The organism is Streptomyces sp. TN58 (assembly GCF_001941845.1).
Classification (GTDB): Bacteria; Actinomycetota; Actinomycetes; order Streptomycetales; family Streptomycetaceae; genus Streptomyces.
The window spans coordinates 3250154-3362136 of the sequence record NZ_CP018870.1; the positions used below are offsets into that span (position 1 = coordinate 3250154).

Genomic DNA, 111983 nt, shown 5'->3' on the forward strand with positions numbered 1-111983 from the left:
TCGGCATGATCGAGGAGATCGAGCGCACCGGCGACGCCGTCGCGTACGTGAAGAAGGCCCTCGACAAGGGCGAGCGCCTGATGGGCTTCGGGCACCGCGTCTACCGCGCCGAGGACCCCCGCGCCCGCGTGCTGCGGCGCACCGCCAAGGAACTGGACGCCCCGCGCTACGAGGTGGCCGCCGCGCTGGAGAAGGCCGCCCTGGAGGAGCTGCACGCGCGCCGCCCCGACCGGGTGCTCGCCACCAACGTGGAGTTCTGGGCCGCGATCATGCTGGACTTCGCGGAGGTCCCGGCGCACATGTTCACATCGATGTTCAGCTGCGCCCGTACCGCGGGCTGGTCGGCGCACATCCTGGAGCAGAAGCGCACGGGCCGCCTGGTGCGCCCGTCCGCCCGCTACACCGGGCCGGGCCGACGCAACCCGCAGGAGATCGAGGGCTACGCCGACATCGCCGACACCGCCTGATCCCCGTAGGACGCGCAGGGCGCCGTACCCCCTCCCGGGGTGCGGCGCCCGCCGCGTTTCAGGTCAGCGTCGCGTCGAGGATCCGGGACCACTGGGCCACGACACGGGCCCGGCGGGCGGCGTCGTCGGTCAGGACGTTCGCCAGACCGAGACCGCGAGCCATGTCCAGGAGGCCCTGCACGGTCTCCCGTACGCCCGGTACGGACTCGTCGGCGCCCAGCAGTTCGACGGCGATGCGGTGGGTCTCGCGGCCGACCCGGGCCTCCAGCTCGGTGACCCGCGGACGCAGCTGCTCCTCGTTGGAAGCGGCGACCCACAGCTGGAGCGCGGCCCGGAACAGGGTACCGGTGTACAGGTCGACCAGCGCCTCCACCACGGCCGGGCGGGCGGCCGGACCCGCGTGGAAGAGGTCGCGCAGGGCGGTGGAGCGTTCCTCGGCGACGTACTCGACGGCGGCGGTGAACAGGTCCTCGCGGGTCGGGAAGTGGTGCTGGGCCGCCCCGCGGGAGACGCCGGCGCGCTCGGCGACGGCGGAGACGGTGGAGCCGGCCCAGCCGTGCTCGGCGAGGCAGGACACGGCCGCCTCCAGCAGGTGGCGGCGCGTGACACGGCTGCGCGCCTGCTTTGGGCCGGTGCCGACCGCGGCGGCGGGCGTGGAGCTGTCGGTCACAGGGCCCATGACGGGTCCCGGCGCTCGAAGCGGGCGGTGATGCCCTCGCGGGCCTCGGCGGAGGCGAAGTGGTGCGCCGACAGTTCGGTGAGGACGACGCCGTCGCGGGCGAGGGCCGCGCGCACGGGGGCGCTGACCAGCCGCTTGGTCGCGGCGAGCGCCTGGGGGCCGGCCTTGCGCAGGCCCGCGAGGACGGGCGCCAGGATCTCGTCGACGTCGTCCCCGTGGAGGGTGAGCAGGCCGATCCGCGCGGCCTCTGCGGCGTCGAACGCCTCGGCGGTCAGGAGGTACCGGGCCGCGGCGCGCGGGTCCAGGCGGGGCAGGAGCGGTGCGGAGATGACGGCGGGGACCACGCCCAGGTGGGTCTCCGTGAAGGCGTACGACGACTTCGGCCCCGCGGCGGCGATGTCGCAGACGCCGAGCAGGCCGAGGCCGCCGGCCCGGACATGGCCGGTGACGCGGGCGACGACGGGCTTGGGCAGCTCGGCGACCTCCCGCAGCAGGGCGACGAAGTCGGCCGGGTCGAAGGGGGACTTGAGGTCGGCCCCGGAGCAGAACGTGCCGCCGGTGTGGGTGAGGACGACGGCACGCACGTCCGGGTCGTCCCCGGCCGCGGCGAGCGCGGCGCGCAGCTCGGCGACGAGCGCCGCGGAGAGGGCGTTGCGGTTGGCCGGGGAGTCGAGGGTGACGGTGGTGACTCCGGCCGCCGTTGTGGCGTGGACGGGTGTGGCCATGGCTCCTCCGGAGCGGTGGGCGGTGGTGGGGGGCCTCGGGTTGGAGCGTATGTCCTCCCGGGGGTGGCGGATCCGACGGCCCGGGGCCCCCGCCGTTGCCGGGCTCTGCCCGGCATACGGCGGCGAGCCGAGCAGCCCGCAGGGGGTCAGTAGGACTTGGGGAGGCCCAGTGTCTGGTGGGAGACGAAGTTCAGGATCATCTCGCGGCTGACCGGCGCGATCCGGGCCACGCGGGACGCGGTGATGAGGGAGCCGAGCCCGTACTCGCGGGTGAGGCCGTTCCCGCCGAGGGTGTGGACGGCCTGGTCCACGGCCCGCACGCACGCCTCCCCCGCCGCGTACTTCGCCATGTTCGCGGCCTCGCCCGCGCCCATGTCGTCTCCCTCGTCGTAGAGGTGGGCCGCCTTGGACATCATCAGGCGGGCCAGTTCCAGTTCGATGTGGGCCTGGGCCAGCGGATGGGCGACGGCCTGGTGCGCGCCGATCGGTTCCTTCCAGACCTGGCGGGTCTTCGCGTACTCGACGGCCCGTGCCAGGGCGTAGCGGCCCATGCCGATGGCGAAGGCGGCGGTCATGATGCGTTCGGGGTTGAGGCCGGCGAAGAGCTGGAGGAGGCCGGCGTCCTCGTCGCCGACCAGTGCGGAGGAGGGTAGGCGGACCGCGTCCAGGGTCAGTTCGAACTGCTTCTCCGCGGCCTGGAGTTCCATGTCGATGACACTGCGGCCGAAGCCGGGGGTGTCGCGCGGCACGATGAACAGGCACGGCTTGAGGCGGCCGGTCCGGGCGTCTTCGGTGCGGCCGACGATGAGGGTGGCGTCGGCGATGTCGACGCCGGAGATGAAGACCTTGCGGCCGGTGAGGATCCAGTCGTCGCCGTCGCGGCGGGCGGTGGTGGTGATGCGGTGGGAGTTGGAGCCCGCGTCGGGTTCGGTGATGCCGAAGGCCATGCGGCGGCTGCCGTCGGCGAGGCCGGGGAGCCAGGTCCGCTTCTGCTCGTCGGTGCCGAAGCGGGCGATGACGGTGCCGCAGATGGCGGGCGAGACGACGAGCATGAGCAGGGGGCAGCCGGCGGCGGCCAGCTCTTCGAGGACGATGGAGAGTTCGGTGATGCCGCCGCCTCCGCCGCCGTGCTCTTCGGGGAGGTTGACGCCCAGGTAGCCGAGCTTCGCGGCGTCGGCCCACAGTTCGTCGGGGTGGCCGCCCTCGCGGGCGAGGCGGGTGACGTACTCGCGGCCGTAGCGCTGTCCGAGGGCGGCGACGGCGGTGCGCAGGGCTGTGTGTTCGGCGGTTTCGATGGTGGAGCTCATGGCTGCGGTTCCTCCTGGACTACGGCGAGCAGGGCGCCGAATTCGACCTGTTGGCCGGTGACGGCGTGGAGCGCGGTGAGCGTGCCGGAGGCCGGGGCGAGGATGCGGTGCTCCATCTTCATGGCTTCCAGCCAGAGCAGTGGCTGCCCGGCGATGACGGGGCTGCCGGGGGCGAGGCCGTCGGCGACGCGGACGACGGTGCCGGGCATGGGGGCGAGCAGGGAGCCCGGTTCGGTGCGGTCCTGCGGGTCGGGGAACCGGGGGACGGGGGTGAGGGTGTGGGCTCCGAGCGGGGAGTCGACGTAGACCTCGGTGTTGTTCGAATTTCGTTTCACGTGGAACATCCGGCGGATGCCGTCGACTTCGAGGGTGACGAGGTGCCGTTCGGCGGACAGGAGTCGAACGCCCGGGTGGTCGAGGGGGTGGTACTGGACCTCGTACTCGGTGCCGGCGGAGGTGTAGCGGCGGGTCTGCGGCTGGGAGCGGAGGTTGCGCCAGCCGCCGAGGCGGGCGGCGAGGGGTGCTTCCGGGGCGGGGGCGGCCTCCGCGAGGGCGGCGGCGAGGGCGGCTGTACCTGCGTCGGGGGTGACCTCGGTGAGGGCGGCGAGGTGGCGGTCGTAGAAGCCGGTGTCGAGTTGCGCGGCGGTGAAGTCGGGGTGGCGCAGGGAGCTTACGAGGAGGTCGCGGTTGGTGGTGAGGCCGTGGATACGGGCCCCGGCGAGGGCGTGGGCGAGGGCGCGCAGGGCCTCGGCGCGGGTGGGGGCGTGGGCGACGACCTTGGCGAGCATGGGGTCGTAGTGGATGCCGACGGTGTCGCCGTCGGTGAAGCCGGTGTCGACGCGGACCCGGCCCGGGATGTCGAGGGTGTGCAGGACGCCGGTCTGGGGGCGCCAGTCCTGGGCGGGGTCTTCGGCGTAGAGGCGGGCCTCGACGGCGTGGCCGGTGGGCTGCGGGGGTGACAGGGGCAGGGCGGCGCCCTCGGCGACGCGGAGTTGCAGGGCGACGAGGTCGAGGCCGAACACGGCTTCGGTGACGGGGTGTTCGACCTGGAGGCGGGTGTTCATCTCCAGGAAGTACGGGCGTCCGTCGGCGGTGACGAGGAACTCGACGGTGCCCGCACCCCGGTAGGAGACGGCTCGGGCGGCGGCGACGGCCGCGGTGTGGAGGCTTTCGCGCAGGGTTTCGGGCAGGCCGGGTGCCGGGGCCTCCTCGATGACCTTCTGGTGGCGGCGCTGGAGGGAGCAGTCACGGGTGCCGAGGGCCCAGACGGTGCCGTGGGCGTCGGCGAGGATCTGCACCTCGACGTGGCGGCCGCGTTCGACGTAGGGCTCGGCGAACACCTCGCCGTCGCCGAAGGCTGAGGCGGCCTCGGCGGACGCGGTGTGGAGGGCTTCCCTGAGGGCGTCCAGGTCGCGGACCACGCGCATGCCGCGGCCGCCTCCGCCGGCCGCCGCCTTCAGCAGGAGGGGCAGGTCGGCGGGGGTGGCGGTGGCCGGGTCGACGGGGTCGAGGAGCGGAACGCCGGCGGCGCGCATCAGTTCCTTGGCCCGGGTCTTGGAGGCCATGGCGTCGATGGCCTCGGGAGGCGGGCCGATCCAGGTCAGGCCGGAGTCCTGGACCTGGCGGGCGAAGTCGGCGTTCTCGGAGAGGAAGCCGTAGCCGGGGTGGACGGCGTCGGCTCCGGCGGCGAGGGCGGCCTTGATGACCAGGTCGCCGCGCAGGTAGGTGTCGGCGGGGGCCGCGCCCGGCAGGCGGACGGCCGCGTCGGCGACTCGGACGTGCAGGGCGTCGGCGTCGGGGTCGGAGTGGACGGCGACGGTGGCCAGGCCCAGGTCGCGGGCGGTACGGAAGATCCGTACGGCGATCTCGCCCCGGTTGGCGACGAGCAGGGAGCTGATCGGAGAGGTCTGAGGGGTCATGTGCGGGCTCACATCCGGAAGACGCCGAAGCCGCCGCGGGCGCCCTCGACGGGGGCGTTGTGGACGGCCGACAGGCACAGGCCGAGGACGGTACGGGTGTCGCGCGGGTCGATGACCCCGTCGTCGTACAGCCGCCCGGACAGGAACATGGGAAGGGACTCGGACTCGATCTGCGCCTCGACGAAGGCCCGCATCCCGGCGTCCTGTTCCTCGTCGTACGGGAGTCCCCTGGCGGCGGCGGACTGCCGGGACACGATGGAGAGGACCCCGGCGAGCTGTTGGGGGCCCATGACGGCGGACTTGGCGCTGGGCCAGGCGAAGAGGAAGCGGGGCTCGTAGGCGCGGCCGCACATGCCGTAGTGGCCGGCGCCGTAGCTGGCGCCGACGAGCACGGACAGGTGCGGGACCTTGGAGTTGGAGACGGCGTTGATCATCATCGAGCCGTGTTTGACGATGCCGCCCTGCTCGTATTCCTTGCCGACCATGTAGCCGGTGGTGTTGTGGAGGAAGAGGAGCGGGATGTCGCGCTGGTTGGCGAGCTGGATGAACTGCGCCGCCTTCTGGGACTCGGCGCTGAACAGCACGCCCTGGGCGTTGGCGAGGATGCCGACCGGGTAGCCGTGGAGGGTGGCCCAGCCGGTGACGAGGCTGGTGCCGTAGAGCGGCTTGAACTCGTCGAAGTCGGAGGCGTCGACGATGCGGGCGATGACCTCGCGCGGGTCGAAGGGGGTCTTCAGGTCGGGCGGGACGATCCCGAGGAGTTCTTCCGGGTCGTAGAGGGGCTCCTCGGCCTTCGGCGGGTCCTGGTACGGCTTGCGGTGGTTCAGGCGGGCCACGATGCGGCGGGCCTGGCGGATGGCGTCGTACTCGTCGAGGGCGTAGTGGTCGGCGAGTCCGGACGTGCGGGCGTGCATGTCGGCCCCGCCCAGGGACTCGTCGTCGCTCTCCTCGCCGGTGGCCATCTTGACGAGGGGCGGACCGCCGAGGAACACCTTGGACCTGTCTTTGATCATGACGGTGTGGTCGGACATGCCGGGGATGTACGCGCCGCCGGCGGTGGAGTTGCCGAAGACGACGGCGACGGTCGGGATGCCCTCGGCGGACAGGCGCGTGAGGTCGCGGAAGATCGCGCCGCCCGGGATGAAGATCTCCTTCTGGGAGGGCAGGTCTGCGCCGCCGGACTCCACGAGGCTGATGACGGGGAGGCGGTTCTGCCGGGCGATCTCGTTGGCCCGCAGCGCCTTCTTCAGCGTCCAGGGGTTGCTGGCGCCGCCCCGGACGGTGGGGTCGTTGGCGGTGACCAGGCATTCGACGCCTTCGACCGTTCCGATGCCGGTGACCATGGACGCGCCGACGGGGTAGTCGCTGCCCCAGGCGGCGAGCGGGGACAGCTCCAGGAACGGCGTGTCTGGGTCGAGAAGCAGCTCGACGCGTTCGCGCGCCAGGAGCTTGCCGCGCTTCTTGTGGCGGGCCGTGTACTTGTCCCCGCCGCCCTGCAGGGCCTTGGCGTGCTCGGCGTCGAGGGCGTCGAGGCGTTCCAGTGCGGCCGTACGGGCGCTGGCGTGCTCCGGGGTATGGGGGTCGACGGTGGTGCGCAGTCGGGTCATGGGCCGGTCCCCTCCGGGGCGTGTGCGGGGCCCTGGGCGGGCGGCGTGGTGGATACGGGGCCCTGGGCGGGCGGCGTGGTGGCGGGTCGGGCGGGGGCCCGGGCGGGCCTGGTGTGGGGCGGGGGTGGCAGGAGGTCGGCCGGGATGTCGAGGTGGCGGGCGCGCAGCCATTCGCCGAGGGCCTTCGCCTGGGGGTCGAAGCGGTGGCCGGAGGCGACGCCGTCGCCGAGGATGCCGGTGACGGTGAAGTTCAGGGCGCGGAGGTTGGGAAGTTCGTGCCGTTGCACGGCGAGGCCGCGGGTCTCGGGGAGCAGGGCTCGGAACCGGTCGACGGTGAGGGTGTCGCGTAGCCAGTACCAGGCGGGGGCGGACTCGGCCCACACGCCGACGTTGGCGTCGCCGCCCTTGTCGCCGCTGCGGGCCCCGACCAGCGCCCCCAGGGGGGCGCGGACGGTCTCCCGGGGCTCCGCCCCGGACCCGGCGGGGGCTGCGCCCCCGACCCCTTCGGGGGCTCCGCCCCCGGACCCCCGCGCCTCAAACGCCGGCGAGGCTGAAAGAGCGGCGGGCTCCGCACGGATGGGCGGGGGCGGGGCAACCGACGCCGGAGCGGCTGAAACAGCGACCGGCTCCGCACCGACGGGCGGGGGCGGGGCAACCGACGCCGGAGAGGCTGAAACAGCGACCGGCTCCGCACCGACGGGCGGGGGCGGGGCAACCGACGCCGGAGAGGCTGAAACAGCGACCGGCTCCGCACCGACGGGCGGGGGCGGGGCAACCGACGCCGGAGAGGCTGAAACAGCTGGCGGGATAGGGATGTGGGTGCCGTTCGGAAGGACCGCGGTGTGGGGGATCTCGGTCGCCGGGGCGAAGGTGGAGGCGAAGACGCCGTAGGGCTGGGCCGGGCCCGGCGGGGTGGTGACGTGGAAGCCCGGGTAGCTGCCCAGGGCCAGTTCGACGGCCGCCGAGGTCAGGGCACGGCCGACCCGGTCGGGGGACGTGTCGCGGACCACCAGGCGCAGCAGGGCGCTCGCCGTCTCCTCCGTGTCGGCGTCCTCGTGGTCGGTACGGGCCAGGGTCCAGGCGGCGTCGGCGACACCCTCCAGGGTCTCGGCGAGCTGGGCGCGGACGAGGTCCGCCTTCGCCTCGACGTCCAGGCCGGTCAGGACGAAGACCACCTCGTTGCGCCAGCCGCCGATCCGGGTCACGCCCACCTTGAGGGTGGACGGCGGCTGCTCACCGCGTACTCCCGAGATCCGTACGCGGTCGGGGCCGTCGTCGGTGAGCCGGACCGTGTCCAGGCGGGCGGTCACGTCCGGGCCCGGATAGCGCACGCCCTGGGTCTCGTAGAGGAGTTGGGCGGTGACCGTGCCGGCCGAGACCACCCCTCCCGTCCCCGGGTGCTTGGTGATGACCGCCGAGCCGTCCTCGGAGATCTCCGCGAGCGGGAAGCCCGGCCGACGGACGTCGTGGGCGGTGAAGAAGGAGTAGTTGCCGCCGGTGGCCTGGGTGCCGCATTCCAGGACATGGCCCGCGACCACCGCTCCCGCCAGCCGGTCGTGGTCGTCCGGCGACCAGTCGAACCACCAGGCCGCCGGGCCGCTGACGAGCGCGGCGTCCGTGACGCGGCCGGTGACGACCACGTCCGCGCCGGCCCGCAGGCAGGCCGTGATCCCGGCGCCGCCGAGGTAGGCGTTGGCCGTCAGGGCGCCGTCCTCGCGGGCGGTGACGTCGTCGCCCTCGACGTGGGCCACCGAGACGGGTACGCCCACCTTGGCGGCCAGTGCCCGTACCGCGTCGGCGAGTCCGGCGGGGTTGAGGCCGCCCGCGTTGGTGACGATGCGTACGCCCCGCTCGTGCGCGAGCCCGAGCCCTTCCTCCAGCTGGCGCAGGAAGGTCTTGGCGTAGCCGAGGTCCGGGTCCTTCAGGCGGTCCCGGCCCAGGATCAGCATGGTCAGCTCGGCGAGGTAGTCCCCGGTCAGCACGTCCAGCGGGCCGCCGGTGAGCATGTCGCGCAGGGCGCTGAAGCGGTCGCCGTAGAAGCCGGACGCGTTGCCGATGCGCAGCGGCCGGCGGCTCATCGTCCGGCCCCCGCTTCCCGCCCGGCGTCCACTTCCCGCCCGGCCTCCGGCTCGCGTACCGCCTCCGCCTGCCGCCCGGCGCCCGGCTCGCGCCCCGCGCCCGTCGGGCCGGCGAAGGCCTGGGCGATGTCCAGCCAGCGGTCGGTGTCGGGGCCGGTCGCGGTCAGGGCGAGGTCGGCCCGGTGCGCCCGCTGAGTCACCAGCAGGCAGAAGTCGAGGGCCGGGCCGGTGATCCGCTGCGCGGCCTCCGGCGGCCCGTACACCCACACCTCCGCACCGTCGGGCGCGGTCAGCTCGACCCGGAACTCCCCATCGGGCGCGGGCAGTCCGCGTACGGCGTAGGCGTAGTCGCGGGCGCGTACGCCGATCCGGGCCACATGCCGCAGCCTCGCGGTCGGGGTGCGGCGCACGCCGAGCGCGTCGGCGACGTCCTGGCCGTGCGCCCAGGTCTCCATCAGGCGGGCACTGGCCATCGACGCGGCCTTCATCGGCGGCCCGTACCAGGGGAAACGGATGTCCGGCGGGGCCTCGGCAAGCGCCTGCGCGAGTGCGCCGCGCGTCTCGCGCCAGCGGGTGAGCAGTTCGGCGGGCGGCTGCGCCGCCCCCTCCCGCGCGCCGTCGTCGACGAAGGAGTCGGGGGCTTTCAGCGCCTCCTGGACCATGTGGCCGAAGCCGGCGGTGTCGGTGAGGGACAGCAGCGACGCGCGGTCGGTCCAGTGCAGATGGGCGATCTGGTGGGCGATGGTCCAGCCGGGTGCGGGCGTGGGCCGGGCCCAGTCCGGGCCGGGCAACCGCTCGACGAGGGCGTCGAGTTCCCGCCCCTCCTCGCGCAGATCTGTGAAGACGGCGACGGCGTCGTCGACGGCGGACGGATCGGGCACGGTGCGCTCCCCTTCTCGGCGTGAGGGGAAGACTGGCAGCACCCATGAAAACAATCAAGCACGCTTGCATGATTTTCTCGAACGGATGACACCTTCCCGCCACCCCCGCCAAACCCACCCGATCCACGGCCAGTTGATCCACATCCGCGCCGACCGCAGGTCTCGCCGCGCGAAGACACCGAGGACCACAGCGGGCGATTCCGGCCGTAAGCCCGAAACCCGCGATACGTCACCGGATGTCCCGTCGATACTGAACGCTCCGCTCCGGGCCCGGGCGGGCGCCCACGTTCGTGTCACTCGACCAAGAGGATGAACTGACGTGACTCCAGCCGCCCAACCCCCCTTCTCCCTCTATCCCGAACTCGACGCGACCGCCCTCGGCGCCTTCGTCTCCGCACTGGAGAGCGGCGACGTCACCGGCCTGCCGCCCGCCCGCGCCGCCGAGGTCGCCGAGGCGCGCGCCCTCACCGTCTTCACCCGCGCCAAGGTCACCGGCGCCGACGGCGACCTCCTCGACGCGGCGCTCTGGCGGCACACCGGGGCCCAGCCTCGCCCGGTGATCGTCATGCCGTCGCCGTGGACCAGCCTGGGCTGGCTCGCGTACGCCGTCCAGGCCACCCTCTTCGCCGCCCGCGGCTACAACGTCCTCGCCTACTCCGCGCGCGGCTTCGCCGGGTCCGAAGGGCAGGTCGAGGTGGCCGGCCCGCTCGACATCGCCGACGGCAGCCGCGCCCTGGACCACGTGATCGAGCGCTCCACCGGGCCCGTGACGAGGGTCGGCTTCCTCGGGGACTCGTACGGCTCCGGCATCAGCCAGCTCGTCGCCGCGCACGACACCCGCGTCGACGCCGTCGTCGCGCTCAGCACGTGGGGCGACCTCGGGGAGGCCTTCCACGAGAACTCCACCCGCCACGTCGCGGCCGTGCAGGCGCTGCTCAAGGCGGCCGCGAAGGCCCGGCTGAGCCCGCAGACGCAGAGCGTCTTCGACAACGTGCTCACCGGCAGGGACATCCGGGGCGTCCTGCGCTGGGCCGAGGTCCGCTCGCCGTTCTCCCACGTCAAGGAGCTCAACCGCCGCCAGGTGCCCGTCTTCTTCTCGCACGCCTGGCACGAGACGCTCTTCCCGGCGAACCAGACACTGCGGATGTTCAACGAACTGACCGGGCCGAAGCGCCTGGCCCTCTCCATAGGCGACCACTCTGGCCCCGAGATGTCAGGTGTCCTCGGCCTGCCCAACCGGATCTGGACGGACGCCCACCGCTGGTTCGACCACCACCTCAAGGGCGTCGACAACGGCATCGACGGCGAGGGCCAGTTCGTCGGCGAGGTCATGTGGAGCAGAACCCTCGAATCCCGCCCCACCTGGCCGTCCGCCACCGAACACCTACAGCGATTCCACCTCGCCGACGGCGGCGAACTCGGCCCGGACGCGGAGGCCGGCTGGACGGCGACCGTGCTGTGCGGGATGGACACCCCGGCGACCGTCGCCGACAAGGTCGTGCAGTCCGGGTACGCGGAGATGGCCGGCCGCCCGAAGGCCTACCTGACGGAGGACATCGACCGCACCGTCGCCGCCGTCTGGACCGCCGACCCGGCCGCGGAGACCGTCCGGCTGCGCGGCACGCCCAGGCTCCGCGTGACCTACCGGGCGGCCAACCCCGGTTCCACCTTCGTCGCGTACCTCTTCGACACGGCCCCTGACGGCACGGCCCACCTGATCACCCACGCGCCGTTCAGCGACCTGGAGTCCCCGCCCGACAGCCTGATCAGCGCGGACATCGATCTTCAGGCCACGGCGTACGACGTGCAGCGCGGCCACCGCCTGATGCTGGTGATCGACGCCCGCGACCCCTTCTACGCCGATGCCAACCTGCCCCGCGCGACGCTGGCGTTCACCTCCCCGGAGGCGACGCCGTCGTACCTGGAACTCCCCCTCGGCTGATGCCGTACGCCCGCCCAGCCGGTCCCCCGCGGCCGTCCGGGCGGGCGCACGCTCCCCAGATGACGCACGCCGAACCCCTCCGGTTGCGGGTTGCGGGTACGGGTTCGGGGTGGGGTGGGGGTGGAGAGGTGCGGGGCGGGGCGGGGGGCGCGGCTTCGGGGGCGGGGTCCCGCAGGGGCGGGGTCAGGAGGCGCGGCGGTGGCTTCGGGGGGCGGGGTCCACTCGGGCGGGGTCGGTGAGGTTCTGGGGGTTTCCCGTCAGTCCCATCGTCTCTCCGCGTCGGGCCGGCCCGTCAAGGGCGCTCCCGTTGGTCGCGTCACTTCGTGAGGGCCTTCGGCCCCCCTTGACCGACCGTCCCGCCACGGAAATCCGAAAGACTGCCGGGAAGCCCCCAGAGGAACGGGCCGGCCATCAAGACATCCCTCGGGGAGGTCGGCGCCGCGCACCCGGATCCAGGAGCGCGTCAAATCGCTACGCGCTCCTGCCCGACGGCGTCAGCGAGCCCCACGGGCTGGACATAGGCCCGCCATCGATCGCTACGCGCTTCTGCCTGACGGCGTCTGCCAGCCCCTGTGGCTGGGCATAGGCCGCCCCAGATCGCTACGCGCTTCTCCATCACGCGTCCGCGAGCCTCTTGGGCTAGGCATAGGCCGCCATCGATCGCTACGCGCTTCTCCATCACGCGTCCGCGAGCCTCTTGGGCTAGGCATAGGCCGCCCCAGATCGCTACGCGCTTCTCCATCACGCGTCCGCGAGTCTCTGTGGTCGGGCATAGGCCGCGGAAGACCTGCTGCGCTTCTCGACGGCGGCGTCTGCGACCGGTGGTTCTAGGCTCGGCGCCATGAAGATCAATGTGCGACCGGCTGTCGGATCGGACCTCTCATCCCTGCTGGAGCTCTACGGCGAGCTGAATCCCGACGATGCGCCGCTACCTCAAGAGAGGGCCGACGCCATATGGGCGGCCATCTCCAACCAGCAGGGACGAACCGTGCTCGTGGCCGATACCGACGGCGCCGTGGCCGGCACCGCAGACTGCCTGGTCCTTCCGAACCTCACCCGTGGCGGTCGTGCCGTCCTCTTCGTGGAGAACGTCGTTGTCGCCGAGGCCTTCCAGCGGCGGGGCGTCGGTCGCCACCTGATGGATGCTGTCGTACAGGTCGGCGAGGCGGCAGGCTGCTACAAGGTGCAGTTGCTGGCAGCCGATGACGAATACGTCCACCGCTTCTACGAGTCGTGCGGCTTCCTGGCGCGTGCGGAAGGGTTCCGTCGCTACATCGAGCGACCTGACTCGACGGCCTGACCCCATCCGGGAGAGCAGAAGCTTCAGATGACCGCTGGAGCGATGCCAATCCATGTCTGGGCGGGCGGACGCCCCGAGGACTCTGCAACTTGCCCTGTTTGCACCACTATAGGCATGCAGGTGAGATCGCAGACAGGCCCAGACAGGGGTTGAGTTCGGCTGAGCCGAGTGATCAGCCTCCCGCCCCTTCAATGCGCCCCTCTGTCGTCAGGCACGAGGGCCGGCCGCCGTCAACGAGGAGCACAGAAGCCTTTCTGCGGCCCATGACCCCGGACGGATCGCAGACGCGTGATCGAGGAACGCGTAACGAACGATGGCGGCCTATGTTCAGCCCACGGGGCTCGCGGACGCGTGATGGAGAAGCGCGTAGCGATCTGGGGCGGCCTATGCCCAGCCACAGGGGCTGGCAGACGCCGTCAGGCAGAAGCGCGTAGCGATCGATGGCGGGCCTATGTCCAGCCCAAGAGACGGGGGGACGCCGTCGGGCAGGAGCGCGTAGCGATCTGGGGCGCTCCTGGATCCGGGCGCGCGGCGCCGACCTCCCCGAGGGATGTCTCGATGGCCGGCCCGTTCCTCTGGGGGCTTCCCGGCAGTCTTTCGGATTTCCGTGGCGGGACGGTCGGTCAAGGGGGGCCGAAGGCCCTCACGAAGTGACGCGACCAACGGGAGCGCCCTTGACGGGCCGGCCCGACGCGGAGAGACGATGGGACTGACGGGAAACCCCCAGAACCTCACCGACACCACCCGGGGTGGCTCCCGCTCCCCGAAGCCACCCCCACCCCACCCCGAACCCGTACCGGCAGATCCGCCCCCCGAAGCCACCCCCGCGCCTCCTGACCCCGCCCCTGCGGGACCCCGCCCCCGAAGCCGCCTCCGCGCCTCTCGAAGCCCCGCCCCGCCCCCGGCAGGGCCCCCTCCCCGGAGGGGGGGTCCTGCCCCGGAGCTCCCGTCAGCAGACCCGGCCCGGGCCCGCCTGGGCCGTCGCGCGTAGGAGGTCGCGCAGGAGGTCGAAGTCGACCTTGGCGGGGTTGCGGAAGCGGAGGCAGGACTTGCCCATGTCGTGGCCTGCCAGGCGGTCCGCCAAGGCGTCCCGGATGTCCGTGCGCATCAGGTAGAAGGAGATGTACTGCTTCTGGTTCGCCCAGGCGATCTCCGCCTCCGTCCCGCCGGGACGGACGTAGACCGGCATCCCGTAGGCGATGCCCTCCTCGAAGCCGGGCAGTTCCGCCACGCACAGTTCGCGCAGGCGGGCGAGGGCGGGGCGCCGGTCCTCGGGGGCGGCTTCCAGATAGGCGGTGACGTCCATCAGGCGGGCTGCTTTCCGATCTGGGAGCGGACCGCGCCCATGCTGGCCGCGATCACGAGGGCGATGGCCACGGCGTCCAGCGCCGACAGGGCCTGACTCAGGACGAGGAAGCCGGCGGTGGCGGCGATGGCCGGCTCCAGGCTCATCAGGATGGCGAAGGTCGGGGCGGGCATCCGCCGCAGTGCGAGCAGTTCGAGGGTGTAGGGCAGTACGGAGGACAGTACGGCCACGCCGACGCCCAGCGCGATGGTGCTGGGGACGAGCAGGTCCGAGCCGGCTTCGAGGACGCCCAGCGGCAGCGAGAGGACTGCGGCGGCCGCCATCGCCAGGGCCAGGCCGTCGGCCTGCGGGAAGCGGCGGCCGGTGCGCGCGCTGAAGACGATGTACGCCGCCCACATCGCGCCCGCGCCGAGGGCGTAGGCGGCGCCCAGCGGGTCGAGGGAGCCGAAGCCGAGGCCGCCCCCGCCGTGCCCGGACAGCAGGGCCACGCCGGCGAGGGCGAGGCCGGCCCAGAGGAAGTTCACCAGCCGCCGTGAGACGACGACGGAGAGGGCGAGCGGCCCGAGGACCTCCAGGGTGACCGCCGGGCCGAGCGGAATCCGGTCGATGGCCTGGTAGAAGAGGCCGTTCATGCCGGCCATCGCCACGCCGAACGCGACGACCGTGCCCCAGTCGGAGCGCGTGTACCCGCGCACCTTCGGCCTGCACAGGAGCAGCAGCACGATCGCGGCCGCCGCGAGGCGCAGGGTGACCACGCCCGCCGCGCCCGCCCTGGGCATGATCATGACCGCGAGGGCGGCTCCGAACTGGACCGAGACGCCTGCCGAGATCACCAGTGCGACCGGTCCGAAGCGGGACCGGGCCCCCTCGGTGGAGGGGGTGGTGGAGGGTGCGGCGGCGGGGCTGGTCGTCGGGGACGCGGTAGGTGCGGGCATGCGTCCACCCTAAGCCCCGGTAAGGAGTGTTGCTGCTTCTGTTGCCTTACATCTTCGCTACGGCTGTGTGTCCGTTGCGCCCTCGCCGGCCGGGGCCGTCAGTCCGTCCGCGAGGAGTTCCACCAGGTGACGGGCCCGGACGCCGGCCAGCTGGGCGATCTGGGTCCGGCAGGAGAACCCGTCGGCCTGGACCAGCGCGCCGGGCGGGGCCGCGCGCAGGGACGGCAGAAGCTGTTCCTCGGCGCAGGCGACCGACACCTCGTGGTGGCCGGGCTCGAAGCCGAAGTTCCCGGCGAGGCCGCAGCAGCCTCCGGCCGGCTCCCCGACGAGTCCGGCGCGTTCACGCAGCCGGCGGTCCGCCGCGTCACCGAGGACGGCGTGCTGGTGGCAGTGGGTCTGGCCGACGAGCGCGCGGTCGAGGCGGGGCGGCCGCCAGTCCGGGGCGTACTCCTCCAGGGTCTCGGCGACGGTGCGTACGGCGGCGGCCAGGCGGGCCGCGCGCGGGTCGTCGGGGAGCAGGGCGGGCAGGTCGGCGCGCAGGGCCGCTGCGCAGCTCGGTTCGAGGACGGTGACGGGACCGGGGACCTCGCCGGGGGCGCCCAAGGCACCCGTGGTGTCCAGAGTGTCCAGGGTCCGGCGCAGGACCTTGCGGGCGCGGTCGAGGCGGCCGGTGGAGAGGTAGGTGAGGCCGCAGCAGAGCCGGCCGCGGGTGCGGGGGACGTACACGGCCAGGCCGGCCGCCCGGAGCACGCGGAGCGCGGCGTGGCCGACCTCGGGGCTGAGGTGTTCCGTGAACGTGTCGGGCCACAGGGTCACGGCGACCGCACCCACCGGGCCGCCCCCCGGCCCCTGCACCGCCGCCGCGTCCCTCGTGAACGGGCGCTTCGCCAGCGCCGGCAGGGGGCGTTCCCGGGCCAGGCCCGGCATCGGGAAGGGCAGGAGGCGGGCGGCGGTGTTGACGGCGCCCGCCGCCCGCAGGCGGGCGATCAGGCGCAGCCATCCCGGCAGGCCGCCCAGCGTGTAGTGGGCGAGGGGCCGGATCCGCCCGGCCCAGTGGTGGTGCAGGAACTCCGACTTGTACGAGGCCATGTCCACGCCGACCGGGCAGTCGCTGAGGCAGCCCTTGCACCCCAGGCACAGGTCCAGCGCCTCGGCGACCTCCGGGGAGCGCCAGCCGTCGGTGACGACGTCCCCGGCGAGCATCTCGTGCAGGAGGCGGGCCCGGCCGCGCGTGGAGTGCTGTTCCTCGCCGGTGACCCGGTAGGACGGGCACATCACGCCCGCGCCGGTGGAGCCGCCCGCGCCGCCCGGCCCGCCCGTACGGCACTTCGCGACGCCGACGCACCGTGCGACCTCGCCCGCGAAGGGGGTGGCCGGGAGGACCGCGAAGCGCAGGTTCTCGTCCAGCCGGGCCGGCCTGACCAGCATCCCGGGGTTCATGCCGCCCGCCGGGTCCCACGTGTCCTTGTACGCCCCGAAGAGCCGGAGCACGTCCTCGCCGTACATCTTGGGCAGGAGTTCTGCGCGCGCCTGCCCGTCGCCGTGTTCGCCCGAGAGGGATCCGCCGTGGGCGACGACCAGCTCGGCCAGTTCCTCCGAGAAGGTGCGGTAGCGGGCCACTCCGGCGGCCGAGGCCAGGTCGAAGTCGATGCGTACGTGTACGCAGCCCTCGCCGAAGTGCCCGTACGGGGTGCCGCGCAGGCCGTGGGCGGCCAGCAGGGCCCGGAAGTCCCGCAGGTACGCGCCCAGCCGGGCCGGCGGGACCGCGCAGTCCTCCCAGCCGGGCCAGGCCATCCGCCCGTCGGGCGTCCTGGTCGCGGTGCCCGCGGCGTCCTCGCGGATCCGCCACAGCGCCCGCTGCCGTGCCGGGTCCGTGACGACCAGCGCGTCCAGCGCGTCCGCGCCGCGTACGACGGCCCGCGCGCCGCCCTCGTCGGGCATCTCGACGAACAGCCAGGCCCGCCCGTCCGGCAGCCCGACGGCCCCGCCGCCGGTGCTCCTGCCCCTGCCCGCCCCCGCGCCGCCGGTGCCCGCCGGGCCGCCGAGCAGGTCCTCGGCCATGCCCTCGACGGTCAGCGGCCCGTACGCGAGGAGCCCCGCGGCCGCGTCCGCCGCCGCGCTCTCGTCGGCGTACCCGAGGACGGCCAGGGCGGGCGCGGGCGGCAGTTCCACGAGGCGCACCACGGCCTCGGTCACCACCCCGAGGGTGCCTTCGCTGCCGCAGAAGGCGTGCGCGAGCCGCACCCCGCGTTCGGGCAGGAGCGCGTCGAGTCCGCCGTAGCCGGAGATCCGGCGGGAGAAGCCGGGCGGCATGCCGGTGCGCAGCAGCCCGAGGTGCCCGGTGACCAGTTCCCGCAGGCCGTCGGGGGCGCCCGCCCAGCCGGTGCCGATGCGGTGGGAGCCGCCCCCGTACGCCGTCACGGCGAGCTCGGTGACGTTGTCGGCGGTGGTCCCCCAGGCCACGGAGTGGGCGCCGCAGGCGTTGTTGCCGATCATGCCGCCGAGGGTGCAGCGGGAGTGGGTGGAGGGGTCGGGTCCGAAGGTGAGCCCGTGGGGGCGTACGGCGTCCCGGAGGCGGTCGAGGACCAGGCCGGGCTGGACGACGGCGGTGCGGGCGGCCGGGTCGACGGACAGCAGGGCGTTCATGTGCCGGGTGAGGTCGAGGACGACGCCCGTGCCGGTGGCCTGCCCGGCGATGGAGGTGCCACCGCCCCGGGGGACGACGGGGACGCCCGCGTCGGCGCACACGCGCAGGGCGGCCTCGACGTCGTCGGCGTCGCGCGGGGCGACGACGCCGAGGGGGACGCGGCGGTAGTTGGAGGCGTCCATCGTCACGAGGGCGCGTGCCGCGGCGCCGAAATCCACCTCCCCGCGCAGCTGCGCCCGCAATGTCCGCTCGACTTCACCGGGTGTCGTCACGCCGCCCAGCCTGCCACCGCCGCGCCGCGTCTCATCGGGTGGACGCGCGTCCGGAGCGCGGACCGGGACCCGATACGCTCCGCTCGTGGCTGAGATCCAGATTCCCGCTGACATCAAGCCCGCCGACGGACGCTTCGGCGCGGGCCCCTCCAAGGTGCGGACCGAGGCGCTGGACGCCCTCGCCGCCACCGGTACCTCCCTGCTCGGAACCTCACACCGCCAGGCCCCGGTCAAGAACCTGGTCGGCTCGGTGCGCCAGGGCCTCCGGGACCTCTTCTCGCTCCCCGAGGGCTACGAGGTGATCCTGGGCAACGGCGGCTCCACCGCCTTCTGGGACATCGCGACCGCCGGTCTGATCGAGCGGAAGTCCCAGCACCTGACCTTCGGCGAGTTCTCCTCGAAGTTCGCCAAGGCCGCGAAGCTCGCGCCCTGGCTGGACGAGCCGTCCGTGATCTCCTCCGAGCCGGGCACGCACCCGGAGCCGGTGGCCGAGGCGGGCGTGGACGTGTACGCGTACACGCACAACGAGACCTCGACGGGTGTCGCGGCTCCGGTCAGGCGCGTCGCGGGCGCGGACGCCGGGTCCCTCGTTCTGGTGGACGCGACCTCGGGCGCCGGCGGCCTGCCGGTGGACATCACCGAGACGGACGTCTACTACTTCGCGCCGCAGAAGTCCTTCGCCTCCGACGGCGGCCTGTGGCTGGCGGCGTTCTCCCCGGCGGCCCTGGAGCGCGCGGCCCGCGTGCACGCGTCGGGCCGGCACATCCCGGAGTTCTTCTCACTGCCGACGGCGATCGACAACTCGCTGAAGAACCAGACCTACAACACCCCGGCGCTGGCCACCCTCTTCCTGCTGGACCAGCAGCTGGAGTGGATGAACAGCCAGGGCGGCCTGGAGTTCACCACGGGCCGTACGGCGGCCAGCGCGCGCAACCTGTACGGCTGGGCGGAGGCCTCCAAGTACGCGACGCCGTTCGTCGCGGACGCCGACAAGCGCTCCGCCGTGATCGGCACGATCGACTTCTCGGACGACATCGACGCGGCGGCCGTGGCGAAGGTGCTGCGGGCCAACGGGATCGTGGACACGGAGCCGTACCGCAAGCTGGGCCGCAACCAGCTGCGCGTCGCGATGTTCCCGTCGATCGACCCGGCGGACGTACAGGCGCTGACGGCCTGCATCGACCACGTGATCGAGAAGCTGTAGCCGTCCTCCGCCCGACCTCTGCCGAGCCGCTTGCAGAACCTCCTGCGGAGCTTTTGTGCAGAGCGCCTGTGCAGAGCGCCTGTGCAGAGTCCCTTTCCGAAGCCCCCGGCGACTCGTCGTCACCGGGGGCTTCGGCCTTCGCGCGTACGGATTCCGCTCCGCGGGCCGTTGCGCGGGAGCCGCCGGCGGCACACCGGGATCGGTGCCGTCGTGTTCGCACACCTCACGGGTGGGGCCCGGCCCGGCACGCGATACCTTCAGGAGTTGCGTTGGGCGATTCTTGGAGGCAGCGGCGTGAGCGTGCGAGTGACGGCGGCCCAGAGCGGCGTGGACCCCTTCGGCACGGCCCGGCTGCGGCGCGGCGTGCTCGATGCCTGGGGTGCCGGACCGGCCCGGTTCCGCGAGGACGCCAACGCCGAGGAGGACCTTGCCCTCGGCGGCTACCGGGACCGGCTCGTCGTCGAGCTGGCCCAGAACGCCGCCGACGCCGCGGCCCGCGCCAAGGTGCCCGGCCGGCTGCGGCTCACCCTCCACGAGGGCGAAGACGGCCCCGCACTGCTGGCCGTCGCCAACACCGGCGCCCCGCTGGACGCGACGGGCGTGGAGTCCCTGAGCACCCTGCGGGCCTCAGCCAAGCGGGAGCCCGCCGCGGAGAGCGTCGGCCGGTTCGGCGTCGGCTTCGCCGCCGTCCTCGCCGTCTGCGACGAACCCGCGGTGCTCGGCCGCCACGGCGGCGTCCGCTGGTCCCTCGCCGAGGCCCGCGAGCTGGCCCGCGAGGCCGCCGTGGGCAGCCCCGGCCTCGGCGACGAACTGCGCCGCCGCGACGGGCACGTGCCGCTGCTCCGGCTGCCCCTGCCCGCCGAGGGCACCGCGCCCGAGGGCTACGACACCGTCGTGGTCCTCCCACTGCGTGACGCCGCCGCCGAGGACCTCGTGGAGCGGCTGCTCGCCGGCATCGACGACGCCCTCCTGCTGACCCTGCCCGGGCTGTGCGAGGTCGTCGTGGAGACCCCCGCCGGCTCGCGCACGCTGGCCCGCCGCGACGAGGGCGCGTACACCGTCGTCGAGGACACCGCCGGCTCCGCCACGCACGCCACCCGCTGGCGCACCGTCCGCCACGGCGGTGCCATCGAGCGGGCGCTGCTCGCCGACCGGCCCGTGGAGGAACGGCTGCGGCCCTCCTGGACGGTGTCGTGGGCGGTGCCCGTCGACGCCGACGGCGCCCCGCTGCGCCCGACGACCGCGCCCGTGGTGCACGCGCCGACGCCGACCGACGAGCCGCTGGGCATCCCGGCGCTGCTCATCGCGACGCTGCCGCTGGACACCAGCCGCCGCCATCCCGCGCCGGGGCCGCTGACCGACTTCCTGGTGGAGCGCGCGGCCGACGCGTACGCCGAACTCCTCGGCTCCTGGGACCCGGTGAGCACCGGGCTGGTGGACCTGGTCCCCGGCCCGCTCGGCAAGGGCGAGCTGGACGGGGCGCTGCGCGCCGCCGTGCTGCGGCGGCTGCCGCGTACGGCGTTCCTCGCGCCGGCCGCGCCGCCCGAGCACGCGGAGGAGCGCAGCGCCCTGCGCCCCTTCGAGGCGGAGGTGGTGGAGGGCGCGGGCGCCGACACCGTACGGGTCCTGGCGGAGGTCCTGCCGACGCTGCTGCCGGCGGGCCTGGAGCGGCGCGCCGAGCTGCGCACCCTGGGTGTGGGCCGGCTGCCGCTGGGCGACGCCATCGAGCGGATCGCGGGCATCGAGCGGACGCCCGAGTGGTGGTACCGGCTCTACGACAGCCTCGCCGGGGTGGACCCGGACCGGCTGTCGGGGCTGCCCGTGCCGCTGGCCGACGGTCGTACGACCATCGGGCCGCGCCATGTCCTGCTGCCGTACGCGGACACGCCCGCGGACCTGGCCCGGCTGGGGCTGAAGGTCGCCCACCCGGAGGCGGCGCACCCGCTGCTGGAGAAGCTCGGCTCGCTCCCGGCGACGGCGCGCGCGGTTCTGACGACCCCGCAGGTGCGGGCGGCGGTGGCGGCGTCGCTGGACGCCGGGGAGATCTGGGACGAGGACGCCGACACCTTGGACGCGGACGAGCTGGCCGAGGTGGTCCTCGGGCTGGTCCGTGACGCGGAGCTGGCGCCCGGGGACGAGCCGTGGCTGGGGGCGCTGGCACTGCCCGACGAGGACGGAGAGCTGACCCCTGCGGGCGAACTGCTGCTGCCGGGCTCGCCGTTGGCGTCCGTGATCCGCGAGGACGAGGTCCCGTACGTGGATGCCGAGCTGGCGGAGCGGTGGGGCGAGGGGCCGCTGACGGCGTGCGGGGTGCTGGCGTCCTTCCAGCTGGTGCGCGCGACCGACGTGGTCCTGGATCCGGACGAACTGGAGCCTCGGGAGGGCGACTTCGCGGAGCCGGACGACGCGGGGCTGCTGGACGCGGTGGACGTGTGGTGCGAGGACGTACTGGACCAGCTGCCGGACCTGCCCGTTCCGCCGGTGGCGACGGAGCTGGTCGCCGTACGCGACCTGGACCTCGTCGACGACGACTGCTGGCCGCAGGCCCTGGCCATGCTGGCGCAGCCGCCGCTGCGGGACGCGCTGACCCAGCCGGTGCGGATCCTGCTGCCGGACGGCACGACGCAGTCGGTGCGTCCGTACACGGCGTGGTGGCTGCGCGACCACCCGGTGCTGGACGGCCGCCGGCCTGCGGGGCTGCGGGCGGCGGGCGGCGACCCGCTGCTGGAGGGCCTGTACACCTCGGCGGACGCGACCGGTTTCGAGGACGAGCAGGTGCTGCGGGCGCTGGGGGTACGGACGTCCGTGGCGGCCCTGCTGGACGAGCCGGGGGGCGCGGCGGAGCTGCTGGGCCGGCTCGCGGACCCGGACCGTGAGGTGACGGACCGGCAGCTGCACGGCCTGTACGGGGCGCTGGCCGATCTGGATCCGGAGCAGGTGACGCTGCCGGACGAGCTGCGGGCGGTGGTGGACGGCGAGGTGCGGGTGGTGGACGCGGCGGACGCGGTGATCGCGGACGCCCCGGACCTGTTGCCGCTGGCGGCGGGCCTGCCGCTGCTGCCGGTGTCCCCGTCGCGGGCGGCCGACCTGGCGGAGCTGCTGCAGGTGCGCCGGCTGTCGGACGAGGTCCCGGCGGAGGTGACCACGCCGGGCGAGGAGCACGAGGTCCCGGAGTCGGTGCGGATCCTGCTGGGTCCGGCGACGCCGGCGACGTACGTGGAGCACGAGGAGCTGGTGGCGGGCGGCACCGAGCTGGACTGGCGGCGCACGCCCGACGGCACCCTCCACGCGTCCACCCTGGAGGGTGTGGCGGCGGGCCTGGCCTGGTCGGCGGGCCAGTGGCCGCGCCGCTTCGAGGTGGCTGCCCTGCTGGAGGACCCGTCGCGCACGGCGGAACTGGCCCGGGACCGCTGGTTCGACTAGGGCGTGTTGCGAAAGTCTCGTCTGGCTCGCGGCGCCTGGCACGGCACCTCGCCGCGTTGTCGGGATCGCCCGCGTACGACCGGTACGCGGGCGACCCTCCGCCTTGCGAGGCACCGCACCAGACACCGCGAGCACCGCCCTGCGGGCGGACGACGCCACTTTCGCAACCCGCCCCAGGGGTGTCCGTTTACGGGGTGGCCGCGAACGGCAGCAGGTCGGGGCGTTTGGCGGTGCGGCCGTCGCCGGAGGAGCGGCCGCGCAGGCGGCGGCCGAGCCAGGGGCCGAGGAACGCGGCGGCCCAGCGCAGTTCGGCCGCGACGGCCGCCCCCCGGGTGGGGGCGGTCCGCGGCGGCAGCGGGTGCGTCCAGGTGTCGTCGCTGCCGGGGAGGCCGACGGCGTGGGCGAGGGCGGCGGCGATGCGTTCGTGGCCGACGGAGCTGGCGTGCAGCCGGTCCGTGGTCCACATCCGCGGGTCCGCGACGGCCTGCGGCAGTGCGGTCTCGGCGACGTACACCCCGTGCCGGGCGGCCGCGGCGCGGACGAGGGCGTTGAGTTCGAGCAGGCGGGGGGCGAGGGGCCGGGCCACGGGCGCGATCCGGCCGATGTCGGGGAAGGTCACGGTCGCCACGTGCGTCCCGGCGGCCGTGAGCGCGGCGAACATCTCCTCCAGGTGCCCGGCGACCTCCGCCGCGTCGAACCGGGGCCGCAGTACGTCGTTGACGCCGGCGACGACGGTGGCGATGTCGGGGCGCAGGGCCAGTGCGGGTGCGAGCTGTTCGGCGCGGACCTGGCCGGCGAGGCGTCCCCGGACGGCGAGGTTGGCGTAGAGCAGGCCGGGGCGGGCGGCTTCCAGGTGTCCGGCGAAGCGGTCGGCGAAGCCGCGCAGGCCGGTGGTGTCGTCGCCGTCGCCGAGGCCTTCGGTCTGGCTGTCGCCGAGGGCGACGTAGCGCCGGTAGTCACTGCTCGGCACGGTGGGTCCGCCTTTCTCGCAGGACGGCCGCGCTACGGCGGCACCAGTCGCGGTGGCCCTCCTCGAAGGCGATGCCGCGCAGGCAGGTGAGATATCCGCCGATCGCGTCGCCGCGGAGCAGGAACTCCTTTTCGTCGAGGTCGCCGCGCATCTTGCGCAGCACCCGGCCGAGGAGGTCGATCTTGGCGTCCGCGGCGGCCGCGCGCTCTTCGAGCTGTGCGATCACGGGCGCGGTGCCGATCCGGTCGGCGGTCTGGACCTTGACGAGCAGGTCGTCGCGGATGACGGAGGGCTTGACGGCCGCCGCCGCGAACGCCTCCAGTTCGGCGCGGCCGGCGGCGGTGACCTGGAAGAGGCGTTTGTTGGGGCGGGCCTCCTGGACCACCTGTCGGCCCTCGACGAGGCCTTCCCTCTCCAGCCTGGCGAGCTCGGTGTAGAGCTGCTGGGGGGAGGCGTGCCAGAAGTTCGCGACGCCGATGTCGAACGACTTCGCCAGTTCGTAGCCGCTGAACTCGCCGTCCAGCAGCGCCGCCAGTACGGCATGTCGCAAGGCCATCGCGGCTGCCCCTTCCCTTTTCCTCGTACTCCCCCGCATGATACTCAAGAAAGCGACTAGTCAATTCCTTGAGTATCAGGAGGGGCCGTGGAGTCCGTGACGGAGACCGCCGAACGCTTCCGTGCCGCCGTGGAGAAGCGTGACCTGGCGGCGCTGGAGGACCTGTTCACCGAGGACATCAGGCTGTACAGCCCGGTGAAGTTCCGCCCCTTCGAGGGCAGGCCGATGGTGCTGGGCCTCTTCGGGGTCCTGCTGCGCGTCTTCGAGGACCTGCGCTACGTCGGCGGTTTCGACGGCGCGGCCGAGACCGGCGCGGACGGCACCGAGGCCCCCGCGTCGGTCCTGCCCTTCCGGGCCACGGTGGACGGCAAGGAGATCCACGGCATCGACATGCTGCACTTCGACGACGCCGGCCGGATCAAGGAGTTCACCGTGATGGTCCGCCCCCAGTCCGCGGTCCACACCCTGGGCCAGGCCGTACTGACCGGCCTCCAGTCGGACGGCCTGGCCTGAGCGCACCCCCACGAGGACCCGGCCGGTCAGGCCGGGAACTTGCGGTCCACCCAGCGGAAGGTGAACTCGATGAGGGTCGCGGCGGCCGCCGCGACCGCCACCGCGGTCCACGGCATCGTGGCTCCGACCAGCTTGAGCTGGAAGAAGTCCTGGAGCCACGGCACGATCAGGACGATCAGGAAGGCGCCGCCCATCGTGCCCACCAGGGCCACGCGCCACCACGTGTACGGGCGGGCGATGATCACCAGGACCCACATCGAGGTCAGGAACAGCGTCAGCGTCGCCGCGCTGGTCTCCGCCGGCAGGGCCTCCGCGCCCGTGTAGTGGTGGCGGGCGATCAGGTAGGTGGCGAAGGTGGCCGTCGCCGCGATCACGCCGCCGGGGATCGCGTACCGCATCACCCGCCTGACGAAGTGCGGCCTCGCGCGCTCCTTGTTCGGGGCCAGCGCCAGGAAGAACGCCGGGATGCCGATGGTGAGGGTGGACAGCAGCGTCAGGTGGCGCGGCAGGAACGGGTACTCGACCTGCGAGCACACCACCAGGATGGCCAGCAGCACCGAGTAGACCGTCTTCGTGAGGAAGAGGGTCGCCACGCGGGTGATGTTGCCGATGACCCGGCGGCCCTCGGCGACCACCGACGGCAGGGTGGAGAAGCTGTTGTTGAGCAGGACGATCTGCGCGACGGCGCGGGTGGCCTCCGAGCCCGAGCCCATCGAGACGCCGATGTCGGCGTCCTTGAGGGCGAGCACGTCGTTGACGCCGTCGCCGGTCATGGCGACGGTGTGGCCCCGGGACTGCAGGGCGCCGACCATGTCCCGCTTCTGCTGCGGGGTCACGCGCCCGAAGACGGAGTTGCCGTCCAGGACCTCGCCCATCTCGTTCCGCTCGGCGGGCAGCTTGCGGGCGTCCACGGTGTTCTGCGCGCCGGGCAGGCCCAGCTTGCCGGCGACGGCGCTGACCGAGACCGCGTTGTCGCCGGAGATGACCTTCGCCTTGACGTCCTGGTCCTCGAAGTAGCGCAGCGTGTCGGCGGCGTCGGGGCGCAACCGCTGCTCCAGGACGACCAGGGCGGTCGGACTGACGCCGATGGCGACGGCCTCGTCGTCGAGTTCGCGGGCGGAGCGGGCGAGGAGCAGGACGCGCAGGCCCTGTTCGTTGAGGTCGTTGATCTCGTCGAGGGCGGGGTCCCCGGCGGGCAGAAGTACGTCCGGGGCGCCGAGCAGCCAGGTGTTGTTCTCGCCGTCGCCCTCGCTGAAGCTGGCGCCGCTGTACTTGCGGGCGGAGGAGAAGGGCAGGGACTCGGTGCACCGCCACTCGGCGCTGTCGGGGTAGGCGTCGATGATCGCCTGGAGGCTGGCGTTGGGACGCGGGTCGGACTCGCCGAGCGCGCCCAGAACCTTCTCGACGTACGCCGGTTCCGCGCCGCCGAGCGGGCGGAGCTCGGTGACGTCCATACCGCCCTCGGTGAGCGTGCCAGTCTTGTCGAGGCAGACCACGTCGACGCGGGCGAGGCCCTCGATGGCGGGCAGCTCCTGTACGAGGCACTGCTTGCGGCCCAGGCGGATGACACCGATCGCGAAGGCCACGGAGGTGAGGAGGACGAGGCCCTCGGGGATCATCGGCACGATCCCGCCGACGGTGCGGGCGATGGCGTCGTCGAGGTTGTTCTCCTTGACGACGAGCTGGCTGACGATCAGGCCGAGGGAGGTCGGGATCATCATCCACGTGACGTACTTGAGGATGGTGGAGATTCCGGAGCGCAGCTCGGAGTGGACGAGGGTGAAGCGGGAGGCCTCTTCTGCCAGCTGGGCGGCGTAGGCCTCGCGGCCGACCTTGGTGGCGGTGAAGGCGCCGCCGCCGGCGCACACGAAGGAGCCGGACATGACCTGGTCGCCGGGCTTCTTCAGGACGGGGTCGGCCTCGCCGGTGAGCAGGGACTCGTCGATCTCCAGGCCGTCGGCCTCGCCGACGCAGCCGTCGACGACGACCTTGTCGCCGGGGCCGAGTTCGATGACGTCGCCGAGGACGATCTCGGAGGTGGAGATCTCGGCGGTGCGGCCGTCGCGGCGCACGCTGGGTTTGGCCTCGCCGATGACGGCGAGGCCGTCGAGGGTCTTCTTGGCGCGCAGTTCCTGGATGATGCCGATGCCGGTGTTCGCGATGATCACGAAGCCGAAGAGGCTGTCCTGGATCGGCGCGACGCAGAGCATGACCACCCACAGGACGCCGATGATCGCGTTGAAGCGGGTGAAGACGTTGCCGCGGATGATGTCGGTGGTGGAGCGTGAGGAGCGTACGGGTACGTCGTTGACGTCTCCGCGGGCCACCCGTTCGGCGACTTCGGCGGTGGTCAGCCCGCCGGGCTTGAACCGGGGCGCCGGCGGCCGCACGGGGTGCACGGGGTCGAGTTCCGCCCCGGCGTCGATGGCCGTGCCGGGCCCGCCGCCCGGCTCCCGCCCGTCATGGTGGTCGATCCTCGCCCGCTCCGTCATGGTTTCGACGGTAAGCGGGGTTCGAACGCTTCACCCGCCGAAAAGACCGAAGATACGACCTGGGGATGACCCGAATCGTCCGCTGGTCTCGGCCCGATAGGAGCGGCCCTGACCCGCCGGACAGCCAGACGAGACTTTCGCAACCCGCCCTAGCGGGCGCCCGGCTCCTGCCCGGCCTGGGCAGCGGCAGCCGCCGCGTGGCGTTGCAGTGCCGCCTCTCGGCCGCGGACGTACCAGATGCCGATCAGTCCGAGGAAGCCGCCGGCCGCGCAGGTCCACACCCACCACAGCTGGCCCCGGTCGGCGAACCAGCCGTAGAACGGCAGCTGGACCACGAAGAGGGCGAACCACAGGATCGTGCCGCCCGTGACCGTGGCGACGACGGGGCCCTCAAGGGGCTCGGGCGCCTCGTGCTTCGCAATCCATTTCGCCATGTCGCAAGTTTAAGCGGGAGCCTGCGACGCCCCGCGCACGCACGGTCTACGCGCGGAGATGGACGGCCCTTCCCTGGTGTGTTCATACTGAAACGGTTTGGGCGCGGCCCATTTTCTTCGTATGAACCACCAATGAGGACCGTATGAGCACCCCGGCCCCCGCCCCCGCCCCCGCCACTCCGGAGCCCTCCCCCCGGGTCCCCTCCGGCGGGATGGACCGCTTCTTCAGGATCTCCGAGCGCGGCTCGACCGTGGCCCGCGAGGTCCGCGGCGGTTTCGCGACCTTCTTCGCCATGGCGTACATCATCGTGCTGAACCCGATCATCCTGGGCAGCGCGAAGGACATGTACGGCCACCAGCTCGACAGCGGTCAGCTCGTGACGGCCACCGTCCTGACGGCCGCCTTCACCACGCTCCTCATGGGCGTCATCGGCAACGTCCCCATCGCGCTCGCCGCCGGCCTCGGCGTGAACACCGTCGTGGCCCTCCAGCTCGCCCCGCGCATGAGCTGGCCCGACGCGATGGGCATGGTGGTCCTGGCCGGCTTCGTCGTCATGCTGCTGGTCGCGACCGGACTGCGCGAGCGCGTCATGAACGCCGTCCCGCTGGGCCTGCGCAAGGGCATCGCCATCGGCATCGGCCTGTTCATCATGCTGATCGGCCTCGTCGACTCCGGCTTCGTCTCCCGCATCCCGGACGCCGCGCACACCACGGTCCCGCTCCAGCTCGGCGGCGACGGCCACCTCGACGGCTGGCCCGTCCTGATCTTCGTGATCGGCACGCTGCTCACCCTCGCCCTGCTGATCCGCAAGGTCCCCGGCGCGATCCTGATCTCCATCGTCGCCATGACCCTCGTCGCGGTCGTCGTCCAGCTCGTCGCCGACCTGCCCGGCTCCAGCTGGGGCCTGACCGTCCCGGCCTGGCCCGGCAACCCGGTGGCGGCTCCCGACTTCGGGCTCGTCGGCGAGGTCAGCCTCTTCGGCGGCTTCGCCAAGGTCGGGGTGCTCACCGGCATCCTCTTCGTCTTCACCGTGCTGCTGTCCTGCTTCTTCGACGCCATGGGCACGATCCTGGGCGTCGGCGACGAGGCCAAGCTGATCGACAAGACCTCCGGCGAGTTCCCCGGCATCAACCGGGTCCTGTTCGTCGACGGCCTCGCCGTCGCCTCCGGCGGTGCCACCTCCTCCTCGGCCACCACCTGCTTCGTGGAGTCCACGGCCGGTGTCGGCGAGGGTGCCCGTACGGGCCTGGCGAACGTCGTGACCGGCGCGCTCTTCGCCGTGGCGCTGTTCCTCACCCCGCTGGCCACCATGGTCCCCTCGCAGGCCGCCACGCCCGCGCTGGTCGCGGTGGGCTTCCTGATCCTGGCGGGGTCGGTCAAGGACATCGACTGGAGCGACTTCACCATCGCCGTCCCGGCCTTCCTGGCCATGGTGATGATGCCCTTCACCTACTCGATCACCAACGGCATCGGCATCGGCTTCATCGCCTTCAGCGTGCTGCGCCTGGCGACCGGCAGGGGCCGCGAGGTCCCCGCCGCCATGTACGTCGTGTCGGCGGTGTTCGTCTTCTACTACGCGATGCCCGCGCTCGGCCTCGGCTAGCCGGACACCCCCTGGGGCCGGCCTCCCGGGCGACCTCAGGTCAGCCCGTAGAACTTCTCCGTCTCGTCGACGGCCGCCTTGAAGCGCTCGTCGAAGTCATCGCGAATGAGCGTCCGGACCACATAGTCCTGGACGCTCATTCCGCGTTTGGCCGCATGGATCCGGAGCCTGTCGAGGAGCTCCCCGTCTATGCGCACGCTCAGCACATGTGTCCCCATGGCGAAAGAGTCGGTGCAGAGGACGCGTACGCGTGTCACTTTCGGCCGCCGACTCACCCGTACGAGTGACGGGGCACATACCGGGTGCATGACCAGGAAAACCCGGTGTTCCTTAGCGAGAGTAATGAGTTATTCTAAGTACATGCATGACCTCTCCCATGGCGACGACGCTGCCGCCGTGAACGATCTCCGCTCCGCCGTCATGCGGCTGGGACGGCGTCTGAAGCACCAGCGCGTCGACGAGTCGCTGAGCCCGACCGAGATGTCGGTCCTCGGCACCCTCGCCCGCTGCGGCCAGGCCACACCCGGCGAACTCGCACGGCGGGAGCACGTCCAGCCGCCGTCGATGACGCGCATCGTCGCGTTGCTGGAAGCCAAGGGACTGGTCACGCTGGAACCGCACCCCGACGACCGCCGCCAGAAGGTGGTCCGCCAGACGGAGGAGGCCGAAGCGATGCTCGAAGAGAGCCGCCGCAAGCGCAACGCCTTCCTGGCCGGGCTCGCGGCAGAGCTGACCGAGGACGAATGGGCCAAGCTGCGCGCGGCCGCACCCGTCCTGGAGAAGCTCGCACACCTGTAGGAACGACGCCAGGAGGCGAACGCTTTTGAGTACGGGAAACGGAGCAGACTCCGCACCCGGCCACATATCCACCCCGACTACCGCCGCGACCCCCGCAGCACCCGCGGCAAGCACGGCCCCCGCGGCCCCCGCGGCCCCCGCACCGCCCGCGAGCGGGAACTCGATGTTCAGCTCGCTGAGGATCCGGAACTACCGGCTCTTCGCCACCGGCCAGGTCGTCTCCAACACGGGCACCTGGATGCAGCGCATCGCCCAGGACTGGCTGGTCCTCTCACTGACCGGCTCCGCCTCCGCCGTCGGCATCACCATCGCCCTGCAGTTCCTGCCGATGCTGGTGTTCGGCCTCTACGGAGGCGTACTCGCCGACCGGCTGCCCAAGCGGCCCCTCCTCCTCGCCACCCAGAGCGCGATGGGCCTGACCGGTGTCGCGCTGGCCGTGCTCACCCTCGCCGGCCACGTCGAGGTCTGGCACGTCTACCTCGCGGCACTCGTCCTCGGCCTGATCACCGTCGTCGACAACCCGGCCCGCCAGACGTTCGTCCCCGAAATGGTCGGCAAGGACCAGGTCGCCAACGCCGTCAGCCTCAACTCGGCCAACTTCCAGTCCGCCCGGCTGGTCGGCCCGGCGATCGCCGGCGTGCTGATCACCGCCGTCGGCTCCGGCTGGGCCTTCCTGCTCAACGGCCTCTCCTTCGCCGCGCCGATCGCCGGACTGCTGATGATGCGGACGAAGGACCTGCACCCGGTCGAGCCCCGGCCCCGCGCCAAGGGCCAGCTGCGCGAAGGACTGCGCTACGTCGCCGGCCGGCCCGAGCTGGTCTGGCCGATCGTGCTCGTCGGCTTCATCGGCACCTTCGGATTCAACTTCCCCATCTGGCTGTCGGCGTTCGTGAGCGACGTCTTCCACGGCGACGCGGGCACCTACGGGCTCTTCAACACCCTGATCGCGGCCGGCTCCCTCGCGGGCGCCCTGCTCGCCGCCCGGCGCGGGCACTCCCGCCTGCGGCTGCTGGTCGCCGCGGCCGCGCTGTTCTCCGTGCTGCTGCTCGTGACGGCCTTCGCCCCCGGCTTCTGGCTGTTCGCCGCGCTGCTCGTGCCCATCGGCGTCTTCGGCCTGACGGTCAACGTGACCGCCAACTCCAGCGTGCAGATGGCCACCGACCCCGAGATGCGGGGCCGGGTCATGGCCCTCTTCATGATGGTCTTCACCGGCGGCACCCCGCTGGGCGCCCCGCTGCTGGGCTGGATCACGGACACCTACGGGGCACGCGTCGGCATGGCCTCCGGCGCCCTGATCTCCCTGGCCGCGTCCCTGGCGGTCGCGGCGGTCCTGGCCCGCGTCGGCAACCTCCGGCTGCGGGTCGACCGGCACGGGGTGGCCTTCGTCCCGGCCGCCGTTCCGCGCCGCCGCGAACTGGTGACGGTCGCGTAGCGGCCGTCACCACCCAGGCGGGAGCCGCGCACTGCCCTCCGGGCAGGCCGGCCCCGCCCCCGCGGCCGGCGCGCACGGCATACGCTCACCGCATGAGACTGTTCGCGGCCGTTCTGCCGCCCGAGGAGGCCGTCGCCGAGCTGCGGGAAGCCGTACGGCCGCTCCGCGACGACCGGCTGACCTGGACCGTGCAGGCCGGCTGGCACTTCACGCTCGCCTTCATGGGCGAGGTGGCCGACGACACGCTCCCCGAGCTGCACTCCCGCCTGGAGCGGGCGGCCCACCATACGGCGCCCTTCGCTCTGCGCCTGCACGGCTGCGGCCACTTCGGCGACCGCGCCCTGTGGGCGGGCGCCGCCGGGGAGCTCGACGCCATGCGCCTGCTAGCCGACCGGGCCGACGCCGCCGCGCGGCGGGCCGGAGTCCCGATGGAGCGGCACCGCCGGTACACCCCGCACCTCACCCTGGCCCGCAGCCACCGTGCCACCACCCCGCTGCGTCCGTACCTGGACGCCCTCGCGGACTTCGAGGGCACGCCGTGGCAGGTCGACACCCTCAGCCTGGTCCGCAGCCACCTGCCCGCGAGCGGGGTGCCGCGCGAGCAGCCCCGCTACGAGACGGTGCGCGCCTGGCCGCTGCGAACGCCGTGAGGCGGCCCGTCCCGCAGGGACGGACCGCCTCACGTGTTCAGGGTGGTCACCAGCCGCCGGTGCCGATCTCCTTGCGGGCGCCGAGGCCGCCGGAGCCGGTGCCCGGGTAGAGGAACAGCTTGCCGGTGGAGTTCTGGACGGCGATCAGGTCGTCGGAGAGCTGCGAGTTCAGCAGGTCGCCGCCGATCAGGTCGGACATGCCGTTCCAGCCGCCGGAGCCGATCATGACGCGCGGGCTCAGGTAGCCCTTGTCGCCGGGGTACAGGAACAGCTTGCCCGTGGACTTCTCGACCGCGACCAGGTCCTGGCGGCCGCTGTTGTTGAGGTCCATGCCGGTGAGGTTGGACATCCCGTTCCAGCCGCCCGAGCCGATCTCCTTGCGGGAGGCGAGCTGGCCGGTGGAGGTGCCGGGGTAGAGGTACAGCTTGCCGGTGGCCTTGTCGACGGCCGCCAGGTCGGCGATCTTGTCGCCGTTGAGGTTGAGGGCCGTCAGGCTGGACATGCTGTTCCAGCCGCCCGTACCGATCAGGACGCGGCTGCCGCCCGAGGCGATCGTGGAGTTGTCGGCGCCCTTGTAGAGCCACAGCTTGCCGGTGGACTCCTCGACCGCGGCGATGTCGTCCTTGCCGTCGCCGTTGAAGTCGCCGCCCGTGAGGTTGGACATGCCGTTCCAGCCGCCCGAGCCGAGCAGGACGCGGTTGCCGCCGGAGGCGATGGTGCCGGTGGAGGCGCCCTTGTAGAGCCACAGCTTGCCGGTGGACGCCTCCACCGCGGCGACGTCGACGACGTTGTCGCCGTTGAGGTCGGCCGAGGCCAGGTCGACCATGCCGGTGGAGCCGGTACCGCCGTCGCCCGGTCCCTCGGGCTTCGGCTCGGGGGCCTTGGTGGCGCAGTTCTTGCTGGTCAGCGACTTCGACCAGCTTCCGGAGCCGCTGAAGACGCTGCCGTTGAAGACCGTGCGGCGGTCGACGAGGTCGTGGCGCTGCTCGTAGTGGAGGTGGGCGCCGGAGGAGTTGCCGGTGCTGCCGACGATGCCGATCTGCTGTCCGGCCTTGACGGTCGCGCCGCTGGAGACGTTGAAGCCGTTGAGGTGGGCGTAGACGGTGGACCAGCCGCTGCCGTGGTTGATGACCACGTACTTGCCGTAGCTGGAGCCGCCGAGGTCCTTCACCTTGGACACGACACCGTCGGCGCTCGCCACGACGGGCGAGTTGACCGTCGAGCCGCCCTGGGTCCAGTCGATCGCGTTGGCGGTGGGGCTGTGGTGGGCGCGGGAGGCGCCCTGCCAGGTCTCGCCGCACTTGAACGGCATCTGGAAGTCGGGGCGGTCGTCGCCGGAGGTGGCCGCCATCGCCGTCATCATCTGCGGGCCCTCGGGCAGGCCGAGGTCGGCCGCCGTCAGCTCGGTCATGTCGCCGTGCGGGTCCTCCGGACCGCCGTCGGCGTTCGCACCGCCGGCCGAGAGGGCCACGGCGGCGACGGTGGCGCAGACGAGGCCGGTGGCGATGCGGACCCGGCGGGACATGAGGCGGGAGAAGGCGCCGGTGGAGGTGGTGGTGGTGTCAGCGGTGGTGGTGGTCTCGACAGACATGGGGGTGCTTCCAAACCGGCACAGAGGTGCCAAAGAGGGTGTCAGGGAGGGGAGTTGCGAAGGAGAGCGGGGAGATGCGTCGGGCGTCGGGCCGGCTACCAGCCGCCGGAGCCGATCTCCTTGCGCGCCCCCAGACCCGTGCCGGTGCCCGGGTAGAGGTAGAGCTTTCCGGTGGCCGTCTCGACGCCGACGAGGTCGTCGTTCGCGTTCGAGGTGAAGTCGCCGCCGATGAGGTCGCTCATGCTGTTCCAGCCGCCGGAGCCGATCTCCGTACGGGCGTTCAGGCCGGTGCCGTTGCTCTTGTAGAGGAAGAGCTTGCCGGTGGACCTCTCGGCCCCGACGACGTCGGTTCTGCCGTCGTTGTCGACGTCCATGCCGACCAGGTCGTGCAGGCTGTTCCAGCCGCCGGAACCGATCATGACGCGGCTGCTGCCACCGCCGATCGATCCGGTGCCGTTGCCCTTGTAGAGCCACAGCTTGCCCGTCGACTCCTCGACGGCGGCGACGTCGGCCTTGCCGTCGCCGTTGAAGTCGCCGCCCATCAGCTCGGACATGCCGTTCCAGCCGCCGGAGCCGATCTCCTTGCGGGAGGAGAGGCCGCTGCCGGTGCCCGGGTAGAGGTACAGCTTTCCGCTGGCCTCCTCGACCGCGACGATGTCGTCCTTGCGGTCGCCGTCGAAGTCGCCGGAGGCCAGGTTGGCCATGCCGTTCCAGCCGCCGCTGCCTATCTCCACGCGGTTGCCGCCGGAGGCGATGGTGCCGTTGGAGGCGCCCTTGTAGAGCCACAGCTTGCCGGTCGAGGCCTCGACGCCGACCACGTCGTCCACGGCGTCGCCGTTGACGTTGGCCGCGACGAGGTCGGTCATGCCGGGCTTGGGCGCCGGCGGGGCGGTCACGTCGTCGGCGACGTTCTTGTAGCGGACGGGCGCATAGGGGCCGTAGCCCGGGTAGTACGGGTAGTCGTAGACGCGGTGGTGGACCCCGCTGGGCGTGAAGTCGAAGCCCCAGTACTTCGTACGCTCGGAGTTGGCCCACTTCTCGAAGAGGACGATGTGGCCGGAGGAGCCCGGGTCGTCGTCCAGGAGGGCGTCGCCCGCCCTGAGTTCGGACTTGGTGATCGGCTCGGTCACCCCGCGGGCGGCGAAGGTGTTGGTGACCGGCTGGAAGTCCAGGTCCCAGGCCATCGAGACATAGCCCGAGCAGTCCGTGCGGTATCCGCCGTGGCGGCCGCCCCCGGCGTACTTCAGGCCGATGCCGACCCAGCTCTTGGCCCGGGCGATGACCGAGCTGCGGGTGATCCGCGGTGCGGCGGCGGTCGCGGCGAAGGTCGACGCCCGGAACTCCCCGTCGGCCGTTTCCTCCTCGCCCTGGCCGGGGCTGCCGAAGTCGGGGTTCGCGGGAAGTTCGGCGGTGACGGCCGCCGGGGCGGCGACCGCCGCGGAGTCGACGGCGACCACGGTGCCGGCGGCGACGGCGCCGGCGATCAGGGCGGCGACGGCCGCATGGCGGGTTCTGGGCAGGTGTCGGGACATGGCTGTGCTCCGGTTCTGGCGGGTCAGGAGGTCTGGAGGGCCGGGAGCGAGGGCTCGACCGGCGGTGACGCGAGGGGCGACGTGCGCGGTGTGGCGGGCGGACAGCTGTCCTGCAGGTACAGCGGTCCTGGGGATCGTGCGGATGGTGCGGATGGTGCGGATGGTGCGGTCGTACGGGGAGTGCGGGCTCGGCGCGGCGCCCCTAGCGGGAGCCGGTCACCGCGCTGATCGGGGCGAGCGGGGTGCCCGCCGGGCCGGCCGTTCCGTTGGCCGGGACCGGATGGGCCGGGGCGTGGGCGGAGGCCATCGGTGCGACGGAGGTGATGCCGAGGGTGAGGGCGACGACCGCGGTGGCCCTGACGATTCCGGTACGCATGGGGGTGGTTCGTCCTTCCGAAACGACATGATCTGGTGGCTTGAACCCATCGCCCCAGGACGTCCCGCGGTGGCGTCCGTTGCTGGGCTTTCAGGGCCTTCGGTGCTCGTCCCCGGGGGGCTGCCCCCGGTGACAGGCAATAGATTCGCCGCTGCCCGGGCCGGACGGAAGAGAGATCCACTGGCCCGAACGGGCCATGGCCGGACCTGTCCACGGTGGCCTGATCCGACCCCTCAGTCCGCCCTCCCGCTCTGGCCCCGCACACACGAAAGCCGCCCGGCGGGAACACTCTCGTGCTCCCACCGGGCGGCTTCGGTAACCCCTTGAGGCGTTGCACCCCCCTAGGACCTGTATCGAGTTGCCCCGCGGCGTCGCGACGCCCGGCACGCACCCTCGGCGCAGAACACCGCTCCTTGCTCCACGGGGAAACTCGGTACAGACCCTAGGCGCGCGCGGGCAGCCAGCCCTCCTGGACGGCGCGGACGCCGGCCTCGAAGCGGCTGCGCGCCCCGAGGCGTTCCATCAGCTCGTTGGCGATGCGCCGCGCCGTGCGCGAGGAGACCCCCAGCCGCTTGGCTATCGCGTCGTCCGTATGCCCCTCCGCCAACAGTCTTACCGCGGCTGCCTGTTGCACGGTCAGACCGTCCGGTCCGAGGACCGCCACCTCCGCCAGCGGCTGCGCCGCCGCCCACGTCGACTCGAAGAGCGCGCACAGGGCGACCAGCATGCCGTGACCGGTCAGCACGACCGCGCCGGCCGCCGAGTCGTCACTCACCGGGATCAGCGCCGTCCTGCGGTCCACGATGAGCATCCGCGTCGGCAGCGACGCCACCGTGCGGACCTGGCCGCCCAGTTCCGCCAGCCAGTTGGCGTGCTCCACGGAAGGCCGGCTGTTGCGCACGCTGTCCAGGTAGAGCGTCCGCATACGGACACCGCGTTCGAGCAGCGCCCTGTTCAGCGGGCGGGATGCGGCGAGCGCCGACTCGCTCAGCGTCGCGTCCGGCGAGAAGGCCAGCAACTCCTCCCTGGTCTCCCGGGTCAGCGCGACCAGCCGGTCGCGGACCGCGTCGAGGCCGATGAGCTGCTCCACCCCCGGATGCCTGGCGGCCGGCCGCAGCTGCGAGTACTCCGAGATCAGCCTGGCCGCGGCGGCCCGGGACGCCTCCAGCCGCTGCTGCTGCGCGGCCAGTTCCGCCTGCCCCCGGGCCATCAGGATCTCCATCCCGATGTCCGGTGAGACGGCGCGCAGCCGTCCGCTGTCGTCGGCCGACGGCTGGACCAGGGCCAGCTCGCTCAGCAGGTCCAGCGCATCCCGTACGTCGCCTTCGCCGATCCCCACGGCGTCGGCGAGCGCGGTCACGCCCGATCCCGGTTCCATCAGCATGGCCCGGTAGACGGCCTCGGCTCTCGCGTCGAGGCCCAGTTCGGTCAACACGTGTATCCCCCCACCCCGTTGGTACTTCGATCGAGATGATCATCTCAAAGAAGTGCCGCCGGGCCAGATGTGTCCACGGCCACAACCGGCCACCCGGAAGGGGTGTCCGGCACGGGTCCCCCCGGGCGACGGTGGAGACATGTACCTCGTCCATGCCCGTCTTCGGACGATCCCTCCGGCGCACGTGCCCGACGACCTGCGTGAGACGGCCCGGGCCGGGCTGCGCCCACGGGACCGGGTGGAGCACCTGGCCGTGCACCCGCAGTCCGCGGAGCACTTCACGCTCGGCTTCTTCCTCCTCTCCGACTCCCTGGAGGAGGCGGAGCGGCAAGCCGAGTCGGTCTGCCGCCGCCTGCTCGGCGCGCGGGCGCTGCCCCCCGCGCGCCTGCTGGACGTCGGCGTCCCGCTGATGCCGATGGCGGTGCGGGAGCTCCGGAGCGGCTGACCGCCGTGCAGCGGCTCCCCGCGTACGGCCGGAAGGGGCCTTCGGCCCGGCTCCTGTCCTCATCCGTCCACGGACGGTTTGGGCCAGCCGCTACCCCTTCTCCCGCTGCTGAGCTGCGGCTTAGCTATGTCTCACCGGAGAGGGACAGCGCCACCGCGGGGTGCGGGACCGACCGGGAAGCCATCGTCGCCACGCCTCACGGCACCCCGAAGGGACACCGGACACCATGAACACCACCACCATCGCCAAGGCCGCCGCGGTCGTCGCCCTCGCCCTCGTCCTCGGTACGCCGGCCGTCGCCTCCGCCGCCCCGCTCACCGCCGCCAAGCCCCCGGTCGCCGCGCAGAACGGCGACATGAGCTGGCAGTGACCGACCGGCCACGGCCCGCAGCGCACCCAGCACGGCACAGCCCCTGCGTCCATGACGCGGGGGCTGCCGCGTTACGCTCGACGGGTGGATCCCAAGACCAGAAACCGTGTGATGGCCGGTGTGCTCGTGCTGATGTTCCTCGTCGTCGCCGTGGCGGCCGCCGTCGGCCAGTAGGCCCCGCCCGCGGCGGCCGCCGGACGGCGCCTACCAGGCGAAGGCCTCCGGCGAGGGCCCCGGACCGGGGAAGATCTCCTCCAGTCCGGCCAGCACCTCCTCGCTCAGCTCCAGCTCCACGGCGCGCAGCGCCGAGGCGAGCTGCTCCTGCGTACGCGGCCCCACGATCGGCCCGGTCACCCCGGGACGTGTCAGCAGCCAGGCCAGTCCGACCTCGCCCGGCTCCAGGCCGTGCTTGTCGAGCAGGTCCTCGTACGCCTGCACCTGCGCCCGTACGGCGCTGTTGGCCAGTGCCTCCGCGGACCGTCCGGAGGCCCGTCGGCCGCCCTCGGCCTCCTTCCGGATCACCCCGCCCAGCAGCCCGCCGTGCAGCGGGGACCACGGGATGACGCCGAGCCCGTACTCCTCGGCCGCCGGGATGACCTCCATCTCGGCGCGCCGCTCCGCGAGGTTGTAGAGGCACTGCTCGCTGACCAGCCCGAGCCGTCCGGTGCGTGTCGCGACCTCGTTGGCCTGGGCGATCTTGTAGCCGGGGAAGTTCGAGGAGCCGGCGTAGAGGATCTTGCCCTGCTGGATCAGGACCTCGACGGCCTGCCAGATCTCCTCGAAGGGGGTCCGGCGGTCCACGTGGTGGAACTGGTAGAGGTCGATGTGGTCGGTCTGGAGCCGCTTGAGGCTGGCGTCGACGGCCCGGCGGATGTTGAGCGCCGACAGCCGGTCCTCGTTGGGCCAGGGTTCGCCCTCGCGGGACATCGAGCCGTAGACCTTGGTGGCGAGGACGGTCTTCTCGCGGCGCCCGCCGCCCTGGGCGAACCAGGTCCCGATGATCTCCTCGGTGCGGCCCTTGTTCGCGCCCCACCCGTACACATTGGCGGTGTCGACGAAATTGATCCCCGCGTCGAGGGCGGAGTCCATGATCGAGTGGCTTTCGGGCTCCGTGGTCTGGGGTCCGAAGTTCATGGTGCCGAGTACGAGTCGGCTGACCTTGAGGCCGGTGCGTCCGAGCTGTGTGTACTTCATGGGCACCAGCCAACTGCTTCGAGCGCACTCGAAGCAAGACCCCTGGGTGAAGGGCGTGTTACGGGAGCCGGGGCACGCGGTAGGGGCCGCCGAGGCCCCAGGCCTGGTGGAGGACCGCGGCGAACTCGCCTGCCAGGCGGTGCTCGCCGGAGGCGTTCGGGTGGGTGCCGTCGTAGGTGTCCCGGTGGATGTCGTACGAGGCCGGGCGCGCGGCCAGCAGGATCGGCGAGGCGTCCGTGGTGAGGTCGGCCACCGCCTTCGCGAGGAGGTCGTTGAAGCGGTCCACCTCGGCGGCGAAGGGGGCGTCCTCCTCGGCGCGGCTGTTGGGGATGACGGGCAGCAGGACCATGCGGATGCCGGGGTGGGCCGCGCGGGCGCCCGCTGTGAAGCGGCGGACGTTGGCGGCGGTCTGCTCGGCGTCGGTGTAGAAGCCGAGGTCGATCAGGCCGAGGGAGACCAGGAGTACGTCCGGGCGGTGCGCGGCCACGGTCTCGCCCATGACGGGGGCCATGTGCTGCCAGCCCTCGCCCCAGCCGGCCAGGTGGCGGCGGGCGTGCTCGGGGAAGCCCGGGTCGGCGTACGCGTGGCTGACGGGAGCGTCGGCGGTGGTGTCGTAGACCTCGCAGCGCGGGCCGACGATCCGGTAGGGGCCGGCGAAGGTCGAGTCGAGGTGCTGCCACATCCGGTAGCGCCAGGTGTAGTCGCCGGCGCGTCCGATGGTCATGGAGTCGCCGACGAACATGAAACGCATCCGGTCATCATCGCGGATCACGCGACAGAAGCATCTGTGACGCCGGACACGCGGCACGTACTGGCAGGCTGGGAGGATGCCTCCGTCCCTGCCGTCCGCCACCGCCCGCGCGTCCGCCGCCGCGACCGCCCTCGCCGCCGCCACCGCCCTCGCCGTGCTGCCCGGCACGGCGTACGCGTCACAGTCCCCCGAGACGTCCTCGTTCACCATCTCCGATCCGCGGATCAAGGAGTCGAGCGGGCTGGCGGCCAGCCGGGTCCATCCGGGCGTCTACTGGACGCACAACGACAGCGACGACGGCCCGTACGTCTACGCGGTGGACTCGGCCACCGGCAGCACCGTCGCCCGGGTGACGCTGACGGGCATCGGCAAGCCGCGGGACGTCGAGGCGATCTCGCTTGGCCCGGACGGACAGCTCTACGTCGGCGACATCGGCGACAACCGGGGCGGCACCTGGGACCACGTGTGGGTCTACCGCTTCCCGGAGCCGCGGCAGCTGGGTGATGTCACCGTCAAGGCGGCTCAGTTCACGGTGCGGTACGAGGACGGGCCGCGCAACGCCGAGTCCCTGATGGTGCATCCGGTGACGGGCCGGGTCTACATCGGGAGCAAGGACGAGAGCAGGGGCGGCCTGTACGAGGGCCCCGCGCAGCTGTCGGCGGGCGCCGACAACGTCTTCCGGCGGGTCGCGGACGTGCCGTGGGTGACGGACGGGGCGTTCTCCCCGGACGGGAACCGGCTGACCCTGCGCGGCTACTTCACCGCCCGGACGTACCCGTGGAAGGACGGTCGGCCGGTGGGCGAGGGCGAGCGGGTGGACGCGCCGTGGCAGGGGCAGGCGGAGTCGGTGACGTACACCGCGGACGGCTCCGCGCTGATGTTCGGCTCGGAGGGTGCGAGCAGCCGGGTGGTGGCGGTCCCGGCGGCGGCGGCCCCCTCGTCCGGCGGTTCGGCCTCGCCGCAGCCGGGGTCGCCGTCGGACGCGGTGAGCTCGCCGGAGCCGACGGGCAGCTTCGGCAAGGGCGCGCTGGTCCTGGCGGCGGGCCTGGTCATCGTCTTCGGTGCGAAGCGGCTCTTCCGCCGCCGCGCGCGGGACTGACGGCCCGGACCGGCGGGCGCGGCCGGGGCCGTACGGGTTACGAGTGGCCGAGGTCCAGGTCCGCGGCCTGGGCGTCGGGGGCCGGTGCGGGGGCGGTGTCCGCGGCCGTCGGCCGCAGGACGAACTCGTCCGAGGCCATCGAGTCGAGGACCGGCGGCGCCGGCCGCAGCGGCGCCGGCATGACCGCGGCCTCGGAGTGGCCGCCGCAGCCGTAGGACAGCGACACCAGGCGGCCGTCGGCCGGGCTGAACTCGTTCGCGCAGACACCGAAGGCCTGCCCCAGCGAGCCGCCGATGGCGACGAGGAAGCCGCAGGAGACGCAGGACGCGGGGGCGGCCTGCGCCATCGGGGTCTTCGCGCCGAAGGACTCGTCCCAGCGGTCGGCTGCGCTGTGCAGCCCGTACCGGGAGAGCACGCGCGCCCGGCGCATGCCCAGTTCCTCGGCGACGGCCGTGATGGAGCCGCGGGCGGGGACCGTCAGACGGTCGGTGACGTCGGCGTCCTCGGCCTCGACCAGTTCGGCCATCTCGGTGGAGACGACGGAGTTCGGCGGCGGGGCGTCCTCGCCCGACCAGCCCGGCTCCAGCCGCAGGTCGTCGGCCTCGGTGGGCAGCAGGTCGCCCGGTCCCATGTCGCCGGGGCGCAGCCGCTCGCTCCAGGGCACCCACTCGGGGGCCAGCAGGGCGTCGTCGCCGGGGAGCAGCACCGTTTCGTCGAGGGTGACGTTCTTGGCGCGGGAGGCGCGGGCGACGGTGACGGCCCAGCGCCAGCCGCGGTATCCCGGTTCCTTGGACTCGAAGAAGTGGGTGACGACGCGGTCGCCCTCCGCCACGGCGGAGACGTGTGCGCCCACCACGCCGGGGAAGGCTGCCTCCTCGGCGGCCGCGCGGGCGAGTTCCACCGCCTCGACACACAGGCGGTCGGGGGTACGCGGGGTACGGCTTCGCGTCGTCGCAGCACTCACTGGTCTCGTTCTCTCCTACGCCGTCTCACGTGTGCGCCGTCCGTACTGTCGTCCACAACGACCCGGCGGTGCTGTCCGTACGAGGCGCGGGCGGAGCGGACCAGAGGGCCGCGTCGACGTCCGCACCCGATCGGACTCCGGGCGCACCTCGCTGCGATCCATTCTGCGGGATCACGAAGAGGCGCGCGGCCAGGAGCAACCGCCGGTGGCGCGCTACGCACGCTACCTCCTCTCAAGCCCTGGGCACACATGCAAGGTCCGATTCGCGGACAAGCCGCCGGTTCCGCGACGCGCCGGGGGGCGCCCCGCGGGGGCCGGGTGGGGCACTATGTCGAGTGTGGCACCCGTACGGTCGTCCGACGACGGCTCGGGACCGGCCAGGCGGGCCGGCCGGGCTGTCGGGCGTGCCCTGCACCTTCCGATCACCGGTCCGGCCAAGGGGATCCGGCGGGCCACACATGCCCACGGGGCCGGCGAATCAGGTCTGGGCAGGCTGATCGAGCTGCACGCGATCAACGGCGCCGGCGACATGATGATCACGGTGGCGCTGGCGTCGACGGTGTTCTTCTCGGTGCCCACGGACGAGGCGCGGGGCCGGGTGGCCCTGTACCTGGCGATCACGATGGCGCCGTTCACGGTGCTGGCCCCGGTGATCGGTCCGCTGCTGGACCGGCTGCCGCACGGGCGGCGGGCGTCGATGGCGGCGGCGATGCTGGCGAGGGCGGTCCTCGCGCTGCTGATGTCGGCCGTGGTGGCCACGGGGGGTCTTCAGCTGTATCCGGAGGCGCTGGGTGTGCTGGTGGCGTCCAAGTCGTACGGGGTGGTGCGCAGCGCGGTGGTGCCGCGGCTGCTTCCGCCGACGTTCTCACTCGTCAAGGCGAACTCGCGGGTGACGCTGGCCGGTCTGCTGGCCACGGGCGCGGCGGCGCCGGTGGCCGCCGGGCTGAACTCGATCGGGCCGCAGTGGCCGCTGTACGGGGCGTGCGTCATCTTCATGGGCGGCGCCTTCGCGGCGTTCACGCTGCCGCACAAGGTGGACGAGGCCAGGGGTGAGCGCCGGGCCCGGCTGTCGACGCACGAGGCGCACTCGAAGCGGCCGGGGCTGCGGACGGTGACCCGCAGCGTGCTGTGCGGGCTGCTGGCGAACGCGGCGATGCGCGGGCTGTCCGGGTTCCTGATCTTCTTCCTGGCGTTCCTGCTGCGGGAGCATCCCCTGGCGGGGCAGAGCGCGGCGGTGTCGCTGGGGATCGTGGGCGTGTCGGCGGGCGTGGGCAACGCCTGCGGTACGGCGGTGGGCGCGTGGCTGCGGGCGCGCGCGCCGGAGGTGATCGTCGCGTCGGTGCTGTGCGTGACGTTGGGCATGGCGGTGCTGGCGGCCGTCTTCTACAGCGGGGTGTTCATGGCCGTGCTGGCGGCTACGGCGGGCTTCTGCCAGGCGCTGGCGAAGCTGTCGCTGGACGCGATGATCCAGCGGGACGTGCCGGAGGCGGTACGGACGTCCGCGTTCGCCCGTTCGGAGACGCTGCTGCAGGTGGCGTGGGTACTGGGCGGGGCGATCGGCATCGTGCTGCCGCTGAACGGCGTACTGGGCATGTCGGTGGCGGCGGTGATCGTCGCGCTGGGCGCGACGATGGCCGTCCGCGGCGCCCTGTCGGCCCCGCGCCACCACCCCCACCAGCACCCGTCCCGCCCCAGGGTTGCCTGACCACCCCCACTCCCGCCGCCCTGTCCAGCCCCGCTCTTTCAGCCCCGCCGCCCTGTCCAGCCCCGCCGGCGTTTGAGGCGCGGGGGCCCGGGGCGGAGCCCCGCTCATCCAGCCCCGCCGGCGTTTGAGGCGCGGGGGCCCGGGGGCAGCGCCCCCGCAACGGCGCCGCGCCCGCCCGCGAACGGTCACCCCCGCCCCCCGGGGCAAGCCACGCCACGCCATGAACGGCCACCCCCGGCGGGAGCCAAACGGTGCCCGCCGCAAGCCACGCCGCAGGTCGCCGGTACCCCATGCAGCGGCGCGGCCCAGGGGCCCGATAGCCTTCGGCTCATGACCGCACCGCTTTTCTCGGGTAGGGCCCGCCGCAGCGTCGCGGCCCTCGGAGCCGTGTCCGCCGGCCTCCTCCTCCTCTCCGCCTGCGACAAGCCGACCCCGCTCGCGACCGTGACGGTCGGCAGCTCGTCGGTGTCCGCCGAGGCCTCTTGCCACAACGACGGCAAGGAGCTCTCCATGGACGAGGTCCAGGAGTGCCTCACCAACCTCAAGAACCCCAAGACCATCGAGTACGGCCGGGGTGAAACGCTGCGCCTCGGCGTCGAGCCGGAGGTCGTCGAGGACGGCAAGCGCTGGTCGGCGGTTCTCGACGGCCAGCCGATCACCGAGCCCTCGTCGAGCACGTACCGCAGCTTCCCGAACGCCGACGTCTTCGCGACGGGCGGCCAGGGCGAGGCGCCGACCTCGAAGAAGCTGGCCTTCCTGCAGATCGGCGAGGACGGCAAGCCGCTCGCCGTCTGGTCCTTCAACCTCAAGCTCAAGTAACCGGGACCACCGCGGTGCGCGCGCTCGTCGTGACGGCGGTGGGGGCGGAGTCGGACTCCGTCCTCGCCGGTCTGACCCCTCATCCGGACAGTCCCGGGCCTGAGCCGCGCACGCTCCCCGGCGGGTACCTCATGACCCGCCGGGACCTTCCGGGCATCGCCTTCGACGTCCTCGTCGGCGGTGTCGGTCCGGCGGCGGCAGCCGCCGGCACCGCCACGGCCCTGGCCCTGGCCCTCGGCGGGGCCGAGTACGGGCTGGTCGTCAGCGCCGGCATCGGCGGCGGGTTCGCGCCCGCCGCCCCGGTCGGCTCCCTCGTGGTCGCGGACGCGATCGTCGCCGCCGACCTGGGGGCGCAGACCCCCGACGGGTTCGTCGACGTGTCGGCGCTGGGCTTCGGGCACAGCGTGCACCTGCCGCCCGCCGAGCTGGCGGCCCGGGCCGCCGAGGCGACCGGGGCGCTGCTCGCGCCCGTACTGACCGTCTCCACCGTGACCGGGACCGCCGACGGGGCGGCCGCTCTGGCGGCCCGGCATCCGATGGCCGGGGCCGAGGCCATGGAGGGCTTCGGGGTCGCGGAGGCCGCCGCCGCGCACGGGCTGCCCGTACTGGAGATCCGCGCCGTGTCCAACGCCGTGGGGCCGCGCGACCGCGCCGCCTGGCGGATCGGGGACGCGCTGGCGGCGCTCGCCGAGGGCTTCCGCGTGCTGGGGCCCGTACTCGCGAACTGGGGAGAACGCCATGAGCAACACCGTGGTCGACGGTGAACCGCTGAAGATCGCCTATTCGCCGTGCCCGAACGACACGTTCGTGTTCGACGCGTGGGCGCACGGACGGGTGCCCGGCGCGCCGGCCCTGGACGTCACCTTCGCCGACATCGACGTCACCAACGGCATGGCCGAGCGCGGCGAGCTGGACGTGCTGAAGGTGTCCTACGCGGTGCTGCCGTGGGTGCTGGAGGACTACGCGCTGCTGCCGTGCGGCGGGGCCCTCGGGCGTGGCTGCGGACCGCTGGTGCTGACGGCGGAGCCGGACCTGGACCTGGCGGGGAAGACGGTCGCCGTGCCGAGCGAACGCTCCACCGCCTACCTGCTGTTCCGGCTGTGGGCGGCCGACGTGCTGCCGGAGGGCGTCGGCAAGGTGGTCGTCCTGCCGTTCCACGAGATCATGCCGGCGGTCCGGGACGGCCGGGTGGACGCCGGGCTGGTCATCCACGAGGCCCGGTTCACCTACCAGGACTACGGCCTGCACTGCCTCGCCGACATGGGCGAGCACTGGGAGTCCACGACCGGTCTGCCGATCCCGCTCGGCGCGATCGTCGCCAAACGGTCGCTGGGCGCGGAGCGGCTGCGTGAGCTGGCCGAGTCGGCGCGCACCTCGGTCCGGATGGCCTGGGACGACCCGCAGGCCTCCCGCCCGTACGTCCGCGCGCACGCGCAGGAGCTGGACCCGGCCGTCGCCGACCAGCACATCGGCCTGTACGTCAACGAGTTCACGGCGGACCTGGGCGAGTCCGGTTACGCGGCGGTGCGCGGGCTGCTGACGCGGGCGGCGGCCGAGGGGCTGGTACCGGCCATCGCGCCGGGCGCGCTCACCTTCCCGTAGTACCCGTGGGGGTCCGCGCGCCGCACACGACCGCGCCCCGCCTCTCGTACGAGGGACGGGGCGCGGGGGTGCGTAGGCGGGTCAGACGTCGAGCTGGTCGGCCACCGCGCGCAGCAGGCCGGCGATCTTCGTGCCGTGCACCTTGTCGGGGTAGCGGCCGCGCTCAAGCATCGGGGTGATGTTCTCCAGCAGGGTGGTGAGGTCCTGCACGATCGAGGCGAGCTCGTCGGGCTTGCGGCGCTGGGCGGCCGCGACGGACGGCGCCGGATCCAGGACGGTCACCGAAAGTGCCTGGTCACCGCGCTGCCCGGCGACGACGCCGAACTCGACTCGCTGACCGGGCTTGAGGGCGTCGACCCCGGCAGGGAGCACCGACGAGTGGACGAAGACGTCTCCGCCGTCGTCGCGGGAGAGAAAGCCGAAGCCCTTCTCACTGTTGAACCACTTGACCTTGCCGGTAGGCACGTCCGTCCTCTGTCCTTGTGCTCGTCGGGGGTCCGAAGGGCCGCGAACGGCTCCGGACAACAGCGCAGCGGGCCATGTGTGACCCGCCACCTCAAGGCTAATGGTCGGGGGCCGGGTGACAAGACGTTCCCCGGTCCTTCGCGGTCGGCTGCTTCGGCCAGGGAACTACCCTGGTGAGGTGACTGTTACTCCTCATTCGGACGAAGCGCGGCCCGGCGACGGACTGGTCAGGGCCGGCGGCATCGTGTTCATCGCCGGGGCCGTGGCCACCCTCGCCACGATGGCGCCGCTGTTCCTCGACATCGACCCGTTCCCGCCGTACGCGTGGGCCGTGTGCATGCTGATGGGCGTCGGCTTCGCGATCTCCGCCGCGGGCGTGCTGCGCTCGGCGGCGGCGCAGCGCAAGGCGGCGCGGGCCTCGCAGGCCTGAGCCGGGGTTCCGGACAGCCGTCTCGGCTCAGACGGGCTGTGCGGCGACGTACCGTGCGAGCCATTCGGGCAGCGCGGTGAGGTCGGGCAGCACCACGTCCGCGCCCGCGGCGCGCAGTTCCGGCTCGGCGCAGGGGCCGGTCGGCACGGCCACGGACAGCGCGCCGGCGGTGCGGGCGCCGCGTACGTCGCCGATGTGGTCGCCGACGTACACCTGCGCGCCGTGCTCGCGCAGCGCGCCCGCCTTGGCCTCCGCCCACAGCCATCCGATGACCGCGTCCGGTTCTATGCCGAGGTGTGCCAGGTGCAGGCGGGCGTTGGGCTCGTGCTTGGCGGTGACGACGATCGCGCGGCCGCCCAGCGCCTGGACGGCCGCCACGGCCTCGCGGGCGCCGGGCAGCGCGGACGTCGGCTCGATGGCGTGGTCGGGGTAGATCTCCCGGTAGCGGTCCGTCATCGCCGGGATGTCGGCCTCCGGGAACCAGCGGCCGATCTCCTCCTCCAACGGGGGCCCCAGGCGCGTGACCGCGGCGTCGGCGTCGATGTACGTCCCCGTCTCGGCGGACAGCGCCCGGTAGACGGCCCGGATGCCCGGGCGGGAGTCGATCAGGGTCATGTCGAGGTCGAAGCCGACGGTGAGGTTCATGGGGCCCATTGTGCCGAGCGGCCTGCGGACCTCCGCGGGCGGTGTGGCGGGCCTCCCCGAAACTCGTGTTCAACCTTTTCGCGGCGGGGGCGCTCAGGACAGGGGTGACGGACACGATGTGAGAGGGAGGGCGGATGCCACCAGGCGCCGGACACCACGCAGCGCGGGACTTCGGGCCCGAGTACGGGCATGCGTACGGGCCCGAGTACGGGCAGGGACACGGCCCCGGGCCGACGGCGGTGACCGCGGCGGCGGTGACAGCGGTGCCGGCGACGGCGGCTGTCGAGCGGGACGCGGCGACCGGCGGCCTCGACTTCGAGACCTTCGCCCGGGCCTCCCAGCGGAGCCTGTACCGGACGGCGTACCTGCTGTGCGGGAACGCCGACGGCGCGCGCGACCTGACCCAGACGACGCTCGCCAAGCTGTTCCAGCACTGGCGGCGCGTGGCCGCCGCCGACAACCCGCAGGCGTACGCCCGCACCGTGCTGACCCGCACCTTCCTCGCCGAAAGGCGCCGGCGCCTGCGCGACCTGCTCGCCCACCGGCGGATCGATCCGCCGGCGGCCCCGCACCACGCCGACCTGCGGGTCACCCTGCTCGCCGCGCTGGCCGAGCTGCCGCCGCGGGCCCGCGCCATGGTCGTCCTGCGTTACTGGGAGGACCTGAGCGTCGAGACGGTCGCGGAACTGCTGCGCTGCAGCGAGGGAACGGTCAAGAGCCAGTGCTCGCGCGCGCTGGCGAAGCTGCGCGTCCGGCTGGGCGACGCCCACGTCTACGCCACCGAGAGCTGAGGAGACGTCATGGGTACCAACGAGGACACTGCCGACGCCCGTACCGCTCTGCTGGTCCGGGACGCGATGGACCGGGCGACCGCGGAACTGCCCGCGCTGATGGACCTGGCGGGTCCGGCCCGCGCCCAGGGCCGCCGCCGCAAGGCGCGCGTCCGGGTCGCGGTCGGCGCCGGGGTGCTGGCCGTCGCGACGCTCGGCGCCGTCACCGCGTCGATGCTGCCGGGCAGCGGCCGCCAGGCGCCGGTGGAGGTCGTCGTGGCCGCGCCGCCGTCGTCGTCGGCTCCGCCGCAGCCGCTGCACATCGAACCGACACCGGGCGAATCGTCGATGGCCGACCTGCCGGCCGCCGAGCGGGCCCGGCAGGAGAACTTCCAGGACCAGGCCGTCGGCGTGCTCCAGAGCCTGCTGCCGCCGGCCGTCGGCACCGTGCAGCGCACCGACCTGAGGGTGAACTTCTACCGGGCCACCAAGGACGGCACGGCGTTCCCGCTGATCTTCTCCGTGCGGCCGTCGGGCGAGAAGCCGCAACCCTGCCAGGAGATCCGCGGACGCGTCTGCGCGAAGGCCACGCTGCCCGGCGGCATCGAAGCCCACGCCTCGACGATCCCGACCGGCACGGTCACCGAGACGGAGGTCTCCTTCCGCTACGGGACGTGCAACGTCAGGCTGTCGGTCTTCCCCGACGAGGCGGCGAACGCGTCCGCTCCCGTCACCCCCGCCCAACTGCTGGACGTGGTCAAGGCACCCGCCTTCCTGGACCTGGTCAAGGCCGCGGAGGCGCAGCCGATGGAGCAGGAGCAGCGGAGCATCCCCGGCGGCTGAAGCCACGGCGGAGGCAGCCACGGCCGCGGCGGGCGCCCTCAGCGGCGGCGCGCCCGCCACACCAGGTACAGCACGGACGCCAGCGCGGCGCCCCGCAGCAGCCACGGCCACATGCCCTGGACCGCGCCGCCGACCTGGTCGTCGGCCAGGGCCTCGCCCCACTTGCCGTTGGCGCGGCCCCACAGCCACACCGCGGCTCCGGCGAGGACCACGCCCGGCGGGCCGAAAACGGCCCACTTGCGTTCGGCGGGCCGCAGCACCCGCGAGGCGTACGGCAGGAGCCAGCCGATGACCAGGAGCAGCCAGTGCCCGCTGACGACGCCGACGAGGAGGACCGCGGCGGCCAGCAGCAGGAAGGCGTTCGGTCGCGGGCGGACCGGCGCGGCGGCCGCCGCCTCCGGCTGCGCCCCGGCCGTCTCGGCGGCCTTCACCTTCGCGCGCCGCCGCTCGCGCAGGAAGCCCACGAGGGTCGGCGCGCGCGGATCCGGCGGCCCGGGCGGGGCCTCGGCCTCCTCCTCACCGTCGTCCTGCGGCCGCTCCTTGAACAGGTCCGGGATCTCGATGCCGCCCGCGAAGCCGTCGACCTGCGGGCCGTCCCCGTACGCGCCGGGCGTCGTCCGCCACCAGTCGGGCTCGGCACCGCCGGACGGGCCGAGCTCGTCCAGCCCGGCCAGGTGCGGCGGCACGTTCTCCGGCTCCGGCTCCGGCTTCCGCTCGGGCGCCGGCCGCGGCGTGGGCACCCCCGGCAGGCGCAGGCGGCCCGGAGCCCGCTGGGCGGGCACCGGCGGGACCGGGTCGGCGGGGGCGGCGGCGGCCGCGCCCTGCCGGCTGCCGAGGGTGTCCAGGACCTCCTCCGGCGTGCCGATGCGCTCCAGGATGCGGCGTACGGCCGCCGGGGTGTCCGGGTCGTACTTGGCGCGCCGACGGTCGATCTCGTCCCTCAGGCCCGCCACCAGGCGCATCCGGTCACCGGAGGAGAGGTGCCGGCGCTGCGCCAAGTCCCCGACGGCGCTCAGATATTCGTAGACCAGGTGGTCGCTTTCGATCCCCACGCCCAGGCTCCTCCCGTACCGCCTCTCCCGAAGGTAGCGCGTGCACCCGTGGAGCCGCCCCGGGCGCAGCGGATACCGTTGGCCGGATGGGGACCGGCCGACACGACCGGCCGACGCGACCGGGAGGCGACTGTGCCCGAGCCAAGCACTGCTGCGGGAGCTCCGGAGAGCGGCACCGGGGCCGCCTCCCCGCGTTCCCTCGCCGAGGCGCTGCGCGCCCGCGACGACGCCGCGCTGTCCGCCCTCCTGCACTCCCGCCCGGACCTGCTGAACCCGGTGCCCGGTGACATCACGCAGCTCGCGACGCGCGCCGGGACCCGCGCCTCGGTGGTGCGGGCGCTGGAGCACCTGGACCGCTTCACGCTGCAGACGGCCGAGGCCCTGGCCGTGGCCCCGGACCCGTGCCCGTACCCGGTGCTGGAGGGGCTGCTGACGGGCGGCGAGGACGAGCGGGCCCGCGCCGCGCTCCCCCGGGCCCTGGCCACCCTGCGCGACCAGGCCCTGGTGTGGGGCGACGAAGACCGGCTGCGGCTGGTGCGCACCGCCCGCGAGTTGCTGGCCCCGTCCGCGCAGCGGCCTTCGCCGACGGGGCTGGGGCCGACCGTCGCCGAGGCCACGGCAGGGATGTCGCCGACCCGGGTGCAGGAGATCGTGGCGGCGGCGGGGCTGCCCGCCACACACGATCCGGTGTCCGCGGTCACGGCGCTGACGGCGCTGTTCACCGACCCGGAGCGGATGTCGGCGCTCCTGGACGAGGCCCCGGCCGAGGCGCACCAGGTGCTGGGGCGGCTGGTGTGGGGCCCGCCGTACGGGGAGGTGACGCCGAATCCGGCGCCGCCGGTGCGCTGGCTGCGCGACCGGGGGCTGCTGCTGCCGGCGACGGCCCGGACCGTGGTCCTGCCGAGGGAGGTGGCGCTGCACCTGCGCGGAGGGCTCGCACACCGGGACACCTCGCCGGTGGCTCCGCCGGTGCCGGCGCACCGCGAGCACCGTCCACAGCTTGTGGACGCGAACGCCGCCGGACAGGCGCTGGCCGCGCTGGCGACCGTCGAGGAGCTGGTGAAGTCCTGGGAGCACACCGGCCCGCCGGTGCTGCGGGCGGGCGGGCTGTCCGTACGGGACCTCAAGCGGACGGCGGCCGCCCTGGACACCTCGGAGGCGTCGGCGGCGTTCTGGGTCGAACTCGCCTACGCGGCCGGGCTGCTGGCCGGCGACGGGGAGGCGGACGAGCGGTACGCGCCCACGCCCGCCTTCGACGACTGGCGCGAACTGCCGCCCGCCGAGCGGTGGTCGGCGCTGGCGGCCGCCTGGCTGCCGGCGACCCGTACGGCCGGGCTGGTCGGTGAGCAGGACGCGAAGGGGCGCACGCTGTCGGCGCTCGGCCCCGAACTGGACCGTTCCGCGGCGCCCGAGGTGCGCCGGCGCGTCCTGGAACTCCTGGCGGACCTGCCGGAGGGCGGCTCGCCCGACACGGAGGCGGTGCTGGCACGGCTCGCGTGGGAGCGGCCCGTACGCACGGCGAGCGACCTGCGGGCGCGGCTCGCGGGCTGGGCGCTGACCGAGGCGGAGGTCCTCGGTGTGACCGGCCGGGGCGCGCTGTCCGGTCCGGGCCGGGCCCTGCTGGAGGGCCGGGACCCGGCGCCGCTGCTGGCGCCGCTGCTGCCGGAGCCGGTGGACCACGTGCTGCTGCAGGCCGACCTGACGGCGGTGGCGCCGGGACCGCTGCGCCGCCCGCTGGCGGACACCCTGGCGGTGCTCGCGGACGTGGAGTCCAAGGGCGGGGCGACGGTGTACCGGTTCACGCCGGGCTCGGTGCGGCGGGCGCTGGACGCCGGCCACGCCGCCGCCGATCTGCACGCCTTCCTCAAGGAGCACAGCCGTACGCCGGTTCCGCAGCCGCTGGCGTACCTGATCGACGACGTGGCGCGGCGGCACGGGCACCTGCGGGTCGGCGCGGCGTCCGCGTACGTGCGCTGCGACGACGACGCGATGCTGGGCGAGATCCTGGCGGACAAGCGGTCGGCGGGGCTGGGCCTGCGCCGGCTGGCGCCGACGGTGCTGGCCGCGCGGGCCGAACCGACCGCGCTGCTGGAGGGGTTGCGGGCGATGGGATACGCGCCGGCCGCGGAGTCGGGTACCGGCGACGTGCTGGTGACGCGGGCCGACGCCCACCGCACGCCGGCCCGCTCGGCGCCCGTTCCGGTGCCGGACGGCCCGCCGGTGCCGGACGCGACGCTGCTGGGGGCGGCCGTACGGGCGATCCGCGCGGGCGACCTGGCGGCGACGGCGGTCCGCAAGGAGCCCGGGGCTGGGCCGTCGGCGGGCGTGCCGGGCGAACTGCCGCGCACGAGCGCGGCGGAGACCCTGGCGACGGTGCAGGCGGCGGCCCTGACCGGATCGGCGGTGTGGATCGGCTACGTGAACGCGGACGGCGCGGCGAGCCAGCGGGTCATCGCCCCGGTACGGGTCGAGGGCGGCTTCGTCACGGGCTACGACCACACGGCGGACGAGGTCCGCACGTACGCCCTGCACCGCGTCACAGGAGTAGCGGAACTGGCGGACGACCACCTCTGACCCCTTCCAGCCCCGCCGCCCCCTCCAGCCCCGCCGGCGTTTGAGGCGCGGGGGCCGGGGGCGGAGCCCCCGCAGCGGCGCGGCACCCGCAGGGAAAACGGCTGGCGGCGCGCCCCCGCCGCCGGACACCCTGAGCCCATGCAAGACGTTCCGCACCGCCAGATCCGCGCCGCCCACACCGACACCACGATCACCGTCTACCAGGCCTACGGCCCCCACCTCGGCCTCCCCGCGGCCCGCGACAACCGCTTCCCGCCCGCCTGGAAGCGGGAGCGGATGACATGGATCAAGCCGTCGTTCCTGTGGATGATGTACCGCTGCGGCTGGGGCACCAAGGACGGCCAGGAGACGGTGCTGGCGGTCGAGATCACCCGCGACGGCTTCGACCGGGCGCTGCGCGAGGCCTGCCTGTCGCACTACAAGCCGGGCGTGCACGCGGACCGGGCGGCCTGGAAGGAAGCCCTGCGCGGGGCGCCCACCCGGGTGCAGTGGGACCCCGAACGCGACCTGCACCTGAACCCGCTGCCGCACCGCTCGCTCCAGGTGGGCCTGTCGGGTCCGGCCTCACGGGCGTACGCCGACGAGTGGACGCTCTCCATCCGCGATGTGACCCCGCTGGTCCGGGAGGTCCACGGCCTGGTCCGGGCGGGCGAGGAGGACGCGGCGCGCGCCCTGCTGCCGGTGGAGGCGCCCTACCCGTCGGGCCCGCTGGCCCACCTGGGGGCGTGACCGCCGCCCGTGGCGGGCGGCCAGGCGCGGGCCGTCAGTCCTTCAGGAGCAGGACGAGGAAGCCGACGATCGCGCCCGCCAGCAGTGCGAGCACGGCGTAGCGGGGCCTTGATGCGCGCAGCACCGGCAGGTGGTGGTCGACGGCGTAGCGGCCGGGCCCGGTGAGCGTGAGGGCGATGATCGCGGCGAACAGCACGACTTCGAGTTCGATGCCCTTGGGCGGGAAGTAGGCGTCGAAGCCCCGGACGGCGAGGATGTTGACGAAGACGCCCGTCAGGGCGGCGCCGGCGAGCGGGGTGAGCAGGCCGAGGGCGAGTCCGAGGCCGCCGAGGGTTTCGGAGAGGCCCGCGATGACGGCCATGGCGTCCCCGGCGGGGTAGCCGGCCATGGTGAAGCCCTTGCCGGTCGCGGTGAGGCCCGGGCCGCCGAACCAGCCGAAGAGCTTCATCGTGCCGTGGCCGGCCATGGACAGGCCGACGACCAGCCGCAGGACGAGCAGTCCGATGTCGTGGACGGCCGGGTAGGCGGGGGCGGGGGAGTCGGAGAGGAGCGAGCGTTCGTAGCGTGCTTGCGTCATGAGGTTCCCGTTCGTCAGGAGCGTCCGGTCCTACGTCGCCTGGAAGCGACGGCCACCCTATGACGCCCCTCGGCGATCATCCGGCCGCAACGTCGCCGCCTCCCGACCTCGACCCGTTCGGCCCCGACCCGTACCCGACCCGTACCCGACCCGTACCCGACCTACCCGCCGCGCCCCGGCCTGGCGCGTGCCGCCCCGGCGGTGGTCACCGGTCACGCCCGGACCCGGCGGGCCTCCTCCGCGAGGGTCAGCAGCTTCTCCACCGGCCACTGGTCGTCGACGTGCTCCCCGTAGGAGCGGGCGAGGACCGTCCCATCGGGAGCGATGAGGAAGTCGGCGGGGAGCCCGAGGCGCCCGTTGTGCTGGTTGCGCGCGGGCGCCTTCTGCCGCCCGCGCAGCATCTCGACCGTGCCGAGGGCCACCGCGCGCAGTACGGGCCACCAGGCCCGCGGGTCCAGCAGGGAGCGGGGGGACGACTCGACTCCGAACTCCGCGTACAGCCGCTTGTCGGGGTCGGCGACGACCGCGAAGGGCAGGTCGGCGGCGTGCTCGCGCAGTTCGTCGGCGCCCGAGTGGAACACCACGACCTCCCGGACGCCGACGGCCTCGATCTCGGCGTGCCGTCGCACGACCGAGCGCAGGTGCAGGTGGCAGACGGGGCAGCCGGCGAACCGGCGGAACTGCAGGTGGACCAGCCGTTCGGAGTCAGGGAGGGCGACGGGCGCGCCATCGCGGACGGCGGTGAGGGTTCGGGGTGGGACGGTGGAGCCGGTGTCGAGCCGCACTGGGGCCTCCTCGATAGGCGTATGCCGTACACCTACCAGCGTAGGCGTATGCCGTACGCTGTCAACACCATGCCGCGCCCCCGTTCGCTCACCCAGGACCAACTCGCCGCCGCGGCCCTCGCCGTGATCGACCGTGAGGGACTGCCCGGGCTGTCGATGCGCGCCGTCGCCGTCGAACTCGGCATCAGCACCATGGCGCTGTACCGGTACGTCCAGGACCGCGGGGAGCTCGAAGCCCTCGTCGTCGAACTGGTCCTCAGCGCCGTCGACAGCACCCCGCCACCGCCGGACGCCGGCACCTGGCAGGCGCGGATCACCGTCCTCGTCGACCGGCTGCGCGCGACCGTCGGCGCGCACCCCGACGTACTGCCGCTCACCTTCACCCACCGCCACCGCTCCCCGAGCGTGCTGCGCTGGGGCGAGACCGCCCTGGGTGTGCTGGGCGAAGCCGGCCTCGGCCCCGAGGAGCGGATCGTCGCCCTGCGCGCCCTGCTCGCCTACGTGATCGGCGCGATCCAGCAGGAACACCTCGGCGCCCTCTCCGGCGCGGGCACCACGGCGATCGCCGCGCTCCCGGCGGACCGGTACCCGTACCTGACCGAGGCCGCCCGCGGCGCGCGCTCCCTCACCCCCGACCGGGAGTTCCAGGGCGGCCTCGCCCTGCTGCTGGCAGGTCTGGGCCGCTGAGCGTGCGGCGGGCCCGCCGCGGCGCCGTGTTCCCACCCTCCGCCCCGTACGGCACACTGGAGGTTTGACCTGAGTGAAACGGGGCGCCGCGCGTGAATGGTCCACTTATCGTCCAGAGCGACAAAACCCTCCTGCTTGAGGTCGACCACGAGCTGGCCGGAGCGGCGCGCCGCGCCATCGCTCCGTTCGCCGAGCTGGAGCGGGCGCCCGAGCACATCCACACCTACCGGATCACCCCGCTCGGGCTGTGGAACGCCCGGGCCGCCGGGCACGACGCCGAGCAGGTCGTCGACGCGCTCGTGGAGTACTCCCGCTACCCGGTGCCGCACGCGCTGCTCGTCGACGTCGCCGAGACCATGGCCCGCTACGGCCGCCTCACCCTCTCCAAGCACCCCGTGCACGGCCTGGTGCTGACCAGCACCGACCGGCCGGTGCTGGAGGAGATCCTGCGGTCGAAGAAGATCACCCCGCTGGTCGGGGCGCGCCTCGACCCCGACACCGTGGCCGTGCACCCCTCCGAGCGCGGGCAGATCAAGCAGACGCTGCTGAAGCTGGGCTGGCCGGCCGAGGACCTCGCCGGGTACGTCGACGGCGAGGCGCACCCGATCGACCTGGCCGAGGACGGCTGGGCGCTGCGCCCCTACCAGCAGCAGGCCGTCGAGGGTTTCTGGCACGGCGGCTCCGGCGTGGTCGTGCTGCCCTGCGGTGCCGGGAAGACGCTGGTCGGCGCGGGCGCGATGGCGAAGGCCAGGGCGACGACGCTGATCCTGGTGACGAACACCGTGTCGGCCCGGCAGTGGAAGCACGAGCTGGTCAGGCGGACCTCGCTGACGGAGGACGAGATCGGCGAGTACTCCGGCACCCGCAAGGAGATCCGACCGGTCACGATCGCCACCTATCAGGTGCTGACGACGAAGCGGAAGGGCGTCTACCCGCACCTGGAGCTGTTCGACTCCCGGGACTGGGGCCTGATCGTCTACGACGAGGTGCACCTGCTGCCCGCGCCGGTCTTCAAGTTCACCGCGGACCTGCAGGCGCGGCGCCGGCTCGGCCTGACGGCGACGCTGGTGCGCGAGGACGGCCGGGAGTCGGACGTCTTCTCGCTGATCGGGCCGAAGCGGTTCGACGCCCCGTGGAAGGAGATCGAAGCGCAGGGCTACATCGCGCCCGCCGACTGCGTGGAAGTCCGCGTCAACCTGACCGAGTCGGAGCGGCTGGCGTACGCGACCGCCGAGACGGAGGAGAAGTACCGCTTCTGCGCGACGACGGCGACGAAGCGGAAGGTCACCGAGGCGCTGGTGCGCAAGCACAAGGGCGAGCAGACCCTCGTCATCGGCCAGTACATCGACCAGCTCGACGAGCTCGGCGAGCACCTGGACGCGCCCGTCATCAAGGGCGAGACCTCCAACGCGCAGCGCGAGAAGCTCTTCGACGCCTTCCGCGAGGGCGAGATCAGCGTGCTGGTCGTCTCGAAGGTGGCGAACTTCTCCATCGACCTGCCGGAGGCCACCGTCGCCATCCAGGTGTCGGGCACCTTCGGTTCGCGCCAGGAGGAGGCGCAGCGCCTCGGCCGGGTCCTGCGCCCGAAGGCGGACGGCCACGAGGCGCGCTTCTACTCCGTCGTCGCCCGGGACACGATCGACCAGGACTTCGCGGCGCACCGCCAGCGGTTCCTCGCCGAGCAGGGCTACGCCTACCGGATCATGGACGCCGACGAGCTGCTGGCCGGCGACTGACCGGCCGCGGCGGCAACCCCGGCGAGAGTCCGAAGCCGCGGATGGACCACCCGGCAGGGCGGGTGGGGCTTCGCAGCGGCGAGCCGCCGTCAGCGGCGTATGACGCCCGCGTCCTCGGCGTACTCGCCCAGCACGACGACGCTCACGGCGGCCGCCGCGAACACCTTCGCGGCGCGCAGCATGCTGCCGAGACGGTGACGGGGAGTGGAGTCGGAAAGGGCGGTGGCGCCGCTCGGGCGGCCGCCCTGGATCGGGGTGAAGGTTGCGGTGCTCATGAATCCATGGTGCGCCGCCGCCTCCCGATGCACATCGCTCTGCGGGGCTAATCCCAGGGCTTCCCGCCTCCTCCTCCCGTCGCATGCCGACCCTGGGTACCCCTACCGAAGGTCTGACACTCCCGGGTACGACACCCGTACGGGGGTCCCGCACGGGGCGGATCCACGGCCGGGTAATCCGTTCGCGCGGACGCGCCCGGCTGGCTACAATCTCCGCTCTTGCCGCCTCCCACCGCCTCATCGGGGAGAGCCGCCCGCCGGACGGAAACCGGGGGCATCTGTTCCGTACCAGCAGCTGGAGGCAGACCCGTGCCCGCGCACGCCCCCGACACCGCCCCCGACGCCGCGGCCCCGGCCGCCGCCGACCCGCTCGGCCGCGAACGGGCCCACCTCGCCGCCTCGCGTTCCGCCCTGCGCTCCATGCGCGAGGACGTCGAAGCCCTCGACATCCGCGACGTCACCGCGAACTGGGTCAACGCGATCGTCCTCCAGGCCCAGATCGACGACCGCATCAAGGCCCTCGCCGACCTCGCCCACACGCCCCTCTTCTTCGGACGCCTCGACTACCTCCATGCCCCCGGCGCCGACCTGGCCGAGGGCGCGGAGGGCGAGCAGTTCTACATCGGCCGCCGCCACGTCCACGACGCCGACGGCGACCCGATGGTCATCGACTGGCGCGCGCCCGTCTCCCAGCCGTTCTACCGGGCCTCCAAGAAGGACCCGCAGGACATCTCCCTGCGCCGCCGCTTCGGCTACACCGGCGGCGAACTCACCGCGTACGAGGACGAGCACCTCTCCGACCCCGCCGAGGCGGCCGCGGTCAGCAAGCTGCTCCAGCAGGAGATCGAGCGCCCGCGCGTCGGCCCCATGCGCGACATCGTCGCGACGATCCAGCCCGAGCAGGACGAGATCGTCCGCTCCGGCCTGTCCGGCTCCGTCTGCGTACAGGGAGGCCCCGGCACCGGCAAGACGGCCGTCGGCCTGCACCGGGTGGCGTACCTGCTGTACGCGCACCGCGAGCGCCTCGCCCGCACCGGCACCCTCGTCATCGGCCCGAACCGCTCCTTCCTCCACTACATCGAGCAGGTCCTGCCGGCCCTGGGCGAGCTGGAGGTCAAGCAGGCCACCGTCGACGACCTGGTCGCCCGCGAGGGCCTGGAGGTGCGCGGCACCGACCCGGCGGAGACCGCCGTCGTCAAGGGCGACGCCCGCATGGCGGAGGTCCTGCGCCGCGCGGTCCGCTCGCACGTCACCCGCCCCACCGAGCCGCTGATGGTGGTCCGCGGCTCGCGCCGCTGGCGCGTGCCGGCGTACGAGCTGGAGGAGATGGTCGAGGAGCTGCAGAACCGCGACATCCGCTACGGCGCCGCCCGCGACGCCCTCCCCCAGCGCATCGCGCACGCCGTCCTGGTCCGGATGGAACAGGCCGGCGAGGCCCCGGACGACCGCGTTCAGGACGCGGTCGCGCGCAACGCGGCCGTGAAGGCGGCCGTCAAGGAGATCTGGCCGCCCGTCGAACCGGCGAAGCTGGTCCTGCGCCTGCTCTCCGACCCGGACTTCCTCGCCGTCCACGCGCAGGACGTCCTGACGGCCGACGAACAGAAGCTCCTGTTGTGGCCCAAGCCGTTCCGGAGCGTGAAGTCGGCGAAGTGGTCGGCGGCGGACCTGGTCCTCATCGACGAGGCCGCCGACCTGGTGGAACGCACCCACTCGCTCGGCCACGTCGTGCTCGACGAGGCGCAGGACCTCTCCCCCATGCAGTACCGGGCGGTGGGCCGGCGCTGCACGACCGGCTCGGCGACGGTCCTGGGTGACCTCGCGCAGGGCACCACACCGTGGGCGACGCGCAGCTGGGACGAGGCGCTGGCGCACCTGGGCAAGCCGCAGGCGGTGCTGGAGGAGCTGACGGCGGGCTTCCGCGTACCGCGCGAGGTGATCGCCTACGCCTCCCGCCTGCTGCCGGCGATCTCCCCCGGCCTGGCCCCGGTCTCCTCGGTCCGAGAAACCCCGGGCTCGCTCCGGGTGACCGAGACGGACGACCTGACGGCGGCGGTGATCCGGTCCTGCCGCGAGTCCCTGGCCCAGGAGGGCTCGATCGGCCTGATCGCCGCGGACGCCCGCATCCCCGCCCTGGCCGAAGCCCTGCTGGCGGCGGGCCTGCCGTACCTGTCCCCCGGCGAGGAGACGACCGCGGAGTCCCGTCTGACGCTGGTCCCGGCGTCGCTGGCGAAGGGCCTGGAGTACGACTACGTGGTCCTGGACGAGCCGGCGGCGATCGTCGACGGCGAGCCGGACGAGCGGACCGGGCTGCGCCGCCTGTACGTCTGCCTCACCCGAGCCGTCTCAGGCCTGACGGCCCTCCACTCCGCCCCCCTCCCCCATGCCCTGACCTGACCCCTGCCGCGGCCCCGGCCCCGCGCCGCCGCGCAAGCGACCCCGGCCTCCGGCCGGGCCCCGGGGCTCCGCCCCGCACCCCGCGCCTCAAACGCCGGCGAGGCTGGAAGTGGCCCCGGCCCCCGCCGACCGGATGCCGCCCCGCCCGCGAGCGACCCCGCACCCCGCGCCTCAAACGCCGGCGAGGCTGGAAGTGGCCCCGTCGGGGCCGGGGAGCCCGTTCCGTGGACGCCGTGAGGCGGGGACGTGGCCCGGTCGGGGCAGTGGTCAGTCCAGTGCGGAGCGCCATTGCGCGACGGCCGTCGGCGAGACCGGGCCCTGCCAGCCGTCGGGACGCGCCGCGCCGCCGATGTGGAAGGCGTCCACACCGCCCGCGCGCAGCACCGGCACGTGGGCGAGCGTCAGGCCGCCGCCCACCAGGATTCGCGGCCCGTACCCCGGCTCGCCGCCCCGGCCCGCCTCCGCCAGCAGCACCGCCATCCCGTCGTCGACCCCGGCCGCCGACCCCGCCGTCAGGTAGGTGTCCAGGCCGGGCACGTCTGCCAGCGCCTTGCGCAGCTGGTCGCGGTCCGCCGCGCGGTCGATGGCCCGGTGGAAGGTCCACGGGCAGCCGTCCAGCTCCGCGACGACCGCCTCGACGGCGGCCAGGTCCGGGCTGCCGTCGGCGTTCAGGAAGCCCAGGACGAACTCCCGCGCCCCCTCCGCCCGCAGCTGCCGCGCCGTCGCCGCCAGGACGGACACGTCGCCCGCGGCGAAGCCTTCCGCCTTGCGGATCATCACGCGCAGCGGGATGTCGACCGCCGCCCGGATCGCCGCGAACGTCTCGCGCGCCGGGGTGAGCCCGTCGGCTGCCATGTCGGTGACCAGCTCCAGTCGGTCGGCCCCACCGGCCTGGGCCGCGACCGCGTCCTCCACGTCGAGGGCGATCACCTCCAGGAGCGCACGGTTGCTCATTCGATCCCATCCTTCGAGAAGCCACACAAATAGGTCTAGTCCAATATCCAGGGTACGTGTCTCCGGCCGCGCTCCACCAGCACAATCACGCCACCCCCACAATGTGCGCATGGACATAGGCACCCCGCACACCGACACGACGGACCTCCGCGCCCGCTGGCGGGCCACCGTCGCCGAGGCCGGCGCCCCCGCCGACCGCGATCCCGAGCCCTACGCCGACCGCCTCCTCGCCGCCTGGGCGGAGCCGCAGCGCCGCTACCACACCACCGCGCACCTGGCCGACGTACTCGCCCGGATCGACGTACTGGCCCCGTACGCCGCCGACGCCGCCGCCGTCCGGCTCGCCGCCTGGTTCCACGACGCCGTCTACCGTCCCGACCGCTCCGAGAACGAGGAGCGCAGCGCCGCCCTCGCCGAGCGCGCCCTCCCCGAGCTGGGCGTCGACGCCGCGCGCACCGCCGAGGTGGCCCGCCTGGTCCGGCTCACCGTCACCCACGACCCCGCCCCCGGCGACACCGACGGCGAAGTGCTCTGCGACGCGGACCTGGCGGTACTGGCCGGCTCCGCGCAGGCGTACGCCGTATACGCCGCCGCCGTCCGCGACGAGTACGGCTTCGTACCCGACGACGCCTTCCGCGCCGGGCGCGCCGCCGTACTGCGCCAGCTCCTCGACCTGCCGCGGCTCTTCCGCACGCCCTACGGCACCGCGCACTGGGAGGCCCCGGCCCGCGCCAACCTCGCCGCCGAGCTGGCCTCCCTGCCGACCTCGACCCCGCCGTCACACGAATGACACGTACGGCGGAATTCGATCGCGTCCGCACGGGTTGATGACAGTCATGCCCGCAGCCACCGCACGCCCCCGCATGCCCGTCGCCGTCTACGTCCTCGGCCTGTCCGTCTTCGCACTCGGCACCAGCGAGTTCATGCTCTCCGGACTGCTGCCGCCGATCGCCGACGACATGGGCGTCAGCATCCCGCAGGCGGGCCTGCTCATCTCCGCGTTCGCGATCGGCATGGTCATCGGCGCGCCCCTGCTGGCCGTGGCCACCCTGCGCCTCCCCCGCCGCACCACCCTCATCGCCCTCATCAGCCTCTTCGGCCTCGGGCAGGTCGCGGGCGCGCTGGCCCCCTCCTACGAGCTCCTCTTCGCCTCCCGCGTCGTCGCGGCCTTCGCCTGCGCCGGCTTCTGGGCCGTCGGCGCGGCCGTCGCCATCGCCATGGTCGACAAGGACCAGCGCGCCCGCGCCATGGCCGTGATGATCGGCGGCCTGTCCATCGCCAACGTCCTCGGCGTCCCGGCCGGCGCGTTCCTCGGCGAGCACCTGGGCTGGCGCTCCGCGTTCTGGTCGGTCGCCGCGGCCTCTGCCGTCGCCCTCGTCGGCATCCTCGTCCTGATCCCCCGGATCCCGCTGCCCGCCGAGAGGCCGACGCTCCGCCGCGAGCTGCGCATCTACGGCGACCGCCAGGTGTGGCTCGCGATCGGCGTCACCGCACTGGGCGCGGGCGGCGTCTTCTGCGCCTTCAGCTACCTGTCTCCGCTGCTCACGGACGTGGCCGGGCTGGACTCCCGCTGGGTCCCGTGGGTCCTGGGCCTGTTCGGGATCGGTGCGCTCGTCGGCACGACGATCGGCGGGCGCGTCGCCGACGCGCACCTGTTCGGCGTGATGATCTGGGGCATCACCGCCTCCACCGCCTTCCTGACGCTGCTCGCGCTGCTGGCGCCGGTCGCCGTCGCCGCGGTCGCGCTGTCCTTCCTGCTGGGCGTCTCGGCGTTCTTCACCGCCCCGGCGCTCAACGCCCGCATGTTCAACGTGGCCGGGGCCGCCCCGACCCTGGCCGGGGCGACCACCACGGCCGCCTTCAACCTCGGCAACACCGGCGGCCCCTGGCTCGGCGGTACCGTCATCGACGCGGGCCTGGGCTTCTCCGCGACCGCCTGGGCGGGCGCCGCCATGACGGTGACCGCGATCGCCCTCGCCGTGACCGCCCTGCGCCTGGACCGCCGTACGCCGCCGCGCGCGACCCGCGTTGTCGCCGGGAGCGGCACCCCCGCCCCCGCCGAGGCCCCCGCCCGCGCCTGACGGCGCCCGCTAGTCGCCCCCGAAGATCGCCTCGGCGGAGGGCGCGGTCACGGCCCGCCGGAGCCAGCGGCCCAGGATCTCGGCATCCCCGCAGCCGGTGATCCGCTCCCGGACCGCATCGGGAACGTCGACGCCCCGTTCCGCGAGCACGGCCAGCACGTCCTGGGCAGCCCGCCGCGCCTCACCCTCGGCCCGGCCTTCGTCGCGGAGTTCTTCGGAGAGGGGCGACTTGTAGAAAGAAAGGTCCACGGCCGGGCGGGCCGGGGTCGGCCATACCGCCCCCAGGGCTACTCGCCCCCGAAGATCGCCTCGGCGGAGGGCGCGGTCACGGCCCGCCGAAGCCAGCGGCCCAGGATCTCGGCATCCCCGCAGCCGGTGATCCGCTCCCGGACCGCATCGGGAACGTCGACGCCCCGTTCCGCGAGCACGGCCAGCACGTCCTCGGCAGCCCGCCGCGCCTCACCCTCAGCCCGAAGTTCTTCGGAGAGGGGCGACTTGTAGAAAGAAAGGTCCACGGCCACCAGCTTCCTCCAGAGTGTTGCGGCCGGGTGCTTACCCATGCCTTGTGCGATGAATTCGATGACCGGGTTCGCGAGCGCCGCGGGTGTGTCCCGCAGCACGTGGGTCATGGCTTTGAGTATGGCCCCGACATCCGGATGCGTGGCGTGGGTGATCGCGGCCAGCGTAGCCAGCGCCAGGTCCTTCCGGACTTCGGCGGGGCTGGTGATCAGCGGCATGTTGTGCGGCCCCGCCACCAGGGGGCACAGGGTGAGCAGCGGCCATTGCGGAGGTCCGAAGCGGACCGGACGAGCGGCCCATTCGGCGGTCGCGCGATCCTGGCAGACGACCAGCAGCATCGGCTGCAGCCGGTATTTCGTCAGCAGGTACGAGGCGTAGTACGCCCAGCTGGCAGGCTTGTCGGGGTCCTTCTTGCCCTGGGCCTCGACGGCGAGGAGGAAGGACCCGTCGCCCTCCGTGTCGAACCGCAGCAGGGTGTCGACGCGGCGCTCCAGGGGCTGGGTCTCGGTGAGGTCGTTGGGCATGACGGTGAACGACGTGGGTGGGGCGAAGTCGACGCCGAGCACCTCCGACACCCGGGAGAAGAGCTCCGGGTGCTCCTGGAAGATGCGGTGCATCGCCTCGTGGGGCGAGCTGACCATCGGGATTCCTGGGGGTAGTGGCCGCACGGATAACGGAATTGCCTCCGGCATATGCCTTGGCTGTGCCTTGCAACGAACCTAGGGCGCGGTGCCGTGTGGAACGGGCCGTTTCGGCCGGGGTTCACCCGGAGGGGTGGGGCTCGGGGGTTTTCGCGGTGCAGGCGCGGCAGCGGCCGGGTTCGGGGCCGCGGAAGGCGTGGTCGCAGGCGTCGCAGTTCCGCAGCGGATGCCTGACGACGTCCGGTGGCGGCAGGGCGCTGAACGGCGGCACGGGCGGCAGCTGGGCCGCGAGGCGGTGGGCCAGGAAGGCGGCCGGACGGTACAGGGGCACCGGCAGGCGGTCCGCCAGGGCGTGGCGTACGGCGCTCGGCGACAGGTCGCGCTCCAGCCAGGCCGCGACCCCCGGGGCGAGGTGCTCGACATCCGTGGCGGACAGCAGCAGGCGTGGGTCCGCGCGGTGCAGGCCGGCAAGGACCTCGACGGCGGAACGGAGCAGGTCGGGGGCCGGGTAGGCGGGCTGCGGCACGTCGGGGAGGGCACGGCGCGGCGGCTCGTTCTGGCGGCGGGCGGGGCGCCGGGCCTGTGGCTTCGGCGCCGACGGCCCGTCCGGGTCGCCGGACCGGCCCGGCTGGTTGCAGGAGACGGTGCGGGTGACGACGCGGCCGGTGCCGGTGCGCTCGCGGGTACGGCGCAGGTAGCCGTGGGCCTCCAGCTCGCGCAGGGCCGTCGCGATCCGCGTCTTCCCCTCGGGGAACCGGGCCGCCAGGGTCCTGATGTCGACGAGCGCACCGCCGGGCAGGGACTGGATGTGCACGGCCAGGCCGATGGCCAGCAGCGACAGCTCGGCGTGCTGGGCGAGGTGGTTGCCGATCACGGTGAACCGGCCGGTGTGGCGGGAGTTTTCGTGGATGACGCCGCCGCCGGAGCGGCGGGGCGCGCGAATGCCCCGGGAAGGGTGGTTTTCCTCGGCGTCACGGGACGGGGCGTGCGGGGGCACGCTAGGGTTCTGGGTATCCATCTGGGAAGCGCCTACTTCCTCGGTGGTCAGGCCCCCGCACTGGGATTGCGCTCCCGGCGGGGGCCGACGCATGTCAGCGGTGTGTGGTCTGTCGCGCTGAGCGTAGATCAGGCAACCCGCCCCGAAGCCAGCCAAGTTGGGCATATTCACTCAAGCGAGTGAGTGTGCGTCACGGGGCGGGAGGGGTGGGGTTTGGTGTGGTGCTTTCTCCCCGTGTCTTGAGTTCTGGGACCGTCCCCGCCACCGGCGTCCCGTTGCACGGGCGCCGGTCCCGGTCGCCGCCCCCGACCCGCCTTCCTACGATGGGAAGGTCGGCTCGGGGATCAGGACACCGCTCGGGGACGTGGCTCAGAGGTGATCGCGCATGGGCCGGTACCGCACGCCCACCGTCATGGCCGCCGCCTCCCTCCTGCTGACGGCGCTGTGCGCCGGCCAGGCCCCCGCCGCCGCACCGCCGGCCCGGGTCGGCATCGACGACGTGATCGCCGAGAAGCTCGACGACGCGATCACCGCGGCCATGCGCGAGGCCGGCATCCCCGGTGTCGGCGTCGGCCTGTGGATCGACGGCGACGAGGCCTACGTACGCTCCTTCGGCACCGCCGACAAGACCACCGGCATCCCGATCAAGACCGACATGCACACCCGCATCGGCAGCGTCACCAAGACCTTCACCGTCACCGGCGTCCTCCAGCTCGTCGACGACGGGAAGGTACGCCTCGACGCGCCGATCTCGACGTACCTCGACGGGGTGCCCGGCGGCGACCGCATCACCGTGCGGCAGCTCGCCGAGATGCGCAGCGGTCTCTACAACTACACCGAGGACCCGCGCTGGACGGCCGCCTTCAAGGCCGACCCGTACCGCGCCTGGACCCCGCAGCAGCTGCTGGACATCGCCTTCCGGCACCCCGCGGACTTCCCGCCGGGCGCGCGGTGGGAGTACTCCAACACCAACACCATCCTGCTCGGGCTGCTCGTGGAGAAGGTCAGCGGCCAGCCGCTGCACACCTACCTTGAGCAGCACGTCCTCGCACCGGCCGGCCTGGACGCGACGTCACTGCCGACCGGCGCCGAGATCACCAGCCCGTACGTGCACGGCTACACGGACTTCACTCCGGACGGCGCGACCGTCGACGCCTCCCAGTGGAACCCGTCCTGGGGCTGGGCGGCCGGCGCGATGATCTCCACCATCGACGACCTGCACGGCTGGGTCCCGACCCTGGTCGGCGGCCGGCTCCCGGACGGCGACCGGCTGCTGGAGCCGGGCACCCAGGCCCAGCGGCTGCGCATGCTGCCCACCGGCCACCCCGACGTGGGCTACGGACTCGGCATCGCCGCCATCAAGGGCTGGATCGGCCACAACGGCGAGCTGCCCGGCTACGAGACCATCGCCGTCCGCCACCCGCAGAACCGCGCCACCCTGGTGATCATCGTGAACAGCGACATCGACGGGAAGTACGGCAGCCTCAGCTCCCTCATCGCCAACAGGATCACCAACATCGTGACCCCGAAGCACGTCTGGTCCCTCCCGGAAGCCGCCCAGCCGAACCCGATCCCGAACCCTTCCACGCCCTCCACGCCCCCGGCGTCCCCGAAGCCGTAGCCCGCGGCGGGGCCGCAACCCAACATCTTCATCAGCCTTCTAGGCCGCCGGCCGGCCCTTCGGGCGGCGCAGGCCGGCCGCGGTGAGCCGGCGGACGAGTTCCTTGCTGCCGACCTCCACCGCGCCCGCCCCGACGGCGTCGGCGTAGCGGTACGAGGGCACGTCGTAGTGGTCCCGCTCGAAGGCCCGTGGCGGGCAGCCGATGCCCGCCGCGAAGGCGTGCAGCTCCTCGTACGAGACGTCGCTGACCAGGTGCGACCACATGCGGCCGTGGCCCGGCCAGGTCGGCGGGTCGATGTAGACGGTCACCGGCGGCTCACCTGAGGCCGAAGACCGGGCCGAGGCCGCCGACGGCGGCCACGCGCACGCCCGCCTCCGAGCACACCCAGTGCGGATCGGGTCCCAGCTCCGGCTCCACGTCCAGCGCGTGCGGATCGCCATGGCTGCACACCGGGCACAGCGGCCAGCGCCCGTACTTCTCCAGCAGCGAGTCCTGTACGTCCTGGGCGACGAGCCCCGCCAGGTAGTCGACGCCCTCCGGCCACTGCTCCACCCACCACCGGCGGTGCGTGACCGAGTCCTCGACGAGGGAGACGACATCGGCATCGGCGACCTCACCGGCGGCGAGATCGGCGAGCACGAGTGCGCGGGCGACGTGCAGCGCCTGTTCCAGGGGGGTCGTTCGGTCCATGGGCCCATTGTGGACCCGCCGGCAGCCGCTGACGAAGGCCTCTTGTCCCGCTCACCCGTGGGCCCAATGGCGGATTGACCCCCACCCCGCCTGAAAAATAGCTTTCCAGGCGTGACCAAGGAGCCGAAAGGAACTCCCGGCCGCCCGCCCGGAGGCCCACCAGGGGCGGCCGCCGGCGGCCCCGGGCGCGTTTCGAAAGTCTCGTCCGGCTCGCGGTGCCCGGTGCGGCCTCCCGCCGCGTTGCCCTTACCGCCCGCGTACGACCCGTACGCGGGCGCCCCTCCGCCGTGCGAGGCACCGCACCCAAGACCCCGCGAACACCGCCCTTCGGGGCTCGGCCGGCGGACCGTCACGACTGCCCGCCGGGGCTCGGCGGGGCGGCGGATCGTGTGCGCGACCGCCGCCCGCCGAAGTTCGGCTCGGCAGGACGGCAGAGCCTCCGCCCGACCGCCTACGGAGCCCCGGCTCCGCAGGACGCCGGAGCATCCGGGGGATCCCGACCGCAGCCGCCGCACCGCAGGGCGGCAGAGCCTCCGCGAAGCCGCCCGCCGGTACCGCCGGCCGGAAGCCCCGCCGGATGGCACCGGTCCGCCGCGCCGCCGGTGGGTGTCCTCGCTCCCGGACCCCACCGCCACGCCGCCGCCGTAACGCCACGGCAACCGCAGCCCGCAGCCCGCGGCCCGCAGCCGCAGTCACCCCCGAACCGCCGGAGGCCCCCGCCCCATGACCGCTCACGCCGAACTCCGCGCCCAGCTGGAAACCCTCACCACCGAGGCCTTCCGTCCCGAACTCGCCGAGATCGACCGGCTGTCCACCCTCGACATCGCCCGCACCATGAACGCCGAGGACGCCACCGTCCCGGCCGCCGTCGCCGCCCAGCTCCCGCACATCGCCGCCGCCATCGACGCGATCGCCGAGCGGATGGCCCGCGGCGGCCGCCTCGTCTACGCCGGCGCCGGCACCGCAGGGCGGATGGGCGTCCTGGACGCCAGCGAGTGCCCGCCCACCTTCAACACCGACCCCGCCGACGTCGTCGGCCTCATCGCCGGCGGCCCCTCCGCCATGGTCAAGGCCGTCGAGGGCGCCGAGGACTCCCCGCAACTCGCCGCCGACGACCTCGCCGCGCTGCGCATCGGTCCGGACGACACCGTCATCGGCATCTCCGCCTCCGGCCGCACCCCGTACGCGATCGGCGCCGTCACCGCCGCCCGCGACCGCGGCGCGCTCACCGTCGGCCTGTCCTGCAACGCCGGCTCGGCGCTCGCCGCCGCCGCCGACCACGGCATCGAGGTCGTCGTCGGCCCGGAACTCCTCACCGGCTCCACCCGCCTGAAGGCCGGTACCGCGCAGAAGCTCGTCCTCAACCTCATCTCGACGATCACCATGATCCGCCTGGGCAAGACCTACGGAAACCTCATGGTCGACATGCGCTCCACCAACGACAAGCTCCGCGCCCGCGCCCGCCGCATCGTCGCCCTGGCAACCGGCGCGTCCGACGAGGAGATCGAGGCCGCGCTGACCGCCACCGGCGGCGAGGTCAAGAACGCCGTCCTCGTCGTCCTCGCAGACGTCGACGGCCCGACCGCCGCCGAACTCCTCGCCGCCTCCCGCGGCCACCTCCGCGCGGCACTCGCCCACGCCCGGACCCGCTGACCCCACCCCCTACGGCAAGGCGACCACCACCATGTCCACAGATCCCACCCAGCCCCCTGCATCCACCCCGTCCACCCCGGCCGCCCCGGCCGCCGACAAGAACCGCGCCACGGCCGCCGCGATCCTCCCCCTGGTCGGCGGCCCGGACAACGTCGCCTCGATCGCGCACTGCATGACCCGCCTGCGCATCTCGCTGCGCGACCGCTCACTCGTACAGGACGAGGCCCTGAAGGCCCTCCCGGCGGTGCTGGGCGTCGTCGAGGACGACACCTACCAGATCGTGCTCGGCCCGGGCGCCGTCGCCCGCGTCACGCCGGAGTTCCAGGCGCTCGTCGAGGAGGGCCGCACGACGGCGCCGCCCGCCACCACCCCCCGGCCCGCCACCGCGCCCCCACCCGTCACCGCCGACGAACTCGCCGCGCAGGGAGCGGCCCTGAAAGAGGCCCAGAAGGCCCGCAACGCCACCCCCTTCAAGCTGATGCTGCGCCGCGTCGCGAACATCTTCGTGCCGCTGATCCCGGCCCTCATCGGCTGCGGGATCATCGCCGGCCTCAACGGCCTGCTCATGAACTTCGGCCTGCTGCCCTCGGTCTCTCCGGCCCTCGCCGCGATCGGGTCCGGCTTCATGTCGCTGATCGCGGTGTTCGTCGGCTACAACACCGCCAAGGAGTTCGGCGGCACCCCGATCCTCGGCGGCGCGGTCGCCGCGATCATCGTCTTCCCGGGCGTCGCGAAGATCACCGCCTTCGGTACGGAGCTCAGGCCGGGCCAGGGCGGCGTACTCGGCGCGCTGGCCGCCGCCCTGCTCGCCGTGTACGTGGAGAAGCGCTGCCGGTGCCTGGTCCCGGAGGCCCTGGACGTCCTGGTCACCCCCACCCTCACCGTGCTGATCTCGGGCCTGGTCACCCTCTTCGGCCTGATGTTCCTCGCCGGTGAGGCCTCCGCCGCCATCGGCGCCTTCGCCGACGGGCTGCTGTCCACGGGCGGTGCGTTCGCGGGGCTGGTGCTGGGCGGGCTCTTCCTGCCGCTGGTGATGCTCGGCCTGCACCAGGCCCTGATCCCCATCCACACCACCCTCATCGAGCAGTCCGGACACACCGTCCTGCTGCCGATCCTCGCCATGGCGGGCGCGGGCCAGGTCGGCGCGGCCATCGCCGTCCACTACCGGCTCCCGCGCAACGGCTCGCTGCGAGCCACCATCAAGTCGGCCCTCCCGGCGGGCTTCCTCGGCGTCGGCGAACCGCTGATCTACGGCGTCTCCCTGCCACTCGGCCGCCCCTTCGTCACCGCGTGCGTCGGCGGCGCGGCCGGCGGAGCCTTCGTCGGCCTCTTCAACCAGCTCGGCACCGCCTTCGGCTCCACCGCCATCGGCCCCTCCGGCTGGGCCCTCTTCCCCCTGCTGGAGGGCAGTTCGAGCCTGGGCGTGACCGTCGCGGTCTACGCGGGCGGCCTGCTGACCGGCTACCTCGTCGGCTTCGCCGCCACCTACTTCTTCGGCTTCACCCGCCAGATGCTGACCGACCTCAACACCGACCCCGCGCCGGCCCCGACACCCCCCGACCCGGCCGACCCGGCCGACCCGGCCCGAGAACCGATGACCGGCGCGGTGGGCGCCCGTTGACTCCGCCGACACCCAAGAACCGTGGCTGCGCTTCCGTGAGGCAGCGGGGATGATCGGAGCATGATCGACTCCATACCTCCGGTCGTACCGGCCGGCCGGATGCGGGAGCTTGCCCAGCCCGCACTCGTCCTACCCGGCGGGATGTGCCTGCGCCCCTGGACCGCCGACGACGCGCCCGCGCTCGTGGCGGCCTTCCCCGACCCGGACATCCGGCACTGGAACCGCCCGAGCCGCCTCGACCTGCCCGGGGCCGAGGCGCGGATCGCCCTCTGGCACGAACGCTGGCAGGCCGAGAAGGCCGGGATCTGGGCGATCGCGCCCGAGGGCGGCCGGGCCGTCGGCCTGATCGGCATCGCCGACATCGACCTGGCGGGCGGCAGCGGCGAGATCCTGTACTGGCTGCTGCCCGAGGGCCGCGGAACCGGCGTCATGGTGAAGGCCACCGACCGGCTGGCCCGCTGGGCCTTCGAAGACCTCGGCCTGCACCGCGTCCGCATCACCCACTCGGTCGCCAACCCGGCCTCCTGCGCCGTCGCGACGAAGGCCGGCTTCCCCCTGGAGGGCACCATGCGCGGCGCCCTACTCCACGCGGACGGCTGGCACGACGAACACCTCCACGCCCGCCTCCGCACGGACCCGGCCCCACCCCGGCCAGGGAACCTGTGACCTTGCCGATGCCGTCATGGTCGGCGTCCAGTCGAAGCCTCGGGGTACGGTTCGGCCGCGTGCGTGGTCTTCCGCGCTGCGCACACGTCGCGAGCGGGACCCGGTCACCGCCACGCACCCCGCATCACGTCCGGGTCGCGGAGGCCGTCGAAAACGCCCTCGTCCATCAGCTCCACGAAGCGCCGCCGCCGGGCAGCGGCCACGAACTCAGCCAACGCTCCGTTGACGGTCGCTCGCTTCGTCGTCGTACCCGGTATCTCCGCCGCTTCGGCAAGGAATGCATCAAGCGGGCGAACCCGCCCCTCACGCTCCGGCATCGTCGGCTCCGTACCGCTGGCACCCCGGCGGCGGAGGGTCCGGCGGCCCGCCCCTCCACCCGGCGTCGGCGAGGCCCTTCTCCAGCCAGCACAGCTTCCAGGCCAGCTCGAACTCCCAGCTCCGCGCGAACTCGAAGAACCCCTCCAGCGCCGCCTCCACCCGGAGCCGGTCGCACTCGCTCACGGGTGGGCCCGCTCATGGAGTACGGCGGCCAGCCGCAGCGCGGTGTCCAGATTGCAGCGGCCGAGGTCGACCAGCGGCAGCCCGTACGTACCGGCCGCCGAAACCCGTTCCACGCCCAGGGAGGGGAACACCACACCCACCCCGTCCAGCGCCTCCTTCAACTCCCGTACGGCCTCCTCGACCGCCCGCATCCGCTCCGTGGGGGAGAGCACCATGACATGTCACCTTTCTACTTTGCGTGGTCGGGTTCTGCACACAGAGTGGTGATCCGCTGGCTAGCCTTTCAAGGAAGCACCGAGAACAACCCCACCTGTTGGCCCTGGAGTTGCCATGGCAGGTAAGAACCTCGACCCGTCCTCCTCACCCCGCGCGCTCCTCGGCGCCGAACTGCGCGTGGCGCGCGAAGCCGCGGGACTGAGCCAGGCCGAGCTCGGCGAACCGCTCTTCGTGAGCGGTTCGTTCATCGGCCAACTCGAAGCGGGCACACGCCGGATGCACATCGAGTTCGCGCGCCAGATAGACGACATCCTCAACACGAACGGCTTCTTCGTCCGCAACTGCGGCGCGGCGGCCAAGTCCAAGTACCCGGACCACTTCGCGGCGGCGGCCGAGGCGGAGGCCCTGGCGACATCCATCCGTGAGTACGCGCCTCAGCTGATCCCCGGACTGCTCCAGACAGAGGCGTACGCCCGGGAGGTGTTCCGTGCCGGACATCCGACCGCGACCGAGGAAGTGATCGACGAACTGGTCGGGAACCGCCTGGCGCGCTCCGCGCTGCTCCATGATCCAACAACGCCACTGTTTTGGTGTGTTCTGGACGAAGCCGTCCTGCGCCGCGTGGGCGCCGGCAGGGCGATGCTGGCCGAGGCCCTCCGTCACATCGCGACGCTGATCCGGAAGCGCCGCATCATCGTCCAGGTGCTGCCGTTCAGCGCGGGGATGCATGCGGCCATGGGCGGCTTCCTACAGCTGATGTCTTTCGACGATGCTCCCCCACTCGCCTACATCCAAGGCATCGGGACGGGCCAGTTGTTCGACGATCCGGCGACGGTCGCCCACCACACCCTGACCTACGATCTGCTCACGGCCAATGCGTGCTCCCCGCATGATTCTCTGGCCCTGATCGAGTCGGTCGCGGAGGATTACGAACATGACCAGCAAGTCTGAGTACGACCTCACGACGGCCACCTGGCACAAATCCAGCTACAGCGACGCCAGCGGCGGCAGCTGCCTGGAGATGGCGACCTGGCGCAAGTCCAGCTACAGCGACGCCAGCGGCGGCAGCTGCCTGGAGATGGCGACCTGGCGCAAGTCCACCCACAGCGATGGCAGTGGCGGCAACTGCGTAGAAGTCGGCGACGGGCACCCCGACCTCGTCCCCGTCAGGGACTCCAAGGTGCCGGACGGGCCCCACCTCGTCTTCGGCGGACCCGCCTGGAAGGCGTTCGTCACCAGCCTGTGACCCGCCTCAAGGCTACATACGACGGCAGTTCGCCCGACGGGTCCAGGTTCACGAAGGTGTAGCCCTCGGTGCCCGTCGGGTAGATCTCGAACCGCCGCCCAAGCGGGACGTCCCGCAGGATCGTGGGCTCGGCCTTCGGCCTGCCCGTGGTCCCGTCCAGGTGCCACAGGTACGTCGACGCGGCCGTCGACGTCACCACGTCGACCCCGCCCGGGGCGCGGCCCTGCGCGACGCCGAGGACCGTCGCCCCGTCGAGCCCGGCGTGCCACACGCGGCGGCCGTCCAGCAGGGAGTACGCCGAGACCCCCGGCACCCTGCCCTTCACCGGCAGGACCAGCAGATCACCGCTGACCAGCGGGCCCGGCTCCGCCAGCAAATCCTCCCGCGGGCCCGACACCGGCACCGCGCCGCGCTCGCGACCCGCGTCGTCGAACAGCCGCACCGCGTCCCCCGCCCACAGCGCGATCGGCCGCACCGACAGCATCCGAGGTTCGCCCGAAGCGCTCCGCAGCGGGGTCTGCCAGGCCGGGGTTCCGGTCCGCGCGTCCAGGGACGTCAGCCGCGCCGTGCCGGCGCCGGGGCAGTCCTCCACGTACAGGACCCGGTCGGCGGTCCCGTCGAGGGCGCGGGCCCGGCAACCGGACGGGACCGGCATGTGCCAGCGTTCGTCGCCGCCCCGCAGGTCCACGCCGAGGAGGGCGCCCTCCGTCACGACGACGGCCGTGTCGCCCACCACCGCCACCGGCGGGGAGGTCCCGTCGGCGGAAGGGGCCTCCGGGAGGTCCTTCGCCCACAGTTCGTCGCTCTGCCGCAGATCCACGGCCGACACCCGCGTGCCGCACCCGCCCGGGGCCCGCTCGGCCGCGACCAGTCCGACGCCGTGGACGACGGTCCGGCTCAGGGCGCAGAAGGCCGTCCCCGCAGGGGCGGTGTGTCCACCCGCCGATCGGCCCCCGCTGTCGTAGACGCGCAGGCCGTCCGTGCGGGCCCGCACGAGGCCCGACGACGGAAGCTGCCAGGCGCCGATCGGGCGGGCCGACTCCGGGTTCTCCGCCTGCCACCAGGTCCACACGTACGCCTGCGGGCCGCGCATCCCGATGTACCCCTGCCACGCCGGCCACAGCGCGGCCAGCGCGACGACCGCCGCCAGCCAGCGGACCGGAGCGCCCCGGCTGCCCCCGCGCCCTCGCCCGCGCGCCAGCAGTGCGTACGCGAGGACGCCGAGCAGCGGGGTGAGCAGGAGCAGCCGGTCTCTGCCGCGGGTCCAGTCGACGAAGGCCATCCGGCCGAGCAGCACCAGGTACAGCACGGTCACGGCGGCCACGGCCGTGCCGGCGACGAACAGGGCGCGCGGCAGCCACCGCCGCAAGCCCCGGGACATACGGTCATCCATGATCATCCCCCCTGGCCGCGAAGCCTAGTCGGCCGCGCCGCCCCGGGGGGTGTGCGAGGGGGCGCGCGGCCGGTGCGCCGCCCGTGCGCCCGCCACACCCCGGGAGGTCTTTGACCGGCCCGGCCATGCGTGATGGCCTCCACCCATGCGCATCCTCCTGAGCCGAGCTCGCCGGGCCCTGCCCGTCGCCGCCGCCGTCCTGGCCGCCGTCACCGCCCTGCCGGTGGCCGCGGCCGCCCCCGCCGTGGCCGCCCCCGCGTCACACACCGCCGCCCTCGACGAAGACCCGTACATCGTCACCGTCCACAAGGACGTCGATCCGGCGAGGGTCGCCGGGATGGTGGGCGCCTCCCCCGACTACGTCTTCAGCACCGCGCTGCACGGCTTCTCCGCCCGGCTGAGCCCCGGCCAGGTCATGGCCCTGCGCGTCATGCCCGGCGTGGAGTCCGTCCACGAGGACGGCGGCGTGTCCTCCTTCGACCCGGCCGACTGACGGACACCGGCCGACCGGCACCCGAAAACCGCCCGGCCCGGCCTCCCGCCGCACCGGTCCCCGGCATCTCCCCCCGCCCGTCCGCCGCTTAGGGTTGCGTGGATCAACTCATCGGTTGGTCCTGCAGGGATCGGGGGGAGACCGATGAACAGCGCGACCGAGGCGTTCCAACCGCTGCGGGCCGACGATCCGCAGACCGTGGGCGGATACCGCCTCGCCGCACGGCTCGGGGCGGGCGGCATGGGCCGGGTGTACCTGTCGCACACGCCGGGCGGCCGGCCCGTCGCACTCAAGGTGGTGCATCCCGAGCTGGCCGAGGACCCGGCCTTCCGGCGGCGCTTCCGCCGGGAGGTCGAGGCGGCGCGGCGGGTCCGGGGGGCGTACACCGCCGAGCTGATCGACGCCGACGCGGAGGCGACACCGCCCTGGCTGGCCACCGTGTACGTGCCCGGCCCCTCGCTGTCGGAGGCCGTCGCCCGGCGCGGGCCGCTGCCGGACGCGGCGGTGGTGTGGCTGATGGCGGGCGTGGCCGAAGCCCTGGTGGCCGTCCACGGCGCGGGCGTGGTGCACCGCGACCTGAAACCGTCGAACGTACTGCTGGCCGCCGACGGGCCCCGCGTCATCGACTTCGGCATCTCGCAGGCCTCCGGCCTCACGGCCACGGCGACCGGCGACGCCATCGGCACCCCCCAGTACATGGCGCCCGAACAGGGCCTGGCGGGCGAGACCACGCCGGCCACCGATGTCTTCGCGCTGGGCCAGACGGCGGCGTTCGCGGCACTCGGCAAGCCGCTGTACGGGGACGGCCCCTCGATGACCGTGCTGTTCCGGATCGTGCACTCCAAACCCGACCTGGCCCAACTGCCCCAGCCGCTGCGGCCACTGTTCGCGATGTGCCTGGCCACCGCGCCGGAGGACCGGGCCACACCGGCGAAGGTCCTGGCGTGGTGCCGCGCGTATCTGGGCGAGGAAGCCGTAACGGGCGGCGGACCGGCGGTCTGGCGGGAGGTCGCGGGCCCGGAGGCGCAGACACCGGATCCGGTGACACGGCCCCGGCCCGGCGGCGCGGCGCAGACGGCCCCACCGGACGGGGCTCGGACAGGAGCCGCGGAGCAGGCGGCGGACGCGCCGGCGGCGACGGCGGAGGTGCACAAGCGGCGGCGGGCCGCGCGGGTCGCGGGCGCGCTGGCGATGACCGGCGCGCTGGCAGTGGCAGGCCTCGGCTGGAAGCTCATGGACGGGACGGACCGGGCGGCGGGCCGGGAGGCGGCCACCGCGAACATGTCGTCCGGCCCGACGACGGCGCCGAACGGCACCATCCCCGTGCCCTCCTCCAGCCCGGCGCCGAGCACGCCACAGCCACCCAAGCCCCTCCCGTATCCGGGGCTGAAGCTGAACGAGGAGAACTCCCTCAGCTTCACGGAGCCCGTGCAGCACGAGGACGGCGACCGCACCGGCGACATCCGCATGAAGTGCGGGCTGGCCAGCGGCTGCCGGATGGAGAGCGACACGAGCGTGTTCTCCATGCCCCGCAAAGCCGGCACCGGCAACCTCGAAACGTGCCGCGAACAGCTGGAGAACTCGCGGCAACACGATCTGACGCTGCACGTCATGGCGGCCGGCAGCGAAGTCTGCGTCCGGCACGCCTCCGGGGACGTCGCGCTGTTCGTCATCGGCATCAAGTCGGCGCCGGGCCTGTCGAAGGACCCCAGCTGGCTGCGGGCCGACATGACGATCTGGCGCGCGGCTTCTTGACCCACGTGTACCTACAGCCGGACCCGAGCCGTCACGGCCGTCGCGCCGGCCCGTGCGGCGCGTCCGCGTCGACGGCCACGACGAGGAAGGCGTCCCTGTCGAGGTCCATCACGACGGTCGCGCGCTGGCCGCGCTCCCGGCACCTGGCCGCGTACTCCTCGGCGGGCCAACTGCCGTAAGGGTCACCGGCGGGAAAGGCGTCCAGCACCTTCGTACGGCGCACGGCTTCCACCTCCTGAACACGGGGCGTCCTCGCCGATCTCGTGCCCCGTCCGCCGCACCGCATGCGCGGCGCCCTGCGGGTCAGGCCCCAAATACCGCTGGGCGGACGGCCGTTCGCGATCTAACATGGCCCACCATGCCTAAGAACGAAGAGATCATCGAGCAGGCCCTGCAGCAGATCGAGACGGGTTACGTCTTCCCCGAGAAGGCCGAGGTGATCGGCTCCGCGATCCGGGAACGCCTCGCCTCCGGCGCGTACGCGGACCTCGACGGCCCGGCTCTCTGCCGGGCCGTCACCGCCGACTTCCAGGAGGTGTGCCCGGACAAGCACTTGCGGCTCCTGTGGGTCGAGGAGCCCCTGTCGCTGGAGCCGGAGGACCAGGACGCCGGGCGCGCCGCGTTCCTCTCGCTGCTCCGGGCCGAGAACCACGGCGTACGCCGCGTGGAGCGGCTGGACGACGGCGTCGCACTCATCGAGATCACGCGGATATCCGTCGCCGACGAGGGCGCGGCCGTCATCGGCGCCGCCATGCAGCTCGCCGCCGGCAGTTCCGCCCTGGTCCTGGACCTCCGCTCCTGCCTCGGCGGAGCGCCCGAGGGCGCCGCCATGTGGTCCAGCTACTTCTTCCCCGACGACCAGGTCCACCTGCACGACATCCACGACCGGACCACCGGGACGACCCGCCAGTTCTGGACCACCGCCCATCTGCCCGCGCCCCGCTACCTCGACCGGCCGGTGTACGTGCTGACCAGCGCCGTCACCTTCTCCGGGGGCGAGGACGTCGCCTACACCCTGCAGGCGCACGGCCGTGCCACCCTCGTCGGCGAGACCACCCGGGGCGGAGCCCACCCCACCGTCCGGCACACGCTCACCGAACACATCCAGGTGACCGTCCCGGTCGCCCGCACCGTCAACGCCGTGACCGGAAGCAACTGGGAAGGCGTCGGCGTCCTCCCCGACCTCCCCGTCCCGGCCGACCAGGCCCTCGAAACGGCCCTGAAGGCCATCCGGACCGCCACCGCAGCCGCAGCCGCCTGACGGCCTCAGGCTCCGCGCGCCGCCTCGACGAAGGAGCGGATCAGCTCCGGCGACTTGACCCCGCGCTCCCGCTCGACGCCACTGGAGACGTCCACACCCCAGGCTCCGGTGGCGGCGAGCGCCTGGCGCACATTGCCCGGGTTCAGCCCGCCGGCCAGCAGCCACCGGCCCTCGGGTGCGGTGAAGTCCGCCGCACCCCAGTTCCACGGCCTGCCGGAGCCGGGGTCGGGGGCGTCGAGCAGCAGCAGGTCCTCGCCGTACTCACCGCAGCGCCGCACCCGCTCGGCGGTGGCCCGCAGCAGGGTGCGGCCCTCGGCGCGCAGCGCCGCGAAGTCCCCCGGACCCTCCTCGCCGTGCAGCTGCACGCCCCGTACGCCGCTCTCCTCGGCGAAACGGCGCACCTCCTCGACGGACTGCCCCCGGAACACCCCGACGGTCAGCACCGAGGCGGGTACCCGGGCGGCCAGCTCGCGCGCGGTCGCGGCGTCGACGGTACGGGGGCTGCCGGGCGCGAACACGAACCCGACGGCATCCGCCCCGGCCGCTACCGCGGTGTCGACGTCCGGCGCGGTCCTGAGCCCGCAGATCTTGACGAAGAGGTCAGCCATACGCCCAGCCTATGCGGGACCGGACCGGACCGGACCGGACCCGGTCCGGCCTTCGTCAGCGGCCGACCTGCACGGGCCCGAGCACCGTCCCGCCGGCGAAGGCCGCGAGATGGGCGGCGCCCGCCTCGTCGGCGGTCGCGAAGTGTACGTAGACGGTGTGCCGGCCATCGGGATGCTGCTCGTTGAGGTCCAGCTCCACCCGCTGGTTCGTCGGGTCGGCCGACGAGGACGGTATCCCGGGCACGTCCGGCCATGCCCCCCGCCACAGCATCGTGGCCGCGCCTCCGCGCAAGGCCCGCAGGAACGCCTGCTCCACCGGTCCGGGAGCCGCGTACGCGTCGACGGTCAGCGGCAGCGCCGCCGCCAGCTCCCGGTCGTCGCGCGGCAGTTCGGCACCCAGGTACCAGGTGTCCGCCGCCGCCCAGTAGTCCGACGGGTCGAACATGCCCGCCGGCAGCAGCGCCGCCATCCCCCGGGCCTCGGCGACGCTCTCCGTCCGCGCGCACAGCCACATCTCCGGTTCGAGGGGCCTCATCCGCCCGCACAGCAGCCGGGCCCGCCGGTACGCCTCCCCGATGTCGTCGGTCCGGTAGACGGGATAGGCTCGCGAACTCCCCACCCGTCCTCATCCCTGCCCGTCGCGCCGGGGAGGCGGTACGGACGTATGGCGCGCCTTCGCGTACGCCTTGGCGGGATCGGCGGGATCGGCGGTGCGCAGCACCGGATGAGCGACGGAGTTCCCCATGGCCGTACGGTCACACGCCCCCACCCACCCCGGCCAGCGGTTTTCACCGCCCGATCGGGGGAGACCACTCCGAGGGCCGGGCGGGGCCCCGCCGCGGCACTAGCCTGAAACGAGGCACGGGCTCAGCGCTGCACGCCATCCGGAGGAATACGGTGACGATCATGATCGAGCGGGCCACACCCACAGAGACGTCGCCGGCGCCGCCGGCCTTCGAGGACCTTCTGCGCACGGTCGCGGAGATGGACACGCCAGACGGCTTCAAGGCCGAGCTCATCCGGGGGAAGATCGTCGTGTCACCGTTTTCCCGGCTCCGGTACTCCCGCCCCATGCGCCTGCTGCGTGAGCAGCTCCAGTCGCATGTACCCGACGGCTGTTTCGCGGACACCTCGTCGCCCCACGGGTACCGCGCCCGTACGACGGTGTCCTTCGGCGAGCCGCTGCACATCCCCGCGCCGTTCGATTTCACGCTCGACACCACGATCTGACCGTGCCGACCCGGCCCGGGAACGCCCGAGGGCGGCACCCCCGTGGGGGTGCCGCCCTCGTTCGAGAACAGCCGATCAGCCGACAGGGCCGATCAGAAGTCCATGTCACCGCCCGGCATGCCGCCCGGAGCGGCCGCGGCCTTCTCCGGCTTGTCGGCGATGACGGCCTCGGTGGTCAGGAACAGCGCGGCGATCGACGCGGCGTTCTGCAGCGCGGAGCGCGTGACCTTCGCCGGGTCGATGATGCCCTCGGCGATCATGTCGACGTACTCGCCGGACGCGGCGTTCAGGCCGTGACCGATCGGAAGGTTGCGCACCTTCTCCACGACGACGCCGCCCTCAAGACCACCGTTGACGGCGATCTGCTTCAGCGGGGCCTCCAGCGCGAGCTTCACGGCGTTGGCGCCGGTCGCCTCGTCACCGTCGAGCTCCAGCTTCTCGAAGACCGCGGAGGCCTGCAGCAGGGCCACGCCACCACCGGCGACGATGCCCTCCTCGACGGCCGCCTTCGCGTTGCGAACGGCGTCCTCGATGCGGTGCTTGCGCTCCTTGAGCTCGACCTCGGTCGCGGCACCGGCCTTGATGACGGCCACGCCGCCGGCCAGCTTCGCCAGGCGCTCCTGGAGCTTCTCGCGGTCGTAGTCCGAGTCGGAGTTCTCGATCTCGGCGCGGATCTGGTTCACGCGGCCCTGGACCTGGTCGCTGTCACCGGCACCGTCGACGATGGTGGTCTCGTCCTTGGTGATGACGACCTTGCGGGCGCGGCCGAGCAGGTCGAGACCGGCGTTCTCCAGCTTGAGGCCGACCTCCTCGGAGATGACCGTGCCGCCCGTGAGGATGGCGATGTCACCGAGCATGGCCTTGCGGCGGTCGCCGAAGCCCGGGGCCTTGACGGCGACGGACTTGAAGGTGCCGCGGATCTTGTTGACGACCAGGGTCGACAGGGCCTCGCCCTCGACGTCCTCGGCGATGATCAGCAGCGGCTTGCCGGACTGCATGACCTTCTCCAGGAGCGGCAGCAGGTCCTTGACCGAGCCGATCTTGGAGTTGACGATCAGGATGTACGGGTCGTCGAGGGACGACTCCATGCGCTCCATGTCGGTGGCGAAGTACGCCGAGATGTAGCCCTTGTCGAAGCGCATACCCTCGGTGAGCTCCAGCTCCAGACCGAAGGTCTGGGACTCCTCGACGGTGATGACGCCTTCCTTGCCGACCTTGTCCATGGCCTCGGCGATGAGCTCGCCGATCTGGGTGTCGGCGGCGGAGATGGAGGCCGTCGAAGCGATCTGCTCCTTGGTCTCGACATCCTTGGCCTGGGCGAGCAGGGCGGCGGAGACGGCCTCGACGGCCTTCTCGATACCACGCTTGAGGGCCATCGGGTTGGCACCGGCGGCCACGTTGCGCAGGCCCTCGCGGACGAGCGCCTGGGCCAGGACGGTGGCGGTGGTCGTACCGTCGCCGGCTACGTCGTCCGTCTTCTTGGCGACTTCCTTGACCAGCTCGGCGCCGATCTTCTCGTACGGGTCCTCAAGCTCGATCTCCTTGGCGATGGACACACCATCGTTGGTGATCGTGGGGGCGCCCCACTTCTTCTCAAGGACGACGTTGCGACCCTTGGGGCCAAGGGTGACCTTGACGGCGTCGGCGAGCTGGTTCATCCCACGCTCAAGGCCGCGCCGGGCCTCCTCGTCGAACGCAATGATCTTGGCCATCTGAAGTGGTCCTCCCGGACAGCGGTGGATTGCTCCCAGGACCGCGCCCGCGCCCGCGACGGACGGCCTGCGTGCCCGGCGGTTCCTTCCCACCGGACCCTGCGGGCCTCACCGACCCGGTCCTCGTTTCAGTAGCACTCTCACTCGTAGAGTGCTAACGCCAATGATTAGCACTCGGCCCCCGAGAGTGCAAGCGGCTTCGCTGAAGCAGCAGGTGACACGCGAGGGGCCCACATCCCGTGTGCGGGATGTGGGCCCCTCGTGGGTCTTCCGGGGTCTTCGACGGAAGACCGAGCGTCGGTGGTCGATGCTCCGGGACTAGCCGAGCGCGAGCTTGACCATGTCCGCCTGCGGACCCTTCTGGCCCTGCGAGATCTCGAACTCGACCCGCTGACCCTCTTCAAGGGTGCGGTACCCGTCCATCTGGATGGCGCTGTAGTGGACGAACACATCCGCACCACCGTCGACCGCGATGAAGCCGTAGCCCTTCTCCGCGTTGAACCACTTGACGGTGCCCTGAGCCATGCCTAACTCCCCTATTACCGGCCCTTGCGCGGGAACGCACTTCGCGTTACCGGGTCAGAACTTGCGTCGGAACGCTTCGACCGAGGCTGAATGTATCTGCGCGAGTGCTGTCTGCAACAGGTCAATCCGACGAGAAATCTGGACACCGAGAAACATTGAAATAGAGTGAAAATTTGCCATGTTCCAGGGCAACTCGGGCCTGACATATCTCGCCAAAGCCCCATACCGCGCCCGCACATTGACCCGATGTCGACCCTCACGCGACCCGTTCATATGCAGCGGGCAAGTCCAGCGGAGGGGACTTCCCCAACTCTACCGTGCCCAATCAAACAGAATTACCCCCTCCGCTTTTAGCGGAGGGGGTAATTACGGTTTCTCGACGGGCTCGGCCCGGATCAGCAGCCGCCCGCGACCGCCGGGATGATCGAGACGCCGGCGCCGTCCGGCGTCACCGCCTCCAGCCCGCCCTCGAAGCGCACGTCGTCGTCGTTGACGTAGACGTTCACGAAGCGGCGGAGCTTGCCCTGGTCGTCCAGGACGCGCGCGGCGATGCCCGGGTGGTTCTTCTCCAGGGACTCGATGACCTCGGCGAGGGTCGCGCCCTCGGCCGGGACCTCGGCCTGACCGCCGGTGTAGGTGCGCAGGATGGTGGGGATGCGGACGTTGACGCTCATGGCGCTACTGCCTTTCCGGTAGTGCGGGGAGGGTGGTCAGGCCAGGCCGGCGGCGCGGAACGCGTCCAGGCTGGGGCGGATGGTGGCGGTCTGCCCGCTGTCTGCAGCCACCGCCTCCAGGGTCTTGAGGCCGTCGCCGGTGTTCAGGACGACGGTGGTCAGCGCCGGGTCGAGCTGACCGTTCTCGATGAGCTTCTTCGTCACGCCGACGGTCACGCCGCCCGCGGTCTCGGCGAAGATGCCCTCGGTCTGCGCGAGGATCTTGATGGCCTCGACGACCTGCTCGTCGGTCACGTCCTCGACGAAGCCGCCGGTGCGTCGCGCGATGTCCAGGACGTACGGGCCGTCCGCCGGGTTGCCGATGGCGAGGGACTTGGCGATGGTGTTCGGCTTCTGCGGGCGGACCACGTCGTGCCCGGCCTTGAAGGCGGTCGACACCGGGGAGCAGCCCTCGGCCTGGGCGCCGAAGATCTTGTACGGCTTGTCCTCTACGAGACCGAGCCTGATCAGCTCCTGCAGACCCTTGTCGATCTTCGTGAGCTGGGAGCCGGACGCGATCGGGATGACGATCTGGTCAGGCAGCTGCCAGCCGAGCTGCTCGCAGATCTCGTACGCCAGGGTCTTGGAGCCCTCGCCGTAGTACGGGCGCAGGTTGACGTTGACGAAGCCCCAGCCCTCGCCCAGCGGGTCGCCGATGAGCTCGGAGCAGAAGCGGTTGACGTCGTCGTAGTTGCCCTCGATGCCGACCAGGTCGCCGCCGTACACACCGGCCATGACGACCTTGCCCTGCTCCAGGTCGTGCGGGATGAACACGCAGGAGCGGAAGCCGGCCCGGGCGGCCGCGGCGCCGACGGCGCCGGCCAGGTTGCCGGTGGAGGAGCAGGACAGGGTGGTGAAGCCGAAGGCGCGGGCGGCCTCGACGGCGATGGCGACGACGCGGTCCTTGAAGGAGTGCGTCGGGTTGCCGGAGTCGTCCTTGACGTACAGCTTGCCGGTGACGCCCAGCTCCTTGGCCAGGTTCTCCGCGTCGACGAGCTTGGTGAAGCCGGGGTTCAGGCTGGGCTTGGACGCCACGTCGGCGGGGACGGGCAGCAGCGGCGCGTAGCGCCAGATGTTGTTCGGGCCGGCCTCGATCGCGGCGCGCAGGGCCGCCGGGTCACCGGTCGGGAGCTCGTAGGCGACTTCCAGCGGCCCGAAGCACTCGGCGCACGCGAAGATGGGACCGAGCTCGAAGCGGGTACCGCACTCGCGACACGAAAGGCCGGTGGCAGGTCCGAGATCGACAGAGGTGGCGACAGTCTGTGCAGCCATGATGGCGAGGCCCTTTCTCCTCATCTTCCCCATGGCGCATTTCGCCATGAGACGGAATTGGCACCTTCCCTAGCCGGGGACCTCGTCGACGAGCGCTGCTGCGCGATCGCGAGAACCGACTGGAGGGTTGCCGGGGCTTCAACGGGCCGTGTCCCTCTGCCCCTCTGGATGAGCGGTATGGCACCGGCATACGCGCTCTGCGGCGCGCCGGTGCGTTTGTACGCGGGGGACCCCGGCATGCGGTGGTCCTTCGCGTTGTTCAAGACTGTAACCGAAGGGGCGGGCGGTTGAGACAGCCGTCCGAACCGCGAGATGGATCACATAACGGCCGATAACGCCGACGAGCAGGGAGTGCTGAGGGTGCTGGAAGAGGTGGAGCGCTGGCTGGCCGACCGCTCCTGGTCCGCCGCCGACCGACCGCTCGACCAGCTGCTCGACCTCAAACGGGCGGCCGGGACCACGGTCTCCGTGGTGCTGCCCGCGCTGGACGAGGAGGCGACGGTCGGCGCGATCGTCGAGGTCGTCCGGCGTGAGCTGATCGAGGGACTGCCGGTCCCCCTCGTGGACGAGCTGGTCGTGGTCGACTCCGGCTCCGCCGACCGGACCGCCGAGGTCGCGGCCAAGGCGGGCGCCCGGGTGGTGCACCGCGACGAGATCCTGCCGCGGATCCCGGCGCTGCCCGGCAAGGGCGAGGTGCTGTGGCGCTCGCTGCTGGCCACCATTGGCGACATCGTCTGCTTCGTCGACGCCGACCTGCGCGACTTCTCCGCCTCCTTCGTCTCCGGGATCGTCGGCCCGCTGCTCACCGACCCCGAGGTGCAGTTCGTCAAGGCGATGTACGACCGCCCGCTCGGCGCGGAGTTCGACGGCCTCGCCCCCGGCAGGACCCCCGGCCCCGGCCAGGGCGGCCGGGTCACGGAGCTGGTCGCCCGCCCGCTGCTGAACCTGCACTGGCCGCAGCTGGCCGGCTTCGTCCAGCCGCTGGGCGGCGAGTACGCCGTACGGCGCACCCTGCTGGAGCGGCTGCCGTTCCCCGTCGGCTACGGCGTCGAGCTGGGCCTGCTGGTCGACGCGCTGCACACGGTCGGACTGGACGCGCTGGCCCAGGTGGACGTGGGCGTACGGCTGCACCGGCACCAGGACGGGCAGGCACTCGGCCGGATGGCCGCGGCGATCTACCGGACGGCGCAGGTACGGCTCTCGCGCGGGCACCTCGTACGGCCGGAGCTGACGCAGTTCGAGCGCGGGCCGGAGGGCTTCGTACCGCGGACGTACGCGGTGGACACCGAGGAGCGGCCGCCGATGCTGGAGGTGCAGGAGTACGGCCGGCGGCACGTCGCGTGAGGTGTCGCGTGACGTGTCCATACGTTTGAGCGAGCACGGGCCGGGCTAGGTTCGCGGCATGGCTTCTCAGGTACTCGTCGCGGCGAACCGCGGCCCGCTCTCCTACGCCCTCTCCGACGACGACACCCTCAGCGCCCGGCGCGGCGGGGGCGGTCTCGTCTCCGGACTCTCGGCGGCCCTCGCGGAGCAGCCGGGGGCCGTGTGGATCTGCGCGGCGCTGTCGGACGCGGACCGGGAGGCCGTCCGGCGGGGCGTGTCCGAGCCGGGTGTCCGGATGCTGGACATCGATCCCACGATGTACGACGACGCGTACAACGGCATCGCGAACTCGGTGCTGTGGTTCACCCACCACCACCTGTACGACGTGCCGCGCGAGCCGGTATTCGACGCGGAGTTCCGGCGCCGGTGGGGAAGCTACGTGGCGTACAACGACGCCTTCGCGCGGGCTCTCGCCGAGGAGGCCGCCGAGGGGGCCCGCGTGCTGGTGCAGGACTACCACCTGGCGCTGGTCCCCGGGCAGCTGCGGGAGCTGCGGCCGGACCTGCGGATCGCGCACTTCACGCACACCCCGTGGGCGTCGCAGGAGTTCCTGCGGATGCTGCCCGACGACATCCGCAGCGAGCTGGTGTGGGGGATGCTCGGCGCGGACGTGGTCGGCTTCCACACCTGGGCCTGGGCGCACACCTTCATGGGCGGCACGCAGCTGGACGACGAACGGGGCATCGCCGAGCCGAGGTTCGCGGCCGGGACAGAGCCGCCGCACGCGAGGTACGTCCAGAAGAACCCGTCGAGCCCGGTGCGGCACAAGCGGACCGAGGTGGCCGTGTACCCGCTGGGCGTGGACGCCGAGGAGCTGCGGGCGCTCGCGCACCGGCCGGAGGTGGACGAGAAGCTGGCGGAGCTGCGGGCGGAGGTCGCGGGCCGCAGGACGATCGCCCGGGTGGACCGGACCGAGCTGTCGAAGAACATCCTGCGGGGCCTGCTGGCCTACCGGGAGCTGCTGACGGTCCACCCCGAGTGGCGCGGCCGGGTGGTGCACCTGGCCTCGGCGTACCCGTCACGGCAGGACCTGAAGGTGTACCGGGACTACACGGCGGCCGTCTCGGAGCTGGCGGCGGAGATCAACGCGGAGTTCGGCACGGAGGACTGGCAGCCGGTGCTGGTGTCGGTGAAGGACGACTTCGCGCGGTCGCTGGCGGTCTACCGGATGGCGGACGTGGCGCTGGTCAATCCGGTGCGGGACGGGATGAACCTGGTGGCGAAGGAGATCCCGGTGGTGTCGGAGGCGGGGTGCGCGGTGGTGCTGTCGACGGGGGCGGGGGCGTACGAGGAGCTCCGCGAGGACGCGCTGACGGTGAACCCGTACGACGTGTCGCAGACGGCGGAGGCGCTGCACGCGGCGCTGTCCATGCCGGACGAGGAGCGTGCGGAACGCACGAAGCGCCTGGCGGCGGCCGCGACGGCCCTGCCCCCGGCCGCCTGGTTCGAGGCCCAGCTGGCGGCCCTGGCCTGACCACTGCCGGGGCTCCGCCCCGGACCCCGCTCCTCAAACGCCGGAGGGGCTGGCAAAGCCGGGCTCTGCCCGACATGCAGCCCCGCCGGCGTTTGAGGCGCGGGGGTGCGGGGGCAGTGCCCCCGGCGACGCCGCCGCGCGCGGCCTCAAGCGGAGGGGCTGGGGTTCCCAAGGGCTCGGGCCAGGGTGGCCAGGAAGGCGGCCACCGAGGCCGGGCCGGGGAGGACCAGGTCGGCGCGGGCGGCGAGTTCGGGGACCTCCGCCGAGCCGCTGCACACCAGCAGCCCCGGCAGCCCCTCGGCCCTGCGCTTCTCGACGGCCGAGTACGCGGCGAGGTCGCCCAGGTCGTCCCCGGCGTAGAGCACCGTCTCGGCGTCCCGCTCCGCCAGGAACTCCGTCAGGGCGACGCCCTTGTCCATGCCCGGGGGCCGCAGCTCCAGGACCGCCCGTCCCGGCTCGACCATCAGCCCGTGCCGGGCGGCCAGCTCGGTCAGGGGCTCCCGCAGCGCGGCGAAGGCGGCGGCAGGGTCCTCGGCGCGCCGGGTGTGGACGGCGAGCGCCCGCCCCTTCTCCTCGATCCAGGTGCCGCGCCACGCCCCGATCGAGTCGAGGAACCCCGGCAGCTCGGCCCGTACGGCCGCCACCCCGGGATGCTCGGCGGGGGCGTGGACCAGGCCGGTCACGGCGTCCCAGCGCTCGGCGCCGTAGTGGCCCAGGACGACGAGGTGTTCCAGCCCGGGGACCCCGGCGAAGCCCCCGTAGCGGACGGCGACCCCTGCGGGCCGCCCGGTGACCACGGCCACCGAGTCCACCGCGGGGGCGAGCGCCGAGAGCGCGGGAACGGCTTCGGGATGTGCCCGTGCCTGGTCCGGGTCCGGGACGATGTCGGCGAGGGTGCCGTCGAAGTCCAGGGCGACCACGGACCGGCGGGGTGCGCGGAGGATGGCTTCGAGTCCCTCGCGTCCGGCTGCGGTGACGGGCATCGGCAGGTCGTGCGGCAGGCTCCCCATACGCACGACCCTAACGGCCCGGCGGGACGACGGCTACGGCTACCGCCGGGCCCGCTGGGCTTCTCGGATCCGGCGCAGCCGGTTGACCGTGCCCGGGGCGTGGGCCAGCGCCCGCGGGTCGTCCATGAGCGCGTTGAGCAGCTGGTAGTAGCGGACGGGGGTCATCCCCAGCCCTTCCCGTATGGCCCGTTCCTTGGCTCCGGGCCCCGGCCAGGTACGTCCCTCGTACGCGAGCACCGCGGCCTCGGTGGCCGTCAGCTGCCCCTCGTCCGTCATACCGCCAGATTAACGCCGCCCTCCGACAGAAGGCGGCGCCGGGTCAGCGCGGGTCCGCCGCGCGGGCCGTCTCGGCGATCTCCTCCAGCACCTTGGCGGGCTGTCCGCCGGGCTGGACGGTCTTGCCGATGTTCTGCTTGATGTCCTCGCTGACGCCCGCCCAGGACTTCTTGCCGACCGGGTACAGGCGCGAGCCGGGCAGCGCGGCCAGGAAGGGCCTCAGCTGGAGCGCAGGACCGCTCGTGGCGGCCTGCTTGGCCTGGTAGCCGCTGGTGGTGGCCGGCAGCAGGTCGTACTTGTCGGTGAAGGCCGTCACGTTGTCCGGCTGGTACAGGTAGTCCAGGAACTTGCCGGACTCGGCGCGGTGGCCGTTCTTGAAGGCCATCACCCAGTCCGCGACGCCCATCGCCGGCTGCGGGGAGCCGTCGGAGGTCGGCAGCGCGACCATGCCGTACTTCACGCCCTTGGCATCCGCCTGCTTCATCAGCGTCGGGTGTCCGTTGAGCATGCCGACCTCGCCCTTGGTGAAGGCCTCGAAGGCGGCCTGGCGGTCCAGCTTGCCCGGCTCCACGGGGCCGGTGAGGCCCTGGCCGACCATCTTGTCGCGCAGGAACTCCAGCGCCTTGACGTTGTCGGCGGCGTCGATGGAGTAGCCCTCCTCGTTGTCGGTGTAGCCGCCACCGCCCGCGAGCATCCACATCATCGTCTCGGCCTGCGCCTCCTCGCGGCCCAGCGGCAGCGCGAAGGGGGTGGGCACGCCCGCGCCCTTGAGCTTCTTCGCCGCCGCCTCCAGGTCCGCCCAGCTCTTCGGCTGCCAGCCCTTGGCGTCCTTGGCGATCACGCCGGCGTCGGCGAGGAGCTTCTCGTTGTAGAAGAGCAGCCGGGTGCTGGCGACGAAGGGCATGCCGTACTGGGCCTGCTTGACCTTGCCGGCGTCCGCGAGGGGGGCGAGGAAGTCGGCCTCGGTCTTCACCGAGAGCAGCTCGGCCGTGGAGTACAGCTTCCCGGCGGCGGCGTAGTCGGCGTAGGCGCCGATCTGCGCGATGTCGGGTGCCTTTCCGGCCTTGACCATGTCGGCGACCTTGGCGTCGACCTCGGACCACGAGTAGACGTCGACCTCGACCTTGATGCCGGGGTGGTCCTTCTCGAAGCCGTCGGCGAGGCCCTTCCAGTAGGCCGCCGAGGAGTTCTGCGGATTGTCCCCGTAGTCGGCCGCCACGACCCGGAGGGTCACCTCGTTGTCTCCGGTGAGTCCGTCGACGGCTCCGCAGCCCGTCAGCGTCACAGCGGTCAGGCACAGTGCGGCGCCGGACGCGGCCAGGCTCAGGTATCGGCCCTTCACAGGTATCGATCCACCCCTTGTTGTACGTACGATCCACGTAAGGTCTACACCACTTTGGCGGCTCGTCCACATCGGGCCGGTCAGCAGGCGCCCGATTTGTATGGCCACTCAACAATCCCTCTCATTGGACTAGACCTTTCGCCCCCGAGCACGCGAGACTGTCTCTGTGAAACCCGTGAAACACGTCATCGCCCTCGATGTGGGCGGCACCGGGATGAAGGCCGCCCTCATCGCCGAGGACGGCACCCTGCTGCACGAAGCGCGCCGCGCCACCGGCCGCGAGCGGGGCCCGGACGCCGTCGTCGAGACGATCCAGGACTTCGCCGCCGAGCTGCTCGACACCGGCCGGGAACGCTTCGGACGGGCCGCCTCGGCCGCCGGGGTCGCCGTCCCGGGCATCGTCGACGCCGAGAACGGCATCGCCGTCTACGCGGCGAACCTCGGCTGGCGCGACGTACCGCTGCGCACGCTCCTCACCGGGCGGCTCGGCGGCATCCCCGTGGCCCTCGGCCACGACGTGCGCACGGGCGGACTCGCCGAAGGCCGCATCGGCGCCGGCCGGGGCGCCGACCGCTTCCTCTTCGTGCCCCTCGGCACCGGCATCGCCGGCGCCATCGGCATCGCGGGCCGCATCGAGGCCGGCGCCCACGGGTACGCGGGCGAGATCGGACACATCGTGGTCCGCCCCGGCGGCCCCGACTGCGGCTGCGGGCAGCGCGGCTGCCTGGAGACCCTGGCCTCCGCCGCCGCCGTCAGCCGCGCCTGGGCGGCCGCCTCCGGCGACCCGGCGGCCGACGCCGCCGACTGCGCCAAGGCCGTCGAATCCGGTGACGCGCGCGCCCGCGAGGTCTGGCTGGCCGCCGTCGCCGCCCTCGCCGACGGGCTGGTCACCGCGATCACCCTGCTGGACCCGCGCACGCTGATCATCGGCGGCGGGCTCGCCGAGGCCGGGGAAACCCTGTTCACACCACTACGTACGGCCGTCGAGGAGCGCGTGACGTTCCAGCGGCTCCCCCACATCGTTCCGGCGGCCCTCGGGGACACCGCCGGCTGCCTGGGCGCAGGGCTGCTCGCCTGGGACCTACTCGCCACGGAGGTACCGGCCTGATGTCCGGAAGCGCACACGGCACTGTTCTCTCCGGCGCCAGGGTGGTGCTGCCCACCGGGACCGTGGCGGGCGGCCGGGTCATCGTCGACGGCGACCGCATCGCCGGCAGCGCGCACGAGGGCGCGGAGATCGTCGACCTGACCGGCCACTGGATCGTCCCCGGCTTCGTCGACATGCACAACCACGGCGGCGGCGGCGCCTCTTTCACCTCCGGGACCGCCGAGGACGTACTCCAGGGCGTCCGCACCCACCGCGCCCACGGCACGACCACCCTGGTCGCCTCCACCGTCACCGGGGACCTGGACGAACTGGCCCGGCGGGCCGGGCTGCTGGCCGAGCTGACCCAGGCGGGCGAGATCGCCGGCATCCACTTCGAGGGGCCGTTCATCAACCCCTGCCGCAAGGGCGCCCACAAGGAGGACCTGCTCCGCGACCCCGACCCGGCCGAGGTCCGCAAGCTGGTCGACGCCGCGCACGGCGCCGCCCGCATGGTCACCCTGGCCACCGAACTGCCGGGCGGCCTGGACTCCGTACGGCTGCTCGCCGAGCACGGGGTGATCGCCGCGATCGGGCACACCGACGCCAGCTACGAGCAGACGCGCGCCGCCATCGACGCGGGCGCGACCGTGGCCACCCACCTCTTCAACGCGATGCCGGCGCTCGCGCACCGCGAACCCGGCCCGATCGCCGCCCTCCTGGAGGACGAGCGGGTCACCGTGGAGCTCATCAACGACGGCACCCACCTGCACCCCGCCGCCCTCGAACTGGCCTTCCACCACGCGGGCGCGCACCGCGTGGCGCTGATCACCGACGCCATGGACGCGGCCGGCTTCGGCGACGGCACCTACCACCTCGGCCCGCTGGAGGTCGAGGTCAAGGGCGGGGTGGCCCGCCTCGTCGAGGGCGGCTCCATCGCCGGGTCGACCCTCACCCTGGACACGGCCTTCAAGCGCTCGGTGACGCTCGACGAACTGCCGGTGGAGTCCGTCGTCCAGGCGATCTCCGCCAACCCGGCCAAGCTGCTCGGCCTGTACGACGAGATCGGCTCGCTGGAGCCCGGCAAGTACGCGGACCTCGTCGTCCTGGACGCCGCCTTCGACGTCCGGGGCGTCATGCGGCGCGGCGAATGGATCGTCAGCCCCGGCCTCTGAGAGCGGCCCTGACGACTGCTCCGACGGCGGCCCCGACGCGGCTCCGAGGGCGGCCCTGACGGCGGCTCCGTCCACCGGCCGGGGGCGGCCGGACGCGGGGGGTGTCGTGTCGACACCCCCTGGGACTGGGCCGACCGCCTCGTGTTTGGCATGATCCCGGCAGCAACAGACCCGGGGGTGCCCATGATCCTGACCGTGACGCTCAACACCGCACTCGACGTCACGTACCGCGTGCCGCGGCTGCTTCCGCACGCCTCGCACCGGGTCGCCGCCGTCACCGAACGGCCCGGCGGCAAGGGGATCAACGTCGCCCGGGTGCTGGCCGCACTCGGCCACCAGGTGACCGCGACGGGCTTCGCCGGCGGCCCGGTCGGCTCCGTCGTACGGGCCATGCTGGCGGCCTCCCCCGGGGTGGTCGACGCCCTGCTGCCCTGCGAGGGCGCCTCGCGCCGCACCCTGGCCGTGGTCGACGAGGCCTCCGGCGACACCACGCAGTTCAACGAGCCGGGCCCGCTCGTCACCCCGGCGGAGTGGTCGCGGTTCCTCGGGCACTACGAGGAACTGGTGGCCACGGCGGGCGCGGTGGCCCTGTGCGGCAGCCTCCCGCCGGGCGTGCCCGTGGGCGCGTACGCCGTACTCGTACGGGCGGCCCGCGCGGCCGGCGTCCCCGTACTCCTGGACACCAGCGGCGAGGCCCTGCGGCGCGGGGTCGCCGCCCGCCCCGAGATCATCAAGCCGAACGCCGCCGAGCTGGCCGAGCTCACCGGCTCCCGCGACCCGCTCCCGGCCACGCGCGACGCCCGCCGCCGAGGAGCGCACGCGGTGGTCACCTCACTGGGCCCCGGCGGCCTGCTCGCCGCCACCGCCGACGGCACCTGGCAGGCCGCCCCGCCGCGCCCGCTGTCCGGCAACCCCACCGGAGCCGGCGACTCCGCCGTCGCCGGCCTGCTGTCCGCCCTGGCGGAGGGCCTGGACTGGCCGGCCCGCCTCACCCGCGCGGTAGCCCTCTCGGCCGCCACGGTCCACGCCCCGGTGGCGGGAGAGTTCGACCCCCGCACCTACGAGGAGGTACGGGGGTCGGTGAAGGTCACGCCCGCCTGAGGGCGGCGGGACGGATCAGCCCTGCTCCAGCCAGAGCTGGTCCAGGACGACATCACACTGGTTGCCCGTCTCACACGAGATCTTGATCGTGTTGGCGCCCTGCTTGAGTTCCACGATCGAGTAGGTGTTGGTCCACCCCTTGGCCCAGTCGCCCGGAGCGGCCTTGGAGAAGTTCGCCATGTTGACCGGCCGGGTCTGCGCCTCGCCGTTGACGGTCAGGGTGGTGCTGGCGTCCTTGCCCGGCACCCCGTAGGTCATCTTCAGCTTGTACTTGCCGGCCTTCGGCACGTCCAGCGACCAAGTGGCCGCCGCACCGATGGCGTTCAGGCCGGTCACGTACTGACCGTTCTCGCTCTTGGCGCCGGGCAGCGTGTTCTGCAGGTTCGCACCGCCCGTGAGGGACATGCCGCTGCCGCCGAAGTCGGCCTTCGGCAGCGGGGCCTGGGACGGCTTCGCGCTCGGGGTGGGGCTGGAGGGGTTCTGCGGGGCCGCCGACTGCTGGCCGCCGTTCGCCGTGTCCGCGCCCTTGTCCTCGGGCTTGTCCTTGTCGCCGAAGGCGAGGGCCGCGCCGATGCCGATCACCACAGCGCCGACCACCGCGACGGCCGCGATCAGCAGACCGCGCCGGCTGGAGGCACCGCCGCCCGCGCCGCGGCCGCCGTGGCCGGCGCCGGGGTGCCCGATCGTCTGGGTCTGCGCGGCCTGGGGCTGCTGCGGAACGCCGTAGCCGCCCGCCTGGAGCGCCTCGGGGGCCTGGTACTGGGCCTGGTAGCCAGGGGGCTGCTGCGCGGGGCTCTGCTGGTGCGGGACGGGGCCGCGCTGGCCGCCGCCGTTCCTGCGCTCGCCGACCGTACGCACCTGGTGGTGCGACGTGCGCGGCACACCCGGCTGCGCACCTGGGTGACCGCCGGCCGCCCCGCCGGGGTAGCCGTACCCGCCGCCCGAAGTGGGCGGGGTGGCTCCGGCAGACTGGCCGTCCGCGTAGAGATAGCCGAACGGATCATCGTCCTCGGGCTTGTTCGCCCCACCGTGCGGGCCGTTGTTCGCGGGCGTCGTCATCGCAGGTCACTCCTTTCGACCCACGGGAGCCTACCCCGAACAGGTGCACACACGGGCGCCCGACCGTCTCAGCCCGCCCGGCGGTGCGCCTTGGAACGGGACCTCTTCTCGATGTACATCCGCTGGTCGGCGGAGCGCAGCACCTCGTCCGCCGACATTCCGCAGCTGGCCCAGCCGATGCCGAAACTCGCCCCGACACGCACCGCACGGCCGTCCACGCGGATCGGCGGGATGATCGCGTTGCGCAGCCGGACGGCGAGGTCCGCGGCGTCCGCGGCGCCGAGGCCGTCGGCCAGGACGACGAATTCGTCACCCCCCAGCCGGGCGACGGTGTCACCGTCCCGGACACCCGTCGTCAGCCGCCGGGCGACCTCGATCAGGACCGCGTCGCCCGTGTGGTGCCCGAACCGGTCGTTGATCGACTTGAAGCCGTCGAGGTCGCAGAAGAGCACCGCCAGCCCCTTCGTCCCGTCGTCGACGTCCGTCGCGGGCGCCACCGTGTGCACGTGGTGGTCGTACGGCCCGTCCGTCGGGGCGGCCGGCGCCCCGGGGAAGTCGAAGGGATCTGCCGCGCCGTACCGGTCGGGGCCGTCGGACTGAAAGCCGTGCTCCCCGGCACCACCCGCCTCCGCCCGCACCTCGTATCCGTCGGGCCCGGCCTGGCCCGCCCGGCCGGGCTGTCCGCCGTGCGCGTCGCGCCCCTCGAAGGCCGCGTCCAGGGCCTCGATCGCGCTGGCCCGCGCTGACTGCGGCCGGCGGCACAGCCGCGCCCCGAGCCGGGCCCGCAGCTCGGCGCTGTTGGGCAGGCCGGTCAGCGAGTCGTGGCTGGCCCGGTGGGCGAGCTGGAGCTCGTGGCGCTTGCGCTCCTCGATGTCCTCCACGTGCGTCAGCAGGAAGCGCGGCCCGTCGGCGGCGTCCGCCACGACGGAGTTGCGCAGCGAGACCCATACGTACGTGCCGTCCCGGCGGCCCAGGCGCAGCTCGGCGCGGCCGCCCTCGGCGGAGGTGCGCAGCAGGGTGCCGATGTCCTCGGGGTGGACCAGGTCGGAGAAGGAGTAGCGGCGCAGGACGGAGGCGGGGCGGCCGAGCAGCCGGCACAGCGCGTCGTTGGTGCGCAGCAGTCGGCCGTGCTGGTCCCCGCCCATCTCGGCGATGGCCATGCCGCTGGGCGCGTACTCGAAGGCCTGGCGGAACGACTCTTCACTTGCGCGGAGCGCCTGTTGCTCGCGCTCCAGCCGGACGAGGGCCCGCTGCATGTTCGCTCGCAGCCTCGCATTGCTGATCGCAATCGCCGCCTGGAAGGCGTACATCTGGAGCGCTTCCCGGCCCCAGGCGCCGGGCCGGCGGCCGTTGCGCGGTCTGTCCACCGAAATGACACCCAGCAGTTCCCCGCCGGACGCGTACATGGGGGCGTAGAGCCGGTCCTCGGGGTGCCACTCGTCCTCGAAGCGCGGATCGGGGCCGTCGGTGTGCCACTGGGGGACGTCGTCCTCCAGCAGGACCCAGCCCTCGGTGTGCGGGATGAAGCGGAGCCCGTCCCAGCACTCACCCATCGTCAGACGGCGTTCCCATGAGGCGCGGGACCCCACGCGACCTGTGATGAGTGCCTCCGCGGCGGGGTCGCCCGCGAAGGCGGCGACGACCAGATCGCCGTCCGGGCGAACGAGGTTGACACAGGCGAGCTCATAGCCGAGGCCCACGACGATGCCGTCCACGACGGTCTGCAGAGTGTCCGCCAGGCTCCGGGCCGTGTTGAGATCGGCCACCACCCGGTGCAGCTGCCGCAGGGTCGCAAGACGGACGTACGGCTCCGACTCGGTCTCCATTGCTCGCTCTCCCCGAGACCTCGACAGCAACTCCAGGTTTGTCATCGGCGTTTCGTTGCGGTGTCCCGTCCACTGAATCACAGTGAGCTGTGCGCCAGGTACACAGGGTCAACAAATCTTGCCCTCTGTGACTCAAGTCACATGAGATGAAATACGGTGCGCATCGAGAGGGTTCGGAACTGGGAGCGCTCCCCCGCCTTCTCGTGAGCAAACGATACGCCTGAGGCCTAGGACGAGGGGTGGGGGCGCGACTCGGACCAGGGCCCGATGTGCCGTACGGGAGGGCGAGATTAGCGTTTCAACGTGCTGAAGACGACCCCCGTACCCGCCCCGCCCGACGCGAGCCCCCATGCTGAGGGGGTGAGCAATGACGAGTTCCGCGCCGCGATGTCCCGGCTGGCCGCGGGCGTGTGCCTGATCACCGCCCACGAGATCCCGCTGACGGCCGACGGCCCGCGCGGCGAGGACGTCGGCATGACGGCCACCGCCTTCATGTCCGTGTCCCTGGAGCCGCCCCTGGTCCTGGTCAGCCTGCGCGAGGGCTCCCGTATGGACGACCTGCTGGCGGAGCAGCCGCTGTGGGCGGTCTCCGTCCTGGCCGACCACCAGATCCAGACCGCGGGCCGCTTCGCCATGAAGGGCCGCATCAGCGACCGGCTGCTCTTCGCCGACCTGCCGTACGTACGCGGCGAGGCCTCCGGCGCACCGCTGCTGAGCGGCGCCCTGGCCACCCTGGAGTGCCGTACGGAGAAGCGCGTCGAGGCGGGCGACCACACGCTGGTCATCGGCCGGGTCCTGACGGCCGCGCTGCCGTCCCCGGACTCGGCGCCGCTGACGTACTTCCGCGGGCGCTACCGGCACCTGGGCTGAGTCCGCGCCCGGCGCCCGCCGCGGATCGGGCGGCGGTTACCAGTCCCGGCCGGTCCGGCCCCGCTTGGTCTCGGCACGCGCCTTCTTCTCCCGCAGCCGCCGCTCGTTGATCCCGCGCGGGATCTTCGTCGGCCGGCGCTGCCTGGGCGGCGGCGCCGTCGCCTCGGCCAGCAGCGAGGCCAGCCGGACCAGCGCCATCTCCCGGTTGCGCAACTGCGAGCGGTGCTCGGAGGCCCGTACGGTGACCACCCCGCCCACCAGCCGGCCCGCGAGGCGCTCCAGCGCCCGCTCCTTCCACACCTCGGGCAGCGCCTTGGTCGCCGCCAGGTCGAACAGCAGCTCCACGCGCGAGTCCGAGGTGTTCACGTGCTGCCCGCCGGGCCCGGAGGACCGCGAGAAACGCCAGGAGAGCTCCCCCTCGGGGAGCACGACCGAACCGCGGATGACATAGGGACCAGGCATGCCCCCTATGATCCGCGCCCGCCCGCTCCGCGTCACCCGCATTTGCCGTGACCCTCATGCGCCGTCATCCGCATGCGCCGTCATCCGGAATTCACGCCGGGAACCCGACAGGCCTCTCGTCGCGTTATAGAGGTCAGCGGTAGTTTGACCGCCTGTACGTGCATGTCGGATGAGGAAAGGGACATTCCCATGGCTGTCAGCCTGTCCAAGGGCGGCAACGTCTCGCTCACGAAGGAGGCCCCGGGCCTCGCTGCCGTCACGGTCGGTCTCGGCTGGGACGTCCGCACCACGACCGGTGTCGACTTCGACCTCGACGCGTCGGCGATCGCCGTGAACGCGACGGGCAAGGTCGTCTCCGACGGCCACTTCGTCTTCTTCAACAACAAGTCCACCCCGGACCAGACCATCGTCCACACCGGTGACAACCGCACCGGCGAAGGCGCCGGCGACGACGAGGCCATCAACGTCAACCTCGCGGGCCTCCCCGCCGACGTCGACAAGATCGTCTTCCCGGTCTCGATCTACGACGCCGAGAGCCGCAGCCAGAACTTCGGCCAGGTCCGCAACGCCTACATCCGCGTCGTGAACCAGGCCGGCGGCGCCGAGATCGCCCGCTACGACCTCTCCGAGGACGCGGCGACCGAGACCGCCATGGTCTTCGGCGAGCTCTACCGCAACGGCGCGGAGTGGAAGTTCCGCGCGGTCGGCCAGGGCTACGCCTCCGGCCTCACCGGCATCGCGCAGGACTTCGGCGTCAACGTCTGACCCGGCACACCCGCGCGCGCGAAGCCTCCTCCCGGCCGTCCCGGGAGGGGGCTCCGCCCGACCCGGGCCGAGCGGGCCCTACTTCGGGCGGGCCTTCCCGTACAGCCAGACGTCCCAGACCTTCTTCAGGTCATGGCCCGTCTTCTCCTGCGCGTAGGCGGTGAAGTCGGCCGTACTCGCGTTCCCGTGCCGGTGGTCCGCGGCCCAGCCGCGCAGCAGGGCGAAGAACTTCTCGTCGCCCACCTCCTGCCGGATCCGCTGCAGGACCATCGCACCGCGCTGGTACACCGGGCTCCCGGAGATGTCCTCGGGGCCGGGCGGATCGGCCGGCGGGAAAGCGTCCCAGCCGGACTCGGCGGCCGCGTCGACGTCCGTGTCACCGCTCAGCAGCGCGTCGAAGCGCTCCTGCGCCGTGGGCCCGCCGTGGTCCTCGCCCCACAGCCACTCGGCGTAGGTCGCGAAGCCCTCGTTCAGCCACATGTCCTTCCAGGTCTTCGGCGACACCGAGTTGCCGAACCACTGGTGGGCCAGTTCGTGCAGCACCAGCGCCTCGTCGCCGGGCGCACCCGGGTACACCGGCTTGGTCTGCGTCTCCAGCGCGTAGTCGAGGGTCCCGGCGGGCAGTACGACCGCCCCCGCCGTCCCGAAGGGGTAGGGGCCGAACCGGCGCCCGCCCCACTCCAGCATCTCCGACTGCCGCGCCAACACCTCCTCGCTCGCGGCCGCCTCCTGCGGCGACACCGCGTTGTAGAGGGCCACCCCGGAAGGCGTACGCCCCGTGGTCACCTTGTACGGCCCGACGACCGCGGTGGCCAGGTAGCTCGCCATCGGCTCCGGGTTGTGCCACGCGAACCGCGTGCGCCCGCCGCCCACTTCGGTTCGGGACTTCAACTCCCCGTTCGACACGGCCTCGTAGCCGTGCGGGACGGTGAGGGTGATGTCGTACGCGGCCTTGTCGCGGGGATGGTGGTTGCCGGGGAACCAGGTCATCGACCCGACCGGCTCGCCGACACCGACCGCGCCGTCCTCGCCCGCGATCCAGCCCTCCTCGGAGCCGTCCGCGTCGGTGAGGGCCTTCGGCCGCCCGCTGTAGCCGACCTCGGTGCGAAAGACCCGGCCCTTCTTCAGGTCGTCGGCCGGGCGCACGGTCAGCTCGTTGCCGGTCCGGTTGAACCGGGCCGCCGCGCCGTCGACGCTCACGTCCTCCACGTGCAGGCCGCTGAGGTCGAGGTTGAAGGAGCTGAGCCCCTGCTCGGCGCGCGCGGTGATGACGGCCCTGCCGTGCAGCACCCCGTCGGCGGGGTCGTAGGCCAGGTCCAGCGCGTAGTGCTCCACCTGGTAGCCGCCGTTGCCGGCTTTGGGGAAGTACGGGTCGCGCAGCCCCGCCGCGCCCGGCCGCCCCTGCACCGGGCCTCCCGTGCAGGCCGTGGTGACGGCGAGCAGGGCGGCGACGGCAGGGGCGGCGAAGCGGGGAAGTGCGCGGTGGTCCACACACCCGATCCTAAGCGGGCAAACCGCACGCCCTACTTGCCGAGCGCGTCGACGCCCGCCTTGGCAAACTTCTCGTCCAGCTCACCGCTCGGGGCGCCGGCCACACCGATGCCGGCGACGGGCGCGCCGTTCGCCTGGACCGGGGTGCCGCCGCCGAGGAAGAGGGTGCCGGGGATGTCCTTCAGGTTCGGGGCCTGGGCCAGCCGGCCCGCGAGCACAGAGGTCGGAGCGTTCCACGACACGGCGGTGTAGGCCTTGCGCTGCGCCGACTCGTAGGACTGCGGGCCGGCGCCGTCGCCGCGCAGGGTGACGATGGTGTTGCCGTTGCGGTCCACCACCGCGACGGTCACCTTCTGGTTCTCCGCCGCGGCGGCCTTGAGGACGGCCTGGGCGGCGCGGGTGGCGGCGTCGACGGTCAGGTGGGTCGTCGTCGTGAAGTCCTTGCCGCTCGGACCGTCCTTCTTCCCGGCGACGGCGGCGGCCTGGGCGGTGGTGGAGGCGGGGGACGCGCTGGCGCTCACGGCTCCGAAGGCTCCGGCGCCCAGGGCGACGGCGAGGGCGGTACCGGTGAGAACGCGGGTGCGGGTGTTCATCTCTGCTGCTCCTGAGAGGGTGCGACACGGTGACGGCTTGGGGTCGGTCCGGGCCGGCCGAACCGGCTCCTTCACTGCTCCAAGCCTGTCCCCGAAGCCCCCTCCACCCCGTCCCCGTACCGGCTCGCCCAGCCCACCGCACCGGCTGACCCGAGGGTCAACCGATCGGCCGATGCGGACCGCCTCCCGGCGAGGCAACCATCGACGTGTACGCCCCCACCCCGGGGGCGGAGCCCCGCACTCCCGCCTCGGGGGCGGAGCGCGCCCCAACCACCCCGGGGGCAGAGCCCCGCCCCCAGCCCCGCCGGGGCGGAGCCCCGCACTCCCGCCCACCCGGGCGGAGCCCCGACCCCCCAGCCCCGCCGGCGCTGAGGCGGAGCCACCCCAGCCCGCCCGACGCTTGAGGCGCCGGGCACCCCGAGCCCCGCCGCCGTTTGAGGCGCGGGGCCCCGGGGCGGAGCGCCGCCCTCCAGCCCCGCCGGCGTTTGAGGCGCGGGGCCCGGGGCGGAGCCCCGCACTCCAGCCCCGCCGGCGTTTGAGGCGCGGGGCTCGGGGGCGGAGCCCCCGCAACGGCGCCGCAGGCGACAATGGACAGAACCCCCCGCACACCAGGAGCACCCGGTGAGTCACCCCGCGATCAGGCCGGACACCCGAACCCTCGCGACGGTCGCCCACACCGCCTTCTTCCTGCTCCTCGGCGCCTCCGTGGCCCGCTTCCTGCTGCGCCACCCCGGCGAACCCCGCACCCCCTGGGTCCTCGCCCTCAGCATCACCCTGGCCCTGCTCTACGTACTCGGCCCCGTACTCGGCCCCGTACTCGGCCCCTCACTCGGCCGCACCCCCGGCGGCACCCCCGGCGCCGCCACCCCCACCCCCCGCCGCCGCCTCCTCTGGCTCGGACTGGTCGTCACCACCTGGGTCATCCTCGTCGTCCTCGCACCGAGCTTCGCCTGGTGCGCCGTACCCCTCTTCTTCACCGCCCTGCGCACCCTCCCCCCGCGCGCCGCCATCGTCCTCGTGGCCCTCCTCACCGCCTTCGTCGTGACCGCCCAGCTCCAGCTGGCCAAGTCCTTCGACCCCAACCTGCTCCTCGCCCCACCCGCCGTCGCCGCCCTCGCCACCGCCGTCTTCGTCCACATGGAACGCCAGGCGCAGGCCCAGCGCGCACTCATCGACGACCTGCTCCGGACCCGCCGGGAGCTGGCCGCCACCGAACGCCGCGAAGGCACCCTCGCGGAACGCCAGCGGCTCTCCATGGAGATCCACGACACCCTCGCCCAGAACCTCTCCAGCCAGCAGATGCTCCTCCAGGCCGCCGACCGCACCTGGGACACCGACCCCGCCACCGCCCGCGCGCACGTCCGTACCGCCACCGGCATCGCCGCCCACGGCCTCGCCGAGGCCCGCCGGCTGGTCCACGACCTGGCCCCGTCCGAGCTCGCCGACGGCGCCGGCCTCGCCGACGCCCTGCGCGCCCTCGACGCCGGCCCCGGCATCGAGGTCCGCTTCCACCTCGAAGGCGCCCCGGCCCCGCTCCCCGATCGCGTCCAGTCCGCCCTCCTGCGCATAGCCCAGGGCGCCCTCGCCAACATCCGCGAGCACTCCGACGCCCGTACGGCCGCGCTCACCCTCAGCTTCCTCGGCGACCAGGTGGTACTCGACATCGCCGACGACGGCCACGGCTTCACCGAACCCCGCACCGGCACCCGCACCGGCGCCGACGGACGCGGACACGGCCTCCCGGCGATGCGGGCCCGCGTACGCCAGCTGGGCGGCACCCTGACCATCGAATCCACGCCGGGCGAGGGCACCGTCCTCTCCGCGGCCATCCCCCTGGAGCCCGCTCCATGACGACGATCCTGCTCTGCGACGACCACGTGGTGGTCCGCGCCGGCCTCCTGGCCCTCCTCGGCAGCGAACCCGACATCGAGGTCCTGGGTGAGGCGGGCAGCGGCGAGGAGGCGGTCGCCCTGGCCGCCAAGCTCCACCCGGACGTGGTCCTCATGGACCTCCAGCTCGGCGAGGGCATCGACGGCGTCGAGGCCACCCGCCGCATCACCGCGCTCCCGCAGCCCCCGCACGTCCTCGTCCTCACCACCTACGACACGGACGCGGACATCACCCGGGCCATCGGCGCGGGCGCCACCGGCTACCTCCTCAAAGCGGAACGCCCCGAGGAGCTCTTCGCCGCCATCCACTCGGCCGCCCAGGGCCGCACCACCCTCTCCGCACCGGTCGCGAGCCGCGTCATGGCCCACATGCGCGGCAGCCGCCCCACCCTCACCGACCGCGAACTCGACATCCTCGGGCAGCTCGCACGCGGCCTCGGCAACCGCGACATCGCCCGCGCCCTGTTCATCAGCGAGGCCACCGTCAAAACCCACCTCGGGCGCATCTACGACAAGCTCGGCGTCGACACCCGCGCCGGCGCCGTCTCCGTAGCGAAGGAACAACGCCTCCTCCCCTCCTGAGCACCCTCCTCCCCGCCTGAAACGCCCCCTCCCCCCGCCTCCGGACAAGCCCCTCCCGGTCCGGGGTGGGGCGCCCCGGGGAGCCGTGACACCATCGGGTACGTGCTCGACATCGGCTACTCCCTCTCCCGGCGCTTCCCCGACCCCCCGCAGACCGACTACCGCTCCGCGGACGTCCACTCGCTGCGCCACGACCTGTTCTGCGGAGACGTGTACCTCGCCGACACGAACTCCGACCGGGAGGTGTCCACAGCCTGGGGATGGGTGCCCGTACTCGACTTCGCCTGGGCCCTGTGCGACATCGTCGAGCAGCTCGACCAGGACCCGCGCGGCAGCCGCTCCGCCAACCGCCAGTACGCCGAGATCGACTTCACCGAGTCCACGGACCGCATGCTCTTCGAGCGCCGCTTCGGCTGGGTCGACGTCGAGGCCGACTGGATGCCGGCCGAGGAGGCCCCGCTGACCTTCAGCCACCGGCTGCTGCGACGCGAAGCCCGCGACTTCCTGCACGACCTGATCGCCGACCTGATCGACATGCACGACGGCCTCGCCGACAACCCGGCCGTCTGGACCCTCCAGGCCCGCTTCCCCCGCGTCCCGGCGTAGTCACAGCCGTCCGCCGGACAGCACCTCCCGGAACACCTGCGCCGAGCGCGGGTTCTGCCCGCACTGCCACACGCCGTGCGGACAGTAGTCGGTGATGCTGTGGTACACCGGCTCGTGCTCGGCGAACCAGGCCAGCATGCCCCGTACGTACTCCGGATTGTCGCCGTGCCGGAACAGTCCCCACTCGGGGTACGAGACCCGCTTGCCGTGCGCCCTCGCGAAATCGACCTGCCGCTGCAGACCGTAGGGCTGCGCGACCTGCTCGGCGAAGGTACGGCCGGGCTCCTGGTCGTAGGAATCCATGCCGACGATGTCCACCACGTCGTCACCGGGATAGCAGCTCGTCCAGGCGATCGCGTCACCCCCGCGGTTGGGGGCGTAGTCGAAACGGAATGCCTGCCCCTCGACCGAACGCATCGCCGCCACGATGCGCCGCCAGTACGCCTTCCAGTTCTCGGGATCCGGACGGCAGCGGTGGGTGTAGTCGAAGCCGTTCATCTCCCAGCCGAGCACGATCACCGTGTCCGGCAGCCCCAGACCGACCAGCCGCCTGGCCAACCGCCGGAAGTGCTCGTCGTTCGCCCCGCGCGCGCCCGAGCGGATCAGCTCCGCGACCCGGGCGTCGGGAACACCGGCCTCGTTGCGCTCCTGCATCGGCACGTTGAGGACGAACAGCCGATCGGCCCTCTCCCCGCGCCACCGCGCCCACGTGCGCAGGGAATCCGGCGCCCCCTCGATGTTCGCCCACGTGTCGCCGGGCAGGTAGGTGTGCCCGGCGCGCAGGTCCGTACCGCCGAGCCAGCGCGACAGCTCCTCCATCCGCTCGACGCCGGGCGAGCCGTAGTGCAGGTAGGCGCCCACCGCCGTCCCCGCGGCCTCGCTCCCCGCACCGCCCCCGGCCCCCTCCCGCGGCGGCCGGACGCCACCGAAGCCGCCCACGACGAGCAGGGCGACGACGACCACACCGACACAGGCGCCCGACAGCCGGCGACCCAAACGGAACATGACACCTCCACAGGCCTCGCGCACCAGGGCACCTTCCAGCACGTTAGGCACCACCCCGGCAACCCGCCCGCCCGACCACCCCCCACTCGCCCATTCGCCACACCCCGCCGCCCGATCCAGCCTCGCGGCCCCCTCACCCCCGCCCCATCCCAGCCCCGCCGGCGTCTGAGGCGCGGGGGCCCGGGGGCAGCGCCCCGCTCTCCCAGCCCCGCCGGCGTCTGAGGCGCGGGGGCCCGGGGGCAGCGCCCCGCTCTCTCAGCCCCGCCGGCGTTTGAGGCGCGGGGGCCCGGGGGCAGCGCCCCCGCAACGACGCCGCACCCACACCACAACCGACGGCCCCGCCACGAAAGAACCGACGGCCGGCCCGGCTACGAAAGCACCCGCACCCCCAACTGAGACGCAAGCGCCGGCGCCAGGTCGAACAGCTGCGCCGGGCTGATCACCGCCCCGGCCAGCGCGTCCACCCCCCGCGCGATCTCCAGTACGGCGGCCTCCCGCAGATCCACGTCCGCCATACGCACCCCGGAGAAGTCCACCCCCCGCAGGGCGCAGTCCCGGAACTCCACCCGCTCCAGCACCGCGCCCCCGAAGTCCGGCTCCACGAGCACGCACCCCTCGAAGACGACGTCCTTCAGCCGTGCCTTCCGCAGGTTCAGATAGTCGATCTTGCCGCCCCGGACCACCACCCGCTCCAGCCCCGCCCCGTGCAGCTGCACCCCGCCCAGGCGCGCGTCCACCAGCTCCACGTCGCGCAGCGACACCTCCGACAGGTCGGTGCCGACCCCGCGAACCCCCTCCAGCAGCGAATCCAGGATCCGCGCCCTCGCCAGCCCCGCCTCGTCCAGCGAGCAGCGCCGCAGCGCGCAGTCCATGAACCGCGCCCCGACCCCCTCCTGCCCCGCCAGGTCCAGGTCCGCGAACTCCAGCCCGTCGTAGTCCCCGTCCGGCTCCAGCTCCGGCCCCTCCCAGGGCGACAGCTCCGGCAGCCGCACCTCCGGCCTCCGCGCCGCCTTCACCGACTGCTGCCGACCGTTTCGCACCATGCCCCCATCGTGACCGACGCCACCGACAGCGGCCCGCGCTCCCGCCGCGGCCGCCCTACGCCCGGCCGAGTTCCGCCAGCGCGCCGTCCGTCAGCCGGTACACCGACCACTCCTCCTGCGGCCGCGCGCCCAGAGCCTCGTAGAAGCCGAGGGCCGGCGCGTTCCACTTCAGCACCGACCACTCCAGCCGCTCGTAGCCGCGCTCGACGCACGTACGCGCCAGCTCCGCCAGCAGCGCCTTGCCGTGGCCGCCACCGCGCACGCCCGGCCGTACGTACAGGTCCTCCAGGTAGATGCCGTGCGCACCCCGCCAGGTGGAGAAGGACAGGAACCACACCGCGAACCCGACGACCTCCCCGTCCGCGGTCTCCGCCACGTGCGCGAACACCGCCGGCCGCTCGCCGAACAGCGCCTCCCGCAACTGCTCCTCGGTGGCCCGCGCCTCGTGCGGCACCTTCTCGTACTGTGCGAGTTCACGGATCATCGCGTGGATGACGGGGACATCGGCGACTTCGGCGCTACGGATCATGCGGGCAGCCTAGGTCGCGGCCCTCGGACCGAATCCCCGGGCGCAACGCCGGAAGGCCCCGGGCGTCAAACCCGGGGCCTTCCGCTGCTGGAGCCCCCTGTCGGATTCGAACCGACGACCTACGCATTACAAGTGCGTTGCTCTGGCCGGACTGAGCTAAGGAGGCAGTGCGCACCCGCCGTGTACTGCGAGCGAAACCGCCATCACTCTACACAGCAGGCGAATCCCCCGGCCATCACATTGGCCCCGCACGGTGCGCACCAGGCAGCCGGGTCCGACAGATCGCACAAAGTTCGAAGTCACGGCCGGGCGGTGCTGACAGCGGCGGGCGCGGCGGGTAGCGTCGGGCGGAGTCCGGATTCTGGACTAGACCTTCCACTCGGATCGTCCGGCACGTTCCTGCCGGTAGAAGGGATTCACCACCATGGCTTCTGTCACCTTCGACAAGGCGACCCGTCTGTACCCGGGCGGCGACAAGCCCGCCGTCGACCAGCTGGAGCTGGAGATCGAGGACGGCGAGTTCCTCGTCCTCGTCGGCCCCTCCGGCTGCGGCAAGTCCACCTCGCTGCGCATGCTGGCCGGCCTGGAGGACGTCAACGGCGGCGCCATCCGCATCGGTGACCGCGACGTCACGCACCTGCCGCCCAAGGACCGGGACATCGCGATGGTGTTCCAGAACTACGCGCTCTACCCGCACATGAGCGTCGCCGACAACATGGGCTTCGCGCTCAAGATCGCCGGCGAGGACAAGGCCACCATCCGCAAGAAGGTGGAGGACGCGGCGAAGATGCTGGACCTCACCCAGTACCTGGACCGCAAGCCGAAGGCGCTCTCCGGCGGCCAGCGCCAGCGCGTCGCCATGGGCCGTGCGATCGTCCGCAAGCCGCAGGTGTTCCTGATGGACGAGCCGCTGTCGAACCTCGACGCCAAGCTCCGCGTCTCGACGCGTACGCAGATCGCGGCCCTCCAGCGCGACCTCGGCATCACCACCGTCTACGTCACCCACGACCAGGTCGAGGCCATGACCATGGGCGACCGGGTGGCCGTGCTCAAGGACGGCCTGCTCCAGCAGGTCGACACCCCGCGCAACATGTACGACCGCCCCGCGAACCTCTTCGTCGCCGGCTTCATCGGCTCTCCGGCCATGAACCTGGTCGAGGTCCCGATCACCGACGGCGGCGTGAAGTTCGGCGACAGCGTGCTCGCCGTGTCGCGCGCGGCACTGTCCGCCGCGGCCGACGCCGGCGACCGCACCGTCACGGTCGGCGTCCGCCCGGAGCACTTCGACGTCGCCGAGACCGGTGGTCTGACCATCACCGTGAACGTCGTCGAGGAGCTCGGCGCCGACGGGTACGTCTACGGCTCGACCTCGGCCGCCGAGGGCTCCCAGGACCTCGTCGTCCGCGTGGGCGGCCGCCAGGTCCCCGAGAAGGGCTCCAGCCTGCACGTCGTGCCGCGGGCGGGCGAGATCCACGTCTTCTCGACGTCTTCCGGGCAGCGCCTGTCCGACTAGTCGGACCGCGTACGGAGGTTGGAGGGGCGTCTCGCCAAGGGGCGCCCCTCCGCCGTCCGTTGCCGGCCGGCACCCCCAGGAACCCCGGCAGACCGGGCCATTCGGACGCGGCCGTCAACCCGTAATTCGAAAGATTCCCTCGAACCATCCCCCGTCAGGGTGACTAAATGTCGCCAAATCTTCACCGAGCGCTACTCTCGCCCTCGTGACCCACACTGCCCGCCGTATCGGCCGTTCCCTCGCCCTGGTCCTGCCCGTCGTCCTGGTCCTGTCCGGGACCCTCGCGGTCACCATGGTCCCCTGGGCGGACACCTCCTCCTCCCAGCTCGTCACCGCCTCCGCCGAGGGCGTCTCCGCGCCCGCCAAGCCGCGCGCCGCCCACGAGGTGCTGCGCACCCGGCTCGTCGGCGAACTGCAGCAGGGCCAGGCGCCCGGCGACGTACTGACCCACCTCCAGCAGGAGGTGAACCGCCGGCCGTCGCTCGCCGAGCACTGCGTGGGGATCGCCCGTGCGCTCGGGCGCGCCGCGGTCGAGGCGTACGGCCCGACCAAGGCCCAGTCGTTCGCCCGCCCCGTCTGCGACACCTCGTACGCCTCCGGCGTCGCCTCCATGGGCTGACGGGCGGCCCGTCCCTACGCTGGCCGCCATGACCGACGACCGGCGATCCGCCTCCTCCGCAGCCGCGTTCCCCGCCGCCCCCGTCCAGGCAGTCGTCCTGGCGGGCGGCCAGGGGTCGCGGCTGCGTCCGTACACCGACGACCGCCCCAAGCCGATGGTGGAGATCCCGGGGACCGGGCTGCCGATCATCGGGCACCAGCTGGCCTGGCTGGCGGCCGAGGGGGTCACCGACGCCGTGGTCTCGTGCGGGCACCTCGCGGGGGTGCTCCAGGAGTGGCTGGCCGAGGCGCCGCTGCCGCTCCGCGTGACGACGGTGGTCGAGGAGGAGCCGCTGGGGCGCGGCGGCGGCCTGAAGTACGCCGCGCGGCACCTGCCGTACCCGGACGCGTCCTGGTACGCGACGAACGGCGACGTCTGGACGCGGTTCCCGCTGCGGGACATGGCGGCCTTCCACGCCGAGCGCGGGGCGGTCGCGACCCTCGCGCTGGCCCGGCCGCGGATCCCGTGGGGGGTGGTGGAGACCAACGAGTTCGGGCAGGTACTGGACTTCATCGAGGCCCCGCTGTCGCCCTATCCGGTGAACGCCGGGGTGTACGTCTTCGGACCCGAATTCGCCGCTCTGCTCCCGGACTTGGGAGACCACGAGCGCACCACCTTCCCGCGGCTGGCGCGGGAGCGGCGGCTGGCGGGCTTCCCGCTGCCCCAGGGCGCCTACTGGCGGGCGATCGACACGGCCAAGGACCTCACCGAGGCGGCAAGGGAGTTGGCCGCGCAGACGGGCGCCTGAGGCCGCCGCAGCCCGGCGCCCGCCGCAGCCCCGGCCCGACCCCGTCGTCCGCCCGTCCCCCACGACCCCCGCACACACCACAGGGGCCCGGCACGCTCTCGCGTGCCGGGCCCCTGTGTGTGCCGGCCCCTGGCGGAGGGCTCAGCCGATGAGCCCGCCGATCAGGCCGGGCTGCTTGGTCGGAGCTGTGCTTCCCCCGCGCGTGGTGCTCCCCGACGAGGAGGTCGGCGACTTCGGTGCCGCGGACTGCCGGGGCGTGCTGCGCGGGGTCTGCTTGCCGGTCGTGCCCCTGGTCGCGGTGGGCGACTCCGAGCCCGTCCCCGCGGTCCCCCGCGAGGGTGCGCCCGAGGCGGTCCTGCCGGCCTTGGCGGACGACTCGGACGGGGTGGGCGTCGGCGAGGACGACTGCCGGTTCGGCTGCTGTGCGGGCTGCTGCCTGGCCGGCGCCTGCGGCAGCGGGCGGCCCGGCAGGTAGTTGCTGGGAGCCTCGCCGGGACCGGGGACGGTGACCACGGTGGTGGAGCGGACGGCGCCGCCGAGGAGCGAGCCGACGAGCAGGGTGAGGCCGCAGACGACGGTCGCCATGACGGCCCCGCGCCGCAGCACGCGGCGGCGCAGCTGCCACACCTCGGAGCGGGGGCCGAGGGTGCGCCACGCCTCGCCGGCGAGCCGCCCGTCGAGGGAGTACACCGGGGCGCCCGCGATGATCAGCGGGCTCCAGGCGGCGAGGTAGATGATGTCGGGCGCGTCGTAGGCCGGGACGGTCTTCCAGCTGACCGTCATCAGCAGCGCGGCGGACAGCAGCGCCCCGAAGCAGGCGGCGAACCGCTGCCACAGGCCGAAGACCGTCAGGACGCCGACGATGACCTGGAGGAAGGCCACACTGAGCCCGGCCCCCACCGGGTGGGCGAGCGCGAAGTCGCGCAGCGGCTCGGCCAGCGCCCACGGGGTCAGGGTGTTCAGCCAGGTGACCATGGAGCCGCGCTCGCCGCCGTCGAAGTAGACGGGGTCGCACAGCTTGCCCATGCCGGCGTAGATGGAGATGAAGCCGAGGAAGACGCGCAGCGGGAGCAGCACGACGCCGAGGTTCATCCGGCGGCCGGGGTAGTAGGAGGCCTGCGCCCGGTTGTCGGCCGCGGGGCGCCGGGAGTCGGGCCCGTTGCCCGCCCCGGAGCCGGGCGGCTGCTCGTACGGGAGGTCCCGTACGGCGGCCAGCGGGCGCGTCTCGGCGGGGTCCCCGTAGCTGCGCTGGCCGACGACGGTCGGCGTGGCGAGGGTGTCCTCGGCGAGGTCGTGGGCCATGTCGACGCGCGGGATGACCTGGGTCGCGCCGCCGTCGTAGGCGTCGTGGCCGCGGACGGCCTGGAGCAGTCCGCCCATGGCCGCGGCACTGTCGCCGGTGTCGGACTTGCCGCTCCAGACCACGGGGGCCCGGCGGCGGGTGGCCCCGGCGGCGGCCACCACGGCGCCGCCCAGGACGGGTGCGCGGCCGGGGGCCTTCGCGGGCTTGGAACGCGCGCTCGGGCTCGGTGCGAGCCGCACGCGGAAGCTGGCGTGGTTGACGATGACCTGTGCGGGGTCGCACGGCACCTTGACCATGCTCAGCGCGGGCTGGTCGTCGAACCCTGACGTTCTGGTGTCCACACTCATCTAACCGAGTGATCAGTGGTTAGGACACTGCCTTGACATCAGGGATCTGTCCGAGACCCGTCAAGATCAAGCCACCCCGCCCGAAACGGGCGGGGTGGCACGCTCACGGGTCACTTTCCGTGGGCCAAGTGGATCAAGCGATCAGGTGCGGCGGTCAGGTCCGGGGCTGCGCGGCGCGGCGGCGGGCCGCCTCGTAGAGCACGACGCCCGCGGCGACACCGGCGTTGAGGGACTCGGCGCCGCCCGGCATCGGGATGCGCACGAGGTAGTCGCAGTTCTCGCCGACGAGGCGGCCCAGGCCCTTGCCCTCGGAGCCGACGACGATGACGACCGGGCCGCCGAGCGCCTCCAGGTCCTGCACCTCGTGCGTGCCCTCGGCGGCGAGGCCGACGACGGCGATGCCGGCCTTCTTGTACTCCTGCAGGGCGCGGGTGAGGTTGGTGACGCGGGAGACCGGGGTGCGGGCCGCGGTGCCGGCCGAGGTCTTCCAGGCACCGGCGGTCATACCGGCGGCGCGGCGCTCGGGGATGACCACGCCGTGGCCGCCGAAGGCGGAGACGGAGCGGACGATCGCGCCGAGGTTGCGCGGGTCGGTGACGCCGTCGAGGGCGACGATGAGGGGGTCCTCACCGTTGTCGTAGGCCTCGGCGGTGAGGTCCTCGGGGTGTGCGTACTCGTACGGCGGGACCTGGAGGACCAGGCCCTGGTGGTTGAGCCCGTTGGTCATGCGGTCGAGTTCGGGGCGCGGGGCTTCCATCAGGTTGACGTTGCCGCGCTCGGAGGCGAGCTGGAGGGCTTCGCGGACGCGCTCGTCGTTGTCGATGAACTGCTGGACGTAGAGCGTCGTGGCGGGCACGCCGTCGCGCAGCGCCTCGAAGACCGGGTTGCGGCCGACGACCATCTCGCTGGTGCCCTTGGGGCCGCCGCGGCGCGGTGCCGGACGGCGCTTGGCGGCCTGGCGGGCCATGGCGTTGGCGATGCGGTTCGCCTTGTGCTTCTTGCGGTCCTCGGCCTTGGGCGTGGGGCCCTTGCCCTCCAGGCCCTTGCGCCGCTGGCCACCGCTGCCGACCGTAGCGCCCTTCTTGTTGGACGTGCGGCGGTTCCTGCGCTGGCTGTTCCCGGCCATGACCTCTACCTGTTTCGTTGGTGCTGCGATATGTACGTATGAAGAGTGTGCCGCCCGGGGGGCCGGGCGGCACAGTCGGACTGCTCCGGGTGCCGGGGGCTCAGCGGGGGCCGAGCGTCCAGCGCGGCCCCGTCGGGCTGTCCTCGATGACCAGACCGGACTGCTGGAGCTGGTCGCGGATGGCGTCGGCGGTCGCCCAGTCCTTGCGGGACCGGGCGGACTCGCGCTGGTCCAGGACAAGGCGTACGAGCGTGTCCACGGCGCCGTGGAGGTCCTCGCCTCGGTCGCTCTCGCCGGCCCAGTGCGCGTCGAGCGGGTCCAGGCCGAGGACGCCCAGCATGGCCCGTACCTCGGACAGGCGGGCGATG

Annotated in this window: 107 protein-coding genes, 1 tRNA gene, 2 pseudogenes and 1 riboswitch (2 of these 111 running past the window's edge); of the genes and pseudogenes, 50 read left to right on the forward strand and 60 right to left on the reverse strand. The window is 73.0% G+C overall.

The window, feature by feature from the left end; genetic code table 11:
- Positions 1-467, forward strand: partial view of a citrate synthase 2 gene (locus BSL84_RS14635; protein WP_030027765.1) — the final stretch only. The gene continues 640 nt to the left of window position 1, outside the view; 467 of the gene's 1107 nt are visible here — the last part of the coding sequence; its start codon lies off the left edge, out of view; the stop codon is at positions 465-467.
- A gap of 58 nt (positions 468-525) precedes the next feature.
- Here BSL84_RS14635 and BSL84_RS14640 read toward each other — a convergent pair whose 3' ends face one another.
- The 7 genes from BSL84_RS14640 to BSL84_RS14670 all read right to left on the reverse strand — a co-directional run bounded on the left by BSL84_RS14640 (position 526) and on the right by BSL84_RS14670 (position 9663).
- Positions 526-1146, reverse strand: a complete 621-nt coding sequence (locus tag BSL84_RS14640; protein WP_075970504.1) for a TetR/AcrR family transcriptional regulator — start codon at positions 1144-1146, stop codon at positions 526-528.
- A complete protein-coding gene (locus BSL84_RS14645; protein WP_045323815.1) occupies positions 1134-1871 on the reverse strand; it encodes an enoyl-CoA hydratase family protein in 738 nt (245 codons plus the stop codon). The genes BSL84_RS14640 and BSL84_RS14645 overlap by 13 nt, the downstream gene beginning before the upstream one ends.
- A 146-nt stretch (positions 1872-2017) precedes the next feature.
- Positions 2018-3178, reverse strand: coding sequence for an acyl-CoA dehydrogenase family protein (locus BSL84_RS14650; RefSeq protein WP_075970505.1), 1161 nt, complete (start codon positions 3176-3178; stop codon positions 2018-2020).
- Positions 3175-5097, reverse strand: coding sequence for a biotin carboxylase N-terminal domain-containing protein (locus BSL84_RS14655; RefSeq protein WP_045323817.1), 1923 nt, complete (start codon positions 5095-5097; stop codon positions 3175-3177). The genes BSL84_RS14650 and BSL84_RS14655 overlap by 4 nt, the downstream gene beginning before the upstream one ends.
- An 8-nt stretch (positions 5098-5105) precedes the next feature.
- Entirely contained in the window at positions 5106-6704 is a 1599-nt protein-coding gene (locus BSL84_RS14660; protein ID WP_045323818.1) for an acyl-CoA carboxylase subunit beta, read from the reverse strand.
- Positions 6701-8782: an acyclic terpene utilization AtuA family protein gene (locus BSL84_RS34755; protein ID WP_079273200.1), complete on the reverse strand. Its 2082-nt coding sequence runs from the start codon at positions 8780-8782 to the stop codon at positions 6701-6703. Before BSL84_RS34755 ends, BSL84_RS14660 begins: the two co-directional genes overlap by 4 nt.
- Positions 8779-9663: a TIGR03084 family metal-binding protein gene (locus BSL84_RS14670; RefSeq protein ID WP_075970506.1), complete on the reverse strand. Its 885-nt coding sequence runs from the start codon at positions 9661-9663 to the stop codon at positions 8779-8781. The genes BSL84_RS34755 and BSL84_RS14670 overlap by 4 nt, the downstream gene beginning before the upstream one ends.
- A 319-nt stretch (positions 9664-9982) precedes the next feature.
- Between BSL84_RS14670 and BSL84_RS14675 the strand changes: the two genes are divergently transcribed.
- Positions 9983-11605: a CocE/NonD family hydrolase gene (locus BSL84_RS14675; protein WP_045323822.1), complete on the forward strand. Its 1623-nt coding sequence runs from the start codon at positions 9983-9985 to the stop codon at positions 11603-11605.
- Between the two features lie 841 nt (positions 11606-12446).
- Positions 12447-12905 carry a GNAT family N-acetyltransferase gene (locus tag BSL84_RS14680; RefSeq protein ID WP_075970507.1) on the forward strand — a complete coding sequence of 153 codons (459 nt, stop codon included), beginning with the start codon at positions 12447-12449 and terminating at the stop codon, positions 12903-12905.
- Between the two features lie 949 nt (positions 12906-13854).
- Here the strand turns inward: BSL84_RS14680 and BSL84_RS14690 are convergent.
- The 3 genes from BSL84_RS14690 to BSL84_RS14700 are packed head-to-tail and all read right to left on the reverse strand — an operon-like array spanning position 13855 to position 18179.
- The gene (locus BSL84_RS14690) at positions 13855-14211 is read right to left on the reverse strand and encodes an iron chaperone (protein ID WP_075970508.1); all 357 of its coding nucleotides are present in this window, start codon (positions 14209-14211) and stop codon (positions 13855-13857) included.
- Positions 14211-15146, reverse strand: coding sequence for an EamA family transporter (locus BSL84_RS14695; RefSeq protein WP_030031385.1), 936 nt, complete (start codon positions 15144-15146; stop codon positions 14211-14213). The genes BSL84_RS14690 and BSL84_RS14695 overlap by 1 nt, the downstream gene beginning before the upstream one ends.
- Before the next feature lie 57 nt (positions 15147-15203).
- Positions 15204-18179: an FAD-binding and (Fe-S)-binding domain-containing protein gene (locus BSL84_RS14700; protein ID WP_079273201.1), complete on the reverse strand. Its 2976-nt coding sequence runs from the start codon at positions 18177-18179 to the stop codon at positions 15204-15206.
- Here BSL84_RS14700 and serC point away from each other — a divergent pair.
- Positions 18151-19269, forward strand: coding sequence for a phosphoserine transaminase (gene serC, locus BSL84_RS14705; protein ID WP_030031636.1), 1119 nt, complete (start codon positions 18151-18153; stop codon positions 19267-19269). The genes BSL84_RS14700 and serC overlap by 29 nt on opposite strands.
- A 294-nt stretch (positions 19270-19563) precedes the next feature.
- The gene (locus BSL84_RS14710; RefSeq protein ID WP_075970509.1) at positions 19564-22692 is read left to right on the forward strand and encodes a sacsin N-terminal ATP-binding-like domain-containing protein; all 3129 of its coding nucleotides are present in this window, start codon (positions 19564-19566) and stop codon (positions 22690-22692) included.
- A gap of 187 nt (positions 22693-22879) precedes the next feature.
- Here BSL84_RS14710 and BSL84_RS14715 read toward each other — a convergent pair whose 3' ends face one another.
- Complete coding sequence (locus BSL84_RS14715; protein WP_045324401.1) at positions 22880-23662, reverse strand: SGNH/GDSL hydrolase family protein; 783 nt, start codon at positions 23660-23662, stop codon at positions 22880-22882.
- Positions 23649-24218 carry a PadR family transcriptional regulator gene (locus BSL84_RS14720; protein ID WP_030027190.1) on the reverse strand — a complete coding sequence of 190 codons (570 nt, stop codon included), beginning with the start codon at positions 24216-24218 and terminating at the stop codon, positions 23649-23651. The genes BSL84_RS14715 and BSL84_RS14720 overlap by 14 nt, the downstream gene beginning before the upstream one ends.
- Before the next feature lie 96 nt (positions 24219-24314).
- Here BSL84_RS14720 and BSL84_RS14725 point away from each other — a divergent pair, with 96 nt between their 5' ends.
- A complete protein-coding gene (locus BSL84_RS14725) occupies positions 24315-24731 on the forward strand; it encodes a nuclear transport factor 2 family protein (RefSeq protein ID WP_045324403.1) in 417 nt (138 codons plus the stop codon).
- A gap of 26 nt (positions 24732-24757) precedes the next feature.
- Here BSL84_RS14725 and BSL84_RS14730 read toward each other — a convergent pair whose 3' ends face one another.
- Positions 24758-27223 (reverse strand): cation-translocating P-type ATPase, encoded by a 2466-nt coding sequence (locus BSL84_RS14730; RefSeq protein ID WP_045324345.1) that lies wholly within the window; start codon positions 27221-27223, stop codon positions 24758-24760.
- Between the two features lie 149 nt (positions 27224-27372).
- The gene (locus tag BSL84_RS14735; protein ID WP_030027186.1) at positions 27373-27657 is read right to left on the reverse strand and encodes a hypothetical protein; all 285 of its coding nucleotides are present in this window, start codon (positions 27655-27657) and stop codon (positions 27373-27375) included.
- 143 nt (positions 27658-27800) lie between these two features.
- On the opposite strand from BSL84_RS14735, the gene BSL84_RS14740 reads away from it, so the two are divergent.
- A complete protein-coding gene (locus BSL84_RS14740; RefSeq protein ID WP_045324344.1) occupies positions 27801-29261 on the forward strand; it encodes an NCS2 family permease in 1461 nt (486 codons plus the stop codon).
- Positions 29262-29296: 35 nt separating this feature from the next.
- On the opposite strand, the gene BSL84_RS14745 is transcribed toward BSL84_RS14740, so the two are convergent.
- Positions 29297-29479, reverse strand: a complete 183-nt coding sequence (locus BSL84_RS14745) for a hypothetical protein (RefSeq protein WP_030027182.1) — start codon at positions 29477-29479, stop codon at positions 29297-29299.
- Positions 29480-29621: 142 nt separating this feature from the next.
- Between BSL84_RS14745 and BSL84_RS14750 the strand changes: the two genes are divergently transcribed.
- The 3 genes from BSL84_RS14750 (at position 29622) to thpR (ending at position 32141) form a co-directional block, all read left to right on the forward strand.
- The gene (locus BSL84_RS14750) at positions 29622-30059 is read left to right on the forward strand and encodes a MarR family winged helix-turn-helix transcriptional regulator (RefSeq protein ID WP_030010566.1); all 438 of its coding nucleotides are present in this window, start codon (positions 29622-29624) and stop codon (positions 30057-30059) included.
- Positions 30060-30084: 25 nt separating this feature from the next.
- Entirely contained in the window at positions 30085-31491 is a 1407-nt protein-coding gene (locus tag BSL84_RS14755; RefSeq protein WP_075970510.1) for an MFS transporter, read from the forward strand.
- Between the two features lie 92 nt (positions 31492-31583).
- Positions 31584-32141: an RNA 2',3'-cyclic phosphodiesterase gene (thpR, locus tag BSL84_RS14760; RefSeq protein ID WP_030027179.1), complete on the forward strand. Its 558-nt coding sequence runs from the start codon at positions 31584-31586 to the stop codon at positions 32139-32141.
- Positions 32142-32187: 46 nt separating this feature from the next.
- Here the strand turns inward: thpR and BSL84_RS36075 are convergent, their stop codons facing one another.
- From BSL84_RS36075 to BSL84_RS14775, 4 genes are all read right to left on the reverse strand, one after another.
- Positions 32188-33732, reverse strand: coding sequence for a peptidoglycan DD-metalloendopeptidase family protein (locus tag BSL84_RS36075; RefSeq protein ID WP_051873085.1), 1545 nt, complete (start codon positions 33730-33732; stop codon positions 32188-32190).
- 95 nt (positions 33733-33827) lie between these two features.
- Positions 33828-35264, reverse strand: a complete 1437-nt coding sequence (locus tag BSL84_RS14770) for an FG-GAP repeat domain-containing protein (RefSeq protein WP_075970511.1) — start codon at positions 35262-35264, stop codon at positions 33828-33830.
- Between the two features lie 202 nt (positions 35265-35466).
- On the reverse strand, positions 35467-35640 hold the full coding sequence (locus tag BSL84_RS36080; RefSeq protein WP_158880250.1) for a hypothetical protein: 174 nt from the start codon (positions 35638-35640) through the stop codon (positions 35467-35469).
- A 442-nt stretch (positions 35641-36082) separates the two neighbouring features.
- Positions 36083-37075, reverse strand: coding sequence for a helix-turn-helix transcriptional regulator (locus BSL84_RS14775; RefSeq protein WP_045324354.1), 993 nt, complete (start codon positions 37073-37075; stop codon positions 36083-36085).
- 139 nt (positions 37076-37214) lie between these two features.
- Here BSL84_RS14775 and BSL84_RS14780 point away from each other — a divergent pair, with 139 nt between their 5' ends.
- The gene (locus tag BSL84_RS14780; protein ID WP_030030529.1) at positions 37215-37520 is read left to right on the forward strand and encodes a hypothetical protein; all 306 of its coding nucleotides are present in this window, start codon (positions 37215-37217) and stop codon (positions 37518-37520) included.
- A gap of 226 nt (positions 37521-37746) precedes the next feature.
- Entirely contained in the window at positions 37747-37890 is a 144-nt protein-coding gene (locus BSL84_RS36085) for a hypothetical protein (protein ID WP_158880253.1), read from the forward strand.
- Between the two features lie 204 nt (positions 37891-38094).
- On the opposite strand, the gene BSL84_RS14785 is transcribed toward BSL84_RS36085, so the two are convergent.
- Both BSL84_RS14785 and BSL84_RS14790 read right to left on the reverse strand, forming a co-directional pair.
- The gene (locus BSL84_RS14785) at positions 38095-39084 is read right to left on the reverse strand and encodes an aldo/keto reductase (protein ID WP_075970512.1); all 990 of its coding nucleotides are present in this window, start codon (positions 39082-39084) and stop codon (positions 38095-38097) included.
- Positions 39085-39142: 58 nt separating this feature from the next.
- Entirely contained in the window at positions 39143-39835 is a 693-nt protein-coding gene (locus tag BSL84_RS14790; RefSeq protein WP_030030527.1) for a GDSL-type esterase/lipase family protein, read from the reverse strand.
- Positions 39836-39911: 76 nt separating this feature from the next.
- Between BSL84_RS14790 and BSL84_RS14795 the strand changes: the two genes are divergently transcribed.
- Positions 39912-40934 (forward strand): hypothetical protein, encoded by a 1023-nt coding sequence (locus BSL84_RS14795; RefSeq protein ID WP_075970513.1) that lies wholly within the window; start codon positions 39912-39914, stop codon positions 40932-40934.
- A gap of 37 nt (positions 40935-40971) precedes the next feature.
- Here the strand turns inward: BSL84_RS14795 and BSL84_RS14800 are convergent, their stop codons facing one another.
- Positions 40972-41898: a DUF3027 domain-containing protein gene (locus tag BSL84_RS14800; protein WP_075970514.1), complete on the reverse strand. Its 927-nt coding sequence runs from the start codon at positions 41896-41898 to the stop codon at positions 40972-40974.
- 328 nt (positions 41899-42226) lie between these two features.
- On the opposite strand from BSL84_RS14800, the gene BSL84_RS14805 reads away from it, so the two are divergent.
- The 4 genes from BSL84_RS14805 to BSL84_RS14820 all read left to right on the forward strand — a co-directional run bounded on the left by BSL84_RS14805 (position 42227) and on the right by BSL84_RS14820 (position 46024).
- Complete coding sequence (locus BSL84_RS14805) at positions 42227-43603, forward strand: MFS transporter (RefSeq protein WP_030031847.1); 1377 nt, start codon at positions 42227-42229, stop codon at positions 43601-43603.
- A gap of 330 nt (positions 43604-43933) precedes the next feature.
- On the forward strand, positions 43934-44422 hold the full coding sequence (locus BSL84_RS14810; protein ID WP_030030515.1) for a hypothetical protein: 489 nt from the start codon (positions 43934-43936) through the stop codon (positions 44420-44422).
- A 14-nt stretch (positions 44423-44436) separates the two neighbouring features.
- Complete coding sequence (locus BSL84_RS14815) at positions 44437-45186, forward strand: futalosine hydrolase (RefSeq protein WP_045323447.1); 750 nt, start codon at positions 44437-44439, stop codon at positions 45184-45186.
- Positions 45161-46024 carry a 1,4-dihydroxy-6-naphthoate synthase gene (locus BSL84_RS14820; RefSeq protein ID WP_075970515.1) on the forward strand — a complete coding sequence of 288 codons (864 nt, stop codon included), beginning with the start codon at positions 45161-45163 and terminating at the stop codon, positions 46022-46024. The genes BSL84_RS14815 and BSL84_RS14820 overlap by 26 nt, the downstream gene beginning before the upstream one ends.
- Positions 46025-46105: 81 nt before the next feature.
- On the opposite strand, the gene BSL84_RS37645 is transcribed toward BSL84_RS14820, so the two are convergent.
- Positions 46106-46489, reverse strand: a complete 384-nt coding sequence (locus BSL84_RS37645) for a cold-shock protein (RefSeq protein ID WP_030012939.1) — start codon at positions 46487-46489, stop codon at positions 46106-46108.
- Between the two features lie 178 nt (positions 46490-46667).
- On the opposite strand from BSL84_RS37645, the gene BSL84_RS14830 reads away from it, so the two are divergent.
- Positions 46668-46919, forward strand: a complete 252-nt coding sequence (locus BSL84_RS14830; RefSeq protein WP_030030512.1) for a hypothetical protein — start codon at positions 46668-46670, stop codon at positions 46917-46919.
- Positions 46920-46946: 27 nt separating this feature from the next.
- Here the strand turns inward: BSL84_RS14830 and BSL84_RS14835 are convergent, their stop codons facing one another.
- Positions 46947-47564: an HAD family hydrolase gene (locus BSL84_RS14835; protein ID WP_234308533.1), complete on the reverse strand. Its 618-nt coding sequence runs from the start codon at positions 47562-47564 to the stop codon at positions 46947-46949.
- Between the two features lie 263 nt (positions 47565-47827).
- Between BSL84_RS14835 and BSL84_RS14840 the strand changes: the two genes are divergently transcribed.
- Both BSL84_RS14840 and BSL84_RS14845 read left to right on the forward strand, forming a co-directional pair.
- A complete protein-coding gene (locus tag BSL84_RS14840; protein WP_030030510.1) occupies positions 47828-48355 on the forward strand; it encodes a SigE family RNA polymerase sigma factor in 528 nt (175 codons plus the stop codon).
- A 9-nt stretch (positions 48356-48364) separates the two neighbouring features.
- Complete coding sequence (locus BSL84_RS14845) at positions 48365-49177, forward strand: hypothetical protein (RefSeq protein WP_045323448.1); 813 nt, start codon at positions 48365-48367, stop codon at positions 49175-49177.
- Between the two features lie 38 nt (positions 49178-49215).
- Here the strand turns inward: BSL84_RS14845 and BSL84_RS14850 are convergent, their stop codons facing one another.
- On the reverse strand, positions 49216-50229 hold the full coding sequence (locus BSL84_RS14850) for a hypothetical protein (RefSeq protein WP_075970516.1): 1014 nt from the start codon (positions 50227-50229) through the stop codon (positions 49216-49218).
- A 132-nt stretch (positions 50230-50361) separates the two neighbouring features.
- Between BSL84_RS14850 and BSL84_RS14855 the strand changes: the two genes are divergently transcribed.
- Together BSL84_RS14855 and BSL84_RS14860 are read left to right on the forward strand one after the other, a co-directional pair.
- Entirely contained in the window at positions 50362-52803 is a 2442-nt protein-coding gene (locus tag BSL84_RS14855; RefSeq protein WP_075970517.1) for a helicase C-terminal domain-containing protein, read from the forward strand.
- Positions 52804-52941: 138 nt separating this feature from the next.
- On the forward strand, positions 52942-53532 hold the full coding sequence (locus BSL84_RS14860; protein ID WP_075970518.1) for a DUF4291 domain-containing protein: 591 nt from the start codon (positions 52942-52944) through the stop codon (positions 53530-53532).
- 34 nt (positions 53533-53566) lie between these two features.
- Here the strand turns inward: BSL84_RS14860 and BSL84_RS14865 are convergent, their stop codons facing one another.
- Positions 53567-54109: a DoxX family protein gene (locus BSL84_RS14865; protein ID WP_075970519.1), complete on the reverse strand. Its 543-nt coding sequence runs from the start codon at positions 54107-54109 to the stop codon at positions 53567-53569.
- 212 nt (positions 54110-54321) lie between these two features.
- Entirely contained in the window at positions 54322-54894 is a 573-nt protein-coding gene (locus tag BSL84_RS14870; protein ID WP_045323453.1) for a peroxiredoxin-like family protein, read from the reverse strand.
- Between the two features lie 69 nt (positions 54895-54963).
- On the opposite strand from BSL84_RS14870, the gene BSL84_RS14875 reads away from it, so the two are divergent.
- Both BSL84_RS14875 and BSL84_RS14880 read left to right on the forward strand, forming a co-directional pair.
- Positions 54964-55581, forward strand: a complete 618-nt coding sequence (locus tag BSL84_RS14875) for a TetR/AcrR family transcriptional regulator C-terminal domain-containing protein (protein ID WP_075972102.1) — start codon at positions 54964-54966, stop codon at positions 55579-55581.
- Positions 55582-55673: 92 nt separating this feature from the next.
- Positions 55674-57317 carry a DNA repair helicase XPB gene (locus tag BSL84_RS14880; RefSeq protein ID WP_030029618.1) on the forward strand — a complete coding sequence of 548 codons (1644 nt, stop codon included), beginning with the start codon at positions 55674-55676 and terminating at the stop codon, positions 57315-57317.
- Positions 57318-57406: 89 nt separating this feature from the next.
- Here the strand turns inward: BSL84_RS14880 and BSL84_RS14885 are convergent, their stop codons facing one another.
- Positions 57407-57592, reverse strand: coding sequence for a hypothetical protein (locus tag BSL84_RS14885; protein WP_030029616.1), 186 nt, complete (start codon positions 57590-57592; stop codon positions 57407-57409).
- A 420-nt stretch (positions 57593-58012) separates the two neighbouring features.
- On the opposite strand from BSL84_RS14885, the gene BSL84_RS14890 reads away from it, so the two are divergent.
- Complete coding sequence (locus tag BSL84_RS14890) at positions 58013-59986, forward strand: HelD family protein (RefSeq protein WP_420711215.1); 1974 nt, start codon at positions 58013-58015, stop codon at positions 59984-59986.
- 267 nt (positions 59987-60253) lie between these two features.
- Here BSL84_RS14890 and BSL84_RS14895 read toward each other — a convergent pair whose 3' ends face one another.
- Complete coding sequence (locus BSL84_RS14895; protein ID WP_030031676.1) at positions 60254-60940, reverse strand: copper homeostasis protein CutC; 687 nt, start codon at positions 60938-60940, stop codon at positions 60254-60256.
- Between the two features lie 109 nt (positions 60941-61049).
- Here BSL84_RS14895 and BSL84_RS14900 point away from each other — a divergent pair, with 109 nt between their 5' ends.
- Both BSL84_RS14900 and BSL84_RS14905 read left to right on the forward strand, forming a co-directional pair.
- A complete protein-coding gene (locus tag BSL84_RS14900) occupies positions 61050-61730 on the forward strand; it encodes a hypothetical protein (RefSeq protein WP_030031677.1) in 681 nt (226 codons plus the stop codon).
- A 73-nt stretch (positions 61731-61803) separates the two neighbouring features.
- Positions 61804-63021, forward strand: coding sequence for a Cmx/CmrA family chloramphenicol efflux MFS transporter (locus tag BSL84_RS14905; protein ID WP_045323467.1), 1218 nt, complete (start codon positions 61804-61806; stop codon positions 63019-63021).
- Between the two features lie 9 nt (positions 63022-63030).
- On the opposite strand, the pseudogene BSL84_RS14910 reads toward BSL84_RS14905, so the two are convergent.
- The 3 genes and pseudogenes from BSL84_RS14910 to BSL84_RS14920 all read right to left on the reverse strand — a co-directional run.
- A pseudogene (locus BSL84_RS14910) lies at positions 63031-63273 on the reverse strand (hypothetical protein); the annotation flags it as partial.
- A 35-nt stretch (positions 63274-63308) separates the two neighbouring features.
- A complete protein-coding gene (locus tag BSL84_RS14915; RefSeq protein ID WP_075970522.1) occupies positions 63309-64181 on the reverse strand; it encodes a hypothetical protein in 873 nt (290 codons plus the stop codon).
- Positions 64182-64302: 121 nt separating this feature from the next.
- A complete protein-coding gene (locus tag BSL84_RS14920; protein WP_030037441.1) occupies positions 64303-65199 on the reverse strand; it encodes a helix-turn-helix domain-containing protein in 897 nt (298 codons plus the stop codon).
- Positions 65200-65563: 364 nt separating this feature from the next.
- Between BSL84_RS14920 and BSL84_RS14925 the strand changes: the two genes are divergently transcribed.
- Positions 65564-66799, forward strand: a complete 1236-nt coding sequence (locus tag BSL84_RS14925; RefSeq protein WP_075970523.1) for a serine hydrolase domain-containing protein — start codon at positions 65564-65566, stop codon at positions 66797-66799.
- A 39-nt stretch (positions 66800-66838) separates the two neighbouring features.
- Here BSL84_RS14925 and BSL84_RS14930 read toward each other — a convergent pair whose 3' ends face one another.
- The gene (locus BSL84_RS14930; RefSeq protein WP_030037438.1) at positions 66839-67108 is read right to left on the reverse strand and encodes a DUF4031 domain-containing protein; all 270 of its coding nucleotides are present in this window, start codon (positions 67106-67108) and stop codon (positions 66839-66841) included.
- Between the two features lie 7 nt (positions 67109-67115).
- Positions 67116-67490 (reverse strand): hypothetical protein, encoded by a 375-nt coding sequence (locus BSL84_RS14935; protein WP_030037437.1) that lies wholly within the window; start codon positions 67488-67490, stop codon positions 67116-67118.
- Positions 67491-68213: 723 nt separating this feature from the next.
- Here BSL84_RS14935 and murQ point away from each other — a divergent pair.
- From murQ to BSL84_RS14950, 3 genes are read left to right on the forward strand one after another with little or no spacing between them, the layout of a single operon-like run.
- Positions 68214-69143: an N-acetylmuramic acid 6-phosphate etherase gene (gene murQ, locus BSL84_RS14940; protein ID WP_075970524.1), complete on the forward strand. Its 930-nt coding sequence runs from the start codon at positions 68214-68216 to the stop codon at positions 69141-69143.
- Positions 69144-69174: 31 nt separating this feature from the next.
- Positions 69175-70764, forward strand: a complete 1590-nt coding sequence (locus BSL84_RS14945; protein ID WP_079273203.1) for a PTS transporter subunit EIIC — start codon at positions 69175-69177, stop codon at positions 70762-70764.
- Between the two features lie 60 nt (positions 70765-70824).
- On the forward strand, positions 70825-71430 hold the full coding sequence (locus BSL84_RS14950) for a GNAT family N-acetyltransferase (protein ID WP_075970525.1): 606 nt from the start codon (positions 70825-70827) through the stop codon (positions 71428-71430).
- A 104-nt stretch (positions 71431-71534) separates the two neighbouring features.
- Here the strand turns inward: BSL84_RS14950 and BSL84_RS14955 are convergent, their stop codons facing one another.
- The 3 genes from BSL84_RS14955 to BSL84_RS14965 are packed head-to-tail and all read right to left on the reverse strand — an operon-like array spanning position 71535 to position 72146.
- Positions 71535-71747 (reverse strand): type II toxin-antitoxin system VapB family antitoxin, encoded by a 213-nt coding sequence (locus tag BSL84_RS14955; protein WP_075970526.1) that lies wholly within the window; start codon positions 71745-71747, stop codon positions 71535-71537.
- Positions 71734-71931, reverse strand: a complete 198-nt coding sequence (locus BSL84_RS14960) for a hypothetical protein (RefSeq protein ID WP_075970527.1) — start codon at positions 71929-71931, stop codon at positions 71734-71736. Before BSL84_RS14960 ends, BSL84_RS14955 begins: the two co-directional genes overlap by 14 nt.
- Positions 71928-72146, reverse strand: coding sequence for a hypothetical protein (locus BSL84_RS14965; RefSeq protein ID WP_030031118.1), 219 nt, complete (start codon positions 72144-72146; stop codon positions 71928-71930). Before BSL84_RS14965 ends, BSL84_RS14960 begins: the two co-directional genes overlap by 4 nt.
- Positions 72147-72261: 115 nt before the next feature.
- On the opposite strand from BSL84_RS14965, the gene BSL84_RS14970 reads away from it, so the two are divergent.
- Positions 72262-73098 (forward strand): helix-turn-helix domain-containing protein, encoded by an 837-nt coding sequence (locus BSL84_RS14970; protein ID WP_045323079.1) that lies wholly within the window; start codon positions 72262-72264, stop codon positions 73096-73098.
- The gene (locus BSL84_RS14975; RefSeq protein ID WP_075970528.1) at positions 73082-73393 is read left to right on the forward strand and encodes a DUF397 domain-containing protein; all 312 of its coding nucleotides are present in this window, start codon (positions 73082-73084) and stop codon (positions 73391-73393) included. The genes BSL84_RS14970 and BSL84_RS14975 overlap by 17 nt, the downstream gene beginning before the upstream one ends.
- Here the strand turns inward: BSL84_RS14975 and BSL84_RS14980 are convergent.
- A complete protein-coding gene (locus tag BSL84_RS14980) occupies positions 73380-74774 on the reverse strand; it encodes a PQQ-binding-like beta-propeller repeat protein (RefSeq protein ID WP_075970529.1) in 1395 nt (464 codons plus the stop codon). The two genes, BSL84_RS14975 and BSL84_RS14980, sit on opposite strands and share 14 nt — an antisense overlap.
- A gap of 157 nt (positions 74775-74931) precedes the next feature.
- On the opposite strand from BSL84_RS14980, the gene BSL84_RS14985 reads away from it, so the two are divergent.
- Positions 74932-75279: a protease inhibitor I9 family protein gene (locus BSL84_RS14985; RefSeq protein ID WP_075970530.1), complete on the forward strand. Its 348-nt coding sequence runs from the start codon at positions 74932-74934 to the stop codon at positions 75277-75279.
- Positions 75280-75423: 144 nt separating this feature from the next.
- A complete protein-coding gene (locus tag BSL84_RS14990) occupies positions 75424-77034 on the forward strand; it encodes a serine/threonine-protein kinase (protein ID WP_075970531.1) in 1611 nt (536 codons plus the stop codon).
- A gap of 31 nt (positions 77035-77065) precedes the next feature.
- Here BSL84_RS14990 and BSL84_RS14995 read toward each other — a convergent pair whose 3' ends face one another.
- Positions 77066-77320, reverse strand: a complete 255-nt coding sequence (locus BSL84_RS14995; RefSeq protein WP_075970532.1) for a hypothetical protein — start codon at positions 77318-77320, stop codon at positions 77066-77068.
- 72 nt (positions 77321-77392) lie between these two features.
- Between BSL84_RS14995 and BSL84_RS15000 the strand changes: the two genes are divergently transcribed.
- A complete protein-coding gene (locus BSL84_RS15000; RefSeq protein ID WP_030027581.1) occupies positions 77393-78295 on the forward strand; it encodes a S41 family peptidase in 903 nt (300 codons plus the stop codon).
- Between the two features lie 5 nt (positions 78296-78300).
- Here the strand turns inward: BSL84_RS15000 and BSL84_RS15005 are convergent, their stop codons facing one another.
- The gene (locus BSL84_RS15005; protein ID WP_030027580.1) at positions 78301-78903 is read right to left on the reverse strand and encodes a phosphoribosylanthranilate isomerase; all 603 of its coding nucleotides are present in this window, start codon (positions 78901-78903) and stop codon (positions 78301-78303) included.
- Positions 78904-78958: 55 nt separating this feature from the next.
- Positions 78959-79522 carry a hypothetical protein gene (locus BSL84_RS15010; protein ID WP_052680643.1) on the reverse strand — a complete coding sequence of 188 codons (564 nt, stop codon included), beginning with the start codon at positions 79520-79522 and terminating at the stop codon, positions 78959-78961.
- A gap of 287 nt (positions 79523-79809) precedes the next feature.
- On the opposite strand from BSL84_RS15010, the gene BSL84_RS15015 reads away from it, so the two are divergent.
- Positions 79810-80133: a hypothetical protein gene (locus BSL84_RS15015; protein WP_234363623.1), complete on the forward strand. Its 324-nt coding sequence runs from the start codon at positions 79810-79812 to the stop codon at positions 80131-80133.
- Positions 80134-80225: 92 nt separating this feature from the next.
- On the opposite strand, the gene groL is transcribed toward BSL84_RS15015, so the two are convergent.
- From groL to thrC, 4 genes are all read right to left on the reverse strand, one after another.
- On the reverse strand, positions 80226-81845 hold the full coding sequence (gene groL, locus BSL84_RS15020; RefSeq protein ID WP_030027577.1) for a chaperonin GroEL: 1620 nt from the start codon (positions 81843-81845) through the stop codon (positions 80226-80228).
- Between the two features lie 318 nt (positions 81846-82163).
- Entirely contained in the window at positions 82164-82370 is a 207-nt protein-coding gene (locus BSL84_RS15025; RefSeq protein ID WP_030009783.1) for a cold-shock protein, read from the reverse strand.
- A 395-nt stretch (positions 82371-82765) separates the two neighbouring features.
- A complete protein-coding gene (locus BSL84_RS15030; protein WP_030027575.1) occupies positions 82766-83044 on the reverse strand; it encodes a MoaD/ThiS family protein in 279 nt (92 codons plus the stop codon).
- A 36-nt stretch (positions 83045-83080) separates the two neighbouring features.
- Positions 83081-84379 carry a threonine synthase gene (gene thrC / locus BSL84_RS15035; protein WP_075970533.1) on the reverse strand — a complete coding sequence of 433 codons (1299 nt, stop codon included), beginning with the start codon at positions 84377-84379 and terminating at the stop codon, positions 83081-83083.
- Positions 84373-84530: riboswitch (SAM riboswitch) on the reverse strand. (Overlaps the previous gene by 7 nt.)
- Before the next feature lie 185 nt (positions 84531-84715).
- Between thrC and BSL84_RS15040 the strand changes: the two genes are divergently transcribed.
- The gene (locus tag BSL84_RS15040) at positions 84716-85699 is read left to right on the forward strand and encodes a glucosyl-3-phosphoglycerate synthase (RefSeq protein WP_075972104.1); all 984 of its coding nucleotides are present in this window, start codon (positions 84716-84718) and stop codon (positions 85697-85699) included.
- Positions 85700-85757: 58 nt separating this feature from the next.
- Entirely contained in the window at positions 85758-87212 is a 1455-nt protein-coding gene (locus tag BSL84_RS15045) for an alpha,alpha-trehalose-phosphate synthase (UDP-forming) (protein ID WP_075970534.1), read from the forward strand.
- 146 nt (positions 87213-87358) lie between these two features.
- Here the strand turns inward: BSL84_RS15045 and otsB are convergent, their stop codons facing one another.
- The 3 genes from otsB to BSL84_RS15060 are packed head-to-tail and all read right to left on the reverse strand — an operon-like array spanning position 87359 to position 89840.
- The gene (otsB, locus tag BSL84_RS15050) at positions 87359-88222 is read right to left on the reverse strand and encodes a trehalose-phosphatase (protein WP_030031450.1); all 864 of its coding nucleotides are present in this window, start codon (positions 88220-88222) and stop codon (positions 87359-87361) included.
- 39 nt (positions 88223-88261) lie between these two features.
- Positions 88262-88498 (reverse strand): DUF3263 domain-containing protein, encoded by a 237-nt coding sequence (locus tag BSL84_RS15055; protein ID WP_030031449.1) that lies wholly within the window; start codon positions 88496-88498, stop codon positions 88262-88264.
- Between the two features lie 43 nt (positions 88499-88541).
- Positions 88542-89840 (reverse strand): extracellular solute-binding protein, encoded by a 1299-nt coding sequence (locus BSL84_RS15060; protein WP_030031448.1) that lies wholly within the window; start codon positions 89838-89840, stop codon positions 88542-88544.
- Between the two features lie 175 nt (positions 89841-90015).
- Between BSL84_RS15060 and BSL84_RS15065 the strand changes: the two genes are divergently transcribed.
- The 3 genes from BSL84_RS15065 (at position 90016) to BSL84_RS15075 (ending at position 93200) form a co-directional block, all read left to right on the forward strand.
- Positions 90016-90948, forward strand: a complete 933-nt coding sequence (locus tag BSL84_RS15065; RefSeq protein ID WP_045323082.1) for an ROK family protein — start codon at positions 90016-90018, stop codon at positions 90946-90948.
- A complete protein-coding gene (gene nagA, locus BSL84_RS15070) occupies positions 90948-92099 on the forward strand; it encodes an N-acetylglucosamine-6-phosphate deacetylase (protein ID WP_030031992.1) in 1152 nt (383 codons plus the stop codon). Before BSL84_RS15065 ends, nagA begins: the two co-directional genes overlap by 1 nt.
- A 183-nt stretch (positions 92100-92282) precedes the next feature.
- Positions 92283-93200 carry a 1-phosphofructokinase family hexose kinase gene (locus BSL84_RS15075; RefSeq protein WP_075970535.1) on the forward strand — a complete coding sequence of 306 codons (918 nt, stop codon included), beginning with the start codon at positions 92283-92285 and terminating at the stop codon, positions 93198-93200.
- Between the two features lie 15 nt (positions 93201-93215).
- On the opposite strand, the gene BSL84_RS15080 is transcribed toward BSL84_RS15075, so the two are convergent.
- Together BSL84_RS15080 and cdgB are read right to left on the reverse strand one after the other, a co-directional pair.
- Positions 93216-94259 carry a CBM35 domain-containing protein gene (locus BSL84_RS15080; protein WP_075970536.1) on the reverse strand — a complete coding sequence of 348 codons (1044 nt, stop codon included), beginning with the start codon at positions 94257-94259 and terminating at the stop codon, positions 93216-93218.
- A gap of 68 nt (positions 94260-94327) precedes the next feature.
- Positions 94328-96085, reverse strand: a complete 1758-nt coding sequence (gene cdgB, locus BSL84_RS15085; protein ID WP_030031467.1) for a diguanylate cyclase CdgB — start codon at positions 96083-96085, stop codon at positions 94328-94330.
- Between the two features lie 387 nt (positions 96086-96472).
- Here cdgB and BSL84_RS15090 point away from each other — a divergent pair, with 387 nt between their 5' ends.
- The gene (locus BSL84_RS15090) at positions 96473-96955 is read left to right on the forward strand and encodes a flavin reductase family protein (RefSeq protein WP_107069671.1); all 483 of its coding nucleotides are present in this window, start codon (positions 96473-96475) and stop codon (positions 96953-96955) included.
- Between the two features lie 36 nt (positions 96956-96991).
- Here the strand turns inward: BSL84_RS15090 and arfB are convergent, their stop codons facing one another.
- Positions 96992-97417, reverse strand: a complete 426-nt coding sequence (arfB, locus tag BSL84_RS15095) for an alternative ribosome rescue aminoacyl-tRNA hydrolase ArfB (RefSeq protein WP_045323070.1) — start codon at positions 97415-97417, stop codon at positions 96992-96994.
- Positions 97418-97606: 189 nt separating this feature from the next.
- Here arfB and BSL84_RS15100 point away from each other — a divergent pair, with 189 nt between their 5' ends.
- Positions 97607-98182: a TerD family protein gene (locus BSL84_RS15100; RefSeq protein WP_030031143.1), complete on the forward strand. Its 576-nt coding sequence runs from the start codon at positions 97607-97609 to the stop codon at positions 98180-98182.
- 78 nt (positions 98183-98260) lie between these two features.
- Here the strand turns inward: BSL84_RS15100 and BSL84_RS15105 are convergent, their stop codons facing one another.
- Together BSL84_RS15105 and BSL84_RS15110 are read right to left on the reverse strand one after the other, a co-directional pair.
- Positions 98261-99673: a M1 family metallopeptidase gene (locus BSL84_RS15105; protein ID WP_045323069.1), complete on the reverse strand. Its 1413-nt coding sequence runs from the start codon at positions 99671-99673 to the stop codon at positions 98261-98263.
- Between the two features lie 32 nt (positions 99674-99705).
- The gene (locus BSL84_RS15110) at positions 99706-100266 is read right to left on the reverse strand and encodes a GlcG/HbpS family heme-binding protein (protein ID WP_030031141.1); all 561 of its coding nucleotides are present in this window, start codon (positions 100264-100266) and stop codon (positions 99706-99708) included.
- A 621-nt stretch (positions 100267-100887) separates the two neighbouring features.
- Here BSL84_RS15110 and BSL84_RS15115 point away from each other — a divergent pair.
- The 3 genes from BSL84_RS15115 to BSL84_RS15125 all read left to right on the forward strand — a co-directional run bounded on the left by BSL84_RS15115 (position 100888) and on the right by BSL84_RS15125 (position 103343).
- Positions 100888-102117 (forward strand): sensor histidine kinase, encoded by a 1230-nt coding sequence (locus BSL84_RS15115; RefSeq protein ID WP_075970538.1) that lies wholly within the window; start codon positions 100888-100890, stop codon positions 102115-102117.
- On the forward strand, positions 102114-102737 hold the full coding sequence (locus BSL84_RS15120) for a response regulator (RefSeq protein WP_030031022.1): 624 nt from the start codon (positions 102114-102116) through the stop codon (positions 102735-102737). The genes BSL84_RS15115 and BSL84_RS15120 overlap by 4 nt, the downstream gene beginning before the upstream one ends.
- A gap of 102 nt (positions 102738-102839) precedes the next feature.
- Positions 102840-103343: a hypothetical protein gene (locus BSL84_RS15125; RefSeq protein ID WP_030031021.1), complete on the forward strand. Its 504-nt coding sequence runs from the start codon at positions 102840-102842 to the stop codon at positions 103341-103343.
- A 15-nt stretch (positions 103344-103358) separates the two neighbouring features.
- On the opposite strand, the pseudogene BSL84_RS15130 reads toward BSL84_RS15125, so the two are convergent.
- From BSL84_RS15130 to BSL84_RS15145, 4 genes and pseudogenes are all read right to left on the reverse strand, one after another.
- Positions 103359-104348 (reverse strand): annotated as a pseudogene (locus BSL84_RS15130) (glycoside hydrolase family 26 protein); the annotation flags it as partial.
- Positions 104349-104716: 368 nt separating this feature from the next.
- Positions 104717-105391 (reverse strand): pentapeptide repeat-containing protein, encoded by a 675-nt coding sequence (locus tag BSL84_RS15135; RefSeq protein WP_051873242.1) that lies wholly within the window; start codon positions 105389-105391, stop codon positions 104717-104719.
- 55 nt (positions 105392-105446) lie between these two features.
- Positions 105447-105920: a GNAT family N-acetyltransferase gene (locus BSL84_RS15140; protein WP_075970539.1), complete on the reverse strand. Its 474-nt coding sequence runs from the start codon at positions 105918-105920 to the stop codon at positions 105447-105449.
- An 88-nt stretch (positions 105921-106008) separates the two neighbouring features.
- Positions 106009-106086 (reverse strand) — tRNA-Thr (locus tag BSL84_RS15145).
- A gap of 258 nt (positions 106087-106344) precedes the next feature.
- Between BSL84_RS15145 and BSL84_RS15150 the strand changes: the two genes are divergently transcribed.
- The 3 genes from BSL84_RS15150 to BSL84_RS15160 all read left to right on the forward strand — a co-directional run bounded on the left by BSL84_RS15150 (position 106345) and on the right by BSL84_RS15160 (position 108839).
- Positions 106345-107433 (forward strand): ABC transporter ATP-binding protein, encoded by a 1089-nt coding sequence (locus BSL84_RS15150; RefSeq protein ID WP_030029521.1) that lies wholly within the window; start codon positions 106345-106347, stop codon positions 107431-107433.
- A 205-nt stretch (positions 107434-107638) separates the two neighbouring features.
- A complete protein-coding gene (locus BSL84_RS15155; protein ID WP_030029520.1) occupies positions 107639-108052 on the forward strand; it encodes a hypothetical protein in 414 nt (137 codons plus the stop codon).
- A 28-nt stretch (positions 108053-108080) separates the two neighbouring features.
- On the forward strand, positions 108081-108839 hold the full coding sequence (locus BSL84_RS15160; protein ID WP_045323064.1) for a nucleotidyltransferase family protein: 759 nt from the start codon (positions 108081-108083) through the stop codon (positions 108837-108839).
- Positions 108840-108980: 141 nt separating this feature from the next.
- Here BSL84_RS15160 and BSL84_RS15165 read toward each other — a convergent pair whose 3' ends face one another.
- From BSL84_RS15165 to cysS, 3 genes are all read right to left on the reverse strand, one after another.
- The gene (locus tag BSL84_RS15165; protein WP_075970540.1) at positions 108981-110489 is read right to left on the reverse strand and encodes a DoxX family protein; all 1509 of its coding nucleotides are present in this window, start codon (positions 110487-110489) and stop codon (positions 108981-108983) included.
- A gap of 154 nt (positions 110490-110643) precedes the next feature.
- Entirely contained in the window at positions 110644-111615 is a 972-nt protein-coding gene (gene rlmB / locus BSL84_RS15170) for a 23S rRNA (guanosine(2251)-2'-O)-methyltransferase RlmB (RefSeq protein WP_030028701.1), read from the reverse strand.
- A 100-nt stretch (positions 111616-111715) separates the two neighbouring features.
- On the reverse strand, positions 111716-111983 hold the end of the coding sequence (gene cysS, locus BSL84_RS15175) for a cysteine--tRNA ligase (protein ID WP_030028699.1). 1133 nt of this gene lie beyond the right edge of the window; only the last 268 of its 1401 coding nucleotides appear in the window; the start codon falls outside the window, past its right edge; the stop codon is at positions 111716-111718.

Coding starts and splice junctions, on each gene's coding strand:
- BSL84_RS14640 (WP_075970504.1), bottom strand. CDS start 1,146: ATGGGCCCTGTGACCGACAGCTCCACGCCCGCCGCCGCGGTCGGCACC.
- BSL84_RS14645 (WP_045323815.1), bottom strand. CDS start 1,871: ATGGCCACACCCGTCCACGCCACAACGGCGGCCGGAGTCACCACCGTC.
- BSL84_RS14650 (WP_075970505.1), bottom strand. CDS start 3,178: ATGAGCTCCACCATCGAAACCGCCGAACACACAGCCCTGCGCACCGCC.
- BSL84_RS14655 (WP_045323817.1), bottom strand. CDS start 5,097: ATGACCCCTCAGACCTCTCCGATCAGCTCCCTGCTCGTCGCCAACCGG.
- BSL84_RS14660 (WP_045323818.1), bottom strand. CDS start 6,704: ATGACCCGACTGCGCACCACCGTCGACCCCCATACCCCGGAGCACGCC.
- BSL84_RS34755 (WP_079273200.1), bottom strand. CDS start 8,782: ATGAGCCGCCGGCCGCTGCGCATCGGCAACGCGTCCGGCTTCTACGGC.
- BSL84_RS14680 (WP_075970507.1), top strand. CDS start 12,447: ATGAAGATCAATGTGCGACCGGCTGTCGGATCGGACCTCTCATCCCTG.
- BSL84_RS14690 (WP_075970508.1), bottom strand. CDS start 14,211: ATGGACGTCACCGCCTATCTGGAAGCCGCCCCCGAGGACCGGCGCCCC.
- BSL84_RS14695 (WP_030031385.1), bottom strand. CDS start 15,146: ATGCCCGCACCTACCGCGTCCCCGACGACCAGCCCCGCCGCCGCACCC.
- BSL84_RS14700 (WP_079273201.1), bottom strand. CDS start 18,179: ATGTCAGCGGGAATCTGGATCTCAGCCACGAGCGGAGCGTATCGGGTC.
- BSL84_RS14720 (WP_030027190.1), bottom strand. CDS start 24,218: ATGGCCTTGCGACATGCCGTACTGGCGGCGCTGCTGGACGGCGAGTTC.
- BSL84_RS14730 (WP_045324345.1), bottom strand. CDS start 27,223: ATGACGGAGCGGGCGAGGATCGACCACCATGACGGGCGGGAGCCGGGC.
- BSL84_RS14735 (WP_030027186.1), bottom strand. CDS start 27,657: ATGGCGAAATGGATTGCGAAGCACGAGGCGCCCGAGCCCCTTGAGGGC.
- BSL84_RS14740 (WP_045324344.1), top strand. CDS start 27,801: ATGAGCACCCCGGCCCCCGCCCCCGCCCCCGCCACTCCGGAGCCCTCC.
- BSL84_RS14745 (WP_030027182.1), bottom strand. CDS start 29,479: ATGGGGACACATGTGCTGAGCGTGCGCATAGACGGGGAGCTCCTCGAC.
- BSL84_RS14750 (WP_030010566.1), top strand. CDS start 29,622: ATGCATGACCTCTCCCATGGCGACGACGCTGCCGCCGTGAACGATCTC.
- thpR (WP_030027179.1), top strand. CDS start 31,584: ATGAGACTGTTCGCGGCCGTTCTGCCGCCCGAGGAGGCCGTCGCCGAG.
- BSL84_RS36075 (WP_051873085.1), bottom strand. CDS start 33,732: ATGTCTGTCGAGACCACCACCACCGCTGACACCACCACCACCTCCACC.
- BSL84_RS14770 (WP_075970511.1), bottom strand. CDS start 35,264: ATGTCCCGACACCTGCCCAGAACCCGCCATGCGGCCGTCGCCGCCCTG.
- BSL84_RS36080 (WP_158880250.1), bottom strand. CDS start 35,640: ATGCGTACCGGAATCGTCAGGGCCACCGCGGTCGTCGCCCTCACCCTC.
- BSL84_RS14780 (WP_030030529.1), top strand. CDS start 37,215: ATGTACCTCGTCCATGCCCGTCTTCGGACGATCCCTCCGGCGCACGTG.
- BSL84_RS36085 (WP_158880253.1), top strand. CDS start 37,747: ATGAACACCACCACCATCGCCAAGGCCGCCGCGGTCGTCGCCCTCGCC.
- BSL84_RS14785 (WP_075970512.1), bottom strand. CDS start 39,084: ATGAAGTACACACAGCTCGGACGCACCGGCCTCAAGGTCAGCCGACTC.
- BSL84_RS14790 (WP_030030527.1), bottom strand. CDS start 39,835: ATGCGTTTCATGTTCGTCGGCGACTCCATGACCATCGGACGCGCCGGC.
- BSL84_RS14795 (WP_075970513.1), top strand. CDS start 39,912: ATGCCTCCGTCCCTGCCGTCCGCCACCGCCCGCGCGTCCGCCGCCGCG.
- BSL84_RS14805 (WP_030031847.1), top strand. CDS start 42,227: ATGTCGAGTGTGGCACCCGTACGGTCGTCCGACGACGGCTCGGGACCG.
- BSL84_RS14810 (WP_030030515.1), top strand. CDS start 43,934: ATGACCGCACCGCTTTTCTCGGGTAGGGCCCGCCGCAGCGTCGCGGCC.
- BSL84_RS14820 (WP_075970515.1), top strand. CDS start 45,161: ATGAGCAACACCGTGGTCGACGGTGAACCGCTGAAGATCGCCTATTCG.
- BSL84_RS14835 (WP_234308533.1), bottom strand. CDS start 47,564: ATGAACCTCACCGTCGGCTTCGACCTCGACATGACCCTGATCGACTCC.
- BSL84_RS14845 (WP_045323448.1), top strand. CDS start 48,365: ATGGGTACCAACGAGGACACTGCCGACGCCCGTACCGCTCTGCTGGTC.
- BSL84_RS14860 (WP_075970518.1), top strand. CDS start 52,942: ATGCAAGACGTTCCGCACCGCCAGATCCGCGCCGCCCACACCGACACC.
- BSL84_RS14865 (WP_075970519.1), bottom strand. CDS start 54,109: ATGACGCAAGCACGCTACGAACGCTCGCTCCTCTCCGACTCCCCCGCC.
- BSL84_RS14875 (WP_075972102.1), top strand. CDS start 54,964: ATGCCGCGCCCCCGTTCGCTCACCCAGGACCAACTCGCCGCCGCGGCC.
- BSL84_RS14885 (WP_030029616.1), bottom strand. CDS start 57,592: ATGAGCACCGCAACCTTCACCCCGATCCAGGGCGGCCGCCCGAGCGGC.
- BSL84_RS14890 (WP_420711215.1), top strand. CDS start 58,013: ATGCGCGAGGACGTCGAAGCCCTCGACATCCGCGACGTCACCGCGAAC.
- BSL84_RS14895 (WP_030031676.1), bottom strand. CDS start 60,940: ATGAGCAACCGTGCGCTCCTGGAGGTGATCGCCCTCGACGTGGAGGAC.
- BSL84_RS14900 (WP_030031677.1), top strand. CDS start 61,050: ATGGACATAGGCACCCCGCACACCGACACGACGGACCTCCGCGCCCGC.
- BSL84_RS14905 (WP_045323467.1), top strand. CDS start 61,804: ATGCCCGTCGCCGTCTACGTCCTCGGCCTGTCCGTCTTCGCACTCGGC.
- BSL84_RS14915 (WP_075970522.1), bottom strand. CDS start 64,181: ATGGTCAGCTCGCCCCACGAGGCGATGCACCGCATCTTCCAGGAGCAC.
- BSL84_RS14920 (WP_030037441.1), bottom strand. CDS start 65,199: ATGGATACCCAGAACCCTAGCGTGCCCCCGCACGCCCCGTCCCGTGAC.
- BSL84_RS14925 (WP_075970523.1), top strand. CDS start 65,564: ATGGGCCGGTACCGCACGCCCACCGTCATGGCCGCCGCCTCCCTCCTG.
- BSL84_RS14935 (WP_030037437.1), bottom strand. CDS start 67,490: ATGGACCGAACGACCCCCCTGGAACAGGCGCTGCACGTCGCCCGCGCA.
- murQ (WP_075970524.1), top strand. CDS start 68,214: ATGACCGCTCACGCCGAACTCCGCGCCCAGCTGGAAACCCTCACCACC.
- BSL84_RS14945 (WP_079273203.1), top strand. CDS start 69,175: ATGTCCACAGATCCCACCCAGCCCCCTGCATCCACCCCGTCCACCCCG.
- BSL84_RS14950 (WP_075970525.1), top strand. CDS start 70,825: ATGATCGACTCCATACCTCCGGTCGTACCGGCCGGCCGGATGCGGGAG.
- BSL84_RS14955 (WP_075970526.1), bottom strand. CDS start 71,747: ATGCCGGAGCGTGAGGGGCGGGTTCGCCCGCTTGATGCATTCCTTGCC.
- BSL84_RS14965 (WP_030031118.1), bottom strand. CDS start 72,146: ATGGTGCTCTCCCCCACGGAGCGGATGCGGGCGGTCGAGGAGGCCGTA.
- BSL84_RS14970 (WP_045323079.1), top strand. CDS start 72,262: ATGGCAGGTAAGAACCTCGACCCGTCCTCCTCACCCCGCGCGCTCCTC.
- BSL84_RS14975 (WP_075970528.1), top strand. CDS start 73,082: ATGACCAGCAAGTCTGAGTACGACCTCACGACGGCCACCTGGCACAAA.
- BSL84_RS14980 (WP_075970529.1), bottom strand. CDS start 74,774: ATGTCCCGGGGCTTGCGGCGGTGGCTGCCGCGCGCCCTGTTCGTCGCC.
- BSL84_RS14985 (WP_075970530.1), top strand. CDS start 74,932: ATGCGCATCCTCCTGAGCCGAGCTCGCCGGGCCCTGCCCGTCGCCGCC.
- BSL84_RS14990 (WP_075970531.1), top strand. CDS start 75,424: ATGAACAGCGCGACCGAGGCGTTCCAACCGCTGCGGGCCGACGATCCG.
- BSL84_RS14995 (WP_075970532.1), bottom strand. CDS start 77,320: ATGCGGTGCGGCGGACGGGGCACGAGATCGGCGAGGACGCCCCGTGTT.
- BSL84_RS15000 (WP_030027581.1), top strand. CDS start 77,393: ATGCCTAAGAACGAAGAGATCATCGAGCAGGCCCTGCAGCAGATCGAG.
- BSL84_RS15005 (WP_030027580.1), bottom strand. CDS start 78,903: ATGGCTGACCTCTTCGTCAAGATCTGCGGGCTCAGGACCGCGCCGGAC.
- BSL84_RS15015 (WP_234363623.1), top strand. CDS start 79,810: ATGATCGAGCGGGCCACACCCACAGAGACGTCGCCGGCGCCGCCGGCC.
- groL (WP_030027577.1), bottom strand. CDS start 81,845: ATGGCCAAGATCATTGCGTTCGACGAGGAGGCCCGGCGCGGCCTTGAG.
- BSL84_RS15025 (WP_030009783.1), bottom strand. CDS start 82,370: ATGGCTCAGGGCACCGTCAAGTGGTTCAACGCGGAGAAGGGCTACGGC.
- BSL84_RS15030 (WP_030027575.1), bottom strand. CDS start 83,044: ATGAGCGTCAACGTCCGCATCCCCACCATCCTGCGCACCTACACCGGC.
- thrC (WP_075970533.1), bottom strand. CDS start 84,379: ATGAGGAGAAAGGGCCTCGCCATCATGGCTGCACAGACTGTCGCCACC.
- BSL84_RS15045 (WP_075970534.1), top strand. CDS start 85,758: ATGGCTTCTCAGGTACTCGTCGCGGCGAACCGCGGCCCGCTCTCCTAC.
- otsB (WP_030031450.1), bottom strand. CDS start 88,222: ATGGGGAGCCTGCCGCACGACCTGCCGATGCCCGTCACCGCAGCCGGA.
- BSL84_RS15055 (WP_030031449.1), bottom strand. CDS start 88,498: ATGACGGACGAGGGGCAGCTGACGGCCACCGAGGCCGCGGTGCTCGCG.
- nagA (WP_030031992.1), top strand. CDS start 90,948: ATGTCCGGAAGCGCACACGGCACTGTTCTCTCCGGCGCCAGGGTGGTG.
- BSL84_RS15075 (WP_075970535.1), top strand. CDS start 92,283: ATGATCCTGACCGTGACGCTCAACACCGCACTCGACGTCACGTACCGC.
- BSL84_RS15080 (WP_075970536.1), bottom strand. CDS start 94,259: ATGACGACGCCCGCGAACAACGGCCCGCACGGTGGGGCGAACAAGCCC.
- cdgB (WP_030031467.1), bottom strand. CDS start 96,085: ATGGAGACCGAGTCGGAGCCGTACGTCCGTCTTGCGACCCTGCGGCAG.
- BSL84_RS15090 (WP_107069671.1), top strand. CDS start 96,473: ATGTCCCGGCTGGCCGCGGGCGTGTGCCTGATCACCGCCCACGAGATC.
- arfB (WP_045323070.1), bottom strand. CDS start 97,417: ATGCCTGGTCCCTATGTCATCCGCGGTTCGGTCGTGCTCCCCGAGGGG.
- BSL84_RS15100 (WP_030031143.1), top strand. CDS start 97,607: ATGGCTGTCAGCCTGTCCAAGGGCGGCAACGTCTCGCTCACGAAGGAG.
- BSL84_RS15110 (WP_030031141.1), bottom strand. CDS start 100,266: ATGAACACCCGCACCCGCGTTCTCACCGGTACCGCCCTCGCCGTCGCC.
- BSL84_RS15120 (WP_030031022.1), top strand. CDS start 102,114: ATGACGACGATCCTGCTCTGCGACGACCACGTGGTGGTCCGCGCCGGC.
- BSL84_RS15135 (WP_051873242.1), bottom strand. CDS start 105,391: ATGGTGCGAAACGGTCGGCAGCAGTCGGTGAAGGCGGCGCGGAGGCCG.
- BSL84_RS15140 (WP_075970539.1), bottom strand. CDS start 105,920: ATGATCCGTAGCGCCGAAGTCGCCGATGTCCCCGTCATCCACGCGATG.
- BSL84_RS15150 (WP_030029521.1), top strand. CDS start 106,345: ATGGCTTCTGTCACCTTCGACAAGGCGACCCGTCTGTACCCGGGCGGC.
- BSL84_RS15160 (WP_045323064.1), top strand. CDS start 108,081: ATGACCGACGACCGGCGATCCGCCTCCTCCGCAGCCGCGTTCCCCGCC.
- BSL84_RS15165 (WP_075970540.1), bottom strand. CDS start 110,489: ATGAGTGTGGACACCAGAACGTCAGGGTTCGACGACCAGCCCGCGCTG.
- rlmB (WP_030028701.1), bottom strand. CDS start 111,615: ATGGCCGGGAACAGCCAGCGCAGGAACCGCCGCACGTCCAACAAGAAG.